This window comes from Stenotrophomonas sp. YJH_SMC_106-19, from assembly GCF_059368375.1.
Genome location: NZ_JCAFRQ010000002.1, coordinates 286352 through 396813, shown reverse-complemented (window position 1 = coordinate 396813; position 110462 = coordinate 286352). Strand labels below are relative to the sequence as shown.

Annotated in this window: 113 protein-coding genes, 11 tRNA genes, 1 pseudogene and 1 riboswitch (2 of these 126 running past the window's edge); of the genes and pseudogenes, 45 read left to right on the top strand and 80 right to left on the bottom strand. The window is 66.6% G+C overall.

Going from position 1 to position 110462, the window contains the following annotated elements; genetic code table 11:
- On the bottom strand, positions 1-311 hold the 5' portion of the coding sequence (coaD, locus tag AC5P5M_RS09455; protein ID WP_053517312.1) for a pantetheine-phosphate adenylyltransferase. 199 nt of this gene lie to the left of the window's left edge; only the first 311 of its 510 coding nucleotides appear in the window; the start codon lies at positions 309-311; its stop codon lies beyond the left edge, outside the window.
- 26 nt (positions 312-337) lie between these two features.
- The gene (gene rsmD, locus AC5P5M_RS09450; RefSeq protein ID WP_053517311.1) at positions 338-916 is read right to left on the bottom strand and encodes a 16S rRNA (guanine(966)-N(2))-methyltransferase RsmD; all 579 of its coding nucleotides are present in this window, start codon (positions 914-916) and stop codon (positions 338-340) included.
- A gap of 635 nt (positions 917-1551) precedes the next feature.
- Between rsmD and htpG the strand changes: the two genes are divergently transcribed.
- On the top strand, positions 1552-3444 hold the full coding sequence (gene htpG / locus AC5P5M_RS09445; protein ID WP_053517309.1) for a molecular chaperone HtpG: 1893 nt from the start codon (positions 1552-1554) through the stop codon (positions 3442-3444).
- 70 nt (positions 3445-3514) lie between these two features.
- On the opposite strand, the gene AC5P5M_RS09440 is transcribed toward htpG, so the two are convergent.
- Positions 3515-3814 carry a hypothetical protein gene (locus AC5P5M_RS09440; RefSeq protein WP_128989068.1) on the bottom strand — a complete coding sequence of 100 codons (300 nt, stop codon included), beginning with the start codon at positions 3812-3814 and terminating at the stop codon, positions 3515-3517.
- Between the two features lie 129 nt (positions 3815-3943).
- Between AC5P5M_RS09440 and ftsY the strand changes: the two genes are divergently transcribed.
- Genes ftsY through AC5P5M_RS09425 form a run of 3 tightly spaced genes read left to right on the top strand, consistent with a single transcriptional unit; the run spans position 3944 to position 6625 of the window.
- Complete coding sequence (gene ftsY, locus AC5P5M_RS09435; protein WP_065181286.1) at positions 3944-5245, top strand: signal recognition particle-docking protein FtsY; 1302 nt, start codon at positions 3944-3946, stop codon at positions 5243-5245.
- On the top strand, positions 5238-6350 hold the full coding sequence (gene mutY / locus AC5P5M_RS09430; protein WP_231107715.1) for an A/G-specific adenine glycosylase: 1113 nt from the start codon (positions 5238-5240) through the stop codon (positions 6348-6350). Before ftsY ends, mutY begins: the two co-directional genes overlap by 8 nt.
- Positions 6351-6355: 5 nt before the next feature.
- The gene (locus AC5P5M_RS09425; protein WP_065174958.1) at positions 6356-6625 is read left to right on the top strand and encodes an oxidative damage protection protein; all 270 of its coding nucleotides are present in this window, start codon (positions 6356-6358) and stop codon (positions 6623-6625) included.
- An 18-nt stretch (positions 6626-6643) separates the two neighbouring features.
- On the opposite strand, the gene AC5P5M_RS09420 is transcribed toward AC5P5M_RS09425, so the two are convergent.
- The 10 genes from AC5P5M_RS09420 to AC5P5M_RS09375 all read right to left on the bottom strand — a co-directional run bounded on the left by AC5P5M_RS09420 (position 6644) and on the right by AC5P5M_RS09375 (position 13693).
- Positions 6644-7093, bottom strand: a complete 450-nt coding sequence (locus tag AC5P5M_RS09420) for a DUF6491 family protein (RefSeq protein WP_053517332.1) — start codon at positions 7091-7093, stop codon at positions 6644-6646.
- A 107-nt stretch (positions 7094-7200) separates the two neighbouring features.
- A complete protein-coding gene (locus tag AC5P5M_RS09415; RefSeq protein ID WP_065174957.1) occupies positions 7201-8019 on the bottom strand; it encodes an ATP-binding cassette domain-containing protein in 819 nt (272 codons plus the stop codon).
- Complete coding sequence (locus AC5P5M_RS09410) at positions 8012-9253, bottom strand: lipoprotein-releasing ABC transporter permease subunit (protein WP_065174956.1); 1242 nt, start codon at positions 9251-9253, stop codon at positions 8012-8014. The genes AC5P5M_RS09415 and AC5P5M_RS09410 overlap by 8 nt, the downstream gene beginning before the upstream one ends.
- A gap of 23 nt (positions 9254-9276) precedes the next feature.
- Entirely contained in the window at positions 9277-9726 is a 450-nt protein-coding gene (locus AC5P5M_RS09405) for a hypothetical protein (RefSeq protein ID WP_111185440.1), read from the bottom strand.
- Positions 9677-9925, bottom strand: coding sequence for an FAD assembly factor SdhE (locus AC5P5M_RS09400; RefSeq protein WP_053517299.1), 249 nt, complete (start codon positions 9923-9925; stop codon positions 9677-9679). Before AC5P5M_RS09400 ends, AC5P5M_RS09405 begins: the two co-directional genes overlap by 50 nt.
- A gap of 90 nt (positions 9926-10015) precedes the next feature.
- Positions 10016-10801, bottom strand: a complete 786-nt coding sequence (locus AC5P5M_RS09395; protein ID WP_053517298.1) for a succinate dehydrogenase iron-sulfur subunit — start codon at positions 10799-10801, stop codon at positions 10016-10018.
- Between the two features lie 67 nt (positions 10802-10868).
- Positions 10869-12659, bottom strand: coding sequence for a succinate dehydrogenase flavoprotein subunit (gene sdhA, locus AC5P5M_RS09390; RefSeq protein WP_053517296.1), 1791 nt, complete (start codon positions 12657-12659; stop codon positions 10869-10871).
- 31 nt (positions 12660-12690) lie between these two features.
- The gene (gene sdhD, locus AC5P5M_RS09385) at positions 12691-13077 is read right to left on the bottom strand and encodes a succinate dehydrogenase, hydrophobic membrane anchor protein (protein ID WP_053517295.1); all 387 of its coding nucleotides are present in this window, start codon (positions 13075-13077) and stop codon (positions 12691-12693) included.
- The gene (gene sdhC, locus AC5P5M_RS09380; RefSeq protein ID WP_004153151.1) at positions 13074-13466 is read right to left on the bottom strand and encodes a succinate dehydrogenase, cytochrome b556 subunit; all 393 of its coding nucleotides are present in this window, start codon (positions 13464-13466) and stop codon (positions 13074-13076) included. Before sdhC ends, sdhD begins: the two co-directional genes overlap by 4 nt.
- A gap of 56 nt (positions 13467-13522) precedes the next feature.
- On the bottom strand, positions 13523-13693 hold the full coding sequence (locus AC5P5M_RS09375; RefSeq protein ID WP_074901279.1) for a DUF1674 domain-containing protein: 171 nt from the start codon (positions 13691-13693) through the stop codon (positions 13523-13525).
- 39 nt (positions 13694-13732) lie between these two features.
- On the opposite strand from AC5P5M_RS09375, the gene ygfZ reads away from it, so the two are divergent.
- Positions 13733-14605 (top strand): CAF17-like 4Fe-4S cluster assembly/insertion protein YgfZ, encoded by an 873-nt coding sequence (gene ygfZ / locus AC5P5M_RS09370; protein ID WP_495205783.1) that lies wholly within the window; start codon positions 13733-13735, stop codon positions 14603-14605.
- A 69-nt stretch (positions 14606-14674) separates the two neighbouring features.
- Here ygfZ and AC5P5M_RS09365 read toward each other — a convergent pair whose 3' ends face one another.
- Entirely contained in the window at positions 14675-15757 is a 1083-nt protein-coding gene (locus AC5P5M_RS09365) for an ABC transporter ATP-binding protein (protein WP_065181281.1), read from the bottom strand.
- 354 nt (positions 15758-16111) lie between these two features.
- On the opposite strand from AC5P5M_RS09365, the gene zwf reads away from it, so the two are divergent.
- From zwf to eda, 5 genes are all read left to right on the top strand, one after another.
- Positions 16112-17548: a glucose-6-phosphate dehydrogenase gene (zwf, locus tag AC5P5M_RS09360; protein ID WP_495205782.1), complete on the top strand. Its 1437-nt coding sequence runs from the start codon at positions 16112-16114 to the stop codon at positions 17546-17548.
- A complete protein-coding gene (gene glk / locus AC5P5M_RS09355) occupies positions 17545-18552 on the top strand; it encodes a glucokinase (RefSeq protein WP_053517290.1) in 1008 nt (335 codons plus the stop codon). Before zwf ends, glk begins: the two co-directional genes overlap by 4 nt.
- Positions 18549-19271: a 6-phosphogluconolactonase gene (gene pgl, locus AC5P5M_RS09350; RefSeq protein WP_053517289.1), complete on the top strand. Its 723-nt coding sequence runs from the start codon at positions 18549-18551 to the stop codon at positions 19269-19271. Before glk ends, pgl begins: the two co-directional genes overlap by 4 nt.
- Before the next feature lie 58 nt (positions 19272-19329).
- Positions 19330-21246 carry a phosphogluconate dehydratase gene (edd, locus tag AC5P5M_RS09345; RefSeq protein WP_065174951.1) on the top strand — a complete coding sequence of 639 codons (1917 nt, stop codon included), beginning with the start codon at positions 19330-19332 and terminating at the stop codon, positions 21244-21246.
- A gap of 129 nt (positions 21247-21375) precedes the next feature.
- Positions 21376-22035 (top strand): bifunctional 4-hydroxy-2-oxoglutarate aldolase/2-dehydro-3-deoxy-phosphogluconate aldolase, encoded by a 660-nt coding sequence (gene eda / locus AC5P5M_RS09340; RefSeq protein WP_128989062.1) that lies wholly within the window; start codon positions 21376-21378, stop codon positions 22033-22035.
- Between the two features lie 107 nt (positions 22036-22142).
- Here the strand turns inward: eda and AC5P5M_RS09335 are convergent, their stop codons facing one another.
- The 3 genes from AC5P5M_RS09335 to ispG all read right to left on the bottom strand — a co-directional run bounded on the left by AC5P5M_RS09335 (position 22143) and on the right by ispG (position 24987).
- Complete coding sequence (locus tag AC5P5M_RS09335; RefSeq protein WP_065174949.1) at positions 22143-22790, bottom strand: response regulator; 648 nt, start codon at positions 22788-22790, stop codon at positions 22143-22145.
- Positions 22791-22991: 201 nt separating this feature from the next.
- The gene (locus AC5P5M_RS09330) at positions 22992-23741 is read right to left on the bottom strand and encodes a phosphatase PAP2 family protein (RefSeq protein WP_053517284.1); all 750 of its coding nucleotides are present in this window, start codon (positions 23739-23741) and stop codon (positions 22992-22994) included.
- Complete coding sequence (gene ispG, locus AC5P5M_RS09325) at positions 23722-24987, bottom strand: flavodoxin-dependent (E)-4-hydroxy-3-methylbut-2-enyl-diphosphate synthase (protein WP_053517283.1); 1266 nt, start codon at positions 24985-24987, stop codon at positions 23722-23724. The genes AC5P5M_RS09330 and ispG overlap by 20 nt, the downstream gene beginning before the upstream one ends.
- Positions 24988-25101: 114 nt before the next feature.
- Here ispG and AC5P5M_RS09320 point away from each other — a divergent pair, with 114 nt between their 5' ends.
- Both AC5P5M_RS09320 and AC5P5M_RS09315 read left to right on the top strand, forming a co-directional pair.
- The gene (locus tag AC5P5M_RS09320; RefSeq protein WP_065174948.1) at positions 25102-26328 is read left to right on the top strand and encodes an ATP-binding protein; all 1227 of its coding nucleotides are present in this window, start codon (positions 25102-25104) and stop codon (positions 26326-26328) included.
- Complete coding sequence (locus AC5P5M_RS09315) at positions 26325-26894, top strand: response regulator transcription factor (protein WP_053517280.1); 570 nt, start codon at positions 26325-26327, stop codon at positions 26892-26894. Before AC5P5M_RS09320 ends, AC5P5M_RS09315 begins: the two co-directional genes overlap by 4 nt.
- Before the next feature lie 46 nt (positions 26895-26940).
- On the opposite strand, the gene pgi is transcribed toward AC5P5M_RS09315, so the two are convergent.
- The 6 genes from pgi to pcnB form a co-directional block, all read right to left on the bottom strand.
- Complete coding sequence (pgi, locus tag AC5P5M_RS09310; protein WP_495205781.1) at positions 26941-28455, bottom strand: glucose-6-phosphate isomerase; 1515 nt, start codon at positions 28453-28455, stop codon at positions 26941-26943.
- Positions 28452-28832 carry an aspartate 1-decarboxylase gene (panD, locus tag AC5P5M_RS09305; protein ID WP_053517331.1) on the bottom strand — a complete coding sequence of 127 codons (381 nt, stop codon included), beginning with the start codon at positions 28830-28832 and terminating at the stop codon, positions 28452-28454. The genes pgi and panD overlap by 4 nt, the downstream gene beginning before the upstream one ends.
- A gap of 119 nt (positions 28833-28951) precedes the next feature.
- The gene (gene panC / locus AC5P5M_RS09300; RefSeq protein WP_074901264.1) at positions 28952-29791 is read right to left on the bottom strand and encodes a pantoate--beta-alanine ligase; all 840 of its coding nucleotides are present in this window, start codon (positions 29789-29791) and stop codon (positions 28952-28954) included.
- The gene (gene panB, locus AC5P5M_RS09295) at positions 29788-30603 is read right to left on the bottom strand and encodes a 3-methyl-2-oxobutanoate hydroxymethyltransferase (RefSeq protein WP_053517276.1); all 816 of its coding nucleotides are present in this window, start codon (positions 30601-30603) and stop codon (positions 29788-29790) included. Before panB ends, panC begins: the two co-directional genes overlap by 4 nt.
- A gap of 34 nt (positions 30604-30637) precedes the next feature.
- Complete coding sequence (gene folK / locus AC5P5M_RS09290) at positions 30638-31123, bottom strand: 2-amino-4-hydroxy-6-hydroxymethyldihydropteridine diphosphokinase (protein ID WP_495205780.1); 486 nt, start codon at positions 31121-31123, stop codon at positions 30638-30640.
- 3 nt (positions 31124-31126) lie between these two features.
- The gene (pcnB, locus tag AC5P5M_RS09285; RefSeq protein WP_065181273.1) at positions 31127-32506 is read right to left on the bottom strand and encodes a polynucleotide adenylyltransferase PcnB; all 1380 of its coding nucleotides are present in this window, start codon (positions 32504-32506) and stop codon (positions 31127-31129) included.
- A gap of 52 nt (positions 32507-32558) precedes the next feature.
- Here pcnB and AC5P5M_RS09280 point away from each other — a divergent pair.
- Positions 32559-32633 (top strand) — tRNA-Glu (locus AC5P5M_RS09280).
- Positions 32634-32806: 173 nt separating this feature from the next.
- Here AC5P5M_RS09280 and AC5P5M_RS09275 read toward each other — a convergent pair.
- Positions 32807-34228, bottom strand: coding sequence for a sugar porter family MFS transporter (locus AC5P5M_RS09275; protein WP_065174943.1), 1422 nt, complete (start codon positions 34226-34228; stop codon positions 32807-32809).
- A 192-nt stretch (positions 34229-34420) separates the two neighbouring features.
- Between AC5P5M_RS09275 and fdxA the strand changes: the two genes are divergently transcribed.
- A complete protein-coding gene (fdxA, locus tag AC5P5M_RS09270) occupies positions 34421-34744 on the top strand; it encodes a ferredoxin FdxA (protein ID WP_049411316.1) in 324 nt (107 codons plus the stop codon).
- Positions 34745-34866: 122 nt separating this feature from the next.
- Here the strand turns inward: fdxA and AC5P5M_RS09265 are convergent, their stop codons facing one another.
- Positions 34867-35385: a hypothetical protein gene (locus AC5P5M_RS09265; RefSeq protein WP_065174942.1), complete on the bottom strand. Its 519-nt coding sequence runs from the start codon at positions 35383-35385 to the stop codon at positions 34867-34869.
- A gap of 32 nt (positions 35386-35417) precedes the next feature.
- Positions 35418-36311: a 4-hydroxy-tetrahydrodipicolinate synthase gene (gene dapA, locus AC5P5M_RS09260; RefSeq protein ID WP_111185428.1), complete on the bottom strand. Its 894-nt coding sequence runs from the start codon at positions 36309-36311 to the stop codon at positions 35418-35420.
- A gap of 164 nt (positions 36312-36475) precedes the next feature.
- Between dapA and AC5P5M_RS09255 the strand changes: the two genes are divergently transcribed.
- From AC5P5M_RS09255 to AC5P5M_RS09210, 10 genes and pseudogenes are all read left to right on the top strand, one after another.
- A complete protein-coding gene (locus AC5P5M_RS09255; RefSeq protein ID WP_025879444.1) occupies positions 36476-37036 on the top strand; it encodes a glycine cleavage system transcriptional repressor in 561 nt (186 codons plus the stop codon).
- Between the two features lie 81 nt (positions 37037-37117).
- On the top strand, positions 37118-37597 hold the full coding sequence (locus AC5P5M_RS09250; RefSeq protein WP_065174941.1) for a peroxiredoxin: 480 nt from the start codon (positions 37118-37120) through the stop codon (positions 37595-37597).
- An 81-nt stretch (positions 37598-37678) separates the two neighbouring features.
- The gene (locus AC5P5M_RS09245; protein ID WP_065181271.1) at positions 37679-39079 is read left to right on the top strand and encodes a PhoH family protein; all 1401 of its coding nucleotides are present in this window, start codon (positions 37679-37681) and stop codon (positions 39077-39079) included.
- Entirely contained in the window at positions 39076-39582 is a 507-nt protein-coding gene (locus tag AC5P5M_RS09240) for a hypothetical protein (protein WP_053517266.1), read from the top strand. Before AC5P5M_RS09245 ends, AC5P5M_RS09240 begins: the two co-directional genes overlap by 4 nt.
- 11 nt (positions 39583-39593) lie before the next feature.
- On the top strand, positions 39594-40262 hold the full coding sequence (locus AC5P5M_RS09235; RefSeq protein WP_053517265.1) for a YoaK family protein: 669 nt from the start codon (positions 39594-39596) through the stop codon (positions 40260-40262).
- A gap of 97 nt (positions 40263-40359) precedes the next feature.
- The gene (gene thiD / locus AC5P5M_RS09230) at positions 40360-41169 is read left to right on the top strand and encodes a bifunctional hydroxymethylpyrimidine kinase/phosphomethylpyrimidine kinase (RefSeq protein ID WP_111185422.1); all 810 of its coding nucleotides are present in this window, start codon (positions 40360-40362) and stop codon (positions 41167-41169) included.
- A pseudogene (locus AC5P5M_RS09225) lies at positions 41166-42093 on the top strand (alpha/beta hydrolase family protein). The gene thiD and the pseudogene AC5P5M_RS09225 overlap by 4 nt, the downstream one beginning before the upstream one ends.
- Positions 42084-42160 (top strand) — tRNA-Arg (locus tag AC5P5M_RS09220). The pseudogene AC5P5M_RS09225 and the gene AC5P5M_RS09220 overlap by 10 nt, the downstream one beginning before the upstream one ends.
- 58 nt (positions 42161-42218) lie before the next feature.
- Positions 42219-42295: transfer RNA gene (locus AC5P5M_RS09215), tRNA-Arg, on the top strand.
- Positions 42296-42327: 32 nt separating this feature from the next.
- Positions 42328-42404 (top strand) — tRNA-Arg (locus tag AC5P5M_RS09210).
- A 475-nt stretch (positions 42405-42879) separates the two neighbouring features.
- Here the strand turns inward: AC5P5M_RS09210 and AC5P5M_RS09205 are convergent.
- Complete coding sequence (locus AC5P5M_RS09205) at positions 42880-43800, bottom strand: LysR family transcriptional regulator (RefSeq protein WP_065181268.1); 921 nt, start codon at positions 43798-43800, stop codon at positions 42880-42882.
- Between the two features lie 139 nt (positions 43801-43939).
- Here AC5P5M_RS09205 and AC5P5M_RS09200 point away from each other — a divergent pair, with 139 nt between their 5' ends.
- A complete protein-coding gene (locus AC5P5M_RS09200; protein ID WP_053520377.1) occupies positions 43940-44641 on the top strand; it encodes a pirin family protein in 702 nt (233 codons plus the stop codon).
- Positions 44642-44686: 45 nt separating this feature from the next.
- Here AC5P5M_RS09200 and AC5P5M_RS09195 read toward each other — a convergent pair whose 3' ends face one another.
- A complete protein-coding gene (locus AC5P5M_RS09195; RefSeq protein ID WP_262917636.1) occupies positions 44687-44809 on the bottom strand; it encodes a hypothetical protein in 123 nt (40 codons plus the stop codon).
- A gap of 201 nt (positions 44810-45010) precedes the next feature.
- Between AC5P5M_RS09195 and AC5P5M_RS09190 the strand changes: the two genes are divergently transcribed.
- Positions 45011-46150: an MFS transporter gene (locus AC5P5M_RS09190; protein ID WP_476341886.1), complete on the top strand. Its 1140-nt coding sequence runs from the start codon at positions 45011-45013 to the stop codon at positions 46148-46150.
- Between the two features lie 7 nt (positions 46151-46157).
- Here AC5P5M_RS09190 and AC5P5M_RS09185 read toward each other — a convergent pair whose 3' ends face one another.
- Entirely contained in the window at positions 46158-47303 is a 1146-nt protein-coding gene (locus tag AC5P5M_RS09185; protein WP_111186073.1) for an alpha/beta fold hydrolase, read from the bottom strand.
- A 225-nt stretch (positions 47304-47528) separates the two neighbouring features.
- Here AC5P5M_RS09185 and AC5P5M_RS09180 point away from each other — a divergent pair, with 225 nt between their 5' ends.
- Both AC5P5M_RS09180 and AC5P5M_RS09175 read left to right on the top strand, forming a co-directional pair.
- Positions 47529-49907 carry a TonB-dependent receptor gene (locus tag AC5P5M_RS09180; protein WP_111186072.1) on the top strand — a complete coding sequence of 793 codons (2379 nt, stop codon included), beginning with the start codon at positions 47529-47531 and terminating at the stop codon, positions 49905-49907.
- Positions 49908-49915: 8 nt separating this feature from the next.
- Positions 49916-52024, top strand: a complete 2109-nt coding sequence (locus AC5P5M_RS09175) for a phosphocholine-specific phospholipase C (protein ID WP_414488143.1) — start codon at positions 49916-49918, stop codon at positions 52022-52024.
- A gap of 66 nt (positions 52025-52090) precedes the next feature.
- Here the strand turns inward: AC5P5M_RS09175 and AC5P5M_RS09170 are convergent, their stop codons facing one another.
- The 16 genes from AC5P5M_RS09170 to rlmE all read right to left on the bottom strand — a co-directional run bounded on the left by AC5P5M_RS09170 (position 52091) and on the right by rlmE (position 68004).
- On the bottom strand, positions 52091-53011 hold the full coding sequence (locus AC5P5M_RS09170; protein WP_495205779.1) for a hypothetical protein: 921 nt from the start codon (positions 53009-53011) through the stop codon (positions 52091-52093).
- Between the two features lie 179 nt (positions 53012-53190).
- A tRNA-Ser gene (locus tag AC5P5M_RS09165) sits at positions 53191-53283 on the bottom strand.
- Positions 53284-53360: 77 nt separating this feature from the next.
- Positions 53361-53564 (bottom strand): carbon storage regulator CsrA, encoded by a 204-nt coding sequence (gene csrA / locus AC5P5M_RS09160; RefSeq protein WP_053520007.1) that lies wholly within the window; start codon positions 53562-53564, stop codon positions 53361-53363.
- A gap of 147 nt (positions 53565-53711) precedes the next feature.
- Positions 53712-56360, bottom strand: a complete 2649-nt coding sequence (gene alaS, locus AC5P5M_RS09155; protein WP_283219022.1) for an alanine--tRNA ligase — start codon at positions 56358-56360, stop codon at positions 53712-53714.
- Between the two features lie 109 nt (positions 56361-56469).
- Positions 56470-56964: a recombination regulator RecX gene (recX, locus tag AC5P5M_RS09150; protein ID WP_111186069.1), complete on the bottom strand. Its 495-nt coding sequence runs from the start codon at positions 56962-56964 to the stop codon at positions 56470-56472.
- 110 nt (positions 56965-57074) lie between these two features.
- Positions 57075-58112 (bottom strand): recombinase RecA, encoded by a 1038-nt coding sequence (gene recA, locus AC5P5M_RS09145; RefSeq protein ID WP_053520004.1) that lies wholly within the window; start codon positions 58110-58112, stop codon positions 57075-57077.
- Between the two features lie 204 nt (positions 58113-58316).
- Positions 58317-58952, bottom strand: coding sequence for a transcriptional repressor LexA (lexA, locus tag AC5P5M_RS09140; RefSeq protein ID WP_074901220.1), 636 nt, complete (start codon positions 58950-58952; stop codon positions 58317-58319).
- Positions 58953-59041: 89 nt separating this feature from the next.
- Entirely contained in the window at positions 59042-60724 is a 1683-nt protein-coding gene (ubiB, locus tag AC5P5M_RS09135) for a 2-polyprenylphenol 6-hydroxylase (protein WP_065181390.1), read from the bottom strand.
- A gap of 34 nt (positions 60725-60758) precedes the next feature.
- Entirely contained in the window at positions 60759-61253 is a 495-nt protein-coding gene (locus AC5P5M_RS09130) for a CinA family protein (protein WP_053520002.1), read from the bottom strand.
- Positions 61254-61373: 120 nt separating this feature from the next.
- On the bottom strand, positions 61374-62684 hold the full coding sequence (hflX, locus tag AC5P5M_RS09125) for a ribosome rescue GTPase HflX (protein WP_065174932.1): 1311 nt from the start codon (positions 62682-62684) through the stop codon (positions 61374-61376).
- 14 nt (positions 62685-62698) lie between these two features.
- Positions 62699-62974, bottom strand: coding sequence for an RNA chaperone Hfq (gene hfq / locus AC5P5M_RS09120; RefSeq protein ID WP_004152891.1), 276 nt, complete (start codon positions 62972-62974; stop codon positions 62699-62701).
- Between the two features lie 96 nt (positions 62975-63070).
- Positions 63071-64024, bottom strand: coding sequence for a tRNA (adenosine(37)-N6)-dimethylallyltransferase MiaA (miaA, locus tag AC5P5M_RS09115; protein WP_065181258.1), 954 nt, complete (start codon positions 64022-64024; stop codon positions 63071-63073).
- The gene (folP, locus tag AC5P5M_RS09110) at positions 64024-64920 is read right to left on the bottom strand and encodes a dihydropteroate synthase (RefSeq protein ID WP_495205778.1); all 897 of its coding nucleotides are present in this window, start codon (positions 64918-64920) and stop codon (positions 64024-64026) included. The genes miaA and folP overlap by 1 nt, the downstream gene beginning before the upstream one ends.
- A 159-nt stretch (positions 64921-65079) precedes the next feature.
- A complete protein-coding gene (locus AC5P5M_RS09105; RefSeq protein WP_164152236.1) occupies positions 65080-65265 on the bottom strand; it encodes a hypothetical protein in 186 nt (61 codons plus the stop codon).
- Positions 65266-65367: 102 nt separating this feature from the next.
- A complete protein-coding gene (gene ftsH / locus AC5P5M_RS09100; protein WP_053519737.1) occupies positions 65368-67305 on the bottom strand; it encodes an ATP-dependent zinc metalloprotease FtsH in 1938 nt (645 codons plus the stop codon).
- 66 nt (positions 67306-67371) lie between these two features.
- Positions 67372-68004 carry a 23S rRNA (uridine(2552)-2'-O)-methyltransferase RlmE gene (rlmE, locus tag AC5P5M_RS09095; RefSeq protein ID WP_065181256.1) on the bottom strand — a complete coding sequence of 211 codons (633 nt, stop codon included), beginning with the start codon at positions 68002-68004 and terminating at the stop codon, positions 67372-67374.
- Positions 68005-68069: 65 nt separating this feature from the next.
- On the opposite strand from rlmE, the gene yhbY reads away from it, so the two are divergent.
- Positions 68070-68375: a ribosome assembly RNA-binding protein YhbY gene (gene yhbY, locus AC5P5M_RS09090; protein WP_053519735.1), complete on the top strand. Its 306-nt coding sequence runs from the start codon at positions 68070-68072 to the stop codon at positions 68373-68375.
- 13 nt (positions 68376-68388) lie between these two features.
- Positions 68389-68763 carry an Mth938-like domain-containing protein gene (locus AC5P5M_RS09085; protein WP_053519734.1) on the top strand — a complete coding sequence of 125 codons (375 nt, stop codon included), beginning with the start codon at positions 68389-68391 and terminating at the stop codon, positions 68761-68763.
- Positions 68764-68843: 80 nt separating this feature from the next.
- On the opposite strand, the gene AC5P5M_RS09080 is transcribed toward AC5P5M_RS09085, so the two are convergent.
- Genes AC5P5M_RS09080 through surE form a run of 4 tightly spaced genes read right to left on the bottom strand, consistent with a single transcriptional unit; the run spans position 68844 to position 71701 of the window.
- Entirely contained in the window at positions 68844-69617 is a 774-nt protein-coding gene (locus tag AC5P5M_RS09080) for a peptidoglycan DD-metalloendopeptidase family protein (protein WP_053519733.1), read from the bottom strand.
- On the bottom strand, positions 69614-70228 hold the full coding sequence (locus AC5P5M_RS09075; RefSeq protein ID WP_053519732.1) for a YqaA family protein: 615 nt from the start codon (positions 70226-70228) through the stop codon (positions 69614-69616). The genes AC5P5M_RS09080 and AC5P5M_RS09075 overlap by 4 nt, the downstream gene beginning before the upstream one ends.
- A 19-nt stretch (positions 70229-70247) precedes the next feature.
- Positions 70248-70925, bottom strand: coding sequence for a protein-L-isoaspartate(D-aspartate) O-methyltransferase (locus AC5P5M_RS09070; protein WP_053519731.1), 678 nt, complete (start codon positions 70923-70925; stop codon positions 70248-70250).
- A complete protein-coding gene (gene surE, locus AC5P5M_RS09065; RefSeq protein WP_053519730.1) occupies positions 70922-71701 on the bottom strand; it encodes a 5'/3'-nucleotidase SurE in 780 nt (259 codons plus the stop codon). The genes AC5P5M_RS09070 and surE overlap by 4 nt, the downstream gene beginning before the upstream one ends.
- A 209-nt stretch (positions 71702-71910) precedes the next feature.
- Between surE and AC5P5M_RS09060 the strand changes: the two genes are divergently transcribed.
- Positions 71911-72450, top strand: coding sequence for a Smr/MutS family protein (locus tag AC5P5M_RS09060; RefSeq protein ID WP_065181254.1), 540 nt, complete (start codon positions 71911-71913; stop codon positions 72448-72450).
- A 10-nt stretch (positions 72451-72460) separates the two neighbouring features.
- Here the strand turns inward: AC5P5M_RS09060 and truD are convergent, their stop codons facing one another.
- The 9 genes from truD to AC5P5M_RS09015 form a co-directional block, all read right to left on the bottom strand.
- The gene (gene truD / locus AC5P5M_RS09055) at positions 72461-73492 is read right to left on the bottom strand and encodes a tRNA pseudouridine(13) synthase TruD (protein WP_164152232.1); all 1032 of its coding nucleotides are present in this window, start codon (positions 73490-73492) and stop codon (positions 72461-72463) included.
- A complete protein-coding gene (gene ispF, locus AC5P5M_RS09050; RefSeq protein WP_074901199.1) occupies positions 73489-73986 on the bottom strand; it encodes a 2-C-methyl-D-erythritol 2,4-cyclodiphosphate synthase in 498 nt (165 codons plus the stop codon). The genes truD and ispF overlap by 4 nt, the downstream gene beginning before the upstream one ends.
- A 34-nt stretch (positions 73987-74020) precedes the next feature.
- Positions 74021-74719 (bottom strand): 2-C-methyl-D-erythritol 4-phosphate cytidylyltransferase, encoded by a 699-nt coding sequence (ispD, locus tag AC5P5M_RS09045; RefSeq protein ID WP_074901198.1) that lies wholly within the window; start codon positions 74717-74719, stop codon positions 74021-74023.
- On the bottom strand, positions 74716-75069 hold the full coding sequence (gene ftsB, locus AC5P5M_RS09040; RefSeq protein ID WP_053519725.1) for a cell division protein FtsB: 354 nt from the start codon (positions 75067-75069) through the stop codon (positions 74716-74718). Before ftsB ends, ispD begins: the two co-directional genes overlap by 4 nt.
- 4 nt (positions 75070-75073) lie before the next feature.
- Positions 75074-76366, bottom strand: a complete 1293-nt coding sequence (gene eno, locus AC5P5M_RS09035; RefSeq protein ID WP_053519724.1) for a phosphopyruvate hydratase — start codon at positions 76364-76366, stop codon at positions 75074-75076.
- Between the two features lie 251 nt (positions 76367-76617).
- Positions 76618-76965, bottom strand: coding sequence for a hypothetical protein (locus AC5P5M_RS09030; protein ID WP_164152229.1), 348 nt, complete (start codon positions 76963-76965; stop codon positions 76618-76620).
- Positions 76962-77792 carry a 3-deoxy-8-phosphooctulonate synthase gene (gene kdsA, locus AC5P5M_RS09025; protein WP_053519722.1) on the bottom strand — a complete coding sequence of 277 codons (831 nt, stop codon included), beginning with the start codon at positions 77790-77792 and terminating at the stop codon, positions 76962-76964. The genes AC5P5M_RS09030 and kdsA overlap by 4 nt, the downstream gene beginning before the upstream one ends.
- A gap of 90 nt (positions 77793-77882) precedes the next feature.
- On the bottom strand, positions 77883-79547 hold the full coding sequence (gene pyrG, locus AC5P5M_RS09020; RefSeq protein WP_065174923.1) for a CTP synthase: 1665 nt from the start codon (positions 79545-79547) through the stop codon (positions 77883-77885).
- 413 nt (positions 79548-79960) lie between these two features.
- Positions 79961-80194, bottom strand: coding sequence for a hypothetical protein (locus tag AC5P5M_RS09015; protein WP_053519720.1), 234 nt, complete (start codon positions 80192-80194; stop codon positions 79961-79963).
- Positions 80195-80354: 160 nt separating this feature from the next.
- Between AC5P5M_RS09015 and parE the strand changes: the two genes are divergently transcribed.
- The 3 genes from parE (at position 80355) to AC5P5M_RS09000 (ending at position 84581) form a co-directional block, all read left to right on the top strand.
- The gene (gene parE / locus AC5P5M_RS09010; RefSeq protein ID WP_053519719.1) at positions 80355-82244 is read left to right on the top strand and encodes a DNA topoisomerase IV subunit B; all 1890 of its coding nucleotides are present in this window, start codon (positions 80355-80357) and stop codon (positions 82242-82244) included.
- Between the two features lie 151 nt (positions 82245-82395).
- Entirely contained in the window at positions 82396-82974 is a 579-nt protein-coding gene (locus AC5P5M_RS09005; RefSeq protein WP_053519739.1) for a GNAT family N-acetyltransferase, read from the top strand.
- A 110-nt stretch (positions 82975-83084) separates the two neighbouring features.
- Entirely contained in the window at positions 83085-84581 is a 1497-nt protein-coding gene (locus AC5P5M_RS09000; RefSeq protein ID WP_111186062.1) for a S10 family peptidase, read from the top strand.
- Positions 84582-84828: 247 nt separating this feature from the next.
- Here the strand turns inward: AC5P5M_RS09000 and AC5P5M_RS08995 are convergent, their stop codons facing one another.
- Both AC5P5M_RS08995 and AC5P5M_RS08990 read right to left on the bottom strand, forming a co-directional pair.
- Positions 84829-85950 carry an inorganic phosphate transporter gene (locus AC5P5M_RS08995; RefSeq protein ID WP_053519810.1) on the bottom strand — a complete coding sequence of 374 codons (1122 nt, stop codon included), beginning with the start codon at positions 85948-85950 and terminating at the stop codon, positions 84829-84831.
- A 13-nt stretch (positions 85951-85963) separates the two neighbouring features.
- Entirely contained in the window at positions 85964-86590 is a 627-nt protein-coding gene (locus AC5P5M_RS08990) for a DUF47 domain-containing protein (RefSeq protein WP_004152833.1), read from the bottom strand.
- Between the two features lie 292 nt (positions 86591-86882).
- Here AC5P5M_RS08990 and AC5P5M_RS08985 point away from each other — a divergent pair, with 292 nt between their 5' ends.
- Together AC5P5M_RS08985 and AC5P5M_RS08980 are read left to right on the top strand one after the other, a co-directional pair.
- Positions 86883-88187, top strand: coding sequence for a hemolysin family protein (locus AC5P5M_RS08985; protein ID WP_053519809.1), 1305 nt, complete (start codon positions 86883-86885; stop codon positions 88185-88187).
- The gene (locus AC5P5M_RS08980) at positions 88171-88824 is read left to right on the top strand and encodes an exopolysaccharide biosynthesis protein (protein WP_495205777.1); all 654 of its coding nucleotides are present in this window, start codon (positions 88171-88173) and stop codon (positions 88822-88824) included. Before AC5P5M_RS08985 ends, AC5P5M_RS08980 begins: the two co-directional genes overlap by 17 nt.
- A 10-nt stretch (positions 88825-88834) precedes the next feature.
- Here AC5P5M_RS08980 and AC5P5M_RS08975 read toward each other — a convergent pair whose 3' ends face one another.
- The 4 genes from AC5P5M_RS08975 to AC5P5M_RS08960 all read right to left on the bottom strand — a co-directional run bounded on the left by AC5P5M_RS08975 (position 88835) and on the right by AC5P5M_RS08960 (position 91746).
- A complete protein-coding gene (locus AC5P5M_RS08975; RefSeq protein WP_053519807.1) occupies positions 88835-89332 on the bottom strand; it encodes a pyridoxamine 5'-phosphate oxidase family protein in 498 nt (165 codons plus the stop codon).
- Positions 89333-89400: 68 nt separating this feature from the next.
- Positions 89401-90396 (bottom strand): LLM class flavin-dependent oxidoreductase, encoded by a 996-nt coding sequence (locus AC5P5M_RS08970; RefSeq protein ID WP_460256430.1) that lies wholly within the window; start codon positions 90394-90396, stop codon positions 89401-89403.
- Between the two features lie 148 nt (positions 90397-90544).
- A complete protein-coding gene (locus tag AC5P5M_RS08965) occupies positions 90545-91312 on the bottom strand; it encodes a sulfurtransferase (RefSeq protein WP_322523499.1) in 768 nt (255 codons plus the stop codon).
- A gap of 68 nt (positions 91313-91380) precedes the next feature.
- Positions 91381-91746, bottom strand: coding sequence for a DUF6164 family protein (locus tag AC5P5M_RS08960; protein WP_053519804.1), 366 nt, complete (start codon positions 91744-91746; stop codon positions 91381-91383).
- 69 nt (positions 91747-91815) lie between these two features.
- Between AC5P5M_RS08960 and AC5P5M_RS08955 the strand changes: the two genes are divergently transcribed.
- Both AC5P5M_RS08955 and AC5P5M_RS08950 read left to right on the top strand, forming a co-directional pair.
- Complete coding sequence (locus AC5P5M_RS08955; RefSeq protein ID WP_053519803.1) at positions 91816-92250, top strand: FKBP-type peptidyl-prolyl cis-trans isomerase; 435 nt, start codon at positions 91816-91818, stop codon at positions 92248-92250.
- On the top strand, positions 92237-93484 hold the full coding sequence (locus tag AC5P5M_RS08950; protein WP_495205776.1) for a TIGR03862 family flavoprotein: 1248 nt from the start codon (positions 92237-92239) through the stop codon (positions 93482-93484). The genes AC5P5M_RS08955 and AC5P5M_RS08950 overlap by 14 nt, the downstream gene beginning before the upstream one ends.
- Positions 93485-93534: 50 nt before the next feature.
- Here the strand turns inward: AC5P5M_RS08950 and AC5P5M_RS08945 are convergent, their stop codons facing one another.
- From AC5P5M_RS08945 to AC5P5M_RS08930, 4 genes are all read right to left on the bottom strand, one after another.
- Positions 93535-93996: a GNAT family N-acetyltransferase gene (locus tag AC5P5M_RS08945; protein WP_065174915.1), complete on the bottom strand. Its 462-nt coding sequence runs from the start codon at positions 93994-93996 to the stop codon at positions 93535-93537.
- 21 nt (positions 93997-94017) lie between these two features.
- The gene (locus tag AC5P5M_RS08940; RefSeq protein ID WP_053519800.1) at positions 94018-95640 is read right to left on the bottom strand and encodes an FMN-binding glutamate synthase family protein; all 1623 of its coding nucleotides are present in this window, start codon (positions 95638-95640) and stop codon (positions 94018-94020) included.
- Positions 95641-95695: 55 nt separating this feature from the next.
- Positions 95696-96982, bottom strand: coding sequence for a nucleotide sugar dehydrogenase (locus AC5P5M_RS08935; protein WP_065174914.1), 1287 nt, complete (start codon positions 96980-96982; stop codon positions 95696-95698).
- A 135-nt stretch (positions 96983-97117) separates the two neighbouring features.
- The gene (locus tag AC5P5M_RS08930) at positions 97118-97552 is read right to left on the bottom strand and encodes a BLUF domain-containing protein (RefSeq protein ID WP_065174913.1); all 435 of its coding nucleotides are present in this window, start codon (positions 97550-97552) and stop codon (positions 97118-97120) included.
- Positions 97553-97683: 131 nt separating this feature from the next.
- Between AC5P5M_RS08930 and AC5P5M_RS08925 the strand changes: the two genes are divergently transcribed.
- Positions 97684-97770 (top strand) — tRNA-Leu (locus tag AC5P5M_RS08925).
- 50 nt (positions 97771-97820) lie between these two features.
- Here AC5P5M_RS08925 and hemN read toward each other — a convergent pair.
- Together hemN and AC5P5M_RS08915 are read right to left on the bottom strand one after the other, a co-directional pair.
- Positions 97821-99230, bottom strand: coding sequence for an oxygen-independent coproporphyrinogen III oxidase (gene hemN, locus AC5P5M_RS08920; RefSeq protein WP_495205775.1), 1410 nt, complete (start codon positions 99228-99230; stop codon positions 97821-97823).
- Between the two features lie 44 nt (positions 99231-99274).
- Complete coding sequence (locus AC5P5M_RS08915; RefSeq protein ID WP_065175929.1) at positions 99275-99715, bottom strand: group III truncated hemoglobin; 441 nt, start codon at positions 99713-99715, stop codon at positions 99275-99277.
- 179 nt (positions 99716-99894) lie between these two features.
- Between AC5P5M_RS08915 and AC5P5M_RS08910 the strand changes: the two genes are divergently transcribed.
- Positions 99895-100182, top strand: a complete 288-nt coding sequence (locus AC5P5M_RS08910; protein ID WP_053520310.1) for a hypothetical protein — start codon at positions 99895-99897, stop codon at positions 100180-100182.
- Positions 100179-101225, top strand: a complete 1047-nt coding sequence (locus AC5P5M_RS08905) for a 4Fe-4S dicluster domain-containing protein (RefSeq protein WP_065175880.1) — start codon at positions 100179-100181, stop codon at positions 101223-101225. The genes AC5P5M_RS08910 and AC5P5M_RS08905 overlap by 4 nt, the downstream gene beginning before the upstream one ends.
- Position 101226: 1 nt before the next feature.
- On the opposite strand, the gene AC5P5M_RS08900 is transcribed toward AC5P5M_RS08905, so the two are convergent.
- Both AC5P5M_RS08900 and AC5P5M_RS08895 read right to left on the bottom strand, forming a co-directional pair.
- Entirely contained in the window at positions 101227-101463 is a 237-nt protein-coding gene (locus AC5P5M_RS08900; protein WP_019337197.1) for a hypothetical protein, read from the bottom strand.
- A gap of 349 nt (positions 101464-101812) precedes the next feature.
- Complete coding sequence (locus AC5P5M_RS08895; RefSeq protein WP_065175879.1) at positions 101813-102022, bottom strand: helix-turn-helix domain-containing protein; 210 nt, start codon at positions 102020-102022, stop codon at positions 101813-101815.
- A gap of 111 nt (positions 102023-102133) precedes the next feature.
- Between AC5P5M_RS08895 and AC5P5M_RS08890 the strand changes: the two genes are divergently transcribed.
- Together AC5P5M_RS08890 and crcB are read left to right on the top strand one after the other, a co-directional pair.
- Positions 102134-102535 (top strand): hypothetical protein, encoded by a 402-nt coding sequence (locus AC5P5M_RS08890; protein WP_053520302.1) that lies wholly within the window; start codon positions 102134-102136, stop codon positions 102533-102535.
- Between the two features lie 22 nt (positions 102536-102557).
- Positions 102558-102621: riboswitch (Fluoride riboswitch) on the top strand.
- A gap of 81 nt (positions 102622-102702) precedes the next feature.
- Entirely contained in the window at positions 102703-103095 is a 393-nt protein-coding gene (crcB, locus tag AC5P5M_RS08885) for a fluoride efflux transporter CrcB (RefSeq protein ID WP_053520303.1), read from the top strand.
- Between the two features lie 4 nt (positions 103096-103099).
- Here the strand turns inward: crcB and AC5P5M_RS08880 are convergent, their stop codons facing one another.
- On the bottom strand, positions 103100-103933 hold the full coding sequence (locus AC5P5M_RS08880) for an AraC family transcriptional regulator (protein ID WP_065175878.1): 834 nt from the start codon (positions 103931-103933) through the stop codon (positions 103100-103102).
- A gap of 133 nt (positions 103934-104066) precedes the next feature.
- Here AC5P5M_RS08880 and AC5P5M_RS08875 point away from each other — a divergent pair, with 133 nt between their 5' ends.
- Both AC5P5M_RS08875 and AC5P5M_RS08870 read left to right on the top strand, forming a co-directional pair.
- Positions 104067-104561: a DUF6265 family protein gene (locus AC5P5M_RS08875; protein WP_128989009.1), complete on the top strand. Its 495-nt coding sequence runs from the start codon at positions 104067-104069 to the stop codon at positions 104559-104561.
- A gap of 73 nt (positions 104562-104634) precedes the next feature.
- Positions 104635-105714, top strand: coding sequence for an alpha/beta hydrolase (locus AC5P5M_RS08870; RefSeq protein ID WP_111186054.1), 1080 nt, complete (start codon positions 104635-104637; stop codon positions 105712-105714).
- Here the strand turns inward: AC5P5M_RS08870 and AC5P5M_RS08865 are convergent.
- The 7 genes from AC5P5M_RS08865 to AC5P5M_RS08835 form a co-directional block, all read right to left on the bottom strand.
- Positions 105711-105980, bottom strand: a complete 270-nt coding sequence (locus AC5P5M_RS08865; protein WP_053520307.1) for a hypothetical protein — start codon at positions 105978-105980, stop codon at positions 105711-105713. The genes AC5P5M_RS08870 and AC5P5M_RS08865 overlap by 4 nt on opposite strands.
- Before the next feature lie 189 nt (positions 105981-106169).
- Positions 106170-106243: transfer RNA gene (locus AC5P5M_RS08860), tRNA-Cys, on the bottom strand.
- Between the two features lie 67 nt (positions 106244-106310).
- Positions 106311-106386 (bottom strand) — tRNA-Gly (locus AC5P5M_RS08855).
- 155 nt (positions 106387-106541) lie between these two features.
- Positions 106542-106617 (bottom strand) — tRNA-Gly (locus AC5P5M_RS08850).
- Positions 106618-106672: 55 nt separating this feature from the next.
- On the bottom strand, positions 106673-109234 hold the full coding sequence (locus tag AC5P5M_RS08845) for a hypothetical protein (protein ID WP_495205774.1): 2562 nt from the start codon (positions 109232-109234) through the stop codon (positions 106673-106675).
- Between the two features lie 905 nt (positions 109235-110139).
- Positions 110140-110215 (bottom strand) — tRNA-Gly (locus AC5P5M_RS08840).
- 178 nt (positions 110216-110393) lie between these two features.
- Positions 110394-110462 (bottom strand) — tRNA-Gly (locus AC5P5M_RS08835) (it continues 7 nt past the right edge of the window).

The window sequence follows — 110462 nt, the reverse complement described above, 5'->3', positions numbered from 1 at the left end:
AACTCGTATTCAAAGTCCGACACCGCGCGCAGGCCGCGCAGCAGGACCCCGCCCTGGACGGAGCGTACGAAATGGGCCAGCAGGGTATCGAACCCGCAGACCTCGACGTTGCCATGGTGGCCCAGGGCATCCCGGGCCAGCTGCACGCGCAGTTCCAGCGGCAGGGTCGGCCCCTTGGACGGGCTCTGCGCCACGCCGACCACGACCTTTTCAAACAGCGGCGCGGCCCGGTTCACCAGGTCGATATGACCGTTGGTGATCGGATCGAACGTGCCGGGGTAGACGGCAATGCGGCGGTTGGCCACGGTCATGGGCGGTTGCAGATGTTCAGATGAGGTCAAAGTGTAGCAGCGGCGCGGCGGTACAGGGCAAAGCGCACCTCACGGGTGCCGCCCTCGCGGTGCAGCAGCCAGTCCGGCGGCAGCACCGGGACGTGACCGGCCGGCGACTCCAGGTAGAGCCAGGCGTCGGCTGCCAGATGGCGCGGCAGCTGGGCCAGCACATCCTGCCAGAGGCCATCGGCGAACGGCGGGTCGATGAACACCAGATCCGCCTGCTGCGCGGGCGCGCCCTGCAGCCAGCGCAGGGCATCGGCCTGGACCACGGTGATCTGCGCGCTGGCCTGCAGCTTGGCGACGGCGGCCGACAGATTGCGGCCGAGCTGGGCATCGCGCTCGACCAGGGTGGCGTGAGCGGCGCCGCGCGAGACGGCTTCCAGGCCCAGCGCGCCGCTGCCGGCAAACAGGTCCAGCACGCGGGCCCCGGCCAGTCGGGGCATCAGCCAGTTGAACAGGGTCTCGCGTACGCGGTCACTGCTGGGCCGCAGGCCCGGCAGGTTCGGCACCGGCAGGCGGGTATTGCGCCAGCGCCCGCCGATGATGCGGACCTGGCCGTCATTGCCCCCACGGCCGCTCATCGGCGCCACCGGCGGAGGGTGTTCGAGAATTTCAGCATGAGCGGGATTGTAGTTCGGCCGGGCGGCGCCCGGCACCCGCAGAAGCCAGAGCAACGGCTGGAGCAACGGCAAAGGCTGGCTGTGGGTTGGCGGGGTGGGTCAGGTTGTGGGGGACGCCGTGAACCCATCCCTGGGGGCTTGGCCGCGGCATCCATGCCGCGGACACCCCCACAACCTGACCCACTCCGCCTTCGACCGTTTCCTGCGATCTGTCGGAACGGCTCTTGGGGTCAGATCCGTTTTCCTGTGGAAAACGGATCTGACCCTGGCTTGGATCTCGAGATCTGAGAGATTTCATCCACGCACGGCGTGGATCTAGTGGCCACCGGCCAACTGTCGAAGGCGGGGCACTGTGGGTTCGCGGGGTGTGAGCCGCATGGATGCGGCGACCAAGCCTCCATGGACGGATTCACGGCGCCCCCGCGAACCCACAGTGCCCCGCCATCCCTCGGAATGCACGCTGTTGCTTTTGCTCTGGCCTCTGCGGGTGCAGGGCGCCGCCCTGCCCGACCAACCCCCTTGATTTCGGGACAATCACCCCTACCCCTTGGCGAGGCCGCACGCGCTGGCGCGGCATTGCACACGGAGCCCTATCGATGACCGAGACGACCCAGACCGAAACCCTTGGCTTCCAGACCGAAGTCAAGCAGCTGCTGCAGCTGATGATCCACTCGCTGTACTCCAACAAGGAGATCTTCCTGCGCGAGCTGGTGTCCAATGCCGCCGACGCAGCCGACAAGCTGCGCTTCGAGGCGCTGACCCAGCCGTCCCTGCTGGAAGACGACAGCGACCTGCGCGTGCGCGTCAGTTTCGACCCGGCCGCCCACACCATCACCATCGAGGACAACGGCATCGGCATGAGCCGCGCCGAGGCCATCGCCCACCTCGGCACCATTGCCAAGTCCGGTACCGGCGACTTCCTGCGCCAGCTGTCCGGCGACCAGAAGAAGGACTCGCAGCTGATCGGCCAGTTCGGTGTCGGCTTCTACAGCGCGTTCATCGTCGCCGACGAAGTCGAAGTCACCTCGCGGCGGGCCGGCCTGGCCAGCAGCGAAGGCGTGCGCTGGACCTCGCGCGGCGAAGGCGACTTCGATGTCGCGACCCTCGACAAGCCCGAGCGCGGCACCCGCATCGTGCTGCACCTGAAGGACGGCGAACACGACTTTGCCGATGGCTGGCGCCTGCGCAGCATCCTCAAGAAGTACTCCGACCACATCGGCCTGCCGATCCAGATGCCGAAAGAGGGGGGTGAAGAGGGCGCGGCGGTCGAATGGGAAACCGTCAACCGTGCCAGCGCGCTGTGGACCCGTCCGCGCACCGAGATCAGCGACGCCGAGTACAGCGAGTTCTACAAGCACGTGGCACACGACCACAGCGATCCGCTGGCGTGGAGCCACAACAAGGTCGAAGGCAAGCTGGAGTACACCTCGCTGCTGTACGTGCCGGGCCGTGCACCATTCGATCTGTATCACCGCGATGCGCCCAAGGGCCTGAAGCTGTATGTCCAGCGCGTGTTCGTGATGGACCAGGCCGAGCAGTTCCTGCCGCTGTACCTGCGCTTCATCAAGGGCGTGGTCGATTCCAACGACCTGTCGCTGAACGTCTCGCGCGAGATCCTGCAGTCGGGCCCGGTCATCGATTCGATGAAGGCCGCGCTGACCAAGCGCTCGCTGGACATGCTGGAGAAGCTGGCAACCGACAAGCCCGAGCAGTACGCCACGTTCTGGAAGGAATTCGGCCAGGTGCTGAAGGAAGGACCGGCCGAGGACTACAACAACCGCGAGAAGGTGGCCGGCCTGCTGCGCTTCGCCTCCACCCGTGGCGAGGGCGATGCCCAGACCGTCTCGCTGGCCGACTACATCGGTCGCATGGCCGAAGGCCAGGACAAGATCTACTACCTGACCGGCGAGAGCTACAGCCAGGTCCGCAACAGCCCGCACCTGGAAGTGTTCCGCAAGAAGGGCGTGGAAGTGCTGCTGCTGACCGACCGCATCGACGAATGGCTGATGGGTTACCTGACCGACTTCGACGGCAAGGGCTTTGTCGACATCGCCCGTGGCGACCTCGACCTCGGCGCGCTGGAGACCGAGTCGGACAAGCAGGAACAGGAAGCGGCGGCCAAGGACAAGCAGGCCCTGATCGAGCGGCTGAAGGCGGTGCTCGGCGACGACGTGGCCGAAGTCCGCGTGTCGCACCGGCTGACCGATTCGCCAGCGGTGCTGGCCATCGGCGAACAGGATCTGGGGCTGCAGATGCGCCAGATCCTGGAAGCCAGCGGCCAGAAGGTGCCTGACAGCAAGCCGGTGCTGGAGATCAATCCGGGGCACCCGTTGATCGCCAAGCTCGATGGCGAGGCCGATGGTGATCGTTTCGATGATCTCGGCCGCGTGCTGTTCGACCAGGCCGCGCTCGCGGCCGGCGACAGCCTGAAGGACCCGGGCGCCTACGTTGCGCGCCTGAACAAGCTGCTGCTGGAGCTGTCGGCCTGACACGCACGGTGGTCGCCGGGCATGACCCGGCGCTGCCGGGCGCTGGCTGGCATCTGCCAGGCCGGGCTGCTCAGGCCCGGCGATCCAGCAGCGACCCCAGCATCTGGTCCTGGCGGCGGACCAGCGAAGCGTTGGCGGCGAAGGCCACCACCTCCGCGTTTGCCGCCAGCAGATCAGCCAGCGGCGCGGCGGGATCGGCGCCGGCAGCGGTCACCCGGGTCTGCACCCCACCCTGCTCCACCGCCGCGCGCTGCAACTGCAGGCGCGGTGCATCGGCTGTCGCCAGGTTGGCCACGTTGTGCGCGGCCACCTGCACGCCTTGCCCTGCTGCCCGCATGCCGCTCCAGGCCGTTGCCATCACGTTGTCCATGGCGGTCTCCGGGCCACTCGGTGCAGCCCTCCGAAGCCATTAGCGGCTGCCCGGCCGCGACCTTGAGTCCACATCGGGCAGACGGGCCCGGGTGGTAGCATATCCCTCTGATTTCAGCGCCTTTTGCCAATGCTCAGTTTTTTCCGCCGCAAGAAGCCCCAGGACGCCGCCACACCGGACGCGCCCAAGACCCAGCACTACTCGGCTGAAGAGCTGGCGGCGGCATTCCCGTCGGCCGCGCCCGTCGAGGACACCACGGTCGTAGCCGACGCCCCGCCAGCCGTGGCTCCAGCTGAGGCGGTGCCCGTCCCGGCGCCGCCCGCCGCTGCCCCGGCGTCCCCGCCGGCGCCGGCAGCGACCGAACGCGTCCTGGCACCGGAAGACTTCGAGGCCGAGGCACGTGCCGCCGCCGCCGTGCTCGCCCCGCTGGCTCCGGTGATCCCCGCACAGCAGCCCTCCGCACCGGCCGCCGACCTGCCGGTGCTGGTGGATGCCGCACCGGCCCCCGCCGGCAAGTCCGGCTGGCGCGAACGCCTGCGCAACAGCGTCATCGCGCGCAGCTTTGGCGGCCTGTTCTCGCGCAATCCCAAGCTCGACGATGACCTGCTGGACGAACTGGAAACCGCGCTGATCACCGCCGATGTCGGCGTCGGTGCGACCACCGAGCTGGTCGAAGGCCTGCGCAGACGCATGAAGGCACGTGAGTTCGCCGATGCCAACGCACTGCTGGGCGCACTGCGTGCCGACCTGATCGCGATCCTGCAGCCGGTCGCCAGGCCACTGGTGATCGATCGCAACGCCAGGCCCTTCGTGGTGCTGACCGTTGGCGTCAACGGTGTCGGCAAGACCACCACCATCGGCAAGCTGGCCAAGCGCTTCAAGGACGACGGGCACAGCCTGATGCTGGCCGCCGGCGATACCTTCCGTGCCGCTGCCGTGGCCCAGCTGCAGGCCTGGGGCGAGCGCAACGGCGTGGCCGTGGTGGCCCAGGGCCAGAACGCCGACGCCGCCTCGGTGGCCTACGACGCGCTGCAGGCCGGCAAGGCGCGCGGCACGTCGGTGCTGATTGCCGATACCGCCGGCCGCCTGCATACCCAGTCCGGCCTGATGAACGAGCTGGGCAAGATCCGTCGTGTGCTCGGCAAGATCGATCCCGCTGCGCCGCACGAGGTGCTGATGGTGATCGACGGCACCACCGGCCAGAACGCGCTGTCGCAGCTGCGCCAGTTCAACGCCGCGGTGAACGTCACCGGCCTGGTGGTGACCAAGCTGGACGGCACCGCAAAGGGCGGCGTGGTGTTCGCACTGGCCCGCGAGTTCGGCATTCCGATCCGTTTCGCCGGCATCGGTGAGCGCCCGGAAGATCTGCGTGAATTCGATCCGGAAGCCTTCGTCGACGCGCTGCTGCCCGAAGCGCTTGGCAGTGCCTGAGGCCACCGTCGTGCCCGCGGGCGACCCGTTCGTCGCCCGCCTGCTGCACTGGTTCGACGACCACGGCCGCCACGACCTGCCCTGGCAGCATCCGCGCAGCCCCTATCGGGTCTGGCTGTCGGAGATCATGCTGCAGCAGACCCAGGTGGCCACGGTCATCCCGTACTTCCAGCGGTTCCTGCAGCATTTCCCGACCCTGCCCGCGCTGGCCGCGGCCAGCAACGATGCGGTGATGGCGCAGTGGGCCGGGCTGGGCTACTACGCCCGTGCGCGCAACCTGCATGCGGCGGCCCAGCGCTGCGTGGAACTGCATGACGGCGAACTGCCGCGTGATTTCGACGCGCTGCATGCGCTGCCCGGCATCGGCCGCAGCACCGCGGGCGCGATCCTCAGCCAGGCCTGGAACGACCGGTTCCCGATCCTCGACGGCAACGTCAAGCGCGTGCTCAGCCGGTATCACGGCATCGAAGGCTTCCCCGGCCTGCCAGCCATCGAAAAGCAGTTGTGGGCCATCGCCGAAGCGCACGCGGCCCAGGTGCCGGATGGCCGGATGGCCGACTACACGCAGGCGCAGATGGACCTCGGTGCCACCGTGTGCAGCCGCGCCAGGCCCGCCTGCGTGATCTGCCCGCAGCAGCAGGACTGCGTGGCGCGCCGCGAAGGCCGGACCGCCGAGCTGCCCACGCCGAAGCCCGGCAAGGCCCTGCCCGAACGCGAAGCCGTGGCCCTGCTGCTGCGCGATGCCCAGCAGCGCGTGCTGCTGCAGAAGCGACCGGAGACCGGCATCTGGGCGCAACTGTGGACCCTGCCGCAGGCCGACGCCGGTGAAGCGCTGCAGGACTGGTTCGATGCACACGTGGACGGCTCGCTGGAAGATGCCGACGAGCTGCCGGTGCTGCAGCACACCTTCAGCCACTACAGGCTGCACCTGCAGATCCTGTCGCGACAGGTACGCGGCCTGCGCGTGGAAGAATCCTCGCTGCGCTGGGTCACCGCCGACGAACTGCCGACGCTGGGCTTGCCGGCTCCCATCCGCAAGCTGCTTGATGGCACCGCGATCAAACCGCCACAACGCAGATCCAAGAAACCCCGCAACCACGAGTGAGTGCCATGCCCCGAACCGTCTTCTGCCAGTACGAACAACGCGATGCCGAGGGCCTGGACTTCGTGCCCTATCCGGGCGAACTGGGCCAGCGCATCTTCAACCACATCGGCAAGCAGGCCTGGGCGGCATGGCTGGCGCACCAGACGATGCTGATCAACGAGAACCGCCTGTCACCGCGCGACCCGAAGCACCGCGCGTTCCTGGAAGGGGAACTGGTCAAGTTCCTGTTCGAGAAGGACGCGGAGAAGCCCGCCGGCTTCATCCCGGAAGCCTGATCCGGAGATGGCGCCGGCCTAGTTCGCCGGCTCCTCGCGCTCCTGCACCTGCGCCTGCCGCAGCTCCTGTTCCGAAGCACGCAGCGCCTTCACGTCAAGCTTGCGGATGCTGCTGATGAAGCACGGCAGGCGCGGGCCTCCGGTCGGGTCCCGGACCAGCACCTTGTCGAAGCGGGCCGACACGCGGTTCATGCGGCTGGTCAGGCCAATGGCGGTCGCAAACGACAGATCCTGGCAGGGGCCGTTCAATTCCAGCAGGTAGGCCTCGCTGGGCCGGGTCCATACCGCCAGTGCACTGTCGCCCAGTTCGGTCCAGCCGTTGAGGCTGCCGAAGAACTGCATGTCATTCTGCGGTGCGCCGGCGTGCGCCCGGTACAGGTCCAGCCGCTCGGCACTGCTCAGGCGGCCGGTGGTCGCACACGCGGCCAGGGCAAGGCAGAGCCCTGCGATCACAAGCGGGGTCTTCATGTCGATCTCCACGGGGAACCGGGGGCCATCATGCGCCTGCCCGGGTATGGGCGGCGAGAATCCCGGCGCCACCGTTCAGGCGCCGGGAGGTGCACGTTGCCGGCCGCTCAGACGTCGGCGTGGGCCAGCTCGTGCAGGCGCCCTTCGCGCAGTTCCAGCACCCGGTCCAGGCGCCGCGCCAGGCCGCGGTCGTGGGTGACCAGCACCAGGCTGGTATGGCGGGCACGATTGAGTTCAAGCATCAGGTCGAACACGGTGCCGGCCGTGCGATCGTCCAGGTTTCCGGTCGGCTCGTCGCCCAGCACGCAGGCCGGATGGTTCACCAGCGCGCGCGCCACCGCCGCACGCTGGCGCTCGCCACCGGAAAGCTCACCCGGTTTGTGGTCCAGGCGATGGCCCAGCCCGACCGACTCCAGCAGCAAGGTTGCGCGCGCGGCCGCCTCCTCCACTTCAGGACGACCACGGACGAAGGCGGTGGCCCCGTTGACGATGCTGGCCAGCGCCGTCCCCACCACGCCCAGGCCGGCGAACATCGCCCGCTGCGACATCGGCGAATGCGAGCGGGACAGCAGCAGCGGCATCATCACGTTTTCCAGCGCGGTGAATTCCGGCAGCAGGTGATGGAACTGGTAGACAAAGCCCAGCGCCTGGTTGCGCAGCAGGCCACGTGCGGTATCCGACAGCGCCGACATGCGTTGACCGGCCACGTACACCTCGCCGGCACTGGGTACGTCCAGTCCCCCCAGCAGGTGCAGCAGCGTGCTCTTGCCTGCACCGGACGCGCCGATGATGGCCACGGTTTCACCCGCGGTGACGGTCAGGTTCAGGCCGTCGAATACCGGGGTCTGCATGCGCCCTTCGGCATAGATCTTGCCGAGGTGCTCGGCGCGGATCACTTCCTGGCCGCGGTCAAAGGCTTCATTCATAGCGCAGGGCCTCCGCCGGCTGGGTGCGTGCCGCCCGCCAGGCGGGATACAGGGTGGCCAGGAAGCTCATCAGCAGTGCGACCACGGTGATCACCACCACGTCGCCGGTCTGCATGTCCGTCGGCAGGCCGGTGATGTAGTACACGTCTTCCGGCAGCAGCTTGACGTTGAACACGCGCTCGATGGCACCGAGGATGCGTTCCAGGTTGAAGGTCAGGGTGATGCCGCCGATCAGTCCGGCCAGCGTGCCGAAGATGCCGATCAACGAGCCCTGCACCATGAACACCTGCATCACCCCGGCCGGGGTCAGGCCAAGCGTGCGCAGGATGGCGATGTCCGCCTGCTTGTCGGTGACCAGCATCACCTGCGAGGACACCAGATTGAACGCGCCCATGGCGATGATCAGCGACAGCAGGATGCCCATCACCACTTTCTCCATGCGCAGCGAGTGGTAGAGATTGGCGTTCTGCTGGGTCCAGTCACTCACGCGATAGGCGCCGCCGAGATTCTGCGCAAGGTCCACGCCGACTTCCAGCGAGCGGTCCATGTCGTGCAGCTTCAGGCGCACGCCGGTCGCGCCATCGGCGCGCAGTACGCGCTCGAGATCCTTCATGTTGGCGAAGCCGACGCCGCGGTCGACCTCGTTGTAGCCGGCCTCGAAAATACCGCTGACGGTGAAGCGTTTCATCCGCGGAACGGCGCCTGCAGGTGTGCCCTGCACTTCGGCGAAGGTCACCAGCACCTGGTCGCCGACATCGACGCCCAGCCAGATCGCCAGTTCCTTGCCCAGCAGCAGATTGAAGCTGCCGGGTTTCAGGCTGTCGTAGCTGCCCTTGACCACCTTCTGGTCGATCACCGACACCTTCGGCTCCAGTGCCGGGTCGATGCCCTGGATGATCGCACCCTGCACGCGCGGGCCGCTGATCATCGACTGGATCTCGATATAGGGTGCGGCGCCCGCCACGCGCGGGTCCTTGTTGGCCACGTCCACCACGCGCATCCAGTCCGGCATGGGCTCGCCGTCGCGACTGATGGTGGTGTGCGCCGTCATCTGCAGCAGGCGGCTGCGGATTTCCTTCTGGAAGCCGCTCATCACCGCCAGGGTGGTGATCAGCACCGTAACGCCGAGCGCGATGCCCAGGATCGATGCCATCGAAATGAAGGAGATGAAGCCGTTGCGGCGTTTGGCGCGCAGGTAGCGCAGGCCGATGGCCACGGGAATGGGTTTGAACATGCAGGCACGCCGGACGATTCAGCCTATGGTGCCATCGACCGGGCTCGACGGGAAACGGCGCGTGCGGCGACGGCCAGTCGCAGTTCACGTCGCTGCCCGGCATCGAGCACATCCGGCCAGAACAGCAGGCGCCGCTGCCGCCGCCCCTGGCGCCCATGCAGCAACAGCCACGGGCCACGGATCACCAGCTGTGGAGCGTCCAGCGCCTGCCCCGCCACCTGCAGCGGAGCGGGCAACGCCGGCAGGCACACCCTCACCTTCGGCCGGCGCAGGCGCCAGAAGAGCTCGGCCAGGCCCAGCGCCCAGACCAGCAGTACGACGGGAACCAGGGCGTCTCGGGGCAGATCCGAAGCGCGCAGCAGCCAGGGGGCGGCGAGCAGTACCGCCAGCTGGGCACCCGCCTGCAGCCGTGAAGGGCGCCACTCAAGGCTTGAGGGCGCGGATCCTGTCCATGAGCGGGATGGCGTGCGCATGCGGGCAGACCTCGTAGCCCATGAACCAGCGCCACAATTTATCGTCCTCACAGTCGAGCAGGAACAGGAAAACCTCGCGCTCTTCGGTCGGCGCAGCGCTCCATTCGCGGTCGAGGTAACGTTCGAACAGCTGGTCCAGTTCGCGCATGCCACGCCGGCAGCGCCAGCGCAGCTTCTTCAGCAGGGTCTCTTCATCCATTGCAGGCCTCCAGATACAGCGAAGCCACGCATGGCGTGGCTCGGCTGGGGTGCGTGCGACCGCCGTCGATGCGGCCGCATGCGGGATGGATCAGGCGCGACGCTCCATCATGAGCTTCTTGATCTCGGCAATCGCCAGCGCCGGGTTCAGGCCCTTCGGGCAGGTGCGGGCGCAGTTCATGATGGTGTGGCAGCGGTACAGCTTGAACGGATCTTCCAGATCGTCCAGGCGCGCACCGGTGTCCTCATCGCGCGAGTCGATGATCCAGCGGTAGGCCTGCAGCAGGATCGCCGGCCCCAGGTAACGCTCGCCGTTCCACCAGTAGCTCGGGCAGCTGGTCGAGCAGCAGGCGCACAGGATGCACTCGTACAGGCCATCGAGCTTCTTGCGGTCTTCCGGCGACTGCAGGCGCTCGCGATCCGGCGGCGCCGGGGTCTGCGTGCGGATCCACGGCTTGATCGAGGCGTACTGCGCGTAGAAGTGGGTCAGGTCCGGCACCAGATCCTTGACCACGTTCATGTGCGGCAGCGGGTAGATCGGCACTTCCTTCTTGCCGCAGTCCGCGATGGCGCGGGTGCAGGCCAGCGTGTTGGTGCCGTCGATGTTCATCGCGCACGAACCGCAGATGCCTTCGCGGCAGGAGCGACGGAAGGTCAGGGTCGGGTCGATCTCGTTCTTGATCTTGATCAGCGCGTCCAGGACCATCGGACCGCAGGCGTCCAGATCGACCTCATAGGTATCGGTGCGCGGATTGCTGTCGTCGTCCGGACTCCAGCGGTAGATCTTGAAGGTACGCACGTTCTTGCCGCCGTTCTTGACGGGGAAGTGCTGGCCCTTCGTGATCTTGGAATTCTTGGGGAGTGAAAACTCGGCCATGGCTGCTCTCGTTGGCTCAGGCGGCCCGCGCCCTCAAGGCGCGGATTGCATGGTAGGCGGGGTCGGATCAGTACACGCGCGGCTTCGGCGGCACCACGGACACGTCATCGGTCAACGTGTACATGTGCACCGGACGGTAGTCGAAGCTGCACTTGCCCTTCTCGTCGACGCTGACCAGGGTGTGCTTCTGCCAGTTGACGTCGTCGCGGTCCGGGAAGTCCTCGTGCGCATGCGCGCCGCGGCTTTCCTTGCGCTGTTCGGCCGAGTTGATCGTCGCCACCGCGTTGAGCAGCAGGTTGTTCAGCTCGTAGGTCTCGATCAGGTCCGAGTTCCACACCAGCGAACGGTCCGAGACCTTCACGTCCTGGAACGAATCGAAGATCTTGTCCATCTTCTCGCAGCCTTCCTTCAGCGTCTGGCTGGTGCGGAAGACGGCCGCGTCGGCCTGCATGGTGCGCTGCATGCGGTCGCGGATGACCGAGGTCGGGGTATCGCCGTTGGCGTGGCGCAGCTTGTCCAGCAGGCCCAGCGCCTTGTCGCAGGCATCGGCCGGCAGCGGCTTGTGCGCCGCGCCCGGCTTGATGGTCTCGGCACAGCGGTTGGCCACCGCGCGGCCGAACACCACCAGATCCAGCAGCGAGTTGGAGCCCAGGCGGTTGGCGCCGTGCACGGACACGCAGGCGGCTTCGCCGATGGCGTACAGGCCCGGCACCACGGCATCGGGGTTGTCGCCGACCTTGCGCACCACTTCACCGTGGTAATTGGTCGGGATGCCACCCATGTTGTAGTGCACGGTCGGGATGACCGGGATCGGCTGCTTGTGCACGTCGACGCCGGCGAAGATGCGGGCGCTCTCGGCGATGCCCGGCAGCTTGTCATCGATCACGCCCGGGCCCAGGTGGGTCAGGTCGAGCAGGATGTGGTCCTTGTGCTCGCCGACACCGCGGCCTTCGCGGATCTCGATGGTCATCGAACGGCTGACCACGTCGCGCGATGCCAGATCCTTGTAATGCGGTGCATAGCGCTCCATGAAGCGCTCGCCGCTGCTGTTGCGCAGGATGCCACCTTCACCGCGGACACCCTCGGTGATCAGGCAGCCGGCGCCGTAGATGCCGGTCGGGTGGAACTGCACGAACTCCATGTCCTGCATGGCGATGCCGGCACGCATGGCCAGGCCGCCACCGTCGCCGGTGCAGGTATGCGCGGAAGTTGCGCTGAAATAGGCTCGGCCGTAGCCGCCGGTGGCCAGTACCACGCCCTGGGCGCGGAACAGGTGCAGCGTGCCGTCGGACATGTCCAGGGCCAGCACGCCGCGGCAGACGCCTTCGTCGTCGAAGATCAGGTCGAGCGCGAAGTACTCGATCATGAAGCGCGCGTCGTGCTTCAGCGACTGCTGGTACAGCGTATGCAGCATCGCGTGGCCGGTACGGTCGGCCGCCGCGCAGGTGCGCTGCGCCGCCGGGCCTTCGCCGTACTTGGTGGTCATGCCACCGAACGGGCGCTGGTAGATCTTGCCTTCGGCGGTACGCGAGAACGGCACGCCGTAGTGCTCGAGCTCGATGATGGCCGGAATGGCCTCACGGCACATGTATTCGATGGCGTCCTGGTCGCCCAGCCAGTCCGACCCCTTGATGGTGTCGAAGAAGTGGTAACGCCAGTCGTCCTCACCCATGTTGCCGAGCGCGGCGGAGATACCGCCCTGGGCGGCGACGGTGTGCGAACGGGTCGGGAAGACCTTGGTCAGGCACACGGTCTGCAGGCCCTTGGCGGCCAGGCCGAACGTGGCACGCAGGCCGGCGCCGCCGGCGCCCACCACGACCATGTCGTACTTGTGTTCGGTGATCTTGTAAGCGGACATCTAGTCTGGATTCCTGTGTAGGTGCCTGGGCTCAGGCAACGCCGAGGGCGATGCGGCCCACCGCGAACACACTGACGATCATGCCGAGCACGGCGACGAACTTCACCGCGGTCTGCAGCACCAGGGCCAGCAGCGATTCGTGGATGTAATCTTCCAGCACGACCTGCATGCCGAGCTGTGCGTGCCAGAACATGGCGATCAGCAGGCCGATCAGCGGCACCGCGTTCCACGGCTTGGCGATGGCAGCAGTGGCGGTCGCGTAGTCGGAACCCAGCAGGCCCAGCACGAAGACCAGGAACCAGATCCCCAGCACCACCAGGGCGGCGGCGGTCAGGCGCTGGTGCACGAAGTGCTCGGTGCCGGTCTTGGCCGAACCCAGGCCACGCACGTTCTTCAGCGGAGTACGGAACTTGCTCACGCGGCACCTCCAAACATCACGTAGGCCCACACCAGCAGGGTGATCACCAGGCTGCCGATGACCGACAGCCAGCTGCTGCGGATGAAGGCGGGGATGCTGAAGCCGATGGCGAAGTCCTGCACCACATGGCGGATGCCATTGCACAGGTGATAGGCGAACGACCATGTCCACGCGAACAGGAACACGCGGCCATACCAGGCCCCGGCATGGCCGGTGAAGCAGTTCCACGAATCGGGCCCCATCATCAGGGCCAGCAGGCCCGCAGCGATGATGAGGGCACCAACAGACAGAAAGACGCCAGTGGCTCGATGCAGGATCGAGGTGGCCATCTGAATCTGCCAGCGATACACCTGAAGGTGCGGGGAAAGTGGGCGTTGTCTGGTCGCCATTCGCTGGGCTCGTTGTCTCGGCTGGGCGGCACGCGGCCGCGTTGGCTCAATGCTGATCAGAAATCGATGCAGCGTCCGTTTTTCTCCCAATCGCCATACCGCACCGGATCGAGTCCGCCGCGGCCGCCGAATTCCTCTGCCTTTTCCTGTTCCACGGGCACGGGTGCCGCAGGGACCAGCGGGGCTTCAGTTTCGTCGTCGGGAGTGGGGGTTGTTTGGCCTATCATGGTCGGTCTCGCAACGCACAAATTTTAGACCTCGTTCACGTGCCTGACAACCTGCCCCCTGCTTTCGTCGGATATCCACGCCTTCCGGGCCACCAGCTGGTGAGCCTGCAGGGCGTGGACGCAGCTGCCTTCGCCCATGCCCAGTTCAGCAGCGATGTCCTCGCTCTGCCCCAGCAGCACTGGCAGTGGAGCGCCTGGCTGAGTGCCAAGGGCCGCACCCTGGCGGTGTTCCAGCTGCTCCGGCTGGCTGAGGATCACGTGATGCTGGTGTTCGCCGATGGCGACGCGGATGCGACTGCGTCGCAACTGCAGCGTTTCGTGTTCCGCCGCAAGGTCAAGGTGCAGCTGCGCGACGATCTGGCCGTGGCCGGCGCGTTCACCGCACCGGAAGCGGCTACCGGCGCGGCGATCGCCGCCAATGCAGGCGGTTGGGAGCTGGACCTGGGCAGCGACGCGCTGCCGCGCGCGCTGCGCATCGGTGCCACTGACACCTTCCCGGCCGGTGGGCCGGACGACGACGCGGCCTTTGTATTGGCCTGGCGCCAGGCTGACCTGCGGTATGGCCTGCCCCGGCTGGAGCAGAGCCAGCGCGAGGTGTGGACGCCGCAGCAGTTGGGGCTGGACCGTCTGAACGGCTACAGCGTGAAGAAAGGCTGCTACCCGGGCCAGGAAATCGTCGCCCGCACCCACTTCCTCGGCAAGGCCAAGCGCGCGGTGCAGCTGCTGCACACCCATGCGCCGGCGCAGGCCGGTGACGGCGTGCAGCAGGACGGCGCGGCACTGGGCACGATCGCCAGCGTGGCCGGCGATCTCGCGCTGGCGGTGCTGCCGCTTGAAACGGGCGACGCTGCGCTGCAGGTCGGCGATGCGCCCGCGCAGCGGATTCCACTGCTGGATGGCCTGGCGCGCTGAGGCTGCGCCCCATCCACGCAGGGCGGGGATCTGCCGATGACGCCGGGCATGGCCCGGCGCCACCAAGTCTTACAGGCGCTCGCCGGTTTCCGCGTTGAAGAAGTGCAGGCCCTGCGGGTGGATCGCCACGCGGATGTCCTCGCCCACGGCCGGCAGCGCCTGCGGCGCCACCCGCATGGTCAGTGCATGCTGGCCGCTGCTGAGGTTGACGAAGATCTCGTTGCCGACCGGCTCGATGCCCTCGATGCGCGCGGTGAACGCATGCGCGTCGTCGCCCGTGGCGGGCTGCAGGTGCTCCGGGCGCACGCCGACGTTGATCGGCTTCTGCAGCCATGCGGGGTCGATCGTGGCCTGGCCCAGCGGCGCGCGCCACTCACCCTCGACCACCGTCACGCCGCCCGCATCGCCCTGCAATGTCCCGCGCAGCACGTTCATCGCCGGGCTGCCGAGGAAACCGGCCACGAACAGGTTGGCCGGGCGGTCATACAGCGCCATCGGCGTATCGATCTGCTGGATGATGCCGTCCTTGAGCACCACGATGCGCTGGCCCAGCGTCATCGCTTCGACCTGGTCGTGCGTGACATAGATCATGGTCGTACCCAGCTTGCGGTGCAGCTGCGCGATCTCGGTACGCACGCTGTGGCGCAGCTTGGCATCGAGATTGGACAGCGGCTCGTCGAGCAGGAACACCGCAGGTTCGCGCACCAGCGCGCGCCCCAGCGCAACACGCTGGCGCTGGCCACCTGACATCGCCTTGGGCAGCTTGTCCATCATCTCGGTCAAGCCAAGCGTCTGCGCCGCTTCGGCAATCCGCCTGTCGATGGTCGCCTTGTCGTGGCCACGCAGCTTCAGGCCGAACGCCAGGTTCTCGGCCACGGTCATGTGCGGGTAAAGCGCATAACTCTGGAACACCATGGCGATGTCGCGATCCTTCGGTGCCACATCGTTGACCACGCGGTCACCGATGCTCAGCGTGCCACCGCTGATCTCCTCCAGGCCTGCCACCATCCGCAGCAGGGTCGACTTACCACAGCCGGAAGGACCGACCAGCACCATCAGTTCGCCATCGGCGACCTCGAAAGTGGCGTCCTTCACCGCAACCTGGCCGTTGTCGTAGACCTTGCGCACACCCTGCAACTGCACTTTTGCCATATCACCTGATCCGGTCTGCCCGACGCCGGGCTGTCTTTTGGGACTGCCTCGGCCCTCCCGATGGCAGCAATGATTGCGCGACTGCCGCATGACGGCGAGCACTGCAATCGAATACAGTTGCCCATTCTGCCATGTAAACGTTTTCACGTGGCACTATCCGATGGTCGGTGCGCACCGACCTGCGTCGGCGGACAATGGAACGTTCGCCGGTGCGGTGGTTTCGCATGGAACGGCCTGCCGGTATCCCCTGCAGATCGCGTTCCGCGAACCTCGGACAGGCAGTTGCGCGGATGTCCCCCGAACCCAGCCATGAAGCGATTGACAACGATGTCACCCGGATCTGAAACTCGAGCCATGCACGACACCCTCTTCCTGTTCGGTGCCACAGGTGATCTGGCCCAGCGCTACCTGTTCCCTTCGCTGCTGCGCCTGCTTGGCGATGGTCTGCTGCCGGAGGATTTCCGCATCCGTGCGCTGGCCCTGTCCGGCCATGACACCGAGGCCTTCCATGACATCCTGCGTCCGCGCCTGCAGCAGGCCATGCCGATGGCCTCGCAGGACGACATCGCCGCGCTGCTGCGCCGCATCGACTACCGCTCGGTGGACCTGCGCGATGTCGACTCGGTCGCCGCCGCCGTCTCAGACCTGGTGGACCGCCGGTGCGTGAGCTACCTGGCCATTCCGCCGGGCCTGTACATCTCCACCTGCGAAGGCCTGGCCAAGGGGGGCGCCCTCGCCGCACCGGCCCGGCTGATGCTGGAGAAGCCGATCGGCAGCGACAGCGAAAGTGCCGAGGAAATCATCAGCACCATCGGCCAGTGGATCGACGAAGACCGCGTGTTCCGCCTGGATCACTATCTGGGCAAGGCTGCGGTGCAGAACCTGATCGCCCTGCGCTTCGGCAACACCCTGCTGGAGGCGGTGTGGAACCGCAACTACATCGAGTCGGTGCACATCCTGGTCGCAGAGAGCGAAGGCGTGGACGGCCGCGACGCGTACTACGCACGCTCCGGCGCCCTGCGTGACATGGTGCAGAGCCATATCCTGCAGCTGCTGTGCCTGGTGGCGATGGAACCGCCGGCGTCGCTCGAAGCCGACCGCATCCGCGACGAGAAGGTCAAGGTGCTGCGCGCCCTGCGCCCCCTCGACGCCCAGCATGCCGCCCGCGACAGCGTGCGCGGCCGCTATACCGCCGGCACCATCAACGGCCAGCCGGCACAGGCCTATCAGCCGCCGGAAGGCAGCGACGTGGAAACCTTCGCCGGCGTCACCGCGCACATCGACAACTGGCGCTGGTCCGGCGTTCCCTTCCATCTGGTCACCGGCAAGCGCCTGCCCGAGCGCACCACCCGCGTGGTGGTGACCCTCAAGCCGGTCACCCATTGGCTGTTCGAGCGCCCGCAGCGCGCGCAGGCCGCACCCAATCGCCTGGTGTTCCAGCTGCAGCCGCAGGAAAACATCGAGCTGGGCCTGATGAGCAGCCTGGCCGGTCCGGAATGGGGCGCGCTGGAACTGCATCCGCTGGAACTGGAGCTGTCGGTGCCGACGGGACTGCACCGCCGCATCGCTTACGAGCGCCTTTTCCTGGACGCCTTCAACGGCAACCATGCGCTGTTCGTGCGCGACGACGAAGTGCGCGCCGCCTGGGCGTGGATCGACAGCGTCGCCGATGCCTGGAAGGCAGCCGGCCTGCCGCTCCAGCCTTACCCTGCTGGCCAGTGGGGTCCGGCGGATGCCAGCGACTTCCTGCCACAGGGCGTGGATGCGCCGGACGCCGGAGCTTCGGCATGAGTGGCAGCTCGCAGCCGGTTCTGGTCGCCGACATCGGCGGCACCAATGCCCGCTTCGCACTGGCCGACACTTCGCTGGATGCGCCCCTGCAGAAGGACAGCATCCGCGAGTTCGCAGTCGCCGAGTTCCCGTCGCTGGGCGATGCCGCCCGCCACTACCTTGAGCAGGCCGGGGCCAGCGCGCGCCGCGGCGTGTTTGCCGTGGCCGGCCGCGTCGATGGCGACGAGGCACGCATCACCAACCATCCGTGGGTGATCTCGCGCAGCCGCACCGCAGCGATGCTCGGCTTCGACGAGCTGCACCTGATCAACGACTTCGCCGCACAGGCGATGGCCGTCGCCCTGCTGCAACCGCAGGATGTGGTGCAGATCGGCGGTGCGCACTGGACGCCAGCCGCACCGGGCCAGCCACGCAACTACGGAGTGATCGGCCCTGGCACGGGCCTCGGCGTCGGTGGCCTGGTGGTGCGCCACGGCCGCAGCTACCCGCTGGAAACCGAAGGCGGTCACGTCAGCTTCCCGCCGGGCACGCCGGAAGAAGTGCGGATCCTGGAGATCCTGTCCGAGCAGTTCGGCCGCGTGTCCAACGAGCGTCTCATCTGCGGTCCCGGCCTGGTCAACATCCATCGTGCGGTCTGTGAGATGGCCGGTGTCGACCCGGGCCATCTGCAGCCGGCCGACGTCACCGCCCGTGCCGCGCTCGGCGATCCGCAGGCGATGCGCACCGTGGATGTGTTCTGCGCAGTGTTCGGCGCCATCGCCGGCGACCTGGTGCTGATCCAGGGTGCCTGGGATGGCGTGTTCCTGACCGGCGGCCTGGTGCCCAAAATGCTGGATTCGCTGCAGCACTCCGGCTTCCGCCAGCGCTTCGAGCACAAGGGCCGGTTTTCCTCGATCATGGCGCGGGTGCCTTCGCTGGCGATCATGCACCCCTGCCCCGGCCTGCTGGGCGCTGCCGCCTATGCAGCCGATGCCGAACGTGACGCTCCGGGAGTTGCCGCATGAGCCCTGTCTTCCAGGACGACCGCATCGATTTTGTCAGTCACGGCGATGCCGATGGCTGGATCGAAGCGGTGGCCACCGAAATGGCACAGACCATCAACCGTGACATCAACGAAGTCGGCCGCGCACGCATCCTGCTGTCCGGTGGCACCACGCCGGCGCCGGTGTACCAGGCGCTGGCAGAAATGGAAGTGCACTGGGACCGCGTGGAAGTGAGCCTGGCCGATGAGCGCTGGCTGTCGCCGCAGGATCGCGACAGCAATGCCTGGCTGGTACGCGAGCACCTGCTCAAGCGCGCCGAAGGTGCACATTTCGACCCGCTGGTGCGCATCGGCAAGCCGCTTCCGGAATGCGTGTACACCGCCAATCTGCAGGCACAGCACAGCCAGCCGCCCAGCCTGGTCGCGCTCGGCATGGGCAATGATGGCCACACGGCCTCGTTGTTCCCCGGCTCGAAGGACCTGGCCCGCGCGCTGGAAAGCCCCCTGCCCTATGCCGCACTGGATGCGACCGGCTGCCCGGGCGCCAACCAGTGGCCGCTGCGGATCACGCTGACCCCGCACGGCCTGCGCCAGTGCCGCCAGCGCCTGCTGCTGCTGCGCGGCAAGCAGAAGCTGCAGGTGCTGCGGCAGGCGCTGGACAGCAACAATGCCCAGCAGTACCCGATCCTCAACGCAATCCACCTGGAAGGCGCGCGCCTGCGCGTCCACTGGGCAGATTGATGTCGGTGGCGGCATATCGCCGCCGCCCACCTCTCGCCACCTCGAACGCCGGTAGCCAATGAGCCTCCATCCGCAACTGCAAGCCATCACCGACCGCGTCATCCGTCGCAGCGCTGCCTCGCGCGCGGCCTACCTGGCCGCTGTCGACGCCGCCCTGCGCGAAGGCCCCTTCCGCAGCCGCCTGAGCTGCGGCAATCTCGCCCATGGTTTCGCTGCCTGCGGCGGCACTGACAAGAGCCGCCTGCGCGGCGGGGTGACGCCGAACCTGGGCATCATCACCGCCTATAACGACATGTTGTCGGCCCACCAGCCGTTCGAGACCTATCCGGAGCAGATCCGCGGGATCGCCCGTGAACTGGGCGCCACCGCGCAGGTGGCCGGCGGTGTGCCGGCGATGTGCGACGGCGTCACCCAGGGCCGCGGCGGCATGGAACTTTCGCTGTTCTCGCGCGATGTGATCGCGCAGGCCACCGCGATCGGCCTCAGCCATGACATGTTCGATACCACGGTCTACCTTGGCGTGTGCGACAAGATCGTGCCCGGCCTGCTGATCGGCGCGCTCGCGTTCGGCCACCTGCCGGCGGTGTTCATTCCGGCCGGCCCGATGACACCGGGCATTCCGAACAAGCAGAAGGCCGAGGTGCGCGAACGCTATGCGGCCGGCGAAGCCACCCGCGAAGAACTGCTGGAGGCCGAGTCGGCCTCCTACCATGGCGCAGGCACCTGCACCTTCTACGGTACCGCCAACTCCAACCAGGTACTGCTGGAAGCGATGGGCGTGCAGCTGCCAGGCGCATCCTTCGTCAACCCGGGCACTGCGCTGCGCGATGCGCTCACCCGCGAGGCCACCGAGCGTGCGCTGGAGATCACCGCGCTGGGCGAGGATTTCCGTCCGCTCGGCCGGATCATCGACGAGCGCGCGATCATCAACGCCGTCATCGCCCTGATGGCCACCGGCGGCTCGACCAACCACACCATCCACTGGATCGCGGTCGCACGTGCCGCCGGCATCGTGCTGACCTGGGACGACTTCGACGAGCTGTCGCAGCTGATTCCCCTGCTGGCCCGCGTCTATCCGAACGGCGACGCCGACGTGAACCGCTTCGCGGCGGCCGGCGGCCCGGCTTTCGTGTTCGGAGAATTGATCAGGGCCGGGCTGATGCACGGCGACCTGGTCAGTGTGGCGCGCGGCGGCATGGCCGATTACGCCCGCGAACCGCAGCTGCGTGACGGCACCCTGGTCTATCTGCCCGGGCTGGAGCGCAGTGCCGACGAGGAGGTGGTGCGCGGCGTCGACGCTCCGTTCGAGAGCCAGGGTGGCCTGCGCCTGCTGCGCGGCAACCTGGGCCGGTCGTTGATCAAACTGTCGGCGGTGAAGCCGCAATACCGTTCGATCGAAGCACCGGCCGTTGTCGTTGATGCGCCCCAGGTGCTCAACAAGCTGCATGCTGCCGGGCTGCTTCCCCAGGATTTCGTGGCGGTGGTGCGCTACCAGGGCCCGCGCGCGAACGGCATGCCGGAGCTGCATTCGCTGGCGCCGCTGCTGGGCCTTCTGCAGAATCAGGGCCGACGCGTTGCGCTGGTCACCGATGGCCGGTTGTCCGGGGCGTCGGGCAAGATCCCGGCAGCGATCCATGTCACGCCGGAAGCCGCGCGTGGGGGTCCGCTGGCGAAAGTCCGCGAGGGCGACATCATCCGCCTGGATGGCGAGGCGGGCACGCTGGACGTCCTGGTGGACGCTGCGGAATGGGCAGCACGCACTCAGGCCCCGAACACCGCGCCCGCGGCGAATGATCTGGGCCGCAACCTGTTCGCGATCAACCGTCGTGTGGTCGGGCCGGCCGATCAGGGGGCCATTTCGATTTCGTGCGGGCCGGCAGCGGCCGATGGCGGGCCGTGGGATTACGACGCCGAGTACGAACTGGGACACGATGCGGCGGCGGCGGCAGCGCCGCATGAGGCGAAGGACGCCTGAGGGTTGAAGAGCGCTGCGGGTGTGTTGCGGCGGCGAGTGTGCTGGTGGCGGCGTCACACTTTCCGGCGCATCAACGCCGCGAAGTGATCACTGAAAATCAAATTCGGAAGCAAAGGCAGAAGCAGAGCTATGGGTATCGAACAACATCAGCTGAAGGCGGCGGAGCTGTTGCATGCGGCGGGCATCCTGCCGGTGGTGACGATTCATACGCTGGACCAGGCCCGTGCGGTGAGTGCGGCGCTGCTGGAAGGCGGTCTGCCAGCGATCGAGCTGACGTTGCGCACGCCGGTGGCGATGGAGGCGTTGGCCATGCTCAAGCGCGAACTGCCGGACGTGGTGGTGGGTGCCGGTACGGTGCTGACCGTTGAGCAGATGCAGCAGTCGATTGATGCCGGCGCGGACTTCCTGGTGACCCCGGGTACGCCGCCCGCGCTGGCCGATGCGCTGGCCGCTGCGCCGCTGCCGGTGGTGCCCGGTGCGGCGACGCCGACCGAGCTGCTGTCGCTGCATGCGCGCGGATTCCGGGTGTGCAAGCTGTTCCCGGCCACGGCGGTCGGCGGCCTGGCGATGATCAAGGGCGTGGCCGGTCCAATTGCCGATCTGAAGCTGTGCCCGACCGGCGGCATCACGGAAAACACCGCCGCCGAGTACCTCGAGCAGAAGAACGTCGTCTGCATCGGTGGCTCATGGATGGTGCCCGGCAACTGGATTGCGGACGGCGACTGGGACAAGGTGCGCGCCAGCGCCATGCAGGCGGCGGCCATCGTCAAGCGCGTGCGCGGCACCTGAGCGCCCGATGGGTGAGCGCGGGACCGACGCTTGGCCCCGCGACCGCGGGCCGGAACTGGAAGACAGATTCCGGGCGCGCGACGCACCTCAGCCGTTGGCTGAAACCCTCACAGCGGCCGTGCCGGATCCACCAGCCCGTACTGGCTGGCCATGCGCGCCAGCGCGATGTTGTCATGGATACCCATCTTCTCGAACAGGCGTGCCTTGTGCGTGTTGACGGTCTTGGCGCTGAGGCTGAGGCGGCGCGCGATGTCTTCCTGGCGCAATCCCTGGGTCAGCAGCAGCGCCACTTCCAGCTCGCGCGGAGACAGGGTGTCGAACGGCGAACCATTCCCCTCCACCGTCGACAGCGCCAGATTCTGCGCGATGCTGGTGCCCAGGTAGCGGCGCCCGCCTGCCACGTCGCGCACCGCGCGCAGCAGTTCCTGGGCGTCGCAGCCCTTGCCGATGTACCCGGCCGCGCCGGCTTCCAGCAGCCGCTTCGGCAGCGGGCCATCCTCCAGGACGGACACGATCACCACGCGCGTGCTGCGATGGCCGCGCACGATGCGCTCGGTCACTTCCATGCCGCTGACACCCGGCAGGTGCAGGTCGCACAGCACCACGTCCGGCTGCAGCTGGCGGATCTCGCGCAGCGCGTCCTCGCCGGTCTCGGCCTCGCCCACCACCTCGATGTCGGTCTCACCCGACAGGATCATCTTCATCCCGGTGCGGACCAGTGCGTGGTCGTCCACCAGGTAGACTCGAATCGTCATTCACGTACCTCTTCGAATGCGGCCATTGCGGGTCAAGCTAGGCAGGGTGCCGAACCCTCGCAAGCGCGGTCGAAGTGCATACCGGGCAAGAGTGCCGGGTTGATCACAGTCTCACGCATTGTGCTTACCCCCTGTCTTGCAGAACCCACTGCAACGAAACAGCTCATCTATCACGTAGACGCCCGCGAAGAGCCATCCACGTCACTCCCCCTGTGTTGATGCTTCGCTGGCCGTCGATGGCGGCGAATCGCGGCGTCGCCAGGGATGCCGACGACTGAACATGACCAGGTAGCACCCTACCACCCAAACCAGTGCTGCACACCATCCGGCCAGGATATCCGACGGGTAATGGACCCCGAGATAGACCCGGGACACGCTGACCAGCAAGCTGAACGCAGGGGCCAGCACCAGCACCGGCCAGCGCCAGCGGGTATTCCAGGCCAGAAGTACCAGGGTTGCCGCCAGGGTCATCGACCCCATGGCGTGACCACTGGGGAAACTGAACGTCGATTCCGGTGCGATGGACTCCCACAGGCTGGGGCGGTCCCGCTGGAAGAACCGCTTGCTGCCCATGTTCAACAGTGCCGATCCGAGGAAACTGACAGCCACGAAGGTGGCCTCGCGCCAGCGGCGGTAGCCCAGCAGTGCCGCGACGATCAGCACATCGGCGGGAATCAGGAACCACTCGTAACCCAGCCGGGACAGCAGCACGAAGAACCGGTCCAGCCACGGCGAATGCAGGCCGTGCATCTGCCACAGCAGCGGCGCGTCGAAATGGAACGATTCAAACTCATGCACCTCGTCGGCCAGCGCGACGAAGCCGGCCAGCGGCAACAGCACGCCGGCGAACAGCAGGACCAGGCGCCACGCATTGCGCGCCATCCAGTGACGGAAGCCGGAGGCCGGCTCCGGCGCGGCAAGGATCGCGGGCTTATCCTGCGCTTCGGACATAGGTTCGTTCGACGTAATCGTCGATCAGGGCGACGAATTCCTGGGCGATGTTCTCGCCACGCAGGGTCACCTTCTTCTCGCCATCGACGAACACCGGCGCCGACGGCGCCTCCCCGGTTCCCGGCAGCGAGATGCCGATGTTGGCGTGCCGCGATTCTCCCGGGCCGTTGACCACGCAGCCCATCACCGCCAGGGTCATGTTTTCCGCCCCCGGGTGCTGCACTTTCCACAGCGGCATCTTCTCGCGCACGTGGTTCTGCACCACCTTGGCCAGCTCCTGGAAGAACTCGGAGGTGGTGCGGCCGCATCCCGGGCAGGCCGTCACCAGCGGCGTGAACGCGCGCTGGCCGGTGGTCTGCAGCAGCTCCTGGGCGACGATCACTTCCTGCGTCCGCGACTGGCCCGGCTCGGGCGTCAGCGAGATGCGGATGGTGTCGCCGATACCTTCCTGCAGCAGCACGCTCAGCGCCGCTGCCGACGCAACGATGCCCTTGCTGCCGATGCCGGCTTCGGTCAGGCCCAGATGCAGCGCGAACTCCGAACGCTGTGCCAGGTCACGGTAGACCGCGATCAGCTCCTGCACGCCACTGACCTTGGCCGACAGCACGATGCGGTCGCGCGGCAGGCCCAGCTCCACGGCCTGTTCGGCCGAATCCAGCGCTGACCGGATCAGTGCCTCGCGCAGGACACGTCCGGCGTCCCAGGGCTGCTCGCGCTCGTTGTTCTCATCCATCAGCCTGGCCGCCAGCGCCTGGTCCAGCGAGCCCCAGTTGGCGCCGATGCGCACCGGCTTGTTGTAGCGGATGGCGAACTCGATCAACTGCGCGAACTGCAGGTCCTTCTTCTTGCCGAAGCCCACATTGCCCGGATTGATGCGGTACTTGGCCAGTGCTTCGGCACACGCCGGTTCGGCGGTCAGCAACTGATGGCCGTTGTAGTGGAAATCACCGATCAGCGGCACGTCGATGCCCATCATCGCCAGCTTGTCGACGATGCGCGGGATCGCGGCCGCGGCCTCGACGGTGTTGACGGTCAAGCGCACCATTTCCGAACCGGCGCGCCAGAGCTCGGCGACCTGCTTCACGCTGGAGGCCACGTCGGAGGTGTCGGTATTCGTCATCGACTGCACCACCACCGGCCTGCCGCCGCCGACGGTGACTCCGCCGATCTGGACGGCGTGGGTCTGGCGACGGGACCAGGCGGTGGGCTCGGAAGGCGGGGTCGGGCGGGTAACGGCGTCGTGCATGCGGGCATTCTAGCGCCCGCCTCCGGTTTCCGGGTGACTCGCATTCAGCCGCCGGCACGGCTGCGGCCGATTGTCGCAGGCACACCCGCCCGCGAACGCATACGATGGGCGCGAATGACCGGTCCCGACGCCCCGTTTCTCCGCACCCTGTGCAGCCTGCGATGGCTGGCCGTGGCCGGCCAGGCCGCCACCATCCTGGTCGCCACCTGGGTGCTGGGCCTGCCGCTGCCGCCACTGCCGCTGTGGGCCGGCGTCGCCGTGCTCGCGCTGTTCAATGTCTACACCCAGCTGCGGCCGGAAGGGGCCGATACCGCGCCACTGACAGCCTTCGGCCACATCCTGGTGGACGTGATCATCCTGACCTGGATGATCAGCTGGAGCGGCGGCATGGCCAATCCGTTCAGCTCCCTGTTCCTGATCCTGATTGCGTTGGCCGCCTTCGCCCTGCCCCTGCGCTGGGCGTTGGCGGTGGCCCTGGCCTGCCTGCTCGGCTACGCCGCCAGCGGACTGTTCGGCCAGCCGCTGCCGGACGGCTACTTCCGTGCGCAGGACCTGAACCGCTGGGGCGTAGTCGCCAATTTCCTGATCTCCGCCACTGTCGTGCTGACGTTCTCCACGCGCCTGGCCCTGGCCCTGCGGCAACGGGAACTGGAGCTCTCGGCACTGCGTGAACGCTTCGCCCGCAACGAGGGCATTGTCGCCCTGGCCACCCACGCCGCCTCGGTGGCGCATGAACTGAACACGCCGCTGGCGACCATGACCCTGCTGGCCGACGACGTTGCCGAGCGCAGCGAGGAGCCGGAAGTACGCGAGGACATGGAAACCCTGCGCGAACTGCTCGTGCAGTGCCGCGAACGGGTGCTGGCACTGGCCGCGCCGGCATCGGCCGACATGCCCGGACGCAGCCGCTCCAGCGCCCAGCAGGTGCTGGAACAATGGCGGCTGGTGCGGCCGACCATCGACCTGCACCGCAACGACGATGCGCCGCTGCGGCTGCCGCTGGACCCCGGCGTGGGCCACCTGCTGATGGTCCTGCTCAACAACGCGGCCGATGCCGGAGAGCAGGCCGGGCGCCCGCGCGTGGACCTGAGCCTGCGCATCGACGGCGACGACCTGATCGGCGAAGTCCGCGACTACGGCCACGGCTTCGATGCCCGCGCCGCCGTGCTGCCGGGCACGCTGTTCGGCAGCAGCAAGAGCGAGGGCATGGGCGTCGGCCTGGCCCTGTCCCATGCCACCATCGAACGCCTCGACGGCGAGATGTGGATGCGCCCGGCCCAAGGGGCCGGCAGTCGCGTCGGCTTCCGCCTGCCGCTGGCCCCACGCGAGGACACCCCATGAGCCTGCACCACTCCACCCAGGGCCTGCTGGTCGACGACGATGAGCTGTACCTGCGCACCCTGCAGCGCAGCCTGGCGCGCAAGGGACTGGAAACGCAGACCGCGCAGGATGCGGCCACTGCGCTGATGCTGGCCCGCCAGCATCCACCGGCCTTCGCGCTGATCGACCTCAAGCTCGGCAGTGATTCCGGCCTGGCCCTGATCCAGCCCCTGCGTGCCCTGCGTGCGGACATGCGGATCCTGCTGGTCACCGGTTATGCCAGCATCGCCACAGCCGTGGAAGCCATCAAGCTGGGCGCAGACGATTATCTGCCCAAGCCGGCAACGGTACCGATGATCCTGCGCGCGCTGGGCGAAGAGGACGACGGCCCGGCCGACGACGGCGAGATGGAAGTCCCCGACGCGATGACGCCGATCAGTCGCCTGCAGTGGGAACACATCCAGCAGGCGATGCACGAGACGGGCGGCAACGTGTCCGCTGCCGCCCGCCTGCTCGGCATGCACCGACGGTCGCTGCAGCGCAAACTGGCCAAGCGGCCAAGCCCGGAACGCGATCCGAGCCGTTGAGCCCGGCACGCCGGGCCAATGCCCGGCGACACATCCCCGACCTGGCTCAGCCCTTCAGCTGCGCCAGGATCTCGCGGGTCATCGGGTCGGCGATCGCCACGCCCTCGCCCTGCAATGCCGGCAGCAACTGGTTGGCCAGCTGCTTGCCCAGCTCGACCCCGAACTGGTCGAAGGCGTTGATGTTCCAGATCACCGACTGCACGTACACCGCGTGCTCGTACATGGCGATCAGCGCACCCAGCGCCTGCGGCGTCAGTGCATCGAGCAGGATCAGCGTACTCGGACGACCGCCCGGGTAGTCGCGGTGCGGATCGTCGCTGCCCTGACCGTTGGCCAGCGCTTCGGTCTGCGCCAGCAGGTTGGCCAGCAGCGCCTGATGATTGACGGTATAGGGATCGTCGTTGTGCACACAGCCGATGAAGTCAGCCGGGACGATGCTGGTGCCCTGGTGCAGCGCCTGGAAGAAGCTGTGCTGCACATCGGTGCCCGCACCGCCCCACCACACCGGCACGGTATCGGTGGTCACCGGCTGGCCATCACGCTGCACGCGCTTGCCCAGGCTTTCCATCACCAGCTGCTGCAGGTAGGCCGGCAGCAACGCCAGGCGCTGGTCGTAGGTCATCACCGCATGGGTGGCGCAGCCCAGCAGGTTGCGGTTCCAGATGTCGGTCAGGCCATGCAGCACCGGCAGATTGCGCTCCAGCGGTGCATCCAGTGCGTGCGCGTCCATCTGCGCCGCACCCTCCAGCAGCTGTTCGAAACGCTCGAAGCCGATCGCCAGCGCAATCGGGAAGCCGACCGCCGACCACAGCGAGTAACGGCCACCGACCCAGTCCCACATCGGCAGCACGCGCTCTGCGGCGATGGCGAAGGCCTTCGCTGCGCGCTCGGGATTGGCGCTGACGGCATACAGGCGCTCACTGCCACCCAGCCAGTCGTGCAGGATCTGGCCGTTGAGCAGGGTTTCCTGGGTGCCGAAGGTCTTGGAGATCAGGATGCCGGCGGTGCGCGCCGGGTCAAGCGTGGCCAGCGTGCGCTGCATGGCCGCGCCGTCCACGTTCGATACGAAATGCACGCGCAGGCGCGCGCCGCTGACCGGGCGCAACGCATCGGCGACCAGCCGCGGGCCAAGATCGGATCCCCCGATGCCGACGCTCACCACGTCGGTCACGCCGCTGTCTTCCAGCGCACGCACGAGGACTCCCATGCGCTGACGGATTTCGCGTGCAGTGGCATGGGCATCGGCGGCCACCGGCGCGTCGACCACGTCACCACGCAGCGCCGTGTGCAGCGCCGCGCGGCCTTCGGTCAGGTTGACCTGCTCGCCGCGCATCAGGCGGTTGATGGCGCCCCCGACATCGCGTTCTGCTGCCAGCGCCAGCAGCGCGTGCAGCGCCGCGGCGTCGTACTTCTGCCGGGCAAAGTTCACGTACAACGGACCGACCCGCAGCGCCAGCTCCTGCACACGGCCAGGTTCGGCGGCGAGCAGGCTGGGGATGCTTGCGCCCTTCAGGCGCTGGGCGTGGGAATGCAGCGAGTCGAATCCGTTGTTCGTTGTCATGCGGCCTGGGTCGGGATCGTGTCGTTGGTGTGGGTGATCTGGTTGCTGCCATCCACGTAGACCAGCTTCGGCTTGAAGCTGTCCGCTTCCTGCTCGGTCATGCTGGCGAAGGCGGCGATGATGATGATGTCACCGACCTGCACGTGGCGCGCGGCGCCACCATTGAGCGAGACGATGCCGCTGCCGGCTTCGGCGCGGATCGCATAGGTCGAGAAGCGCGCACCGTTGGTCACGTCCCAGATGTGGACCTGCTCGAACTCGCGGATACCGGTGGCAGCCAGCAGGTTGTCATCGATGGCGATCGAGCCTTCGTAGTTCAGCTCGGAGTGGGTGACGGTGGCGCGGTGGATCTTGGTCTTGAGCAGGGACAGGTGCATGGCACGGTACAACGCAGAGGAAAGCGTGGATTCTAGCACCCGCACAACGCGGGGCATCACGACCGGCAAACCGTTCAGGTAGCGCCGGGCCATGCCCGGCGGCGCCATCACAGCGGAACTCAGAACTCCAGGTTGTCGATCAGCCGGGTCGTGCCCAGCCGCGCGGCGATCAGCGCCACCCGGCCGCCACCCTCAAATGCCGGCTCGGCCAGCTCGGGCGTGCGCAGCACGGCGTAGTCGACCTGGAAACCAGCCGCCTGCAGCGCGGCGGTGGCATCGGCCTCGATGCGCTCGCGCGGCTGGCCAGCCACATAGCCTTCGCGCATGGCCAGCAGGGTCCGATGAAGGGTCGTCGCGACGGGGCGCTGTTCCGGGCTCAGATACTGGTTGCGCGAACTCTTGGCCAGCCCATCGTCATCACGGACGATCTCCGCACCGACGATCTGGACCGGGAACGACAGCTCGGCCACCATCTGGCGGATCACCGCCAGTTGCTGGTAGTCCTTGCGGCCGAACACAGCCACGTCCGGCTGCACCTGCAGGAACAGGCGGGCGACCACCGTGCAGACGCCATCGAAATGGCCCGGACGGCTGGCACCTTCCAGCACCTCGCTGATGCCGGGCGCGTGCATGCGCGTGGTCTTGTCCACGCCCAGCGGATACATCGCCTCGACGCTCGGCAGCCACACCGCATCGCAGCCGACCTGCTCCAGCCCCGCGACGTCGGCCTCGGGCGTGCGCGGATACCGGCTGAAATCCTCGTTGGGCCCGAACTGGGTCGGATTGACGAAGATGCTGGCCACCACCCTGTCGGCGTACTGGCGGGCCAGGCTCACCAGCGCGTGATGGCCACCGTGCAGGTTGCCCATGGTCGGCACCAGCGCGACGCGCAGGCCTTCGCGCTTCCACTGGGCGATCTGCCCGCGCAACGCGCCGAGCTCATTGAAGGTCTGGATCATTGGGCGTAAGCGTGCTGTTCGTCGGGGAAGCTGCCGTCACGCACGGCGTCGGCGTAGGCGCGGGTGGCTCCAGCCACCGAGCCCCCTTCGGCAAGGAAATCCTTGACGAATTTCGGTCGGCGATGGCCGCTGTCCAGGCCCAGGAAGTCATGCAGGACCAGCACCTGGCCATCGCACTGCGGACCGGCACCGATGCCGATGGTGGGCACCGGCACTGCAGCGGTGACCTCGGCCGCGACCGGGGTCGGCACGCATTCCAGCACGATGATGCTGGCGCCCGCGTCGGCCACGGCCCTGGCGTCCTCCACCAGCTGCCGGGCCGCATCGCCACGGCCCTGGATCTTGAACCCGCCCAGGCGCAGGACCGACTGCGGGGTCAGGCCCAGATGCGAGCAGACCGGAATCTCGCGTTCGACCAGGTAACGGACGATATCGACCTTGAAGCCGGCCCCCTCGATCTTGACCATCTCCGCGCCTGCCTGCAGCAGCTGCAGCGACGCATCGAGCGCGCGTTCCGGGGTTGCATCGGCACCGAACGGCAGATCGGCAACCAGCAGCGCGCGCTGCAGCACGCGGGCCACGGCGCGGGTGTGATAGACCATGTCGGCCACGGTCACCGGCAGGGTGGAATCGTGCCCCTGCACGACCATGCCCAGCGAATCACCGATCAGGATCAGGTCGACGCCGTTGGCGTCGAAGGTGCGGGCGAAGCCAGCGTCGTAGGCGGTCAACATGACCAGCTTCTGGCCATTCCGCTTGGCCTCGGCCAAGGCGGGAACGGTCCAGGGCTTGCTGTCTGCGTGGGTGCTCATGTGCTGATAACCGGGGGAGATAACCCGGGCATTATCACCCTATCGGCGCAATCCCGCAGGCATCAACCCGCATCACTGCATCCCGCACGCGACCATGGCCGGGAATGGCCAGATCCGGCGCGATCTCGGCCAGCGGCACCAACACGAAGGCACGCTCGTGCAGGTAGGGATGCGGCACCTGCAGACCCGGTTCATCCAGTACCTGCGCGCCATACAGCAGCAGGTCCAGATCCAGTGCCCGCGGTCCCCAGTGCACGGCTGGATCGCGTATGCGACCGAAATGCCGCTCCAGCTCCAGCATCGCCCGCAGCAATCCGGCGGCCGGCAGGCGCGTTTCCACCGACGCCACCGCGTTGACGAACGGCGGCTGATCCTCGTTGCCCCAGGCCGGCGTGGCATACAGGCGCGACGCCTGGCAGCGCCGCGTGTCAGGAAGCGCGTCCAGTGCGGCAATCGCCGCACGGACGGTCGCGGCCGCGTCGCCAAGATTGGCGCCCAGGCCGATCCAGGCCAGCGTCATGGCTTACTCGCCAGCGCTGCCGGCCGTGGCACCGGAGCGCCGACGGCGGCGCCGGCGCTTGCGCGGTGCGCCCTCTTCCTCGTCACCCGGTTCGGCATGCATCGCATCCAGCGCGGATTCCAGCTCGCGGCCCGGTTGCACCTGCGCCTCACGCCAGAACGCCACATCTGCCTCGTGTTCGGCCGACGCGACCTGGCGCAGCGTCAGGAAATCGAACGCTGCACGGAAGCGCGGGTGGGTGAGCGTGCGGAACACGCGCTTGCGCTGGCGCGAGCCGAAACGCGACTGCAACAGCCAGATCTCCTGCATCGGCAGCGAGAAACGGCGCGGCAGCGCGATGGTGCTCAGCTGCTGCACCGTCACGCGGTCGGCAGCACGACGCTGGGCTTCTTCCGGCGCCACGCCCTGCTTGAGCAGGGTGGCCTGCGCCCGGCAGAACGCCGGCCACAGCAGCAGCGCGAACAGGAACGCGGGCGAGACAGGCTCATCGTTGGCCACGCGTGCATCGGTATTGGCCAGGCCCTCGACCAGCATGCGGCGCAGTGCACCGGTGCGGTTCGCCTTCAGCGCCCTGCCACTTTCAGGGAACAGGACGTCGAGCAGGCCGTAGCGCTCCAGGCCTTCGAAACTGGCAACACCGTGGCCGGACAGGAACAGCTTCAGCACTTCCTCGAACAGCCGCGCGGGCGCGGCTTCGTTCAGCAGGCCTGCCAGGTGCGGGATCGGCGCGGCGGTGCCCTCTTCGATCTGGAAGCCGAGCTTGGCCGCCAGGCGCACCGCGCGCAGCATGCGCACCGGGTCCTCGCGATAGCGCTGTTCGGGGTCGCCGATCAGCTTCATCAGGCGCGCCTGGACGTCTTCGAAACCTCCGACGTAGTCGCGCACCGAGAAATCCTCGATCGCGTAGTACAGGGCGTTGCAGGTGAAGTCGCGGCGCACCGCGTCGTCTTCGATGCTGCCGTACACGTTGTCGCGCACGAGCATGCCGTTTTCCATTTCGCGGTCGCCGCTGCCGTCATCGACGTTGGCGCGGAAGGTGGCGACTTCGATGATCTCGCGGCCGAACACCACATGGGCGAGGCGGAATCGGCGGCCGATCAGGCGGCAGTTGCGGAACAGCTGCTTGACCTGTTCGGGCGTGGCATCGGTGGCCACGTCGAAATCCTTGGGTTGGCCATTGACCAGCAGGTCGCGCACCGCGCCGCCGACAAGGTAGGCGCCGAAGCCGGCATCGCGCAGGCGATAAAGCACGCGCAGGGCGTTCGGGCTGATGTCCTTGCGGGAAATGGTGTGCTGGTCGCGCGGGATGACGCGCAGGCTGAACGGTGATGGAGCAGGAGAAATGATGTTGGCGCTTCCGGTTGAAGTTTCGGGATTGCCCAATGGCGTCGAGGTGCATATACTAGCGCTCCTGCCTCGGCAGCGACACATATACGCTCCCTTCGTCTAGTGGTTAGGACGTGGCCCTCTCAAGGCTAAAACAGGGGTTCGAGTCCCCTAGGGAGCGCCAGTCGCCACAGCAGGAACCGAAAAAGCCCGCCTCGTGCGGGCTTTTCTGTTTCCCGGGGTTTGCCTGTTGCGTCGAGCGGGTCGCCTCGGGGGCGAGCCGCCCCTGCCTGTCCTGGAGCGGCTGGCCTGCCGCCGCCACGGAACAGGAAGGCGCTGGAAACCAGGGCGGCGCCATCAGCCTTCCATCTGCTCCAGCTCCTTGCCCTTGGTCTCGCGGACGTAGCGGACGACGAAGAAGATCGAGAGGATCGCTGCAACCGTGTAGATGCCATAGGCTCCGGCCAGGCCGATACCCGCCAGCAGCAGCGGGAAGGTCACGGTGATGGCGAAGTTCGACGTCCACTGCGCCGCACCGGCCACCGCGAGCGCCGGGCCGCGGATCTGGTTCGGGAACATCTCGCCCAGCATGACCCACATCACCGGGCCCCAGGACATGTTGAAGAACACCACATAGACGTTGGCCGCCACCAGCGCCAGCCGGCCCATGCCATCGGACAGGTGCAGGCGCCCTTCGACCAGGCTGCCGCTGGCGAATGCCACCACCATCAGCACCAGGGCAACCGACATGCCGACCGAACCGACCCACAACAGCGGCTTGCGCCCGATCCGATCGATCAGCATCACCGTCAACAGGCAGGCGCCGATGCTCAGCGCACCGGAAAGAACGTTGATCAGCAGCGCATCGCTTTCCGAGAAGCCGACGGCCTGCCACAGGACCGCGCCGTAGTAGAACACCACGTTGATGCCGACCAGCTGCTGGAACATCGCCAAGCCGATGCCCACCCAGATGATCGGGCGAAGCCTGCCGGTGCCCTTGTCCAGCAGGTCGCCGAAGCGCGGCTTGTGCTGGTCCTGGTCCAGGCTGGCCTCGATCTCCGCCTGTTTGGCGGCCGCCGCGGCGTCGCCGTACAGCCGCGACAGAACCGCCCTGGCCTGCGCCTGGCGCCCCTTCACCACCAGGAAGCGCGGGCTTTCCGGAATCACCAGCAGCAGCAACAGGAACAGCGCCGACGGCAGCGCCTGCATCCAGAACATCCAGCGCCAGGCCTCCTGCCCGAACCACAGGAGCTCGGTGGAGGTGCCTGCCGCACGGGCCAGCAGGTAGTTGCTGAGGAAAGCGGCGAACAGGCCGCAGATGATCGCCATCTGCTGCACCGTCGCCAGGCGGCCCCGGTAGCGTGCGGAAGCGACCTCGGCGATGTAGGCCGGCGACATCACGCTGGCCGCACCGACGGCGAAGCCGCCCAGCACGCGGGCGGTCACGAACAGCCAGGAGGCGTGCGCGGCGCCCGCACCCAGCGCCGACAGCAGGAACAGCACCGCCGCCACGATCAGCACGCCGCGTCGGCCCAAGCGGTCGCCCAGCCAGCCGGCGAGAAACGCGCCGATCGCGCAGCCTAGCAGCATCGAGGCAACCTCGAAGCCCAGGGCCGCCTCGCTGGAGTTGAAGGCCTGCCGCAGGCCATCAACCGTGCCGTTGATTACGCCACTGTCGAATCCGAACAGGAAGCCTCCCAAGGTGGCCACGCAGCTGATCAGGACGATGAACGCGGTGTTCTCTCCACCATCGGCGGCGGCAGGCTGAGCTGGGGACATGGGCATTCCAGGAGGGAGGACAGTCCGGCTGCCACAGCAGCCAGCAGCGCGCAGCCTCGCACAGGCGCCGCCCCATCGCCAATGGGCCGTGCCCTCGAGCCCGGCAGATCCCCCTTTTCAGGCCCGCGCCGACACCGGGGGGCAACCTGTTCTAGAATTGGCGGGTTCAGGAATCGATCCACCCCCAAGCCCATGCCCTTTGTCGTCACCGAAAACTGCATCAAGTGCAAGCACACCGATTGCGTGGAAGTGTGCCCCGTGGACTGCTTCCACGAAGGCCCGAACTTCCTGGTGATCGACCCGGATGAGTGCATCGACTGCACCCTCTGCGAGCCGGAGTGCCCGGTCAACGCGATCTTCCCCGAGGACGATGTCCCCGCCGGACAGGAGGGCTTCGTCGCCCTCAATGCCGAACTGGCCAAGGCCTGGCCGGTACTGACCGTGCGCAAGGACCCGCCGGCGGACGCCGGTGAGTGGGATGGCAAACCGGACAAACTGAAGCTGCTCGAGCGCTGAGGCGCCAGCACCCGCCGCCATGAAAAAGGGCGCCATGGGCGCCCTTTTCCTGTTCCGGCAATGCCAGACCCTGCCCGGCCGAACCCGGGCGCGTGGCCCGGTCCGCAGCTGCCGGCGGTTCCTTACTTCGCCAGCGCGGCCTTCAGTGCGGCAATCAGCTTCACCGGGGCCTCGGCGGTCGCCGGCAGACCACGCGGATCGACCGCAGAGACATAAGCGCCGGCATCGACGGCCACCACGCGCACCAGGAAGTTACTGCCTTCATAGGCCACGTCGTAGGAGCCCAGCAGCTGGGCACGGCTGGCGATGGTCACGCCCTGCACGCCTTCCAGCGCGGTGCCGACCTTGGCGAACGCCTCGTCCTTGCTGCCCGGAATGGTGAAACCGGTATTGCCCACGGCCGGGGCAGCCGGAGCGGCCACAGCAGCCGGGGCGGTGGTCGAGGCCAGCCTCGGCACCTGGTTCTCGCCCGACGCGGACGGCAGGTTCAGGTCCGGCGGCACTTCCAGCGGACGCATCTCCGGGGCCAGGGCGTAGTCGCCCTTGGCACCGCGCTTGAAGCAGCCGGTGGTGGTCACGACCGTGGTGAGGGCGATGAGCGCGAAGGACAGCACGCGGACGGCGGAAACGGATTGACGCATGTGGATCTCCTGGATCAGACCAAGACGGAAGGTCAGTGGCTGGAAAGGGCTTCAAGCGCGGCGATGTCGCCGGCCAGATGATCGGCTGCCGGATGATGCGCTGCCGACAGTGGCAGCAGCGGCAGGCGCAGGTCGTGGCCGATGCCGATGCGGCGCAGCAGCGCCTTGACCGGAATCGGGTTGGATTCGATACCGCAGAAATCGTGGTACGGCTGCAGGCGCGCGTCCCAGGATGCGGTGGCGTCATGGTCGTGGGCGGCAGCCAGCTCGCACATCCGGCGGTACGCACCAGGCAGCGCGTTGGAGCCGACCGAGATCAGCCCGTCGATACCGGCCTGGATCGAGCGCGCAGCCGTGCCGTCGTCGCCACTGAGCACGGCGAAGCTGGAACTGCGCAGCGCCAGCAGGGCCTTCACGCGCCCGATGTCGCCGACGGCCTCCTTGATGCCGACAATGTTGGGATGATCCGCCAGCTCGGCCACGGTCTCCGGCAGCATGTCGCATCCGGTGCGCCCCGGTACGTTGTACAGCACCACGGGCAACCCGCCGTGGTCGGCCACGGCCCGGTAGTGCGCGATCAGCCCGGCCTGTGTCGGACGCACGTAAGGCGGCGTCACCACCAGAGCGTGACTGGCACCCTGCGCGGCAGCGCGACGGGTCTGTTCGATGGTCTTGGCGGTGCCGGACAGGCCGGTACCGGCCAGGACCGGGATGCGTCCGCCGATGCGTTCGACCGCACTGGCCAGCAGCTGGTCGTACTCGGCGTCGGACAGCGTCGCCGCTTCGCCGGTCGAGCCGGCGACGACAACGCCATGGACGCCACCTTCCAGTTGCAGATGCAGCAGGCGCTGCCAACCGTCGGGATCGAGGGCACCGTCGGCCCGGAACGGGGTCGCCAGCGCGGTGATGAGGCCGGAAAGGGACAAGGACGTGCTGCTCTTGGCTGGGAAGGGAAAACGCCCGCCACGAAAGGGCGGGGGCGACTTGAATGTTACTTGCGGCGCGAAAGCACGGGCAAGTATGCTGCACTCCGGTGGATCCCCGCCTCTGGCGGGCATTCAGACTCACGCATGCATTACCCGGAATCGCCTTGACCGACACCACCCCGCGCCCCGCGCCGAGCGAAAACCACCTCCTGATCAACGCCTATACGACGCATCCGGAGTCCCCACTGCTGTCCGTCACCCGACGCATTGCCGACAGCGGCTGCAATCTGGTGGACGCGCGCCTGGCCACGGTTGGCCGCGACGTATCGGTCACCGCGCTGGCCACCGGGTCGTGGGACTCGGTCGCCAAGCTGGAAGCGATGCTGACCCGGCTCGAGCGCGAGGAAGGCCTGAAACTGGTCTGGTACCGCACCGAGGCCAAGCAGGCGCAGTCCAATCTGCTGCCGTACATCGTTGAAGTGATCGCCGCTGACAAGCCGGGCATCCTGTTCCAGCTGGCCGACTTCTTCGACCGCCAGGGCATCACCATCGAGACCCTGCAGAGCACGCGCTATCGCGCCATGCAGACCGGTGCGGAAATGTTCAGCGCGCAGGTCACCATCGGCGTGCCGGCCAACATGCACATCGCCGCCCTGCGCGATGATTTCCTCGAATTCTGCGACCACCTGAACCTGGACGCGATCATGGATCCGATGAAGTTCTGATTTTTCGCGCGTTCGTCACGGGCGCGCGGCGTTTCATGCAACTGTCGTAGAAATACCCCAGGCTCCGGAACCAAGGACCTCATGAACAACGGCGATACCCTGGACCGCACCACCCTCTCGCTCCCGCTGGCCCTGTCAGGCGGCGAACACACCACCCTCGGCGACCTCGCGGGCCAATGGCTGGTGCTGTACTTCTACCCCAAGGACAGCACCCCGGGGTGCACCACCGAAGGCATCGACTTCAACGCGCTGCTGCCGGAGTTCCGCAAGGCCGGCGCCACCGTACTCGGCGTATCCCGTGACTCGGTGAAATCACACGACAACTTCTGTGCCAAACAGGGCTTCGCGTTCCCGCTGGTCAGCGATGGCGACGAAGCGCTGTGCAACGCCTTCGATGTGATCCGGATGAAGAACATGTACGGCAAGCAGGTACGTGGCATCGAGCGCAGCACCTTCCTGATTTCTCCCGACAGCCGCATCGCGCAGTCCTGGCGCAAGGTCAAGGTCGCCGGCCATGCCGACGCCGTGCTTGCCGAACTGAAGGCCGCCCAATCCAAGTGATTCCCATCGCCCACTTTGTCCGCCATCACCCTGCCCCGCAGGTCGTGGTGGTTTTTCCCTGTCCGTAACCAGGAATCGACGATGACCCGAGGCAAGCGCATCTACGTGCTGGATACCAACGTGCTGATGCACGATCCGACCGCGCTGTTCAAATTCGAGGAGCATGACGTCTACCTGCCGATGCAGGTGATCGAGGAGCTGGACAACGGCAAGAAGGGCACGTCCGAGGCAAGCCGCAACGCCCGCCAGGTCAGCCGCTTCCTCAACGAGCTGGTGCAGGCCTCCGGCCTGGACAATCTGGCCGACGGCATTCCGCTGCAGCGCCCACAGGGCCTGCAGCTGCGTGGCAAGCACAGCGCCGGCAAGCTGCGGTTCCAGACCAGTCATTTCGATGCCGGCAAGAGCTTCGGTCAGGTCATCCCGGACAATGCCATCCTCGGTGCCATCCTGGCGCTGAAGGAGCAGACCCCGGAGATCCCGGTGGTGTTCGTCTCCAAGGACATCAACCTGCGGATCAAGGCGGCCATCGCCGGCATCGTTTCGGAAGATTACGAGAACGACCGCGCGCTGGACGATTTCAGCCTGCTCTACACCGGCGCCACCGAGCTGCCGGAGGATTTCTGGAAGCTCCATGGCGACGACCTGCGCAGCTGGAGCGACAAGGGCCGCACCCATTACGAGATTCTGGCCAGGGACGACGAGGAGTGGTACCCGAACCAGTACGTCTACCTGCCGGGCGAGGACGAGGTGGAGCTTCGCGTCAGCCGCGTGGTCGGCGATGGCAAGGTGGTGCTGTCGCTGGTTGATGATTTCCGCCACGGCAGCCATGCCGTGTGGGGCATCAGCGCGCGCAACCGCGAGCAGAACTTCGCGCTCAATGCACTGATGGACCCGGAGATCGACTTCGTCACCCTGCTCGGCACCGCCGGCACCGGCAAGACCCTGCTGGCACTGGCCGCGGGGCTGGCACAGACGATGGACCAGCAGCGCTACCGCGAGATCATCATGACCCGGGCCACCGTCAGCGTCGGCGAGGACATCGGCTTCCTGCCGGGCACCGAGGAAGAGAAGATGACACCGTGGATGGGCGCGCTGACCGACAACCTGGAAGTGCTCACGCACAACCAGGAAGGCGGAACCTGGGGACGCCAGGCAACCAACGATCTGCTGGCCAGCCGCATCAAGATCCGCTCGATGAACTTCATGCGCGGCCGCACCTTCCTGTCGCGCTATCTGATCCTGGACGAGGCGCAGAACCTCACCCCGAAGCAGATGAAGACGCTGATCACCCGTGCCGGTCCCGGCACCAAGATCGTCTGCCTGGGCAACGTCGAGCAGATCGACACCCCGTACCTGACCGAGACGACATCCGGCCTGACCTACGCGGTGGACCGCTTCAAGAACTGGCCGCACAGTGCGCACATCACCCTGCGCCGTGGCGAACGCTCGCGGCTGGCCGATTACGCTTCGGAGGTGCTGTGAACCGTTCTGCCCGCCTGCTGCTGCCGACGGCGGCGATCACCCTCGCAGCCGTCCTTGGTGCCTGCACCACCACCCGCGGGCCGGCCAGCGTGCCGACCGCCGAACGCACCGGCCAGTCGTGGGTGGTCACCCGGCCGATCGTCGCCGCGCAGGTGCTCGACACCTGCTCGCGGCACAGCCCGGGCCGGGATGCCGGCCGCGTCACCGGCTACTGGGCCCCCAGCCGGCAACAGGTGGACCAGCTGGAAGCCGCACTGCCTTCGCTGCAGGCGCAGGTGCCCGACGTACTGGACTTCGACCGCCAGTACGTCGGCATCGAAAGCGCCGGCAAGCGCCTGATCTACATCAATGCGTTCCGCCTGCCTGACGACAGCGGCATCAAGCCGGCGCGCGAGGCCATCCGCGTCTGCGATGGTGGCAAGCAGTTCTGGGGCGCGGTGTTCGACCCGGCCACCGGTGCGTTCAGCGAGCTGCAGTTCAACGGCGGTCTCGGCGGTCCCTGAGGGTCGCGCCGATGGGCATACGCCTTCCCACCTGGGTCTGGATCGGTGCCGTAGCGCTGTCGTGCGTGGCCGGCATGGTCAACGTGGTCGGCTTTCTGGGCTTCGAGCATCAGGCCGTCAGCCACATGACCGGTAGTACCAGCCAGCTCGGCATGGCACTGGCGCAGGGCGACTGGCGCGCGGTCGGGCACCTGTGGGGCCTGCTGATCGCTTTTTCGCTGGGTGCGATGCTCAGCGGGCTGCTGATCCAGGACAGCGCACTGCAGCTCGGCCGGCGCTATGGCGTCGCTCTGGCACTGGAATCGGCGCTGTTGCTGGCCGCCATTCCCTTGTTCAAGCAGCAGCAGATCTGGGGCGCGTTGTCGGCAGCGATGGCCTGCGGGTTGCAGAACGCGATGGCCACCACCTTCAGCGGCGCGGTGATACGGACCACCCACCTCAGCGGCATGTTCACCGATCTTGGCATCGGCCTGGGCCATCTGTTGCGCGGGCTGCCGCTGCAGGTGCGGCGGCTGACGCTCAGCGGCCTGATCATCAGCGGCTTCCTGGCCGGTGGCGTGATGGGTGCGTGGCTGTTCCTGCGCTGGCAGTACGATGCCCTGCTTGCCCCCGCGCTGCTGACCGGCGCGACCGGGCTGGTCTATGTGCTGTACCAGCAATGGGTACGCTGGCGGTACTGAGCGTCGCCGCACGCACGCGCAGCATGAGGCGTCCGCCCCTGCCGGCAGCCCGTAGCCGGCACTACCCCCATCCCGGTGACCACGGCACAATCGCCGCATGAGCCCGACCACTCCCGTTTCCGCCCTCACCATCGCCGGCTCCGACTCCGGCGGAGGCGCCGGCATCCAGGCCGACCTGAAGGCCTTCGCCGCACACCGCGTGCATGGCCTCTCCGCGATCGCCGCACTGACCGCGCAGAACACCCGCGGTGTCACCGCCGTGCATGTGCCGCCAATCGAATTCCTGCGCGCGCAGCTCGACGCGTGCTTCGATGATTTCGACATCCACGCGGTGAAGCTGGGCATGCTGGCCAATGCCGAGGTGATCCACGCCGTGGCCGATGTACTGCAGCGTCACCGCCCCGCACATGTGGTGCTGGATCCGGTGATGGTCGCCACCAGTGGCGCGCGCCTGCTGGAAGACAGCGCGCTGCAGGCAATGCGCGAGCGTCTGCTTCCGCTGGCCACGCTGGTCACTCCCAACACACCGGAGGCAGAACTGCTGGTGGGCCGCACGATCGGCGATGGAGACGACGCCGAGCGGGCTGCGTCGGCACTGCTGGATCTCGGGGCCGGCGCGGTGCTGCTCAAGGGCGGCCACCTGCACGAGGGCAACCGCGTGATCGATCGCTACTTCGATGGCGTCAGCAGCGAGGAATTCAGTCACGCGCGCTTGCCGCTGGATGCCCACGGCACCGGCTGCACACTGGCCTCGGCCATCGCCGCGCAGCTGTGCAATGGCCTGAGCCTGGCCAACGCCTGCGAAGCATCGATCGACTACGTGGCACGCGGGCTGCAACTGGGCTACATGCCGGGGCGCAGCGATGTGCGCGTGCTGGATCATTTCGGCGCAGCGCCCCACGCATGAGCCTGCCATCACGGACACTGGCCGTGGAATGCGGCGACGGCCATCGCTTCGAGGTGATGGCCTGCGTACCCGAGCAGCCGCTGGCGCGGCTGCTATGGCTCCCCGCTCTGGGCGTGGCCGCGCGCCACTACCTGCCACTGGCACAGGCCCTGGCTGCGAAAGGCATCGCGGTCTACCTGCACGAGTGGCGTGGCAACGGCAGCAGTTCACTGCGCCCTTCGCGCACGCAGGACTGGGGCTATCGTGAAGTGCTCGAGCAGGACCTGCCTGCCAGCCAGGCTTTGCTCGCCAACGCCGATGCCGGCGAAGGCGCGCTGCCCTGGATCATCGGTGGGCACAGCCTGGGTGGGCAGCTGGCCTGCGTGCATGCAGGACGGCAACCGCAGCACTTCGAGCACCTGTGGCTGGCCGCCAGTGGCACGCCGTTCTGGCGTACGTTTCCGCCTCCGCGCGGATGGCTTCTGCCGCTGGTGTACCGCTTCCTGCCCTGGATCGCCCGCCGCCAGGGCGTGCTGCACGGCCGGCGCCTGGGCTTTGGGGGCACCGAAGCACGCGGCCTGATTGCCGACTGGTCGCGGGTGGGCCTGAGCAACCATTACGCAGCCGCGGGCATGACCGAGGATCTCGATGCGCAGATGGCACGCGTGCATGGCAGCGCGCAGGCCGTGGTGATGGAACACGACTGGCTGGCACCGACCGGTTCGATGCAGGCGTTGCTGGACAAACTGCCGAATGTGGCATCACACCTGCATGTGCTGTCCGACGGGGAACTGGGCACGCGTGCCGACCACTTCGCGTGGATGAAGGCGCCACAGGCGGTCGCCCACCAATTTTTCATTCAGCTGGATGAAAATCTTCACAAAAACGGTTGACGGTACGCGCCGACATCCGCATAATTCCGCTCCTGTCGCAGGGCGCCCGTAGCTCAGTTGGATAGAGTACCTGGCTACGAACCAGGCGGTCGGGAGTTCGAATCTCTCCGGGCGCACCACTCGACAGGTTTCCGGCATCCGCCGCTGGAAATGAAGTAAAATTTGATTGTGTACCGCGCGCCCGTAGCTCAGTTGGATAGAGTACCTGGCTACGAACCAGGCGGTCGGGAGTTCGAATCTCTCCGGGCGCACCATACACGATCAACACAACAGGTTTATGTAATTGGCGCCCGTAGCTCAGTTGGATAGAGTACCTGGCTACGAACCAGGCGGTCGGGAGTTCGAATCTCTCCGGGCGCACCATTACACCGAAACAGCAGGCCTCGGCCTGCTGTTTTTTTATGTGTGTTCTTCGGCAGGGCTGCGCCCTGCACCCGCCGAAGCCAAAGCCGGAGCAACAGCAACAGCGCGCGTTCCGACACCGCCCCACCTTCGACAGGTTCACGCGGCTGTTGGTAGGTGTCGACCTTGGTCGACACATCTGTCAGATATCGAGTGAATTCATCCATGCATGGCGTGGATCTACCGTGTCGACCAAGGTCGACACCTACCAGAGCAGTACGCCGTTCCGACAGATAGCGGAAAACTGTCGAAGGCGGGGTGGGTCCGGTTGCGGGAGTGTCCGCGGCATGGATGCCGCGGCCAAGCCCCCAGGGACGGGTTTACGGCGTCTCCCGCAACCGGACCCACCCCGTCCTGCCCCGGCAAGCCCGCTTCAGCTGTTGCTGTTGCCGTGTTCCCGCCCGTCGCGGGTGCAGGGCGCAGCCCTGTCGCACACCTACCCCCCGGCCATTGCCCGCCACCACTGCGACAGCAGCTCCGGCCTACGCAGGCGCTCGCGCCACCAGCGCAATGCCGCGCCATCCTCACCGGTCCGCCAGGCCAACCAGAAGGTCTCCTCCGGCTTGTGTTCCTCGACCTCACGGATCACCAGTTCGCCTCGTGCCACCGCCGCGCGCGCGCACGGCTCGGGCAGAAAGCCGAAGCCCACGCCCTCGCATTGCAGTTTCAGCTTGCTGGCCATGTCGGGCACTGTCAGCATCTCCTGCCCCATCAGCAGGCCAACCGTCCGGGGCAGCAAGCGCCGCGCCGAATCGGACACCGCGATCGCACAGTGCTCGACCAGCTGCTCACGTCCCAGCACGCCCGGCACTGCCGCCAAGGGATGATCCGGGGCAACCGCGAACACGAACTCGACCGTACCCAACGGCTCGACCACGTAGCCACCACCGCTCGGCCCCTCGCCCGGCGCGCCCACCAGCAGATCGGCACGCCGGTCCAGCAGCGCCTCCCAGGTGCCGGACAGCGCCTCGCCGATCAAGCGCAGGCGGGTCGGCGCCTCAGCGCCGCGAAATGCGGCGATGTCCGGACCCAGCAGCCAGGTGGGAAACACCGAATCCACTGCCAAGGTCAGTTCGGTTTCCCAGCCGGAGGCCACCCGGCGCACCCGCAGTTCCAGTTCGCGGGCCGCACGGAGCAGATGCCGGCCCTCATCCAGCAGCGCGCGACCGGCCTCGGTCGGCTCCGCACGCGGGCCCACCCGGTCGAACAGCTGCACGCCAAGATCCTCTTCCAGCTTGGCCACGGTGTAGGAAATGGTGGACGGCACCTTGTGCAGGGCCTTGCCGGCGCCCGCAAACGAACCACGGCGATCGATGGCGTCCAGGATCTGCAGGGCTTCGAGGCTGAGCTTGAGCATTCGAATTTTTCGATGATGGCTTTCAAAACTATCCGTTTTTCAAAGCACCGGCGCAAGCGGATACTTCTCTCCAACAGGGAAACACGGCGATCAATGCCCTGCCCCGCCCCATCGAAAACATCGAACAAGGAGATATCCCATGCTGCAGATCCGCAAGAGTGCTACCCGTGGCCTGGCCGAACATGGCTGGCTGTCCTCGCGCCACACCTTCTCGTTCGCCAACTACTACGATCCGCGCTATGTCAGCTTCGGTCCGCTGCGGGTGATCAACGAGGACAAGGTGATCGGCGGCCAGGGCTTCGGTACCCACAGCCACAGCAACATGGAGATCGTCTCCTACGTGCTGGGCGGCGCACTGGAACACAAGGACTCGATGGGCACCGGTTCGGTACTGCGCTACGGCGATGTGCAGCGCATGAGCGCCGGCAGCGGCGTCAGCCACAGCGAGTTCAACCACTCGGCCACCGAACCCGTGCATTTCCTGCAGATCTGGATCTTCCCGGACACGGAGAACATCACCCCGTCGTATGAGGAAACCCACTTCACGCCGGACAGCAAGCGCAACCAGCTGCGCCTGATCGCCTCGCCCGACGGTGCAGATGGTTCGCTGCGCATCCACCAGGATGCCCGCATCTTCGCCACCCTGCTCGACGGCAGCCACAAGCTGCACCACGCCCTGGGCAGCGGACGCGGTGCCTATGTGCAGGTCGCCCGTGGCCAGCTGCAGGTCAACGGCATCACCCTGGAAGCCGGTGATGCGCTGCAGATCAGCGACGAAGCGCAGCTGACGCTGGAGAACGGCAACGACGCCGAAGTGCTGGTGTTCGACCTGCCGCTGTGAAGTCACGCCCGCGGTGCCGACCGGTACCGCGGGCGACCTCTGGCCTCAACCGCCGACGGCGGCGCAGGCCTCCAGAATCAACGCAGTCACCTCGGCCGGTTTCGACGCCAGCGAGGCATGGCTCGCATCCAGTTGCAGAAGACGCCGGGGCTGGATCCGATCGGCCATCATCTGCGGGTTCTGAACAGAAGCTCTCGTGGGGTCTGTCCATACGCGGCCACAGATCACCGTCGCGGTGCGGGGCGGGGTTCGATGCCGCCTCGCCCTTGTCGCGCTGCAATCGTATGCATGTCGGCCCCCCTCCGTTGGCACTTGCCGAACCGCCATGAAATCGCTTCCATGTCGGTTCACTGGAGCTTCCTACCGCGCATGACGCCTTCTTCCCCACGTGCCCAGCAGCACGCCACCCGCGCCGCCTTCTTCATTCCCGGTTTCGCCACCGCCGCGTGGGCACCGATGGTGCCCTTCGCCAAGGCCCAGGCAGGGCTGTCCGACGCCGGTCTGGGCGCCGTGCTGCTGTGCCTCGGGCTGGGCTCACTGCTGGCCATGCCGCTGGCCGGTGCGCTGACCGGTCGCTTCGGCTGCCGTCGGCTGCTGGTGTTCACCTGTGCACTCGTGCTGCTGGCACTGCCGCTGCTGGCGGTGCCGCCTTCGCCCTTCGTGCTCGGTGCGGCCCTGTTCGTGTTCGGCGCGGGCGTGGGTGCGATGGACTGCACGATGAACATGCAGGCAGTGGCCGTCGAACGCGAAGCCGGCCGGGTGATGATGTCCGGCTTCCACGCCTTCTACAGCATCGGTGGCTTTGTCGGCGCCGGCTGCATGACCGGTCTGCTGATCCTGGGCACACCGCTCTGGCTGGCCGCGCTGCTCGCGGCGGCGGCACTGCTGCTGGTAGCTGTGCTGTCGGCACCGCACTGGCGTCCGCAACGGATCCTGCACGAAGGCCCCTTGCTGGCACTGCCACATGGCGTGGTGCTGTTCATCGGCGTGCTGGCATTCGTGGTGTTTCTCGCCGAAGGCTCGATGCTGGACTGGAGCGCCGTGTTCCTGGCCGAGGTACGGCAGGTGCCTCGCGACCAGGCCGGCGCGGGCTTCGCGGTGTTCACTCTGGCGATGACAGCCATGCGCCTGTTCGGCGATGGCATCGTCGAGCGTCTCGGCCGCACCCGCACCCTTGTCATCGGCGGCATCACCGCTGCGGCCGGCTTTGCCGTGGCCACCCTGGTGCCATCGTTGCCGGTTGCCCTTGCGGGCCATGCGCTGGTCGGCCTGGGCTGCGCCAACATCGTGCCGGCACTGTTCTCGATGGCTGGACAGCAGCGCGCGATGCCCGAGAACATCGCCATCACGGCTGTCACCACACTGGGCTATGCCGGCATTCTCGCCGGCCCGGCCGCGATCGGCGCACTGGCCCATGCCAGCAGCCTGGGCTTCGCGTTCCTCTGCGTGGCGGCACTGCTGATCGGTGTCGCGCTGTCGGCGCCCGCACTGGCGCGCCGGCTGTCCTGACGATGCATCAACCGCGTGCCGGCTCCGCTGCCGGCACATCGTGCACCAGCCACTCGGCCTGTGCCGGCAGCTGCGGCGCCGGGCAGGTGGACGGGGGGTGCCGTTCGTCGCGCGCCATCCAGTCGTCGACCACACCGGCCAACAGATCCAGCCGCAGCGGCAGGGTGATATGGTCCTCGCCGCGCATCTCGATGTAGTGCGCCCGCGGGTTGGCCTGCGCGAGTTCGCGCCCCTGGCTCACAGGAATGTGCTGGTCGCCCTGCCCGTGCAGCAGCAGCACGCAGGCGCGCGTGTCGGCCAGCGCACGGGCCACATCCACATGGTCAAGATCGACATCGATGCGGCGGCTGGCCGCAGCAATTACCTGGTCGATGTCCTGTCCGCCATAGCGCCACCGCGCATATGAGGCCACGGCCTGTGCTTTCCACCCTTCCGGCTGCAGCGCCATCAGGTGCGGAATCATCGTGCGGATGGCTACGCCGGCATTGGCGAACGACTCCATCGCGACGACGCCGGCAACCTGGTCACCGAGCTTTTCAGCGGTGAACACCGCCGTCGCCGCGCCATAGGACACGCCGAACAGATACAGGGGCCCGGTGACTTCGCCGCGTGCGCGCAGCTCAGCGATCACATCGACCACGTCGTCCGATTCGTAGGTGCCATAGCCGGAGGGTCCAGCCCCGGACTGACCGTGGTTGCGCAGGTCGAGCGTGACCACGCGATAGCCCGATCCGGCCAGCTGCAATGACCACGGCAGCATCGAATCGCCGTTCATCATCCAGCCGTGCAGGAGCACCACGGTGCCACGCGGCGCCTGTGCCCGGAACGGCTGCGGCACCGACAGGCTGAGTCCGGTGTCCAGCGGCAGGCCATTCTCATGCCGCTGCGGCAGATAGCGATAGCGGGCGCCGTAGTTGCCCGGATCGAAAACGCGCCAGAAGATCGGCACGCCATCACGGCCCGGCGCGAAACCATGGCGATTGGGAATCCCGGCAATGGCCGCAGCGATGCGCGGCTGGTCAAGCAGCGTCGACACGCCGCCCGGCGCGACCAGGCGGTCGGCGAGCGAGGTGGATGCGGCATTCATCGAGGAAGAGCATGCAGCCAGCCACAGGCCGGCGCACGCCAGCAACAGCAGCAGCGGGCGCTTCATGGGCGATCAAGGAAGAAATGCGACAGCGTGGCAGCCTAGCGGGCACCGCGCTTGCCATCTATCGCGGTTCGATGACGGCTTGATGACAGCGCAGCATCGATTCAGCTTGGTGCAGGGCGCCTCCCGCGCCGCGAGTGCAATGAAGGCTGCATCTGCACGTCACCGTCACGTCACTGCCGCTGCCGACACTCCGGGGCTTCCCCCACTCGTGAAGGTCTGGTTTCGATGCCAACGCATGCGCGTATTCCCCGTATCTCGCTGCTTGCCCTGCTGATCGCGCCCGCACTGGACGCCCTCGCCGAAGCACCGCAGGGAGAGGGTGACACGACACGTCGCAGCGACGCCCGCACGCTGGACCAGGTCCAGGTGATCGGCCAGGCAACCAGTTACGCCAAGACTGCGGTGCGCACGGAAACACTGAACCGGCAGCTGGTGATGAGCAGCGTCAACGACGCGCTCAACGAAGTGCCCGGCGTGGTCGTCAGCGAGGCCGATGCCACCGGTTCGTCGGTGTGGGGCACGCAGATCAGCATGCGCGGCTTCGTCACCAACCGCGATACGCAGCAGATCGGCACCACCATCGATGGCCTGCCCAATGGTGGCTCGGGCTACGGCGGTGGCTCCCTGGCCAATCGCTACATCGACACCCTGGACCTGGAAACGGTGGAGGTCAGCCAGGGCACGGCTGACATCTCCTCGCGCTCGAACGAGGCGCTGGGCGGCACCCTGAACTTCCTCACCGGCGATCCGCTGCAGGACAGCCGGCTGCGCTTCGTCGTCGGTGCCGGTGACAATGAAGCGCGCAAGTACTACGTGCGCTATGACACCGGCGTGCTTGGCGGCCACACCCGTGCCTGGGTCAGTGCATCCTCGGCGCGCGTGCACGATTGGATCGACGGCAGCGGCCGCACCCGCAACGACCATATCGCCGGCAAGTTCGTCACCGAACTGGACCGCTGGACACTCACCGGCTATCTGTCCTACAACGATGCCGACGAACCGGAATACACCAGCGTCTCGCCTCAGGGCTTCGCCACCAATCCGGACCGCGACAACCTGGTCGGCACCCTGACCGGCATTCCCTATCTGGATCAGAATTTCCGTTCCGGTTCCCGTGCCCTGCGCGAGAACACCTTCGGTTACCTGCGCGCCGCCTTCGACGGTGGCAACGGCTTCAAGGCCTCGATGGCGGCCTACGGTCATCGCATGCAGGGTCGCGGCGACTGGCTGCCGCCGTACCTGGCGCAGGTCAGCGACGATGGCAGCGGTCGCCCCGAGTCGGAGTACACCGGCGGCAGCACCGTGTACGGCGGCAGCAACCGGGGCCAGATCTACTTCGTCAATCCCGATGGCAGCGCCGCCCAGCGTCTGGCCACCTGCACGCCGCGGCTGGGCTTCACGGCCGAGTATGATCCGGGCTGCTACGCCGGCAATGTGCTCGGCGCCCAGTCCTACCGCCACACCCACTACGACAACGACCGCATGGGCGTCACTGCCGACGTCGAGTGGCGGCAGACCTTCGGCAGCATCGACAACACGGTCCGCGGTGGCCTGTGGGTGGAAAAGCTGGACCGCTCCGCACGCCGCGACTGGCACCGGCTGCTCAACGTCGGGCAGGACATCGCCTTCGATCACCAGCCGTACTGGGTCCAGTTCGAAGACCGGTACAAGGTCGATGAGCAGATGTATTACATCGAGGACGTGGCCCGCTTCGGCCCCTTCAGCGCGCGCCTGGGCGTGAAGCAGTTCTTCGTGGACCAGTCCCGCCGGCGTGTGATCGGCGCCGCCGAGAACGTCACGTCCGATTCAAAGTCCGATCCGCTGCTGTCCACCGGCTTCACCTGGGCACCCGGTGTTCAGGGCATGGAACTGTTCGCAGGCTTCTCGCAGAACTTCGCGGCCATCCCCTCCGGCGTACTGGGCGAGACCGATCCGCAGCGCTTCCGCAACGTCGAGCCGGAGACAGCCGACAACATCGAACTCGGCATGCGCATCAGCCGCTGGCCGTTGACCGCCTCGGTCACCCTGTACAACATCAAGTTCGACAACCGCATCGTCTACCTGCCGGCCGGTTTCGTCAGCGGCATCGACTACCTGGGCGAGACCGACGGCGTCTACGAGAACTTCGGGGGCGTGGAGAGCAATGGCCTGGAAGCGGCGCTCGGATACGGCTGGGACAACGGCTGGCGGATCAACGCGGCCTATACCTACAACCGCTCGAAGTACCTCGGCAGCGGCGATTCCGCCCGTGACGCCCAGCTGGGCATCGTCGATGGCGCCAAGGTGATCGGCCAGCCCGAGCAGATCCTGGTGGTCTCGGCTGACTGGCAGGGCGAGAACTGGAACTTCGGCCTGTCAGGCCGCTACCTGGGAACGCGCTACCTCGATGCTGCCAACGCCAGCAGACTGCCCTCGGCCACGGTGTTCAATGCCAACATCGGCTTCGATCTGCAGGGCCTGTCGCCACGCCTGAAGGGCATGGGTGCGAACCTGGTGGTGAGCAATCTCACCGACAAGCGGTATCTTGCAGGTGTCGACGGCCGCGACAGCGCCTTCATCGGCGCTCCGCGCACCGTCGGCATCTCCTTCCGCGTGGACCTGTGAGTGAACCCGTGACCGATATCGGCCGTCGCCGACTGCTGCAGGCCGGCCTTGCCGCCGGCCTTTCACCGCTGCTGCCGAGCATCGCCCGGGCCGCCGCGATCGCCCCCGATGCACGCACCCGCAGCCTGCAGGACCTGCAGCACATCGTGGTGTTCATGCAGGAGAACCGCTCGTTCGATCACTACTTCGGCACCCTGCCGGGCGTGCGCGGATTCGGTGATCGTTTCGTGGCCCCCGCCGCCCCCCTGACGGGCGGTGGCGCTGCGCGCACCCTGTGGCTGCAACCCGATGCCAGCAGCAGCCGCGCGATCGCACCGTTCCCGCTGGATACCGCCGCGCACTTCGGCTACATGCGCGTCGAAGGCACGCCGCACACCTGGCCTGACGCGCAGCGTGCCTGGGACCATGGGCGCATGGGGCAGTGGCCCAAGGCCAAGCAGAATCACTCCATGGGCTACTTCCAGCGCAGCGACCTGCCCTTCCAGTTCGCACTCGCCGATGCCTTCACCGTCTGCGATGCCTATCACTGCGCGATCCAGGCCGGCACCAACCCGAACCGGGTGTTCCTGTGGACCGGCCACAACGATCCCTTTGCCCGCGCCGGCGGCCCGGTGATCGCCAACTCCCACGACAACTTCCCGGAGCACGGCGGCCATCCGGCGTCCTACCAGTGGACCAGCTACGTCGAGCAGCTGCAGCAGGCAGGGGTGTCCTGGCAGATCTACCAGGACATGGCCGACAACTTCACCGACAACCCGCTGGCCGGATTCGAGACCTTCCGGCAGGCGTACCGCGCTGCACCGGGTCACGATCCGCAGCTCCGCGCACGCGGGGTCAGCACGCGCGGGCTGGCACAGCTGCGCCAGGATGTGGTCGACGGGCAGTTGCCACAGGTCAGCTTCATCATCGCCGACGCTGCCGGCAGCGAACATCCCGGCCCCTCCAGCCCGGCGCAGGGCGCGGCCTACACCGCGCGCGTGCTCGACGCGCTGACCGCCGACCCGGAGGTCTGGAGTCGTACCGCCCTGCTGTTGATGTTCGACGAGAACGACGGCTTCTTCGACCACGTGCCGCCGCCCGCCCCGCCTTCACCGCTGGCGGATGGCTGGGCCGGCGCATCGTCGGTCGGCACCGAAGGCGAATACCATCGGCATCCTGCGCCTGGCGACGAGAAGTACGACGCCGCCGAGCTGCGTGGCCGCCCCTATGGACTGGGCCCACGCGTGCCGTTGTATGTGATCTCGCCCTGGAGCCGGGGCGGCTGGGTCGATTCGCAGGTGTATGACCACACCTCGGTACTGCGTCTGATCGAACGCCGCTTCGGTGTGCCCGCACCGGGCATCTCACCGTGGCGGCGCGCGGTCTGTGGCGATCTGACCCACGCGTTCGATTTCGCCCAGCGCGATACCCGCCCCTTCGTGCAAGCGTTGCCTGACGTCGATGCGGTGGCCGCGCGCGCGGCGGCCCTGCCGGGCCGGACCGTGCCTGCACTGCCGGAGGGGTTGCACCCTGCACGCCAGGAAGCCGGGGTGAGACCGGCACGCGCCCTGCCCTATCGGCCGCAGGCCCGGATCACCGCATTGGCCGCCGGAAGCATCGATCTGCAGCTGGCCTGCGAAGGAGCGGCAGCGGTACTGCATGTCTACGACCGGCTGCGCCTGGACGCGATTCCGAGGCGTTACACGCTGGTGCCGGGCACGCCCGTGCAGGCGCGCTGGCCACTTGCTGCCGATGGCCGCTTCGACCTGTGGCTGCTGGGCCCCAATGGATTCCATCGCCACTTCCGCGGCGATGCCACCTCCCCGATGTTGCTGGCGGAGATGGAGCGCGCCGATGGCCAGCTTCGCCTGCGTCTGCGTAATCCAGGCGATGAGCCCTGCCGGGTCCGCGTGCAGGGAGGCGCCTATGCCGGGCACATGCCGGACCAGACGCTGGACATTGCCGCGCGCTCGGAAACATCACTGGCCTGGGATGCAGCGCCTACCGCAGGGTGGTACGACCTGCATGTCAGCGCTGGAAGCGGTGCGCTGCGCCTGGCAGGGCGCGTCGAGGATGGCCGCCCCGGCACCAGCGATCCGGCGATGGGCAGTGAACCCTTGCGGTTCCAGCACGATTGAGGTCGAGGACGAAATCCGGCAGGCCGCGTCCTGCCCCATCGAAACCGACGGAATCGGGACTGCGCGTCATTGATCTGCGATGCAGCAGTCCGCGTACACCTGCGTCGCCCGCTCGCGCGCAGCCTCGCGCTGTGCAGGGCTCAACTTCGCCTGCAACTCCTGCAGGCTCCTCGCCGGCATATGTGCCGGATTTGCCTTGGCAGCGGCCAAGGCATATGCATAGGCATTCACGCCATCGTAGGCGGTGATTCTTCCCTTGTCGTACGCGCTGGACAGGTGACTGACCGCATCGAGGCTTCCCGTTGCCGCAGCATCATGGAGATGGCGCATCGCACTCTCCCGCCATCTGACCAGGGATTCCGGATTCGCAAGCCACTCCGACGGAGGGCCGATGACGGTCTCGGGATCGGCCGCGTAAAGCAGCTTGGCTTCGATTGAACCCTGCGAGGCGGCCCTGGCAAGCCATGCTCCATGATAGAAGGCAGGCGCAGCTACCAGGGACGCACACTCGCCCAGACGACGCTCATCATTGACCAACGAGGCAGGATCCGGCGTCATGCCTGCATTACGAAGGAAATAGAATGACGCGACCGGATCATGCTTGATCAGGTTCCTGCACTCGCGCACCGTCAACTCCATCAGATAGCTCGCATCCGCATCACCGGCGTCGGAACGCTGCTTCATCACCCTCATGTACTCAAGCGCATCGCCCGGCGGCCGCCGCTCACGGTTGCCGGCAATCTCGTATGCCTTCGGACCTACCCGGCGGAAGACCTGGGGATTCGGCGGCTGCGGACCCGTTCGCGCAGCGGCACGATGCTGCTTTGAGGGCACGGGTGCGACGTCAGTGCGGCCTTGCGTGTGAGGCGCGTGCGCCGCAATCGCCTGCGGCATGGAATCCGCGCGGCCCCACAGGACATAACCGCCGGTCAACACGACAACTGCCACGCCGCCCACGATCAGAGCGCGCTTCAAGGAAATCTGCATCCGCACTTCCCGTCCCATCGATCGCCGATCCGTCGGCGTACCGGCTCAGCACATCAGAACCTGCAATCCAAGTCCAGCAATCAGCGCAGACTCGATTCCTGCAGGTGATGGGCAACGTGCTGCACGGGAGAATTCCGGCCACAAAAAAGCCCCTGTCTCCAGGGGCTTTTCTGAGTATCTGGCGGAGTGAGAGGGATTCGAACCCTCGATAGAGCTTTTGACCCTATACTCCCTTAGCAGGGGAGCCCCTTCGGCCACTCGGGCATCACTCCGTGGATTTCACCGCAGGGGTGCGTCGCACCTCAGCGGGGCGTGAATCATAACGTTAATCACGCGCGAAGGTAAAGCCTTATTCCGCAGAATTTTCACCACCGGCGCTGCCGGCTTCGTCACCACGCTGGATGCGCTGGTAGATCTCTTCGCGATGCACAGCGACGTCCTTCGGCGCAGTGATGCCGATACGTACCTGGTTACCCTTGACGCCGAGCACGGTGACGCTCACCGAGTCACCGATCATCAAGGTTTCGCCGACGCGGCGAGTCAGGATCAACATTTTTGTAAGTCTCCATGGAACCGTGTGGAAGGGTATCCCCCACCGGCTTGACGCTTCGTCAAGAAGCGCTACCACGACAAAGGGAAAAGATTCGCAATGGTACCGTCAGCCGTCCCGCTCCTACAAGAAGGGGGACGGCAGGCTTCATCACAGGCGGGGGCTGACCCATTCGACGACGGCAGCCAGTGCAGTGGCAAGGGCGGGCCCGTCCTCGCCACCACCCTGGGCGAGGTCCGGGCGTCCGCCGCCCTTGCCCCCGATCTGACCGGCGATATGCGACAACAGTTCCCCGGCCTTGACCCGGCCCGTTGCACTGCCGTTCACGCCGGCGACCAGGGCGGCCTTGCCGTCCTGGGCACCTGCCAGCACGATCACCGCGTCTCCCAGCTGCTGCTTCAGGCGGTCCACGGCATCGCGCAGCGCCTTGGCGTCGAAGCCCTCCAGGCGGGCCGCCAGCACCTTCACGCCCGCGACCTCGACCGCCTGGCTGGAAAGGTCGGCGGTCGCACCCGCGGCAACCTTGGCCTTCACCGCTTCCAGTTCACGTTCCAGCTGCTTCTGGCGCTGGCCAAGCGCCCGGATCTTCTCGACCACGTCGGCAGCACTGCCACCCAGCAGCTCGGCCGCCTCGGACAACCGCGCCTCTTCGGCATCGACGTAATCCAGGGCGCCCTGACCGGTGACCGCTTCGATGCGACGCACGCCCGCGGAGACACCGCCTTCCGAGGTGATCTTGAACAGGCCGATATCACCGGTGCGCTTGACGTGGGTGCCACCACACAGTTCGGTGGAATAGTCGCCCATTTTCAGTACCCGGACCTGTTCGCCGTACTTCTCTCCGAACAGTGCCATGGCGCCGAAATCGAGTGCTTCCTGCATGCCCATGGAGTGCACTTCGGCAACATTGTTGGCACGCACCTGCTGATTGACCTTGCGCTCGATCACGGCCAGTTCTTCGGCACTGATCGGCTGGAAATGCGAGAAATCGAAACGCAGGCGGTCCGGCGCCACCAGCGAGCCCTTCTGCTGCACGTGCGTGCCCAGCACCTCGCGCAGGGCCGCGTGCAGCAGATGGGTGGCCGAGTGGTTGAGGATGGTGGCGCCGCGGCGCTCACCGTCGACCTCGCCAGCCAGCACATCGCCCACCTTCAGGTCGCCTTCGGTCAGGGTACCGACATGGCCGTGGAACTGGCCCGCGAACTTCTGGGTGTCTTCCACCGCCAGGCGCACGCCGTTGCCGGTCATTACGCCGGTATCGCCGACCTGGCCGCCGGACTCGGCATAGAACGGCGTCTGGTTGGTGATGACGATGACGGCATCGCCGGCACTGGCCGACTGTACCGGACGCCCCTCCTTGAGCAGCGCCAGCACGGTCAGGTCACCGGCCTGCAGGCGGTCGTAGCCCAGGAACGCGGTCGGGGTGAGCGTCGCCACCAGCTCGGCCGGCAGGGTCACGCCACCGCCGAACTTGCCCGCGGCACGCGCGGTCTCGCGCTGCTGTTCCATCGCCGCATCGAACCCGGCGATATCGACCGTCAGGTCACGCTCGCGGGCGATGTCCTGGGTCAGGTCCAGGGGGAAGCCATAGGTGTCGTAAAGGCGGAAGGCGTCACCACCCGGGATCACGCCATTGCCGGCCCTTGCCGCAACGTCTTCGAAGATTTTCATGCCGGCGTCGAGCGTCTCGGCGAACCGCTCCTCCTCAGCCTGCAGCGCGCGGGTCACGGTGTCCGCTGCCGCCGGCAGCTCCGGATAGGCCTCGCCCATCTGTGCAACCAGCGTCGGCACCAGCTTGCTGAAGAACGGCTGGCGCACACCCAGCATCCAACCATGACGCAGGGCGCGGCGGATGATACGGCGCAGCACATAGCCACGTCCCTCGTTGGAAGGCAGGACGCCATCGACGATCAGGAACGAGCAGGCGCGGATGTGGTCGGCAATCACGCGCAGCGACTTGTTTTCCAGATCGGAGGTGCCGGTCAGCTCGGAGGCCTTGCGGATCAGAGCCTGGAACAGGTCGATCTCGTAATTGGTGTGGACATGCTGCAGGATCGCCGCAAGACGCTCCAGGCCCATGCCGGTATCCACGCAAGGCGCCGGCAGCGGCACCAGAGTGCCGTCCGGCTGGCGGTCGAACTGCATGAACACCAGATTCCAGATCTCGATGAAGCGGTCGCCATCCTCATCCGGCGACCCCGGAGGACCGCCGGCAATGTGGTCGCCGTGGTCGTAGAAAATCTCGGTGCACGGACCACACGGGCCGGTGTCGGCCATCTGCCAGAAGTTGTCCGAAGCGAACGGCGCGCCCTTGTTGTCGCCGATCCGCACGATGCGCTCTTCCGGCACCCCCACCATGTCGCGCCACAGTTCGTAGGCTTCGTCGTCGGTCTGGTAGACGGTCACCAGCAGGCGATCGGCCGGCAGCTTCCAGACCTGGGTCAGCAGCTCCCACGCCCACGCAATCGCGTCCTTCTTGAAGTAGTCACCAAACGACCAGTTGCCCAGCATTTCAAAGAAGGTGTGATGGCGGGCGGTGTAGCCAACCTGGTCAAGATCGTTGTGCTTGCCACCCGCGCGCAGGCAGCGCTGGACATCGGCCGCGCGCACGTAGCTGCGCTTCTCGGCACCGAGGAACACGTCCTTGAACTGCACCATGCCGGAGTTGGTGAACAGCAGGGTCGGATCGTTGCCAGGCACCAGCGGTGCCGACGGCACGATGGTATGGCCTTTGCCCTTGAAGAATTCAAGGAAATCGCTACGGATCTGGGAGGTCGTGAATTTGGCGGGTGCGTTCATTGGGGGCTGGCAGTCTGCGGGCCGGCGGACCCGGACCACCGGCCGCCTGGGCCAGGGTCGCGACGGACCGCCGAAAACCTAAAGGGTATCAGGCCCGGCGCCGCCAGTCTCAATCGTCAGGGTCGTAGCGGGTCGCACGGCGGATGCTGTCACCGTCGAAGCCCCGCCGCGCCAGCAGATCTGCCGCTTTGCGGCGCTGCGCCAGGTCCTGTGGGCCGGCCTCGCCAAAGCGGCGGCGGACCAGATCACGGGCGTTCTCCTGCCAGTCGCCCTCGTAGCTGTCCATCGCTGCGGCAATCGCGGCACTGTCCAGCCCATGGGTCCCCAGTTCGGCACGCACATGGATGGGGCCGTAACCGGTGTTGGCCCGCATGCGTACCAGGTTCTCGGCAAACCGGGTGTCGTCCTGCCACCCCGCCTCGGTCAGCTTGGCGACCGCTGCCTGCGCGGCTTCGTCTTCGATACCCCGCGCAGTCAGTTTGCGGGTCAATTCCTTGCGTGAATGCTCCCGGCGGACCAGCAGGCCCAGTGCCCGCTGCACCGGAGTCTGCTCGCGAGGCCGGCGCTTTCGGCCTGTCGAGGTAGGTTCGTCGCTGTCGGACATCAATGCCTCCAGGGGTGGCGCCGTCCCTGGCACCCTGCCCATCCTGGGCGGTTCGAACCTGCGGGGTAGAGCGACGTCACTGACGGCGTCACCCTACCCCACAGCAAGACTTACTCGTCGTCGCCTTCGTCGTCGCCTTCCTCGCGGACGGCCTCGGACGGCTGGAATTTCTCGCGCAGCTCGGCTTCGAGCTTGGCGGCAACGGTCGGGTTGTCACGCAGATAACCGCGGGCGTTGTCCTTGCCCTGGCCGATGCGCTCTTCGCCATAGCTGTACCAGGCACCGGCCTTCTCGACCAGCTTGGCATCCACGCCCATGTCGATCAGTTCACCTTCACGGCTGATGCCTTCGCCATACAGGATCTCGGTGATTACCTGCTTGAACGGCGGGGCCAGCTTGTTCTTGACGACCTTGATCTTGGTTTGGTTACCGATGATCTCATCGCCCTTCTTGATGGCACCGATCCGGCGGATGTCCAGACGGACCGAGGCATAGAACTTCAGCGCGTTGCCACCCGTGGTGGTCTCCGGGCTCTGGCCCGGCATCATCACGCCGATCTTCATGCGCAACTGGTTGATGAAGATCACCAGCGTGTTCGAGCGCTTGATGTTGCCGGTCAGCTTACGCAGCGCCTGGCTCATCAGGCGGGCCTGCAGACCCGGCAACTGGTCGCCCATCTCGCCCTCGATTTCGGCCTTCGGGGTCAATGCCGCGACCGAGTCGATCACCAGGATGTCCACCGAGCCGGAACGGACCAGCATGTCGGCGATTTCCAATGCCTGTTCACCGGTATCGGGCTGCGACAGCAGCAGGTCGTCCACGTTCACGCCAAGCTTGGCGGCATAGATCGGGTCGAGAGCGTGCTCGGCATCGATGAAGGCAGCGGTGCCTCCCATCTTCTGGCATTCGGCGATGGCCTGCAGCGTCAGCGTGGTCTTGCCCGAGGACTCCGGTCCATAGATTTCCACCACGCGGCCCTTCGGCAGACCCCCGATGCCCAATGCGATGTCGAGCATCAGCGAACCGGTCGGGATGGCTTCGACGGGCTCGACCACACGGTCGCCCATGCGCATCACCGAGCCCTTGCCGAACTGCTTTTCGATCTGGCCCAGAGCAGCAGCCAATGCGCGCTTCTTGTTCTCGTCCATCGTATTGGTCCTTGCAGAGGTCATTTCGTTGGGGGTGCTGTCTTTGGGGGTCTTCTTTGCCATGGGTTCACTTTAAGGCGGACGTATCGCACAGGCTGAGATTCTGCCCGGCGCTCTGAAAAGAATTATCGGACATCCGTACCAACCTCGGTGGAACCAGAGAATCGCCACAAAAGACCGCGGGGTAACGCACCTTCGAACGCTTCAGCGATTCGGCCGCAACAGGCCGCAGTACAGGCCTTCGATCGAGAAGTCCTGGTCGGGAAGCACTTCGATCGGCTTGTAATCGGGGTTCCGGGGCAACAGCCGGATACGGTCCTTCGCGATCTTCAGCAGCTTGACGGTGATCTCATCATCGATGCGCGCCACCACGATCTGCCCCGAATGGGCGTCTCGGGTGCGGTGCACGCCGATCAGGTCACCATCGAAGATGCCTTCGTCGATCATCGAGTCACCCTGCACCTTCAGCAGGTAATCCGGCGCGGGCGAAAAGAACACCCGGTCCAGCACCACGAAATCGTCCGAGCCGATATCCGCGCCGATAGGGAGGCCGGCGGCGACCCGCCCCAGTACTGGCAGCCGCAGCACGCTGTCGGGCAGCCCGGGCTCGGCCAGGGTCTCCACGGGGGGAGCCTGCACCAGGCGGATGCCCCGGGCCTGGCCGGGAATGCGGCGGATCGCTCCCGCCTGCTCCAGCGCCTCCAGGTGGTACTGGGCCGCGCGTACGCCCTTGAAGCCGAACGCACGTGCGATTTCAGTCTGCGACGGCGGCGCGCCTTCGCTCTCGATACGCTCGGCGATCAACTGCAGGATCGCCTGCTGGGTGTCGGTCAGGTCCATGGTTAGTAGTATTACTACTAACCGCGGGAACTGCAAGTGCCGGACACGACAGGGCAAAGCATGCCGGGCGATACCGCGGCGAACGACACTCAGTCGTGCCTGCCACTTCTCCAGATGGAAAACAGGATCCAGACGCCGCAGATACCGGCCCCGACGAATCCGGAGACCCCGAGTGCCAGCAGCCAGCGGCTGGAAACCCCACCGACGCTGTGCATGACGATCGATGAGCCGATGATCAGCGCTGCAGTCACGATGCCCATCACCATGCGATTGGCCGCACGGTTCACCTGCTCGCCAAAGCCCTGCAGCGCACTGGTCTCGACCTTCAGCTGCAGGCGCCCACGGCGCGCCGCCTGCACCAGCTTGCGCAGATCGCGCGGCAGATCGCCGGCGAAGTCGATCATTCCCAACAGGCTGCGCCGGCCGCGTTTGAGCAATGCCCGCGGCGCGTAGCGCTGCAGTACCACCCGCTCCAGGAAGGGGCGTGCGGCACTGGCCATGTCGAAGTCCGGGTCGAGCTGCCGGCCCATGCCTTCCAGGGTGAGGAACGCCTTGATCATCAGTGCGAGGTCGGCCGGCAGGGTCAGGCTGTAGCTGCGCAGCAACTGGGTGATGTCGCCCAGCATCAGGCCGATGCGCAGATCCTTCAGCGGCACGCCACGGTACTGGTCAACGAACTGGCTGATGTCGTGCTGCAGCCGGTTCTCATCCACCTCCACGCCCCCGGCCCAGTCCAGCAGGACGTCGGCCACCCCCTGCGGGTCCTGTTCGACCAGCCCGTGCAGCAGTTGCGCAACCTGGAAGCGACGCACTTCGGACAGTGCCCCGACCATGCCGAAGTCGATCACGCCGATGCGGCCGTCACGCAGATAGATGATGTTGCCCGGGTGTGGATCGGCGTGGAAGCTGCCGTCCTCGAGCACCATCTTCAATACGATGTTGGCACCGCGCCGCGCCAGTTCGCGACGGTCCAGCCCTGCTGCGTCCACGCCGGCAAGATCGCGGCCCGGAATGCCGTCCACGAAGTCCTGCACGTTCAGGCTTTCGCAGGTCCACTGCCAATGCACGCCGGGAACAAGGATGTCGTCGCGACCTTCAAAGTTGCGTGCGATGCGCTCCGCGTTGCGGCATTCGGCCGCGAAATCGAGTTCGCGCCGCAGCGATACGGTGAACTGCTGCACCACCTCTGCCGGCCGGTAACGGCGCAGATCCGGAAGACGCGCCTCGACGATTTCGGCCAGCCGTGCCAGCAGGCGCAGGTCGGCTTCGACCACGTCACGGATGCCGGGACGACGCACTTTCAGCACCACTTCGCGGCCGTCCAGCAGGCGCGCGCGATGGGCCTGCGCCAGCGAGGCCGCCGCCATCGGTGTTTCGTCGAGGAAGGCGAATACCTGCTGCGGAGGCGCGCCCAGATCGGCCTCCAGCTGCGCGCGGATCTGCGCATAAGGAAGGGCCGGTACCGCATTCTGGAGTTCGGAAAGCTCGGCGATCCACTCCGGCGGCAGCAGATCGACACGGGTCGCCAGCACCTGTCCGAGTTTGACGAACGTCGGACCGAGGTCCTGCAGGGCGCTGCGCACCCGCACCGGCGCGGTCATCCGCAGCAGATGCTGGCGGTCCTCGTTCCAGTGCAGCAGGCGCCCGGCACGCTCCAGCACCGTGGCCAGGCCGATCCGGCGCACCACGTCGCCGAAGCCATAACGGATCAGGACCGCTGCAATTTCCTGCAGCCTCCCCAGGTCACGGACGGTGCCCAGCGTTTCCCACATCATGCGTGCTCCGGACGATTACCGCAGCAGCATGTCACAGCTGGGCGTCGATACCGTGCAATGCCGCAGCGACGGTTTGCCTGCGGATGGCTTCGCGGTCGCCATCGAACTGGAACAGTTCCGCCCGGGCGTATCCGCCGCGGCGCTTCCAGCCGATCCAGACGCTGCCGACCGGCTTGTCCGGGCTGCCGCCACCAGGACCGGCAATGCCGGTAACCGCCACCGCGATGCCGGCACCAGAGTTGATCAGGGCGCCGGACACCATCTCCAGCACCGTTTCGCGGCTCACCGCACCGAACTGCTCCAGCGTCTGCGCACGTACCCCCAGCAGGCGCTGCTTGGCTTCGTAGCTGTAGACCACCATGCCGCAGTCGAAAAACGCCGAGGAACCGGCAATGTCGGTCATGGTCTTGGCGATCCAGCCGCCACTGCAGCTTTCAGCCGTCACAAGCTGCAGCGAGGCCTGCTGCAGGCGCTGCCCGAGTGCGGCAGCTTGGGCGTTGAGGTCGGCGTCGGTAGGGATGGACATCGAGATGACAGTGGGGTGAAGAACCCGCCTGTTGTACCGCAGATCGCAGACGCGTGTCGCGTCCCGGCCGGTACGCGCCCGACTACGCAGCGGCGCGCACCGGGATTGTGCGGCGCTATCTCACCATTCCGGCAGCTTTTCCGGCAGCAGGGCACGGATCGGCCCGCCATCAATGCCCGCCGCGAGTTTTTCGGCTTCGGCAATCGGAAGATCGACCTGCAGCAGCCAGCCCTCCTCGTCTGCCTGCTCGCTGCGGATCACTTCCAGCTGATGCAGGCGCGCGCGCAGGCGGCCCGCATCCGGCGGCAGGCGCAGCTCCCCGGTCACATGCTGCAACCCCAGGCGCTTGCCCAGCACCGCCTGCAACAGCTCCAGGCCCTGCCCGTCACGCGCGGAGATCCAGACCCGCTCGCGGCGCGACTCGTCCGGCACGCCATCCTGACCATCGTGGCGCACTTCGGCGCCCTCGATACGGTCGATCTTGTTGAACACCAGCAGCTGCGGCAGATCACCCGCACCGACCGCAGCCAGCACCTCGTCGACCTGGGCGATGCGCTCCTCGCGGTGCGGATCGGCCGCATCGACCACGTGCAGCAGGAAATCGGCCTCGCGGGCCTCGGACAGGGTCGAGCGGAACGCGGCCACCAGGTCGTGCGGCAGGTCACGGACGAAGCCGACGGTGTCGGCCAGCACGACGTTGCCACCCGGCACAGCGATGCGGCGCACCGTCGGGTCCAGGGTCGCGAACAGCTGGTCGGCCGCATAGGCCTCGGCGCCGGTCATCGCGTTGAACAGGGTCGACTTGCCGGCATTGGTGTAACCGACCAGGGCCACACGCGGCAGTTCGCTGCGCACGCGCGCACGGCGCATCTGGGTGCGCTGGACTTCGACCTTCTCCAGCCGCTTCTGCAACTGCTCCACCCGCTTCTGCAGCAGACGGCGGTCGGTTTCCAGCTGGGTTTCACCCGGGCCGCGCAGGCCGATCGAACCACCGCGCTGGCGCTCCAGATGGGTCCAGCCGCGCACCAGCCGCGTCGCAAGGTGACGCAGCTGCGCCAGCTCGACCTGCAGCTTGCCTTCGTGGCTGTGAGCGCGCTGCGCGAAGATGTCCAGGATCAGCCCGGTACGGTCGATCACCCGGCGCTCCAGAAAGCGTTCCAGGTTGCGTTCCTGGCCGGGGCTCAGCGCATGGTTGACCAGCACCAGATCGGCGCCGGTGGCGTCGGCTGCTGCCTTGATCTCATCCAGCTTGCCGCTGCCGATCAGGGTCGAGGGATTGGGACGGTCCAGGCGCGCGGTGATCGTGGCAGCGATGCTGGCCCCTGCCGAGCGGGCCAGATCACCGAACTCTTCCAGCACGTCGTCTTCCAGCTTGCCGAAGTGCGGCTGGATCAGCAGGGCATGTTCACCCTTTTTCGAGCGGTCAAACATTCACCGCTCCGGTCTTACTCGTCTGCTTCATCACCTGCCTGACCACCTTCACCCGACTGCACATAACCACCGCCCGGCCCAACCTTCACATTGCGTGCCGGCACCACGGTGGAGATCGCATGCTTGTAGACCATCTGGCTGACCGTATTGCGCAGCAGGACCACGAACTGATCGAACGACTCGATCGTGCCCTGCAGCTTGATGCCGTTGACCAGGTACACCGAAACCGGCACGCGCTCGCGCCGCAGTGCATTCAAGAAAGGATCCTGCAGCGATTGCCCCTTGGACATTGCTCACTCCTGATTATTGTTCTTATTGGGTTGCCGGCGGCCGCCGCGGCCCCCGAGCCGCCCGCCGGACAGTGATGTTACACGGCTGGCGGCGGTTCAGCGTGCGACGAAGGTCGACACCGCGTCGGCCAGCCGCTCGTGGTCGATATGGGGGTCGAACCAGCGCGCGTCAAGCTCACCCCGCAGCCAGGTCAGCTGCCGCTTGGCCAGCTGGCGGGTGGCGAAGATCGCCTTGTCGCGGAAGCCGCCGGCATCGATCCGGCCGTCCAGATGCTCCCAAGCCTGGCGGTAGCCGACCGCACGCACCGCCGGCAGGTCCAGCGGTGCCGCGACAGCGGCCATTTCCGGCATCGCGCGCAGATCGCGCACTTCGTCGAGGAAGCCCTGGGCCAGCATGGCATCGAAGCGGGCCTCGATCCGCCGGTGCAGGATTGCCCGGTCGTGCGGCGCCAGGACCAGCTTCAGGGTGCGTACCGGCAGCGGCGCCACGCCGGGCCGGCGCTGCCACTCGCTGATCGGCGTTCCCGTCAGCCGATAGACCTCCAGCGCCCGCTGGATCCGCTGTGGGTCTGTCGCATGGATGCGGGCAGCAGCGGCGGGGTCCACCTTCGCCAGTTCGGCATGCAACGCGGCCCAACCGCGCTCGGCGGCCTCGGCTGCCAGCGTGGCGCGCAGGGCCGGGTCGGCCTCCGGCATGGGCGACAGTCCCTGCAGCAGGGCGCGGAAGTACAGGCCGGTGCCCCCGGCCAGGATCGGCATCCGTCCACGCGCAACGATGTCGGCGACGACGCGGCCGGCGTCGGCGGCGAACTCCGCCGCTGAGTAGGTCTGCCACGGATCACGCAGGTCCAGCAGGTGATGCGGCGCCTGTGCGCGCTCGGAAACGTCGGGCTTGGCCGAACCGATATCCAGATGGCGATAGACCAGCGCCGAGTCAACGCTGACGATCTCGCCATCCAGCTGCCGGGCCAGGGCAATCGCGGTGGCCGTCTTGCCACTGGCGGTCGGCCCCATCACGGCAATCGCCAGCGGCCGCCGGTCAACCCCCATCAGTCTTCGTCCGGCCAGCTGATCGTCGGCCGGGTGTCATCGCGTGGCGCCGGCACGGCGTCCACCGCCTGCCAGATCTTCAGTGCATCGACGGTGGCGGCGACGTCATGCACACGCACGATACGCGCACCGCGCTGCACGGCAATCAGGTGCGCGGCCACCGACGCCGCCACCCGCTCGGCCGGCGCGTCACGCCCGGTCAGCTCGCCAAGGCTGCGCTTGCGCGACAGGCCCGCCAGCATCGGCACACCCAGTTCCAGAAAACGCTCCGAACGCGCCAACAGGGTCATGTTGTGCGCGGTGTTCTTGCCGAAGCCGAAACCCGGATCGATGACCAGATGCTTCTTCGCGATGCCGGCCATCTCGGCGGCGAACAGGCGCTGCACGAGAAACCCGTGGACTTCGGCAACGACGTCGTCGTAGTGCGGATCGGCCTGCATGTTGCCCGGCTCGCCCTGCATGTGCATCAGCACCACCGGCACGTTGGCCGCAGCGGCCGCTTCCAGCGCGCCGTCCTGGCGCAGGCCGAAGATGTCGTTGATCATGCCGGCGCCGGCGGCCACCGCCGCGCGCATCACCTCAGGCTTGAAGGTATCGATGCTGATCGGCACGGATGTACGCGCCGCAAGCTGCTCGACGACCGGAACGATGCGGCGGAGCTCTTCCTCCACCGATACCGATGCAGCGCCGGGACGGGTCGATTCACCCCCGATGTCGAGCAGGTCGGCGCCCTCTTCCACCAGCTTCAGGCCATGCGCGACCGCGGCTTCCGTGGTGTCATGGTGCCCGCCGTCAGAGAACGAATCCGGGGTGACGTTGACGATGCCCATGACCCGGGCACGGTCCAGGCGCAGGATGCGACCGGCGCAGTCGAGCTGGGGCGAGGTATCGAACATGGGCAATCCTGCAGGGACAACGGCGGGTAGTTTAGTTCGGCAGGGCTGCGCCCTGCACCCGCAGAGGCCAGGGCGACAACAACAGCCAGAGCAACAGCGGGTTTGCTGATGAAAGGCGGGGCCGGTCCGGTTGCAGGGCGTCAGCCCTGCCGACACCCCTCAACGGCGGCGGCGCTTGCGGTCCACGTACAGGGTCCTGGCAACGCTCAGCACGATGCCGACCGCAATACCCACCACGCAGCCCAGCAGCAGATTGTCGGCCCCCAGGCCCACACCCACACCGACCACGGTGGCGATGACCATCTCGACGGTGTGGGAAATCGGTTCGGGCTTCGGGGCGGACATGCGGGCTCCAGCGTCAGATCGGTTCTTCGGGGTGGGCCGAGGGCCCGGAAACGACGAAGCCGGGTTGCCCCGGCCTCGTCTGATGTCACGTGCAGCGGGCCGTCAGTGCGATTCGGCCGGGCCGGCGATCGGCGGCAGCGGGCGAGCATCACCGCCCTTGTCGTTGCTGCCACCGTCCTTGTTCGACTTGTTCCAGCCCGCCGGCGGCGGCGGCTCGCGACCTTCCATGATGGCATCGATCTGCGGCGCGTCGATGGTCTCGTACTGCAGCAACAGCTGCGACATCGTGTGCAGCTTGTCGATGTTGTCGGTCAGCAACTGGGTGGTGCGGGCGTAGGCCTTGTCGAGGATGTTGCGCACTTCCTCGTCGATGCGGCGCGCGGTGTCGTTGGACACGCTCTTGTGCTGCGTCACCGAGCGGCCCAGGAAGACTTCGTCGTCCTCCTCGCCATAGGCGATCGGACCGAGTTCTTCGGACAGGCCCCACTTGGTGACCATGTTGCGGGCCATCTTGGTGGCGCGCTCGATGTCGTTGGACGCACCCGTGGTGACCTTGTCGGTGCCGAAGATCAGCTCTTCGGCGACGCGGCCGCCGTACAGCGAGCACAGCTGCGACTGGATCGCCACGCGGTTCATCGAGTACTTGTCGCCCTCAGGCAGGTACATGGTCACACCCAGGGCGCGGCCGCGCGGAATGATCGTGACCTTGTAGACCGGGTCGTGCTCGGGCACCAGGCGGCCGACGATGGCATGGCCGGCTTCGTGGTAGGCAGTGAGCGTCTTCTCCTCCTCGCTCATGGCCATCGAACGGCGCTCGGCACCCATCAGGATCTTGTCACGGGCACGATCGAAGTGGTCCATGCGGACTTCCTTCTCGTTGCCACGCGCGGCAAACAGGGCTGCCTCGTTGCAGAGGTTGGCCAGGTCCGCGCCGGAGAAGCCCGGGGTACCGCGTGCGATCACCAGCGGCTCGACGTCGTCGGCCAGCGGCAGCTTGCGCATGTGCACCTTCAGGATATGCTCGCGGCCCTTCACGTCGGGCAGACCGACCACCACCTGGCGATCGAAGCGACCCGGGCGCAGCAGCGCCGGGTCCAGCACGTCCGGACGGTTGGTCGCGGCGATCACGATCACGCCTTCGCCACCCTCGAAGCCATCCATCTCGACCAGCAGCTGGTTCAGGGTCTGCTCGCGCTCGTCGTGACCGCCGCCCAGGCCGGCACCACGGTGACGGCCGACGGCATCGATCTCGTCGATGAAGATGATGCACGGGGCGTGCTTCTTGGCCTGCTCGAACATGTCACGCACGCGGCTGGCGCCGACGCCGACGAACATTTCCACGAAGTCCGAACCGGAGATCGAGAAGAACGGCACCTTCGCCTCACCGGCGATGGCCTTGGCCAGCAGCGTCTTGCCGGTACCCGGCGGGCCGACCATCAGCACGCCACGCGGAATCTTGCCGCCCAGCTTGGTGAACTTGGACGGGTCGCGCAGGAAGTCGACCAGTTCGCCCACTTCCTCCTTGGCCTCGTCGCAGCCGGCGACATCGGCGAAGGTGACCTTGATCTGGTCCTCGCCCTGCAGCTTGGCGCGCGATTTGCCGAAGGACATCGCGCCCTTGGCGCCGCCGCCGCCGCCCTGCATCTGGCGCATGATGAACAGCCAGAAGCCGATGATCAGGATGACCGGCAGGAAATTCATCAGGATCGCGCCCAGGGAGATGCCGCTGGAGGGCTCCTCCTGCACGATCTCGACGTTCTTGGTGCGCAGCACGTTGATCAGGTCGCGATCGAACGGCGCGGTGATGGTGGACGACTGTCCACCCCGGGTGGTGTAGGTGATCTGGCTGGTGCCGCCGCGCATGTCGCCGCCGAAGGCGACCTTCTGCACGTTGCCGCTGTCCACCTGGTCCAGGAACTGCGAATAGGACGCACCCTGCGCACCGGCCCCGGAGGACTTGGGCGAGAAGCTCTGGAAGACCACCATCAGCACGACGGCGACGACCACCCATAGCAGGAGGTTCTTGGTCAAGTCGTTCATCCTCATTGGCTCCGGTGTTCCTCTCAGTACGGGCGTTGCGTTGGGGTTGAAACTTACGTTGCGAGCTTACTTCATGTGGGCGCGTTTGCCCTGACCCAAGGCGTACACCTCGGGAGAGCGTTTGCGCGACGCTTCCGGCTTGCGGATGGAGACCTTGTCGTAGCGACGGCGCATTTCACGCACGTAGTCGTCAAAGCCCACACCCTGGAACAGCTTGATCAGGAACGCCCCGCCGGTCTTCAGGTGGTTGTCGGCGAAGTCCAGCGCCAGCTCCGCCAGATGCATCATCCGCGGCTGGTCGACCGCGTCCATGCCACTTTTATTGGGGGCCATGTCCGACAGCACAAGGTCCACCGGCTCGTCCCCGAGCATGGCTTCAAACTGAGATAGGACGGCTTCTTCCCTGAAGTCACCGTGAAGGAACTCCACACCCGCCAGCGGCGGCATCTCCAGGATGTCCAGCGCCAGCACGCGGCCGGTGTCTCCCATCTGTCTCCGAACCTGCTGAGACCATCCGCCAGGGGCGGCACCGAGGTCCACCACGACCATGTTCCGCTTCAGCAGGCGGTCACGTTCAAGCAACTCTTCAAGCTTGTAGGCCGCCCGCGAGCGCATGCCTTCGGCCTGCGCCTTCTTCACGAAAGGGTCGGAGAAGTGTTCCTTGAGCCAGCGCTGGCTGCTTTTGCTGCGGGTTGCCATTGGAAATAGGGGCTGATGGGGCCGTCATGATACCCTGATCCTCCCATTCAACCGTCTTTTCCTGCATGTCCATCGCCCTGACCGCCTCCCAGACCCGTTTCCTGCGCGGCCAAGCCCACGACCTGAAGGCCCTGCTGCAGACCGGCGGCAAGGGAGTGACCCCGGCCTTCATCGCGGAACTGAACGAAGTGCTGGAGCGCCACGAACTGGTCAAGGTCAAGGTCGCAGCCGAGGACCGCGAGGCCCGGGACGCGATGATCGGCGAGATCGTCGAAGCCACCGACAGTGCGCTGGTGCAGCGCATCGGTCACGTTGCCGTGCTGTATCGCCCGAGCAGGGAACAGCGCCAGATCGTGCTGCCGCGCGGCTGATCGCGCTACCGCCATGCAGCTGAACCACGAGCCGCCCGATTACGCCTACAGCCTGCGCGCTGCCGATGGCCGCTCGGCCAAGGTCAATGACACGGTGCTGGCCAGCAGCTTTCTGCTGACGCCGGACCAGCTGGTCGAACATTGGCCTGTCGCCGATGCGGCGGCGCTGACGGTGGCCGACCTGGAACCGGTGCTGGCACTGAGTCCTGCATTGATCGTGCTGGGAACCGGCGAGCGGCAGGTGTTTCCGTCGGCTGCGGTCATGGCCGCCTGCCTGTCGCGCGGGATCGGCCTGGAAGTGATGAACAACCCTGCCGCGGCGCGCACCTTCAACATCCTTGCCGGCGAAGGCCGCAAGGTGGCGGCCGCGTTCATCCTGGAAGGTTGAGGACCACCGCCGGGCATGGCCCGGCGCTACCTTGATGCGCATACGCCGGGCATGGCCCGGCGCTACCGTACCTGCCTGCGCTAGCGCGCTGGCAGGTACTGCTGCGGATCGACCGGCTTGCCGTTGTAGCGGATTTCAAAGTGCAGCATGTCGCGATTCGCGCCGGTGCGCCCCATCTCGGCAATCTGCTCACCCGCCTTCACGCTCTGTCCCTCGTTGACCAGGCGCTTGCGGTTGTGGCCGTAGGCCGACAGCCACTGGTCGCTGTGCTTGATGATGATCAGCTCGCCATAGCCGACCAGTCCGGCGCCCGAGTACACCACCACACCGTTGGCGGTGGCCTTGACGGCCTGCCCGCTGGTGCCGGCAATGTCGACGCCCTGCTTGGTTGCGTCGCCGGCCACGTAGCGGCCCACGATCGCGCCATCGGCTGGCCAGCGCCAGGCGATGTTGCTCTTCACCGGACCGGCCGGTGCCGTGGCCGGTGCCGTGCTGCCGCCGCTGCGCGGCGCGGTGACCACGGTGGTCGGTGCGCGGCCGCTGCTGGCCCCCGGCGGATAAAGACGGATGACCTGACCCGGATAGATCGTCGACGGGTTATCCAGGCTGTTCCACGCGATCAGATCGGCCGGGGTGATGTCGTGGATGCGGGCCAGCGCGTAGATCGTGTCGCCCTTGCGCACGACCACGGTCTGCCCCGGCTTGGCCACCGAAGTCTTGGGCGTAGTGACCGCAGCCCCGCCACCACTGCCATTGGGCCGCACCACCGTGGCAGTGCCACAGGCAGCCAGGCCGGAAACCAGCAGCACCAGCGCGCCGACGCGCACTCCCTTGCTCAGACGATCAGCACTCATGCGAACTTCGACCTCCATACAAGCCAGGCGATCAGCACCACCACCAACGCGGTGGCGATCCAGCCCAGCGGTTCAATCCAGCGACGCAGCGCCGCTTCGGCGCGCGCTCCACCGATGCGGATCACGGCAGCGAGCACATACACGCGCTTGCCGCGTCCGATCAGCATGCTCAGCAGGTACTGCGGCATCGGTACGCCGACGATACCCGATGCCCACGTGAAGACCTTCATCGGGATCGGCATGAAGCCGCCCAGGACCAGGAACGTGAACACCGCCCACGGCGATTCGGCCATCTTCTCCTGCACGGTGGTGATGCCCTGTTCGATTGCCGGCAACATGCCCAGCACTTCGAACAACGGCTTGATCGCCTCGAATGCGAAGTGACCCAGCGCATAGCCGACCACGGCACCGACCATCGAACCGGCCAGGCTGAGGGTCGCGAACCACCACCCGCGCCGGGGTTGAGCCACGCACATCGGGGCCAGCATCACTTCCGGCATCACCGGAAAGATGATCGCCTCGAAAAAACTCAGCACCGTCAGGTAGGTCGGCGCGCGTTCGTGCGCCGCCCACTTCATCGCCCGCTCGTACAGCGGTCCGAAAATCTTCATGCAACCCTGCTCCGTGGATTCAATCCAGCATGCCAGACAGCAGCGGCACGAAGGTGACCGGTGCCAGCACGCGCTGTTCGACGCTGCCGTCGGCCCTGCGGTCCAGCTGCACCAGCGACTGTGCACTGGCACCGCCGACCGGCGCCACCAGCCGGCCACCTTCGGCCAGCTGCTCGATCAGTGCGTCGACCAGCGCCGGGGCCGCAGCTGTGACGACGATGGCATCAAACGGGCCGTGCTCCGCCCAGCCGACACGGCCGTCATCGTGCTTGGTGCGGATGTTCATGCCGAGTGCGCGGAACCGCTTGCGGGCCTGCCGCAGCAGGTCGCCGATGCGCTCCACGGTGTAGACCTCCAGGCCCAGTGCACCAAGCACGGCGGCCTGGTAGCCGGAGCCCGTCCCCACCTCCAGCACCCGCTTGGGCGCCACCTGCACGACCGCTTCGGTCATCCGCGCCACCACCCAGGGTTGCGAGATGGTCTGGCCGTGGCCGATCGGCAGCGCGGTGTCTTCATAGGCCCGCGAGGCCAGGGCCTCGTCGATGAACAGATGGCGGGGCACCACCCGGATCGCGTTCAGCGTGGATTCGTCGACGATGCCGGCTTCGCGCAGGCGATCGACCAGACGATCGCGGACGCGCTGTGACGTCATGCCGATGCCGACGGCTTCCGGTTGCAGGCGCAGGCGTGGGCTCATGCCGGCTGGTCCAGCGCGGCGCTGAGACCGCCGACCCAGCTGGCCACTTTCTCAAGCGCCTGATAGCGGGTCAGATCCACCTGGATCGGGGTGATCGAGATATGCCCGGTACGCACCGCGTGGAAGTCGGTGCCGGGGCCGGAGTCCTGCTCGCGGCCCGCCGGACCGATCCAGTACACCTCGTTGCCGCGTGGATCCTTCTGCGGGATGCAGCCTTCGGCGCGATGGCGGTTGCCCAGCCGGGTGACTTCGAAACCCTTGACCTCGGTCCACGGCAGGTCGGGCACGTTGACGTTGAGGATGGTGTCCGCCGGCAGCGGGTCGGCCTTGAGGCGGGCGACGATTTCCACGGCGGCACGCGCCGCGGTCTCGAAGTGACGGGGATCGTGATTGCGGGTCACCAGGGACACCGCCACCGCGGGCAGGCCGAGGAAGCGCCCCTCCATCGCCGCCGAGACGGTTCCGGAATAGATCACGTCGTCACCCAGGTTGGCGGCGTTGTTGATGCCCGACACGACAATGTCGGGTTCGAACTCCAGCAGGCCGGTCAGCGCCAGATGCACGCAGTCGGTGGGCGTGCCGGCCACCGACACGGTGTAGTGATCGATGCGCTTGAGCCGGATGGGCAGGTCCAGGGTCAGTGAATTGCTGGCGCCTGAGCGATCGCGGTCGGGTGCGACCACCGTCACTTCGTGGCCGGCGTCACGCAGTACCGAGGCAAGCATCCGGATACCTGCGGCGTCGACGCCATCGTCGTTACTGACCAGAATTCGCATCTTCGATTTAACCGCTTGATTTTCCAAGAATTCGATTCCGTCACCGTGCGGTGTTGGCGGGACCGTCGTGCTTCCCTGCGGAAGCCGACGACCCTGCAGGGGCATCGTCTATTGTGCCGCATGCGAGCCGCAGGTCCTACCCTGCCGGCGGTCACGACTGGCCTCGCATTGCGATAGGCAGGCCCGCCTCACCGGTTTACCCTGTGCGCATGTCGCATCCAGAAGACGAAGACCCTGCCGCGCTCTTCCGCGCGGCCATCGGCGAAGTGACGCCGCTGCGCAAAGAGGCCGAACCCGCGCCGGCCGCTGCCCGGCCGAAGCCGCGCGCGCGCATGGCCGAACGCGACGAGGCCGAGGCCGCCGGCGAGTTCGCCCGGCTGTTGCGCGACAGCGCACCGCTGGAAGCCGGGGATGTGGCCAGCTACCGGCGCGACGCCCTTCCGCCGCGGCTGTTCCAGCGTCTCAAGCGCGGCCAGTACTCGGTGCAGGACGAGCTGGATCTGCATGGCGCGACCGCAGCGCAGGCCGAGGCCATGCTGCGCCAGTTCCTGCTGGAGGCGCACGCACATGAGTATGGCTGCGTGCGCATCATCCACGGCAAGGGACTGCAGTCCGACGGTGGTGCGCCGGTCCTGAAGAATCTGGTCGACCGGCTGCTGCGCCTGCGCAACGATGTGCTTGCCTTCCATTCGGCGCCGACCAGCCAGGGCGGAACCGGTGCCGTACTGGTGCTGCTGTCCCGGCGCTGATGCAATCCGCTCAGGACTGCGCGGCGTCCTCGACCGGTCCGAGCTCGTGCAGGACCGCGGTGGCGTAGCAGCCCGGCGGCAGCGCGAACGACAGCTCAAGCACATCTTCCGCCAGCCACTGGTGCTGCAGCAGCGCAGGACGCAGGCGCAACGCGCGGCGCTCCTGCTTCAGCCGTGCCTCTTCCAGTCCGGCACGCAGCGCCTTCGATTCCTCGTCGTCGAGCGCGCGCAGTTCGAGCTCGCGGGCTGCGCCGGTACTGCGCAGCTCGCCCTCTCCCCACAACGGCGCGCTGGGATGGATATCGAACCCGGCCAGCCGCGCTGCCAGTGCATCGGTGTAAGGCTCCGGACCAAACACGCTGCGGCTGCCATCCAGCATCCACACCTCACCGTCCAGCGGCTGGTCCCAGACACCCTGCTCCACGCGTGCGGCAAGCACGCGATTGAACAGTGCTGAACGCGCAGCCGACAGCAGCAGCGAGCGCTGGTCCTTGCGCATGCGGCGGCCACCGAACATCGCCAGCGCTGCCGGAACGTTGCCGCCATCGCGGCCGAAACGCTGCTCGCCGAACCAGTTCGGCAAACCACGATCGGCAATCTGCTGCAGGCGTTCGCTGATTGCGACCGCATCGCCGCGTACCTGGCGCAGCACCAGCCTGAAACGATTGCCGGCCAGCGCGCCACGCTGCAGCTTGCGGTTGTGCCAGGTTGCATCGAGCACTTCGATATCATCGCTGGCCAGCAGCGCCAGATCCGGCGCGACGCGCTTGGGCAGATGCACACTGAAGCGCTGGGTGGTGACCGCGTGGCGATCCTTCATCCCGGCATAGCTGACCGCCATCTCCGGCAAGCCAGCCCACTTGGCCAGCACCTTGGCCACATGCACGGTGTTGGCACCGCGCTTGCGGACATGCAGCAGCAGATGCTCGCCCTCGCCCGTGGCCTCAAAGGCCGGCAGCTCGTCGACCTGGAAATCCTCCGGGGTGGTGCGGATGCGCGCCTGCAGCAGCGGCGCACCGAACGCGAGCGGCAGCGGAATCATGCCGCCACCAGCAGGACCACAGCCTGTGCCGCGATGCCTTCACCGCGACCGGTGAAGCCAAGCTTCTCCGACGTGGTGGCCTTTACGCTGACCGCATCCAGTGGCAGCTGCAACAGTGCCGCGATGCATTCACGCATTGCCAGCGCATGCGGCCCGACCTTCGGTCGTTCACAGATCACGGTGACATCGGTGTTGCCGACGCACCAGCCACGCTCACGCAGGAGAGCGTCGCAGTGGCGGACGAAGTCGCTGCTGTCGGCCCCCTTCCAGCGATCATCGCTGGGCGGAAAGTGCTGGCCGATGTCGCCAAGCGCCAGCGCGCCGAGCATGGCGTCACACAGCGCGTGCAGGATCACGTCGCCATCGCTGTGCGCGAGCACACCGTGGCTGTGCGGCACGCGCACGCCTCCCAGCATGATGTGGTCACCCTCACCAAAGGCGTGGACGTCGTAGCCCTGGCCGATGCGGACGGGCGGGAACGGAGCAGTGCTCATGGATGCAACCCTTGCAGCAGGGCCGCGCGGGCGTTCAGCCGGCGCGGCGGGAAAGTACGAATTCGAAGCGGTCCAGGTCGGCGGGCGTGGTGACCTTGAAGTTGTCCTCGCTGCCTTCAACCAGCAGCGGGCGCTGGCCCTGGCGTTCCATGGCCATGGCTTCGTCGGTGACGTCCACGCCGGACGCAGCGGCGTCGGTCAGCGCGCGGATCAACTGATGGCGGCGGAACAGCTGCGGGGTCAGCGCGCGCCACAGGCGCTCGCGGGGCTCGGTGCCGTCGATGCCACCATCGTCACCGGCCCGCTTCAGGGTGTCGCGTACCGGCGCGGCAAGAATGGCCCCGACCGGATCGGTACGGCCAACCTCCAGCAGGCGGCCCAGGTCGGCCAGCGACAGATTGGGCCGCGCGGCATCGTGCACCAGCACGAACTCATCGGCGCGGACGCTCTCCGGCAGCGCAAGCAGGCCGGCCAGCACGGAGGCGGCGCGGGTCGCCCCGCCCGTGCAGGTCAGCACCGGCTTGCCTGCCCATTCGCTCCAGCCCGGCCAATCCGCGTCATTCTCGCCGATCACCACCATCGCGCCGGCAACGGCCGGGTGGGCCAGCAGTGCCTGCAGGGTGTGGGCCAGCAGCATCTGCCCGCCCGCCTGCAGATACTGCTTGGGCAGTGGCGCACCGAAGCGGGCGCCACGACCGGCAGCGGGAACGACCACCCAGATCGCCGCGCTCATGGCACGTCCGCCGGGTGGTCGCCCGCCTGTTCGGGCATCGGCACCGGCGGCTGCGCCGGACGAACCGGCGCGTCGTCGACCACCCGGTAGAACTTCTCGCCGGGCTTGATCATGCCCAGCTCACTGCGTGCGCGCTCTTCGATGGCGGACTGGCCTTCCTTGAGGTCCTTCACTTCGGCAGCCAGCGCATCATTGCGCTGCTGCAGACCTTCGTTGTCCCGTTCCTGGCCGGCAACCTGGGCTTCGAGCATCATCACTTCCCCCGAATTGCCCGGGCCGAACCAGAAACGGTACTGCAGCCATGCCAGCAGCAGGGCCAGCACCAGCAGCAGCCAGCGCCAATCGCGCATGGCCTCAGCGCTTCAGCGAAACGAACGCGTCACGACCGGCGTAACGCGCGCCGGCACCGAGGGCTTCCTCGATGCGCAGCAGCTGGTTGTACTTGGCCACGCGATCGCTGCGGCACAGCGAGCCGGTCTTGATCTGGGTGGCAGTGGTCGCCACGGCGATGTCGGCGATGGTGGTGTCTTCGGTTTCACCCGAACGGTGCGAGACGACAGCGGCATAACCGGCACGGTCAGCCATGGCAATCGCTTCCAGGGTTTCACTCAGGGTGCCGATCTGGTTGACCTTGATCAGGATGGCATTGGCAGTACCGGAGTCGATGCCCTCCTGGAAGATCTTCGGATTGGTCACGAACAGGTCATCGCCCACCAGCTGCACCTTCTTGCCGATGCGATCGGTCAGCAGCTTCCAGCCCGCCCAGTCGTTCTCGGCCAGGCCGTCCTCGATGGTGATGATCGGGTACTGCGCGGCCCAGTCGGCAAGGAAGTCGACGAACTGCTCGGAGGTCAGGCGCTTGTTCTCGCCGACCAGGTTGTACTTGCCGTTCTCGAAGAACTCGCTGGAGGCCACGTCCAGACCCAGCAGCACGTCCTCGCCCGCGGTGTAGCCGGCCTTGCCGATCGCTTCGAGAATGGTGTCCAGCGCCTCGACGTTGCTGCGGAAGTCAGGCGCGAAGCCGCCTTCGTCACCGACCGCGGTGCTCAGGCCATGCCCCTTCAGCACCGACTTCAGCGAGTGGAAGATCTCGGTGCCGGCGCGCAGCGCTTCGGAGAACGAGGTGAAGCCGACCGGCAGCACCATGAACTCCTGGAAATCGACGTTGTTGTCGGCATGCGCGCCGCCGTTGATGATGTTCATCATCGGCACCGGCAGCGACGGGGTCACGCCGGTCCTGCCGGCCAGGTACTGCCACAGCGCCTGCTTGCTGGATGCTGCGGCGGCGTGCGCGGCCGCCATCGAGACACCGAGCAGCGCGTTGGCGCCCAGACGGCCCTTGTTCTCGGTGCCATCAAGGTCGATCAGGCGGCGGTCCAGGCCGGACTGGTCGGTGGCCTCGAAGCCCTTCAGCGCGGCAGCGATGGTCGTGTTGACGTTGTCGACAGCCTTGCGCACGCCCTTGCCCAGGTAGCGGGTCTTGTCGCCGTCACGCAGCTCGACCGCTTCCTTTGTGCCGGTCGAGGCGCCGGAGGGAACCGCGGCACGACCGAACGAACCGTCCTCCAGGGTGACTTCGGCTTCCAGCGTGGGGTTGCCACGGCTGTCGAGGATTTCACGGGCGTGGATGCTGCGGATCGTACTCATGGTCGGGCCGGTTACCTGTATGGAGAGGGGGCGACAAAACGAATGCCGCGTGATTATCCCCGGCTGCCCGCCCGTTGCCAAATGGCGCGAACGGCGTCAGCCCCGGCTGGCCCCCGCCCCGGCAGCAGCAGCGATACCAGGAGCACCCGCAAAGCAGCGGCCATGGCCGGACAGACGGTGCCATGCCTGCGCCGCCAGCCTGAGCGCGATCAGGCCCTTGGGCCAATCGCGTGCAGACGTGCTCGTATTCATCACAGCATCCCGTAGGACAGCGCACCGAGCCACAGCGAAAGCAGGACAACCGCCAGCCCGGCGGCCACCTTGCCGCGATTCAGGCGCCAAGCCAGCACGGCGGCAGCGATGCAGCCGCCGGCAGTCAACAGTTCGCCAGCCAGCAGCGCCATGAAGTACGCCCGCAGATTGAGCACGCTGCTGCCATCACCCGGGGACCGCACGGACGCTGCGCCGATCAGCACCAGACCGAACACGCCCGCCGTGAACAACCCCGCCAGGCCCAGTGCGATCAGGCCCCACGGCCACTGTTTCCAGTGCCGGCGGCGACGCTGGGTTTCCAGCGCCGTCCATGGGTCAGACTTCACGCGAAGCGTGAGAAACCGTGCTTCTTGGTCACCGCATCGAGCTCCATCAGCGTTTCGAGCAGTGCTTCCATCTGGTCCAGCGGCCATGCGTTGGGACCGTCGGAGAGGGCCTTGGACGGGTCAGGATGGGTCTCGGCGAACAGACCGGAGATACCCACCGCCACCGCGGCCCGGGCCAACACCGGCACATGTTCGCGCTGGCCGCCGGAGCTGGTGCCCTGCCCACCCGGCAGCTGCACCGAATGGGTGGCGTCGAACACCACCGGGCACCCGGTCTCGCGCATCACAGCCAGCGAACGCATGTCGCTCACCAGATTGTTGTAGCCGAAGCTGGCACCGCGTTCGCAGACCATGATCTGATCGTTACCGGTCGCCTTGGCCTTCTCCACGACCGGCTTCATGTCCCAGGGCGCCAGGAACTGGCCCTTCTTGATGTTGACCGGCTTCCCGGCCGAGCACACCTTGCGGATGAAGTCGGTCTGGCGAACAAGGAATGCCGGGGTCTGCAGCACATCCACGACCGAAGCCACTTCGTCCATCGGGGTGTACTCATGGACGTCGGTCAGCACCGGCACGCCGATCTGCTTCTTGACCTCGGCCAGGACTTTCAGCCCCTCCTCCATGCCCGGGCCGCGGAAAGCGGTACCAGACGTGCGGTTGGCCTTGTCGAAGCTGGACTTGAAGATGAAGTTCACACCGAGCTTGCCGGTGATCTCCTTCAGCTTGCCAGCGGTATCGAGCTGCAACTGCATCGACTCGATCACGCAGGGGCCGGCGATCAGGAACAGGGGCTGGTCCAGCCCCACTTCGAATCCACACAGTTTCATGGCGTTTCCTTAGAGTTGTCCGCTACATCGAACGGGCCGATGCACTTGGTTCAAGCGAGCAAGATGGGGCCTGGCGGGCCCCATCGCAAGTCAGGCGCGCGCTTCCTGCAACAACTGGCCACCGGCCTTGCGCTCGCGTGCGGCGCGGATGAAGCCGATGAACAGCGGGTGGCCGTCACGCGGCGTGGACAGGAACTCCGGATGCGCCTGGCAGGCCAGGAACCAGGGATGCGCATCGCGCGGCAGCTCGACCACTTCCACCAGGGTGTCATCCATCGACTTGCCGGCGATCACCAGGCCGGCGTCCTCCAGCTGGGTGCGGTAACGGTTGTTGAACTCATACCGGTGGCGGTGGCGCTCGGCCACCACGTCCTTGCCATACAGCTCACGCGCCAGCGTGCCCGGCTTCAGGCGCTGCTCCTGCAGGCCCAGACGCATGGTGCCGCCCAGGTCACTCTTGTCGTCGCGCTTCTCGACGTCACCGGCAGCGGTGCGCCACTCGGTGATCAGGCCGATCACCGGATTTGGCGACTGGCGATCATTCTCGGTGCTGTTGGCACCTTCGAGGCCGACCACGTTGCGCGCGTAATCGACCACGGCCGCCTGCATGCCGTAGCAGATGCCGAAGTACGGCACCTGGTTCTCGCGGGCGAACTTCGAGGTCAGCACCTTGCCTTCGAAACCACGGTCGCCGAATCCGCCCGGCACCAGGATGCCATCGACATCGGCCAGCGCGGCCATGTCCGTGCCTTCCAGGTCCTGCGCTTCCAGCCACTTCAGATTGACCCGGGTACGCTGGCGCAGGCCACCATGCTTGAGTGCTTCGCCGACCGACTTGTATGCATCCTGGTGATCGACGTACTTGCCGACCACGGCGATGGTCACCTCGTCGAGCGGATGCAGCGTGGCGTCGACCGCGTCCTCCCACACCGACAGATCGACAGGACCGGCCTTGTCGGCCAGCTTCAGCTGGTTGACGACAATCTCATCCAGGCCCTGCGCATGCAATCCCGAAGGGATGCGATACAGCACATCCACGTCCGGCACGCTGATCACGGCGCGTTCGGAAACGTTGGTGAACTGGGCGATCTTGCGACGCTCCGAATCGGGCACGGCCTGCTCCGAACGGCACAACAGCACATCCGGCTGGATGCCGATCGAACGCAGCTCCTTCACCGAGTGCTGGGTCGGCTTGGTCTTCAGTTCGCCGGCCGCGCCGATGTACGGCACCAGGGTGAGGTGCATGAACAGCGCCTTCTCCGGACCACGCTCGGTACGCACCTGGCGGATCGCCTCCAGGAACGGCAGCGATTCGATGTCGCCGACGGTGCCACCGATCTCGACCAGGGCGACGTCATAGCCTTCGGTGGCTTCGTCGATGCAACGACGGATCTCGTCGGTAATGTGCGGAATGACCTGCACGGTCGCGCCGAGGTAATCGCCGCGACGCTCCTTGCGGATCACGTTCTCGTAGATGCGACCGGTGGTGACCGAATTCTTGCGGCTCAGGCGCGTCCGCACGAACCGCTCGTAGTGGCCCAGATCGAGATCGGTCTCGGCACCGTCGTCGGTGACATAGACCTCGCCGTGCTGGAACGGGCTCATGGTGCCCGGATCAACGTTGATGTAGGGGTCGAGCTTCATCATCGTGACCTTCAGGCCACGGGCTTCGAGAATGGCGGCCAGCGACGCAGCGGCAATGCCTTTGCCGAGCGAGGACACCACGCCGCCGGTTACGAAAATCAAGGGAGTCATGGCTGCAAGCATCCTGTCTGGAAATGGAAAACGACAGCGCCACGCACGCCCTGGGGGCGGACATGGCGCTTGAAGGGGGTTTTCCGGTTCGCTGGGGCAGCGAGGGAGGTGCCGATCCGTGCGGCGGCTGGCGCCAGACGGTAACCATCGCGCGAGGTCGGGGCAACCGCGCCGGTCACATCGACCGTCACCTGCGACCCGCATTGCTGGAGGCCACGCATGGCCGTGCCAGCCCATTCGCAAATGGTGGACACGCACTACTCCCGGAAAGCCATAGTTTACAGATAGATGGCCGCCAACCCAAGAGGCTTGTGCAGGCCGACCGAACGAAAAACGCCCCCTTGCGGGGGCGTGGCGTCGCCAGAAGCCCGCTTCTACAGGGCTTCCGCGGGAAAGGGAGGGTGCGCGTGCGCTCAGCGCTTCTTGCGCGCCTCTTCCTCTTCTTCCTGCTGCGGAACCGGCTGGCCCTTGGCCTTCAGCTCCGCATTGGCCTGCGCGCGGCGCTTGGCCTTGGCGTCGGCTTCGGCCTGTGCCTTGTCGGCCTGGTCACCCTGCTGCGGGGCCGGCTGGCCGGCGTTCTGCGCCATCACCAGCGGCACCGCAACGGCGGCAGCGGCCAGGATCGCAATGGTCAGCAACTTCTTCATGGAGTCCTCCTCGCGGTATGGCTGGGACATGGGGACGCTGGCGTCCGGATTCCAGCGGCTGCCATTTTACCCCCTCCCCGGTGGCGAGGCTGAACCGCAGGCGTGCAAATTCGCCGCCCAGACCGCACACTTGCGCGTCGCTCCGCGCTTTAGAACATAGATGAACGCCCGCTATAACGCCGCCGATATTGAAGTCCTGTCCGGCCTTGACCCGGTCAAGCGCCGTCCCGGCATGTATACCGACACCGCGCGCCCCAACCACCTGGCGCAGGAAGTGATCGACAACTCGGTGGACGAGGCCCTCGCCGGCCACGCCCGCTCGATCGAGATCACCCTGTACAAGGACGGCAGCGTGGAGGTCAGCGATGACGGCCGTGGCATGCCGGTGGACATCCATCCGGAAGAGAAGATCCCGGGTGTCGAGCTGATCCTGACCCGCCTGCACGCGGGCGGTAAGTTCAGCAACAACAACTACACCTTCTCCGGCGGCCTGCACGGCGTCGGCGTCAGCGTGGTCAACGCGCTGTCGACCCTGGTGGAGGTGCACATCAAGCGTGAAGGTGCCGAACACCGCATCACCTTCCGTAACGGTGACCGCGCCACGCCGCTGGAAGTGGTGGGCACGGTCGGCAAGAAGAACACGGGTACCCGCGTGCGCTTCTGGCCCGACCCGAAGTACTTCGATACGCCGAAGTTCGCGGTGCGCGCGCTCAAGCATCTGCTGCGCGCCAAAGCGGTGTTGTGCCCGGGCCTGACCGTGAAGCTGACCGACGAAGCCACCGGCGAAGTCGACACCTGGTACTACGAGGACGGCCTGCGCGACTACCTGAAGCTGGAGCTGGGCGAGCGCGAAATGCTGCCGGCCGACCTGTTCGTCGGCAACCTGAAGAAGGACACCGAAGTGGTGGACTGGGCCGTGGCCTGGCTGCCGGAAGGCGAGCTGGTCCAGGAAAGCTACGTCAACCTGATCCCGACCGCCCAGCACGGTACCCACGTCAACGGCCTGCGCACCGGCCTGACCGAGGCGCTCCGAGAGTTCTGCGACTTCCGCAACCTGCTGCCGCGTGGCGTGAAGCTGGCGCCGGAAGACGTGTGGGACCGCGTGTCGTTTGTGCTGTCGCTGAAAATGACCGATCCGCAGTTCAGCGGGCAGACCAAGGAACGCCTGTCCTCGCGGCAGGCCGCCGGTTTCGTGGAAGGTGCCGCGCACGATGCATTCAGCCTGCTGCTGAACCAGAACGTGGAACTGGGCGAGAAGATCGCGCAGATCGCCATTGAGCGCGCCAGCGCACGCCTGAAGACCGAAAAGCTGGTGGTCCGCAAGAAGGTCACCCAGGGCCCTGCCCTGCCGGGCAAGCTGGCCGACTGCATCAGCCAGGACCTGTCGCGTACCGAACTGTTCCTGGTGGAAGGTGATTCGGCAGGCGGCAGCGCCAAGCAGGCACGCGACAAGGATTTCCAGGCGATCATGCCGCTGCGCGGCAAGATCCTGAACACCTGGGAAGTCTCCTCCAACAGCGTGCTGGCCTCGGAAGAAGTGCACAACTTGGCCATCGCCATCGGCTGCGATCCGGGCAAGGATGACATCAGCGGCCTGCGCTACGGCAAGGTGGTGATCCTGGCCGACGCCGACTCGGACGGCCTGCACATCGCCACCCTGTTGACGGCGCTGTTCCTGAAGCACTTCCCGGCGCTGGTCGACGCTGGCCACGTGTTCGTGGCAATGCCACCGCTGTTCCGCATCGACGTGGGCAAGCAGGTCTTCTACGCACTGGACGAGGAAGAAAAGCGCTCCATGCTGGACAAGATCGAGCGCGAGAAAATCAAGGGCGCGGTCAACGTGACCCGGTTCAAGGGCCTGGGCGAAATGAACCCGTCGCAGCTGCGTGAGTCCACCATCCACCCGGACACCCGTCGCCTGGTGCAGCTGACCGTGGACGATCGCGAGCAGACCCGTTCGCTGATGGACATGCTGCTGGCCAAGAAGCGGGCGTCTGACCGCAAGGGCTGGCTGGAGACCAAGGGCGATCTGGCGTCGCTGGAAGTCTGACCCCAGCGCGGGCCGGGGCCGTTTCCTGTCGGGAAACGGCTCTGGCTGCATGGCCTGGCAGTACCGGTTCAGGCCGCCCACCGGGGCATTACACCCCCATCGGCAAACCCTGCGGGTCCATAATGCGCGCTCATCCGCGTGGACCACCGCATTGCCCAGCCACTCGCTGCTGTTCCCCGGCCTGCCGCTGCACAGCACGCGGCTGGTCCTGAGCCCGATCCGTCGTGATGACGCTGCTGCGTTGTTCACGCTGCAATCCAACCCGGCGGTGATGCGCTGGTGGAACCATCCTGCCTGGACACGGCCGGGCGAAGCCCGCGAACAGATCGACGACGACCTCGCCGCACACGCCATCGGCACCCAGCTCAAGCTGGCCGTGCGCGAATCGCTGGAAGGCCCGTTGCTGGGCATCTGCGTGGTGTTTGCCGTCGATCGCGATGCTGCGCGTGCCGAGATCGGCTATCTGCTGGCACCTGAGGTCCAGGGCCGGGGCTACATGCATGAGGCGTTGCAGCAGGTGCTGGCCTACCTGTTCCGGACGCTGCGCCTGCATCGCGTCGAAGCCGAGATCGATCCGCGCAATGCGGCCTCCGCGCACGTGCTTGAACGCCTCGGCTTCCATCGTGAGGGCCTCCTGCGCCAACGCTGGCGCATCCAGGGCGAGTTGGCGGACTCGGCTGTGTACGGGCTGCTGGCCGATGACGAAGCCGCGAGCGCCCTGCCCACTTGACCCAATCTGGCCGCAACCGACGACAACGCCCGGCCATGGCTTTGGACACATACGGCGCGGCACCCTGGAGGCCTAGCATCGAAACCCCCTTCCGCTGCCGATCCGGTGCCATGAAGTCCCTGCTGCACACTGCCGCGCTCTGCGTCGGCCTGCTCATTGCTCCTGCCAGCGTGCTGGCCGCGCCCGCCGCCGAATCCAAGCCCGACGCCAGGGACGACAAGACCGAAGCACCTGCGCTGCCGGCCGACGCCTCCACCCGCCAGAGCATCCGCCTGGCGGGCCGCACGCTCGACTACACCGCCACCGTGGGGACCCTGCCGGTACGTGACGAGAAGGGCAAGGTGATCGCCGATGTAGTGTTCACCGCCTACACGATGCCCGGCAAGGACCGGCCGGTGACCTTCGCGCTCAACGGCGGGCCCGGCGCGTCCTCGGTGTATCTCAATCTGGGCGCCATCGGCCCGAAGGTCGTGACCTTCGGCTCGGAGGGCGACAGCGCGTCGGCGCCGGCCACGCTGCATGACAATCCGGGAACGTGGCTGGACTTCACCGACCTGGTCTTCATCGACCCGGTCGGCACCGGCTTCAGCCGTGCCCGCATCGGCGATGACGAAGCCAAGAAGGCACTGTACAACCCCAGTGCCGACATCGAGTACCTGTCGCGATCGATCTACGACTGGTTGCTGCGCAACCAGCGCATGGCGTCGCGCAAGTATCTCACCGGTGAGAGCTACGGTGGCTACCGCGGCCCACGCATCACCCACTACCTGCAGACGCGGCTGGGCGTTGCGATGAACGGCCTGGTGCTGGTCTCGCCGTACCTGAGCCCGACCCTGGAAGACAACGCCGACGTCTCGCCGATGGCGTGGATGCAGACGTTGCCGTCGATCGCAGCGGCGCACCTGGAGCGCCAGGGCCGCCTGACCGACGCGGCGATGCGTGAGGTGATCGAGTACACCCGCGGCGATTACGCCACCGCCCTGATGAAGGGCCGCAGCGATCCGCAGGCCACCGAGGCGATGCTGCGCCGGGTCACCGAGCTGACCGGGCTGGACCCGCAGTTCGTGCGTCGTGCCGGCGGCCGCCTGGAAACCCAGGCCTATCTGCGCGAAGTGTTCCGCGACAAGGGCACGCTGGGCAGCCGCTACGACTCGAACGTGACGGCGTTTGATCCGTTCCCGAACGATCCGGAACAGCGCGCCAACGATCCCCTGCTCGACAGCATCATCGCGCCGACCACCACCGCGATGGTCGACTTCGTCACCCGCGTGGTGGGCTGGAAGGTCGATGCGCGCTACCAGGCATTGAACTACGAGGTGAACCGGCTGTGGGACCGCAACGGCGACCTGCGCCAGGGTGCGGTGACCCAGCTGCGCCAGGCGGTGGCGATCGATCCGAATCTGCAGGTGCTGATCGCGCACGGCTGGAATGACCTGTCATGCCCGTTCATGGGCTCGATCCTGACCGTGGACCAGATGCCGGCGATGGGCAGCAACCCGGACCGCGTGCAGGTGCGCAGCTACCCGGGCGGGCACATGTTCTACAGCCGTGCCGACAGCCAGGCGGCATTCCGCAAGGATGTGCAGGCACTGTTCCAGCGCAACTGAGGGGTTCGACCGCGCCTGCGGCCCGGCGCCCGCTGACGGCAACGGCAACGGCAACGACAAAAGCCGGGTTTCCGTGGGCTGGCGAGGTTCCTGCTGCTGTTGGTGGGTGTCGACCTTGGTCGACACGCTGGATACGGAAAAACGATCTGCCCATGAAAAAAGCCCGCCGGAATCCGGCGGGCTTTTTCATTTCCGGGGTCAGATCCCTATCTGCAGGGAAAGGGCTCTGACCCCAGGGTTGCTGGCATCAGGTCCAGCCGAACAGCTCGAACAGCTTCAGGATCAGGTACGCACAGCCGCCTGCCGCCGGGATGGTCAGGATCCAGGCCCAGACGATGCGCTCGATCACGCCGAACTTCAGCGAACGCGGATTCTTGGCAAAGCCCACGCCCATGATCGCGGTGGAGATGCTGTGCGTGGTCGAGACCGGCATGCCGAAATGGGCGGCCAGGGTCAGGATGGTGGCCGAGCTGGTCTCCGCCGCGAAGCCGTGGATCGGATGCAGCTTGACCATCTTGTGGCCCAGCGTCTTGATGATCTTCCAGCCACCCGAAGCCGTACCGGCGGCCATCACCACCGCACAGGTCAGCACGATCCACATCGCGATGCCGTCACCGGCCTGCGCATCCGGGTGCATGAAGGCCAGCCAGGACGGCAGGTTGTCCAGTGCACCGGTGGCTTCGGCACCGATCAGGGTCATGGCGATGATGCCCATGGTCTTCTGTGCGTCGTTGTGCCCGTGTGCGAAGCCCATGTAGGCGGCCGAAACGATCTGCGCCTTGCCGAAGAAGGCATTGACCCAGCGCGGACGGGCCAGGCGGCCAATCGCACCACCGATCCTGGCCAGACCGGCAATCAGGCCCCACAGCAGCACCATCACCACGATGCCCAGCAGGAAGCCGGCAATCGGCGAGGTGATCATCGGCACGAACACCTTCCACAGCAGGCCCTTGTTCTGCGCCCAGCTGCCGAGCCGTTCGGACCAGATCAGCGCATCCCAGTTGTTGTGCGCGGCCGCCAGCCCGGCGCCGCACAGGCCACCGATCAGGGCGTGCGAGGACGAGGACGGCAGCCCCTTCCACCAGGTGATCAGGTTCCAGATGATGCCGCCCAGCAGGGCGCACAGGATCACCTGCGGGGTGACATCGACCACGTTGGTGTTGAGCAGGCCCGACGCGATGGTCAGCGCCACCGCCGTACCGGTCAGGGCACCGATCAGGTTCATGAAGGCGGCGAGCATCACCGCCCAGCCGGGCGAGAGCACCTTGGTCGCCACCACGGTGGCGATGGAGTTGGCGGTGTCGTGGAAGCCGTTGATGAACTCGAAGACGAGCGCAGCCAGGATCACCACCAGGACGAGGGTCAACATGCGGCGGCGTCCGTCAGCTGTTCTTCAGCACGATCTGGTACGCCACCACGCCGGCCTCGCGGCAGCGATCGATGGCTTTTTCCAGGATCTCGAAGAATTCCTTGAGCAGGAACATCTGCAGGTTGTCCAGGCGCCCGGAATAGATGTCACGGTACAGCTCCAGCATCAGCCGGTCAGCCTCGTTCTCCAGCGAGCGCAGCTTCTCGTTGAGCGCGGTCATCCGGTCCAGGTTCATGTGGCGCAGGTCGGCCACCATCTCCACCACCACGCCGGCGGCCTGCTCCAGCATCGCCGCGCGCGGCGCGAAGTCGATGTGCTCCAGGTGGGTCGTGGCCAGCGAATAGCGATCGGCGAACTTCTCGATCTGCTTGGGGATCTTGTACAGCGCCGACCCCAGCGCTTCGATGTCTTCACGCTCGATCGGCGTCATGAAGCTGTCCACCAGCGCCTGGCTGATCTTGTCCGACGCCGCGCGCTCGCGCAGGCGGGCCAGCTTGAAGGCGTCCAGCGCGGGCTGGCGGTCGGCCTCGCGCAGCATGGAATGCAGCGCCTTGGCGGCGTCGGAGGCCGCGACGGCAGCCTCATCGAGCAGGGTGTAGAACTGTTTGCCGGAACCGAAAATGGTCTGCAGAGAGAACATTGAGAAACCTGTCAGCCGTCGCGGGAAGGACGGCACCGGACGGAATTATGACGGCTAGATGACCATCTCGGGTATCCCCGCCCCCTTTCCGGGGGTGGAACCCGCCAACCTGAACAGGCAGTTGCCACCTTGCCACGGCCCTTTGCTAAGATGCCAGCGCGCCCTCGGGCGCACCTTATGGACGACGACCCTTATCCCCCAGCGCCGCGCCGGACTCTGCTCCTGAGCGCCTGCCGCCATCGCAAGCACCCGCCCTCCCTGCCACCAACCGGGGACGACGCCCGTGTTTGAAATGATCCTGATTGTCTTCGCGCTGGTTCTGTTGAACGGCTTCTTCGCCATGTCCGAGATGTCGGTCATGACCTCGCGCAAGAGCCGTCTCAAGCAGATGGCCGGCAGCTCCAAGCGCGCCGCCAAGGCCCTGGAGCTGTCCGAAAAGCCCGAGAGCTTCCTGTCCACGGTCCAGATCGGCATCACCGTCATCGGCGTGCTGACCGGCTACCTGGGCGGCGACGCCATCGGCGATGCCATTGCCGGCTGGCTGCAGGGCCTGATGCCCGGCTTCGCCTACGCCTCCCAGGTCGGCACCACGCTGGCCGTGACCCTCATCACCTTCGTGACCCTGATCTTTGGTGAGCTGGTGCCCAAGCGGCTGGCCCTGACCCGCTCCGAGGCCATTGCCAGCCTGGTGGCCATGCCGATGAGCTGGCTGGCCAAACTGGCCCTGCCCTTCGTCTGGCTGCTGTCCAGGACGACCCAGCTGGTGCTGAAGGCACTTGGCCTGGGCAAGGACGAAGCCGCCTCGGTGACCGAAGAGGAGATCCGCATGCTGGTGGCCGAAAGCCACGAGGCAGGTGTGATCGATACCCATGAGCGCGACATGATGAACCGCGTGATGCGGCTGGGCGATCGCACCGCCGACAGCCTGATGACGCCGCGCAACCGGATCGCCTGGCTGGACACGCAGGCCGGCCTGGACCGCAACCTGGAAATCATGGCCGAGCATGAGTTCTCGCGCTATCCGGTCTATCGCGACAACGACATGGATGTGGTCGGTGTGCTTGAACTGAAATCGCTGGCGACCCGCATGGCACGCGGCGACAACGCGCTGTTCCAGACCCTGCGCGAGCCGTTGTACGTTTCCGAGTCCACCCATGCGATGAAGCTGCTGGAGATCTTCCGGGAAGAACAGCAGTCGATGGCGCTGGTCGTCGACGAATACGGCGAGATCCAGGGACTGGTCACCATCAGCGACCTGATGGGCGCAGTGGTCGGCCGCCTTCAAGCGGTGGAGAATGCCGACGAGGACGCACTGGTGGTGACCCGTGAGGACGGCTCGCTGCTGGTGGACGGCTCGCTGCCGGTGGACGACCTCCGCGAGCTGATCGGCAGCAACGAGCTTCCCGACGCCGAAGAGGGCGACTACTACACCCTGGCCGGCATGTGCATCCACTACTTCGGCCGCATCCCGCACGCGGGCGAGTACTTCGACTGGGCCGGCTGGCGCTTCGAGATCGTCGACCTGGACGGTGCACGTGTGGACAAGCTGCTGCTGCGCACGCTGTCGGACGAGCAGGCCGATGAGCTCACCGCCTGAGTCCGGCCCGCGCGACGCAGCACCTGCCTATCGCAACGAAGGCATCCGCACGCTGCTGGAAATGTTCGCCTGGGGTGATCCGGCCCAGCACATGAGGCTGGGCCAGATCCTGCAGGATCTGCAGCAGAGCGCCTTCGGCGTTTTCCTGTTCGTGGCGATCCTGCCGTCGTTCATCCCGATTCCGGGGCTGGGCGGTGCGGTCAGTGGCCCCCTGGTGATCCTGATCGGCCTGCAGATGCTGTGCTGCATGCGGCGCCCCTGGCTGCCGGGCTTCATTGCCCGCCGCGGGCCGAAGCGCGGCACCATGCACCGGTTCCTGGACCGCATCGACCGCCCGCTGCGGCGCTTGGACCGCATGCTCAGGCCACGCCTGCCGCAGCTGCTCAAGCCGCTGCCGGCCCACGCGTTCACCGGCGCACTGCTGGTCCTGCTGGGCATCCTGCTGTCGCTGCCGATCCCGTTCACCAACTATCTGTTCGGCTTCCAGCTGCTGCTGTTCTCCCTGGCCCTGCTCGAGCGCGACGGCGCGCTGATGCTGGTCAACTGGATCGGAGCATTGGCGGCAATCGCGTTCTTTGGTTTCAGTTCCGGCCAACTGGTGAGCTACACCGTCGAACTGTTCCAGCGCTGGTTCTGAACCGGGCCCATCAACGCAGGTCGACGAAACCGTTGTCGGCAAGCTGGCCTGGCTCATCCTGTACCGCAGACAGCACGAACGTCAGCGCCCTGCCCAGCAGCGTGCCCGGCCCATCCCAGTACTCGGCCGATTCGGCCTGCACGTGGATGAGCCGAAGGTTCGGATCGTCCTTGCCGCCGGGGAAGAACAGCTTCATCGCTGGCGACCACAGCGCTTCCACCTTGGCCCGATCGTCGACGATGCGCGCATTGCCCGCCACGGACACATAGGTGTTCTTCGACGTCGAAGCGTAGGCCACGTTGACCCGCGGATTGAGCGCGATTTCCGCCACTTTCGGGCTGTCGGCTGCAGTAGCGAACCAGAGGTCACCATCGAAGGCGACCTGCTGGGTGCCGAGCGGACGGCTGTACAGGCGACCATCCACACCGACCGTGGTGAACATCGCCACCTCCACGTCCTTGATCAGTTCGGCCAGCTGGGCGATGTGTTCTGCGCGGGAATCCGACATGGGGAGCTCCAGGGGTAGGGAGCCCCCATCAGACGCGGAAGGTCTGCAATGCGCCGTGATGCAATCGTTCAGCCCGCGTGGCGATCGTGCCACGCCCGCATGGTCAGCTCGAACGAGCGCAGCCGCGCGCGATGGTCATACAGATTGGCGGTGAGCATCAGTTCGTCAGGTCGATGGCGTTGGACGAACGCGGCGATACCCTCGGCCACCTGCTGCGGATCACCCAGCACCGTGCACGCCAATGCCCGCTCGACCCCCAGTTTCTCGTGCGGCTCCCAGAACGATTCGATGTCGTCGATCGGTGCCGGGATCTTGCCGGGACGCCCCCGGCGCAGATTGACGAAGCTCTGCTGCTGGCTGGTGAACAGGCGGCGCGATTCGGCTTCGCTGTCGCTGGCCACCACGTTCAATGCCAGCATCGCGTGCGGTTGCTTCAACGTGGCCGAAGGACGGAATTCGCGGCGGTAGACTGCCAGCGCCTCATCCATCGCGTCCGGGGCGAAGTGCGAGGCGAAGGCGTACGGCAGCCCCATCGATGCCGCCATGCGCGCACCGAACAGGCTGGAACCCAGGATCCACGTCGGCACCCGCAGGCCGCCGCCAGGCACGGCCTGCACCGCCTGACCGGGCTGGACCGGCTCGAAGTAATGCAGCAGCTCACGCACATCCTGCGGGAACTGGTCAGCGCTGTCGAAATAGCGCCGCAGCGCGCGGGCGGTCGGCTGGTCGGTGCCGGGCGCCCGCCCCAGCCCCAGATCGATGCGGTCCGGATAGAGCGAGGCCAGCGTGCCGAACTGCTCGGCCACCTGCAGCGGCGCATGGTTGGGCAGCATGATGCCGCCTGCACCGACACGGATGCGCTGCGTGCCACCGGCAACGTGCCCGATCAGCACGGCGGTGGCCGCGCTGGCGATACCGGGCATGTTGTGGTGTTCGGCCAGCCAGTAGCGGCGGTAGCCCAGCGCATCGGCATGCTGGGCCAGTGCCAGCATGTTGGAGAAGGCGGCAGTGGTATCGCTGCCCTCGCAGACCGGGGCCAGGTCGAGGATCGACAACGGGATCATCAGGCGGTTTCCGTCAAAAGATCCCCTCTGCATGGGGTCGGCCCGGCACGGCGGCCAGTGCCGGTGGCGGGACGCTGATTCCTGCCGGGCGGGTCAGCTCCCCAGGTGGACCGGACAGCCGTGCACGACCGGCGCCCGGGACAGCCGCTCAGAAGGCGCTGGGGCGTGGTTCCGGCAGCGGCTCATCCACCAGCGGCCTGAGCTCCGCATCCAGCGCCACCCGTTCATCGAACACGAAACAGCGCCCGTCGTAGCCCTCGCCGCCCACCTCCTCGAAGTAGCCGAGAATGCCGCCGTCGAGCTGCAGGACGTTGTCCATGCCGTCATTGAGCATCCACAGTGCGGCCTTCTCGCAGCGTATGCCACCCGTGCAGAAGCTGACCACGGTGCTGTCCTTCAATGCGTCGCGGTGCGGCGCCAGGGCCTCCGGCAGATCGGTGAACTTGTGGATCGGCAGCACCAGCGCGTCCTTGAACGTGCCGTACTCCACCTCCTGCAGATTGCGGGTATCGAGCATCACCACCGGCTTTCCCGCATCGTCGTGGCCCTGCCGCAACCAACGCTGTACGGTGGCCGGATCGACCGCCGGCGCGCGTGGATAGGCCAGCGGCTGGCCGTCATCGCGGCGGAAACTGATGATCTCCGGCTTCACTCTGGCCTTGAGCCGCGCGAAGGGCTGATGCTCGCTGAAGCTGGTCTTGACCCGCATTCCGGCCAGACGCGGATCCTCACGCAGTGCCGCGTAGAAGCCCTCGATGGCGGCCGGGGCGCCCGCCAGGAACAGATTCAGGCCCTCGCCCGCCACCAGGATCGTGCCGCGCAGCCCAGCCGCTTCGGCACGCCCCAGCAGTTGGTCGCACAGAACCTCGGGGGCGTCGATGGCAGTGAAATGATAGGCGGCGGTATTGGCGATCATCCGCGTATTTTAGCGCCTGGCCGCCACCGGGTCAGGACCCGGGGTCGATGATCGGCGGCTGGAGCGCCCTACCCCCGCAGCAGCATGAACGGCAGCAGCACCAGGGCAGCAGCGCCCAGCATCGCCAGCAGTACCAGCACGACATACAGCGGCCGGCGCCGCAGCAGGCTGCCGAAGGTCTCGGCCGTGCCATCGCGCAGGGCCTGCTCACGCTCGGCCCGGATGCGTGGCGCGCGCTCGGCCTGGTACTCGGCCATCAATGCCTTGGCACGCGCATGATCGCCGTCCTCGCGGAGCCACAGCCCGCCATTGGAAATGCCCCAGGGACTGGGCTCGGTGCGGTACCAGGCGATGCCGTGGCGATCCAGGAGTGTGCAGACGTCGGCGTATTCGTCATCGCCGACATTGCGCAGATTGAGCAGGAGTTTGGCCATGGCGCCATGATACCCGGCGCCGATGCGCTACCCTTGCCGCCCTCGCCCTGCGCCCGACGGAGATGCCCGATGCGCCGACTGCTGCTTCCCCTGTTGCTGTCCCTTGCTGCTGCCGGCTGCTCGATGGAGCCGTCCGGCCCACCACCGGGAGGCACGCTGACCACCTTCGAGCGCATCGACACCCAGCCCGGTACCGGGGCCGAAGCGGTGGCGGGACGGAAGGTCACCGTGCACTACACCGGCTGGATCTACGACAACCGCACCGAGAGCAAGCATGGCAAGACATTCGACAGCTCGGTCGGACGCGGCCAGCCGTTCACCTTCGTGCTCGGTGCCGGCCAGGTCATCCGCGGCTGGGATGAAGGCGTGGCCGGCATGAAGGTCGGCGGCAAGCGCACCCTGATGATCCCCCCGGACCTGGGCTACGGCAGCCGTCGCGCCGGCCCGATCCCGCCGGGCTCCTCGCTGGTGTTCGATGTCGAGCTGCTCGATGTCCAACCCTGATCCACATGCACCGCGCCGCGTGGCTGTCGTCGGTGGCGGCCCCGCGGGGCTGTTCGCCGCGGAGCGCCTGCGCGCTGCCGGCCTGGACGTGGATCTCTATGAAGCCAAGGGTTCCCCCGGTCGCAAGTTCCTGATCGCCGGCAAGGGCGGGCTCAACCTGACCCACTCCGATGCGCGCCCGCTGTTCGACAGCCGCTACCGCGAGCAGGCCGGTGAAGTCGGCCGCTGGCTGGACGGGTTCGACGCGCAGGCACTGCGCGACTGGGCCGCCGATCTTGGCGTGGAGACCTATGTCGGCAGTTCCGGCCGCGTGTTCCCGGTCGATCGCAAGGCTGCGCCCCTGCTGCGCGGCTGGGTGCGCCGCTTGAAGGAGCAGGGCGTACGCCTGCACGTGAATCACCGCTGGTGCGGATGGGCCAGCGACGGCGCGCTGCGCTTCAACACCGAAGACGGCCACCTCGACGTGCACGCTGATGCCACCGTGCTGGCGCTGGGCGGCGGCAGTTGGCCGCACCTCGGCAGCGACGGTGCCTGGGTGGCACCGCTGCAGGCACGCGGCGTGGACATCGCACCGTTGCAGGCCGCCAACTGCGGATTCGACGTTGACTGGACGCCCCTGTTCGCCCAGCGCAATGCCGGTGCCCCCTTGAAGCCAGTGATGGCGCACTGGATCGACCTGACAGGCCAACCACGGTCACTGCAGGGCGAATGCGTCGCCAGCGACTATGGCATCGAAGGCAGCCTGATCTACGCGCTGGCGGCCGACCTGCGCGAAACCATCAACCGCAAGGGTTGTGCGCCATTGTGGCTGGACCTGGCGCCGGGTCGCGATGAAGCACGCCTGCTGGCCGATCTGTCGCGTCCACGCAAGGGCCGCAGCTTCGGTGAACACCTGCGCCGCCAGGCCGGGGTGGACGCAGTGAAAGCGGCACTTGTGTTCGAGCACCTCGGCAAGGATGCGGGCCAAGATCTTGCAGCGGTCGCAGCGACGCTCAAGCGCCTGCCGCTGAAACTGCTGCGCCCGCGGCCGATGGCCGAGGTGATCAGCACGGCCGGAGGGGTAAGGCTGGACGCGCTCGACGCAGGGCTGATGCTGCGTGCCCTGCCCGGCGTGTTCTGCGCTGGCGAAATGCTGGACTGGGAGGCGCCGACCGGCGGCTACCTGCTGACGGCCTGCTATGCCAGTGGCCTGCGCGCCGCCGAAGGCGTGATCCAGTGGTTGGCCACACGCTGAATCGCCTGTGGTAGCAGCGGGCGGGGCTCGGCGCTACCGGAAGCAGCGCCTCACCACGGCCTTCGCATGCGTACAGAGGCGAGTGGTACCCCGCTGGGATGGGGATAGATTTCCTCGCGTTCGCGGATGAAACCCTGCCGCTGATAGAAGGACACGGCATTGAGCGAGGCCGACAGCACCACCTCGCGCCCCGGATCGGCCAGCGCCAGCAGACGCTGCATCAGCGCCTGGCCGATACCCTGTCCGCCACGATCCGGATCGACGAACAGCGCATCCACCTCATTGCCATCGATATCGAGCACGCCAAAGCCGAGCAGCTCGCCCTGCCCGCCTTCGGCCACCACGCAGCCGCCCTGCGACAACAGCCGCGGATACTGCGCCGGCGGCGGCGACGCCGCCCAGGGTGCGATCACCTCCGGCGGATAGTGACTGCTGCAGGTCTCGCGCACGCACCGCGTGCGCAGGGCCCACAGCGGCGTGACATCGTCGATCGTCCCGGTCCTGAACTGCATGCAACCTCCGTGTGGAACCCATCACCGCGACTTGCTGGCTCTCAGCGCCTGGATCCGGGCCGGCGGCTGGAATGAATCACTGCGCGCGTCTGCCCAGAACGCATGGAACACCGCGTGATCCGGCACCCGCCGCAGCAGTTCTCCCGGCTCCAGATAGCGATACAGCGTCGCCAGCGAGCGGATCTCCACCGGCGACACGCGGCGCAGGATGTGCTCCGGCCCCAGTTCGGCCGGATCATTCAGGCCGGCCGCGCACAACAGCTCCTTCAGGGCATGCAGCGTGTGCTCGTGGTAGCTGTGCACGCGCGTGGCCTTGTCAGGCGCGTCGAGGTGCTTCCAGCGCGCCGGGTCCTGCGTGGCGATGCCGGTCGGGCACTTGTCGGTGTGGCAGCTCAACGACTGGATGCACCCCAGTGCGAACATGAAGCCACGACCGGCATTGCACCAGTCCGCGCCGAGCGCGATGGTCCGGGCAATGTCGAATGCGCTGGTGATCTTGCCGGCCGCACCGATGCGGATGCGCTCGCGCAGGTCCAGCCCGACCAGGGTGTTGTGGACCAGCAGCAGCGCCTCGTGCATCGGCACGCCCACATGATCAACGAACTCGGCCGGTGCCGCGCCCGTGCCGCCCTCGGCGCCATCGACAACGATGAAGTCCGGCAACAGGCCGGTCTCCTGCATCGCCTTGGCGATGCCGAACCACTCCCAGGGATGGCCGATGGCCAGCTTGAAGCCGACCGGTTTGCCACCGGACAGTTCGCGCAGGCGGGCGACGAACTGCAGCAGTTCGACCGGCGTGGAAAACGCCGAGTGCCGCGACGGAGATACACAGTCCACCCCCATCGGCACGCCACGGGTCACGGAGATCTCGGCCGTCACCTTCGGCGCGGGCAATACGCCGCCATGACCGGGCTTGGCCCCCTGGGACAGCTTGATCTCGATCATCTTCACCTGGTCATGGGTGGCGTTGGCGACGAACCGCTCTTCGCTGAAACCGCCCTTCTCGTCGCGGCAACCGAAGTAGCCCGAACCGATTTCCCAGACCAGATCGCCGCCCATCTCACGGTGGTACGGCGAGATCGAGCCTTCGCCCGTATCGTGATAGAAGCCGCCACGGCGCGCGCCTTCATTGAGCGCGCGGATCGCGTTGGCCGACAGCGAGCCGAAGCTCATCGCCGAGATGTTGAACACACTGGCCGAATAGGGCTTGGCGCAGCCTGCGCCGATCAGCACACGGAAATCGTGCCGGGCGATGGTGGTCGGTGCCAGCGAATGGTTGATCCATTCGTAGTCCACCGCATATGCACTACGCAGCGTGCCGAACGGCACCGTATCCATCTCGTTCTTGGCACGCTGGTAGATCAGTGCACGCTGCTGGCGCGAGAAGGGCACGTCTTCCAGATCACTCTGCACGAAATACTGGCGGATCTCCGGGCCGATCGATTCCAGCCCGTATCTGAAGTGCGCCATGACCGGATAGTTGCGGCGCAGGGTGCTGCGCTTCTGCAGCAGATCCCAGGTCCCCAGCGCCACCATCGCGGCGGTCAGACCGACGCCCCAGTACCAGGCAGGCCATATCGTGGCCAGCCACAGGCAGACCGGGAACATCAGGATGGCGAGCAGGTAGACGATATACCGGTGCATGGCGTTCCTTGGTTGCAACTGCAGCCGAGTCTACCGCGCCCGCCATCATCAACGCCTACAGGCGATCGTCGACCACGCTGCGCGGCCAGGCCGATTTCACGTCATACACCAGGCCGCCGGGCGCCAGCAGGCCGCGGATGCGGGCTTCATCCATCGCCTTGAAACTGGCATGCGCCACTGCCAATACGACCGCGTCGTAACAGCCGGCCTTCGGCTCGGCCAGCCACCGCACACCGGCATCGGCCAAGGCCGCCGGGCCCACCCATGGATCGCTGACATCGACCTGGGCGCCTGCGTCTGCCAGGCGCTGCGCCAGCTCCAGCGCACGACTGTTGCGCAGATCGGGGCAGTCTTCCTTGAAGGTGACGCCCAGCACCAGCACGCGCGCCTGGGCCGCGGTCCGCCCGCGCTCGGCCAACATGGCCAGGACTCGCATGGCCACGTGCTCGCCGACACGGTTGTTGACCTGCCGCGCGGTGTGGATGAGGTCCGGGTGGTAACCCACACTTTCCGACTTGTGCAGCAGGTAGTAGGGATCCACGCCGATGCAGTGGCCACCGACCAGACCGGGACGGAACGGCAGGAAATTCCACTTGCTGCCCGCGGCGTCCAGCACGTCCTGGGTATCGATGCCGAGACGGTCGAAAATCAGCGCCAGCTCGTTGACCAGGGCGATGTTGACGTCGCGCTGGATGTTCTCCACCACCTTGGCCGCTTCGGCCACGCGCATCGATGGCGCCGGGAAGGTACCTGCGTCGATGATGCGGTGGTACAGCGCATCGACCACCGACGCCACCTCCGGTGTCGAACCCGACGTGATCTTGCGGATGTCCGCCAGACGGCGCTGGCGGTCCCCCGGGCTGACCCGCTCCGGACTGTAGCCGCAGTAGAAATCTTCGTTGAATCGCAGGCCCGAACCCTGCTCCAGCAAGGGCACGCAGACTTCCTCGGTCGTGCCGGGATAGACCGTGGACTCGTAGATCACCAGATCGCCGGCGCGCAGATGGCTGGCGATCAACCGCGTCGCCGAGCGCAGGGGTTCCAGATCGGGCTGCTCGTAGGCATCGATGGGCGTCGGCACGGTGACGATGTACACGTTGCACTCGTCCAGCCGCGCAGGGTCGCTGCTGTACTCCAGCTGGCGTGCAGCGGCGAGTTCCCCGGCCTCCACCTCCAGCGTGTGGTCCTGGCCCGCGCGCAGCTCGGCGATGCGTTCGGGATCGATGTCGAAGCCGAGCGTCGGCTGTTCCCGGCCGAATGCCACGGCCAGTGGCAGGCCCACGTAACCCAGGCCGATCACCGCGAACCGGGGCGCTTCCGCCGCCGACACCGGCACGCTCATCAATGCACCCGCCATGCCGGCAGCGGCGGATCGCCCACTGCCGCCGCTTCGGCCATCACGCTCATTCGCTGCCCACTCCGGGAAGTCTTCGCAAGAGGGCTACAGCGTAACGGTGTCAGGACCTTGTCGCCAAGGTCAGGAGCCCAGTGCGACCGCGGCAGGCTCCAGCTCGCCATCGGCCCCGGTCCAGGCCTGCAGCAGGTGCTCGAACCCCACGCTGCCCAGCGTCAACCCCGGCCACGCCTCACCGACGATCTGTGCCAGCAGCTCCGCCTCGATGCGTCGCGTCCCCATGTTCCAGCGGGGGAACGCCCGCTGCGGCACGGGCGCCCGGCACAGCACCTTCAGCTGGGTATGGCTGCGGGCATTGAGGATGCGCGGGAACACCGAATCGATACCATCCTGCGGACCTTCGAGATACTGCAGGAAGCGTGTACCGTCGAACATCAGCACCCCGGTGACGCCAGCCACGCGATTGAACGCCGTGGCATCGGCCAGCAGGCGGTCAAGATCGGATGTCCGCAGATCGGCGCGGGCATCGCTGACGTAGGCGATCGCGTAGAGCGACATCAGGTGGCTCCCCCCCTGGGAACGATGGTCGGGACTATGGCATGAATGGGCGCTACAGTTAAGCGCGCCGTGCGATGCCCGGCCGCCGGTGCTGGAGCCCCCGCTAGGCTACAATCGGCGCCGCACTGCAGGCCCGGATGGCGAAACTGGTAGACGCATCGGACTTAAAATCCGCCGACCGCAAGGTCATGCCGGTTCGATTCCGGCTCCGGGCACCAGGGCTTTCGGGCTGTTTGCGACACGCAGTGGCGTGAACCTCCCAACCACTTCAGATCGCGCGCGAATAGCGCGGCTGCTCGTGCGCTGCACGCAGATGGGGATCGAAGCACATCGCCAGCAGGCGCAGAAGCGGCCGGCCGCGTTCGCTGGCACGGACCACGCCATCGCGATACTCGACCAGGCCATCGTCCTGCAGCCGTCGAACGGCGCACAGGTCCTCGGCGAAGTAGTCGTCGAACACGATGCCGTGGCGATCGCCGAGCGCGCGTCCGTCGACCTCTCCCTGGCACATCAGCTGCTGGATCAGGTCTGCGCGCAGCTGATCGTCGGCGCTGAGCGCCACGCCACGCCAGACCGGCAGCTGGCCCTGATCGACCGCACTCTCCCAGGACGGCAGGTCGCGTGGGTTCTGGCTGTAGGTCGCACCGATATGACTGATCGCGCTGACGCCGAGGCCCAGCAGGTCGGTATCGGCATGGGTGGTGTAGCCCATGAAGTTGCGATGCAGCTGGCCAGCGCGCTGGGCGCGCGAAAGATCCTCTTCCGGCAGCGCGAAATGATCCATGCCGATGTACTGGTAGCCCGCTGCGGACAGCTGCTGCACGGCAAGTCCCAGCAGCGCAAGCTTGTCCTCCGGCGAGGGCAGCGCGCGCTCGTCTATCTGCCGCTGCGCGCGGAACAGATGCGGAAGGTGCGCGTAGCCATACACCGCCAGTCGGTCCGGCCGCAGCGCCAGCACCTGCTCGAGGGTGCGGCCGAATCCTTCCTGGCTTTGTCCCGGCAGCCCGTAGATGAGATCCACGTTGACCGAGCGCATGCCGCTGTCACGACAGGCATGCAGGATGTCCAGGGTCTGCTGCACACCCTGCACACGGTTGATCGACGCCTGGACCGAGGGATCGAAGTCCTGCACGCCCAGGCTGGCGCGATTGAAGCCCAGCCGTGCCAGCATCGCCACGTCACGCGTTTCGATGAAGCGTGGATCAAGCTCGATCGAGAAATCGCGCTCGGCCGAGCAGCTGAAGTCAAAACGCCGGCGAAGGCCGTCGATCAGCGTGGTCATTGCCTCGGCATCCAGGAAATTCGGCGTTCCGCCCCCCAGGTGCAGCTGGATCACCTCACGGCCCTTCTGGAACTGCGGCGCCAGCAGATCGGCCTCGGCCAGGACCCGTGAGACATAGCTGTGGCCACGGCTTCGATCACGGGTGATCACACGGTTGCAGCCGCAGTAGAAGCACGGGCTGGCGCAGAACGGGACATGCACGTACAGCGACAGCGCGCGTGCCAGCACGTCGCTGTCCGCGATCGCCTGGCGCAGTGCGGGCGCGCCGAAACCATCGTGGAAGTGCGGAGCGGTCGGATACGAGGTGTAGCGCGGTCCGGGCCGGTCATGCCGGCGCAGCAGATCGGGGTCGAAGGTCCAGGCCAGGCCGCCGGCAGCGGGAGAGAACGTGTCCATGCCGCCAGCATCGCGCCGGACAGTCAGTGCCGCCTTGACCCAGATCAATCCCGCGCAGGAACGCCCAGCACCGGCAGCGCCACCTGCGGCCAGCGCAGCATCTGGTACCGGCGCCAGAACGTTTCCGCAATGCGCGCGGCCACATCATCGGCCAGCGCCTGCATCGGTGGATTGCCGCATTCGGCGGTGGTGCGCCGGAACAGCGCGAGCCAGCGGTCGAACAGGTCCTTGTCCAGGGCGATGGCCATGTGCTTGGACATGGGCGATCCCTTGAAGCGACGCGTTCCCCTGAGCATTGCGGACCAGAAATCCACCAGTTGCGCCAGATGCCCGGGCCAATCGTGCACATGCGCGTCGAACACGGGGCCCAGACGCTCCTCCTCACGCACGCGTGCATAGAAGTCGTGGACCAGACGGGTCACGTCCTCTTCGGTACACAGCGCGGGCGAGGCGACAGGAGGGACGAGTGATGGCGTAGCGTTCATCAGAGGCACCAGGCGATTGCCGGCAGAGTGCGCCAGCCGGCCGGCACCGCCGTTGATCCAGATCAATGTCGGCGCGCGTGGGCGCGCCTAGGCTGACATGCCTGCAGGAAACATGCCCTGCGGATGCTGCGCCAGCCATGGCGGAGTATACGCGCCGCCCCTTCCCGACCCGCGACCGCATGAATACACCCACTTCGTCCCCGCGTCAGCGCCTGATCCAGCATTGGGGCGCCATCCTCTGGCCCAGTTTCATCGCCGCCGGGCTGGCCAGCGTGGTGTTCTTCGCTTTCGTCGACCCGTTGCGCCTTCAGGCCATCAGTTTTCCGGGCACGGCGATCAGTCGCGAACTCGGCTACACGGTCGGCTTCTTCATGTTCTGGGCGGTGACGGCGCTGTCCAGCGCGATCACCGGATATCTGCTGCGGCCGATGCCGGCAGACGCAGACGATGAGCTGCCTCTGGGATGAACGCACTACGGCCCCCTTCCCCACCGTGGCGATGGCGTGGCGCACTGCGGCTCGGTGTGCTGGTTGGCTTCCTTGGGCTGCCCTGGTTGCGCTGGGACGGCCGCCAGGCGCTGCTGCTGGACCTGGACGCACGTCGCTTCGACCTGTTCGGCTGGACCCTGTGGCCCGACGACGTTGGCCTGCTGCTGGGCCTGCTGCTGGCGCTGGCGATGGCACTGGCGCTGTTGACCCACCTCGCCGGCCGCATCTGGTGTGGCCATGCCTGCCCGCAGACGGTGTGGAGCTACGCCTTCAGCCTGATCGACAGCTTCCTTGCCCAACGCCTGCCACGCGCCCTGGCGCGTCCTGCCACGCAGGCTGCATGGATACTGCTGTCGCTATGGACCGGCATCACCTTCGTGGGATTGTTCACCCCGATCACCGGCCTCGTCACCGTCAGTGTCCAGGGCGGCTGGAGTGGCTGGGAAACCTTCTGGGTGCTGTTCTACGCGGCAGCCACATGGGGCAACGCCGGTTTCCTGCGGGAGCAGGTCTGCCGTTCGCTGTGCCCCTTCGCGCGCGCGCAGCCATTGCTAGTCGACCCCCAGACCCCCCGGATGCTGTATGACGCGCGCCGCGGCGAACCCCGCGGGCCCCGGCCCGCTGGCCTTGGCGGCGTGATCGGCCGCGGTCGCGGCCTGCTCGATCCGACCTCCGCGCAGGACTACGTGTTCCGCGCCGCGCACCCATGGCTGGCCGGCCCCATGCCGACCTTCAGCGCCGACCGCCTCGGCGACTGCACCGATTGCGCGGCCTGTCTCCACGCCTGCCCGATGCAGCTCGACATCCGCCAGGGCCCGCAGGCCGACTGTCTGGCCTGCGGCGCCTGCCTGGATGCCTGCGAGCAGCAACAGTCCCGCGCCGGTTTCGGTCCGGGACTGATCCGCTACTGCAGCCCGCAGACGATGGCAGGGCAGCCGCGGCGCGGGTGGCGACCGCGGACCGTGGTTCTGGCATCGTTGCTGCTGGTGCTGCTGAGCGCTGGCGCCTGGCACCTGCTCTGAATCAGCGCGACCCGTTGGCGTGCGGAGGCACCAGCTGGGCACGCCGTACGATTCCGAGCTGCTCGATGATCAGCGCCATTTCATTGGTCACTTCCGTGCGCTCGGTCCCCTGCGGGACCAGGCGGTCCAGCACCTGCTGGTACGTGTCCCAGAAGGCAGGGCCGCATCCGTGTTTGTGATAGCTGGCTTCCAGTTCGCGGCGTACCCGTTCAGCCAAGCCATGCATGCCGTATTCCATACGACCTCCGTTGGACTTGTCCTGCATCGTTGACGGTCTACCGACTCACTTGCGTGCTGAAAGACTCCCGGGCTTCACGACCGGTTGACCTCAATTAGTCACAGATTTCACGACAGGTCAATTACATGCGGCGACTTTTTCGATTGAAATTATTAATCGTTCACATAACGGTCTGTGATCGGCACAGGCAAAAGAAGGGGCCGATCCCGACGCCGTGGTGCCTCCGCCGCCAAGGCAGCTTCGTGGCGCGATCAATCGCAACGCGGGTTTCGATCAATTTTCCCTATATTGATAAGCATGCTTAACACATACCGCAAAGCGTGCTAAATACGACATTTGCAGACGCAACCTAGCTTGATTCGTCTTCAGAGGCCTCAGCCCAAGGGAACAGGTCGGGATGGCGCTGGTGGAGGATGAACTGTCGCAATGGTGGAATGGGCGCTTCCTGGGGCCATTGCGACACAGCGGATCGCGTTATGCCAAAGAACTGCGCCAGCTCGGCGTCGGTCTGGAATCCCAGGCGCGCGCGCACCTGCCGTTTGCTCCAGAAATCGGTCATGGTCGGTCCTGTCGTTAACCAGACTTATTCTTGCGGCAAGGATTCTTTCGCTTCCACGCGTTAAGCTGGCTTGCATAGATGAATACTCTCGGCCAACGACTCGCCATTGCCATGAAGAAAGCCGGGCACCCACGCCCGGCCGATCTGGCCCGCGCCGCCGCTTCAACGACGGCGACCATCAGCAACTGGCTCAACGACCACGTCAGCCCCTCACATGTGAAGGCCGAACAGCTGTTCCGGATCGCCGACGCAGCCAAGCTGGATGCACGCGAACTGCTGTACGGCATCCATGGGCGGGGCGTCGGCGAACGCACCAGCTATTACATGCCCAGCGAAGCGCACCTGGATGTCTGGCAGGATGCCTATGAACTGGTGAGCGTGCTGGTCGCCGAGAAGGGCCTGGAGATCGACCACCGGCGCCACGCGGCACTGGATCTGCTGGCATTCGAACTGTTGATGGATGGCGTCAGCCGCAGCAGGGTGGCCCGCGTGGTGATGACCTCCCTGCCCTGACCGGGTCGGCGCTGGTAGCATGGGGACCGATGGGGATGGGGCTCCCCCGATAACCGCCAGGCATGGCTGATGGCTCCTGCTGTGACGAACCGGGCGTTCGTCGATGGCAGGCCGTGCCCGCCATCGCGTTCGCCCCCGCATCTGCGAACACGTACTCGAGGCCCGCCATGCAAGCACTGAACAATTACGTCCTGGTCTTCCTGGGAGGCGGCGCCGGCGCCTGCCTGCGCCATGCCTGCAACCTGATCGGCACGCGGTTCGCCGTCGGCAGTCCATGGCCCTGGTCCACCTTCCTGGTCAACATCAGCGGCGCCCTGCTGATGGGGGCGGTCGTCGAGGCCTTCGCCCTGCGCAACGGCGCATCGCCGCAGCTGCGGCTGCTGCTGACCACGGGCATCCTGGGGGGCTACACCACCTTCTCCACCTATTCGCTGGAGATCGGCCTGCTGCTGCAACGGGGGCAGCACGGACTGGCCGCGCTGTATGCAGGGGGATCGATCGCACTGGGACTGGCCGGCCTGTTCGTGGGCATGAAGCTGGCCCGCCTGGCGCTGGGCTGAACGCTCAGGCTGCCGAGGTCCGCACCTGCCCCCGCCACTGCCGGGGCGATTGCCCGGTGTGCGCCTTGAACGCACGCGAAAGCGCCGCTTCACTGCCGTAGCCCACCTCGTCGGCAATCCTTTTCAGCGGTCGGCCCTGCCGCAGGGCCTGCTGCGCCAGGCCTACGCGCCAGCCCTGCAGGTACTGGCCGGGGGTGGTGCCCATCGCCTCACGGAAGCTCGCCGCGAATACGCTGCGCGACATTCCTGCGACGTCGGCGAGGTCTTCCAGCGTCCATGCCTGCGACGGCGCCTCGTGCATCGCGACCAATGCCAGACGCAGGCGCGGATGACCGAGGCCAGCAAACAGACCGCCGCGCATCTCACCGCCTTCCATCAGCTGCCGCAGCACCTGGATCATCACCACCTCGAACAGACGATTGACCATTGCCGCACGGCCACAACGCTGCTCGAACGCCTCCTCGAACAGCATTTCCAGCACCGCATCGCTGCCGTGCAGGTCCGCCAGTGGCAGGCAGATGAAATCAGGCAATGCGGCACTGATCGGATTGAGCCGGCCGCCTTCGAAATGCAGGTTGGCGCAGGCCATGTCGGCGCCGAGGTGCGGGTCGGTCTGGAAACGGTGGGGCATCGGCCTCGGGTACAGCAGCAGGCTGGGCACCTCGACCTGCACGGTCTGTTGTCCATGGCTGACCTGCACCGGTCCACGCCGTACCAGATGCAGCTGGCCGGCTTCGTCCTCCCCCTCCAGGCTGTTGATGCCGCACAGTGCACCGGCGTGGAAGACCGACGCAGTGACCGCGAAACGCTCAAGCAGGACGGCGAGGCGATCCACCATGTCGGACTCCAGGGCAAGCAGAAGGGGGAGGAACCTGCAGATCGTATCGAATTCGGCGTCATTGTGTGCGGCGCTGGCCGCCGGCGCTGCGCGGCGCTATACAGGGGCCACCGTCCCGCGCATGGAGCCCACGATGTCGAACCGGATCGCCCGCGCCGTGTTGCCTCTGCTGCTTTTCGCCGCCCATGCGCACGCCGCTGCAACCGCAGACATTGAACAGCTCGGCTGGCTCTCCGGCTGCTGGCAGCTGGACGGGCAGCCACCTGGAGCCGGTGAGCAGTGGTCCACCGTGGCCGGCGGAACGATGTTCGGCAGCAGCCGCAGCCTGCGCGACGGGCGCACCGTGGGTTTCGAGTTCATGCAGCTGCGCCAGCACGACGATGGGCGGCTGGTGTTCACCGCGCTGCCCTCCGGCCGCAACGCTACTGATTTCAGTGCCGTCCGGGTGGAGGCCGACGAGGTCGTCTTCGAGAATCCGGCCAATGATTTCCCGCAACGGATCACCTATCGCCGCATCACTGGGCAGCGCCTGCACGCACGTATCGAGATCGCACAGGACGATCCGGCACAGGCCATGGATTTTCCGATGCACCGCGTCGCCTGCGGCGGGCCGGTGGTGGCCCCCTGACCTGACGCATTGCAGCGGGCACGGCACCGCGGGCGGTTCTATGCTCGGCGTATCACCTGCCCGGATGAACACGATGCGTGCCCTTCTCCGACTGACCCTGGCACTGGCCCTGGCGTTGCCTTCCGTGCCGCTGCTGGCGGCGCCGCCCGCCCCACCACGCATGCTCAGTGGCGAGCTGCAGGGTGCGCCGTGGCGCCTGGACATCCCTGCGGACTGGAACGGCGATCTGGTGATGCTGGCGCACGGTTACGAGCCGGTGGGCACGCCACGCGAATCGCCGATGGCCGCCAACGAGGCGACCGCACCTCTGCTGGCGGCCGGCTACGCGGTCGCACAAAGCGCCTACGCGAGCCAGGGGTGGGCGGTGGCCGATGCCATCAATGATGTGGAGCGCCTGCGTCAACACACGCTGGCCGGTTTGAAGGGCGTGCGCAATACCTGGCTGCTCGGTTTTTCGATGGGCGGTGCGGTGACCGTGGCCAGTCTCGAACGGCATCCGGCCCACTACGCCGGTGGTGTTTCGCTATGCGGCGCCAACCTGTCAGGCGAGCAGCTGGCCGGCGACCTGCTCACCACCGTGGTCGCGTTCGACTACTTCTTCCCGCATGCCGAAGGACTGCCTGCTGCTGGCCTGGCATCCAGCGAAGCCGCTTCGGTACCACAGGGCGAGCTGTACCAAGGCATCGTCAACGCCCTGCAACGCGCGCCGCACTCCGCTGCACTGCTGGCCGCACAACTGCAGGTCGCATCCGATGCGCTGCCCGGAACGATCAGCCTGCACGCGCTGGTCCTGCACGAACTGGCCACGCGCAGTGGCGGCATGCCAGTCGGCAACATCGGCGTCGTCTATCGTGGATTCGGCGATGACGTTGCGTTCAATGCAGGGGTGCAGCGCATCGCTGCCGTTCCCGCAGCACAGGCGCGTGTGCGCGAAACACTCGGATTGACCGGGGCGCTGAAGCGGCCGCTGGTGATCCAGTTCAACAACGACGATCCCACCATCGCACCGCGCATGCAGGAGCGCTACCCGCAACTGGCCGCGCATGCGGGCGCGACGCCGTTGCCGCGCGTACTGCCCGCAGCAGGCACGGGCCACTGTGGCTTCTCCGGAGAACAGGTGGTCGCGGCCCTGAAGGCTGCCGCGATGCGCTAGCCGCCCAGCGTACCCATGGTGAAGGTGTAGCCGCTGCTCATCAGGAACTCACGCATGCGCATCTCGGCACGACGCGGCGATGCCAGGTTGGCAGGCCCGTACAGCGCGTAGACCACACCTGCCCCCTCGATGGCCTCGCGCCGGACCCCGCAGTGGCGGGTTTCCGAAGCGGTGCTCCAGCCATCGCGCAGGCGCTCCGGTCCGATCGATTGTCCGTTCATCAGCCGGAATGTCAGCCAGCGTACTTCCGTTGTGGGTTTGCTCATTGCCGATCCACCGCCTGTCCGCCACGCGCCATAGTCTCCCTGCCTGCCATTGCCGCGCCCGAAGGCCTCTGCACTGACCATACCCCCTTCCCATGTCGTGGGTGGCTGAGACTGGGATGTCAGGCACGCTTGGCAGCGCACGATGACGGCGCAAAAAAAAAGCCCCGACCGAAGTCAGGGCTTTTCAATTGGAGGCCTCAAGCGGAATCGAACCGCTGTAAACGGATTTGCAATCCGGTGCATAGCCACTCTGCCATGAGGCCAACGTACTGCGCGCCAGGAATGGAGCCCCTGACATGACAAAACCCCGCGATGGGGCCTGTCGGAACATGGAGCGGGAAACGAGACTCGAACTCGCGACCTCAACCTTGGCAAGGTTGCGCTCTACCAACTGAGCTATTCCCGCATAGGCTGTCATGATACCGGAAGCCCGGAACTCACACCAGCGATTTCATACCTGATTTCACTTTTCTGACTGCGCGAAAAGCCTTGTGGCTCAACGGGCCCCGCCTTGCCAAGTGCGGGAGAAAAACAAGGCCCCAACCGGGGCCCTGTAGAATCTGGAGCGGGAAACGAGACTCGAACTCGCGACCTCAACCTTGGCAAGGTTGCGCTCTACCAACTGAGCTATTCCCGCAGATTCTTCGACCTGCGTCGAAGGAGCGCTATTGTGTCGAAGTTCCTTCACGCCGTCAACCGTCTTCCGATGGCGTGCGACGCGCGGCTTGGTCCACCGGGGCCCGCTGCCAGATCGCATACAGCGTTCCGACGATCTCCATTCCCTGCTCGAATGCCGAGAATCTGGCCTTCACCTTGCGGGGGCGGCGGCGCAGGTCGTCGCTGGCCATCAGCTCGCCAGACCGGTCGGCAGATGCCGCCTGGGCCTTCTGCAGGTACTGCTTCTCGAGGTACTTCTCGATCCCGGGAAGGTTCGACAACAGATGGGCCCCGTTGTGCCAGGGCATCAGTACCGCAACCAGGTCGTTGCGTTCTGCGATCTGGATGGCGATGTCCAGGAAGGACTCCACGATGGACCGGAGACAATGCGTCGCAAGCATGTCTTCCATGGGATTGATCGCGCGGATGATGAGGCAGCTCCCGGAAGCGTGCAGGGACGGCACGACCTCGATGTTCACCATGGCCATGCCCGCCAATCGTCGCTGCCTCGGATCGAATACGACCAGGTGGGCGTGGCGCGCCTCCTGCCACATCGCAACGCGATCGCGTGAGCATAGATTGGCGGCATGCTTGGCGAAGTACGCCGCCGGGTGCTTGGTCAACGTCGCCTGCAGATGCGTGCACGATCCGGAAGGGTCCGGGCGGCCATACCTGCCCTTCTCGCGCTTCACCCAGCGCACGCACACATCCAGAACGTTCTTGCGCATCTGCGCGAAGGCCTGATCCAGTGACATGACCGGTACCGTGCTGTCAGCGGACGGCGATGGCGGCAGCAGCCGCTGCAGCAGCTGCCCGGCGTCATCGGGAGCGAGGCCATGCAGAAAACGCTGAGCATGTTCGTCGAGGGCATCCGGCAATGCGCTGTTGAACAACCGATCCAGCTGCTCGAGGTACTCGCTGGTCTGCGCACCGTCCTCCGGCATGCTGGCGACCTCGCTGAAGGTGCTGCGCCGCCACTGGAGGATCTCCGGATCATTGCCTGCGGCAGCCAGCAGCAGGCCGAGATGGGCGGAGACCGACCACGGATCCCGCGCGGGATCCCGCAGCCGTTTTGATCGCAGGTCACGGAACGTTCGCGGCCCCTCATCCGGGCCGTGCTGGAACCGCGTCGCGTGTTCGCTGGCGCGTTTCAGTGCCAGCAAGCTGCTGCGCTCCAGCACGCCTGTGCGTTTTCTGATCGAGCGTTGCCAGGCCATCGGATGGAACGGCTCCAGCCTCCATCCATCCAGGTGCGACTGGAATCCGCGTGCCGCCGCCCAACTTCCACGGACGACATCGACGGACGTGCGGTAGACCATCGAAATGAGCTCCGCATCCACCTCGTCCAGCTCGGCTGACGTTGCTCCCTGCCCGGCCAGCAACTGCTCGACCGCGGGCTGTAACCGGGCCAGCCTGTCCTGCAGTGCTTTCATCGACGTTCCGCCTGCGCGAAGGACCGATGCGAGCAGAAGTCCGCCGGTTCCCTCCAGCATCGCGGGCAACTGCGGCAGGAGGCGCGCCATCTCTTCGCGACGCCGCGTGGCCAGCGCATCGTAGTAGCGCGCCATGGCATCTGCATCGACGTTTCTCTGCGGGCGCGGAACCACCTGGTGTGCCCGTCGTTCGACCACCTCCAGGACGCATCGATGGTTCTGCATCATGAAGCCGAAGTTGTGGCGCTGGAAGGCGTCATCCGCCAGCAGCCGACACAGTTCGGGATCGCTGCCGCCCCACCAGGTCACCCCGTGCAGGCCCCGGGTAGCGAAGTACCAGTCGCGCAGCGCTTTTACCGAATCCAGGCCTTTGTCTTCAACCAGGTAACGCAGCAGTCCCGGACCGAGGGACGCCAGCACTTCCAGCTTCCGCAGCTCTGCAAAATCAGCAGGCGCAATGGCCGAATGCAGGTACTGGAATGCGTCCAGGCTCCCCTGTGCAAGCATTCGACCCACCCATTCGACCAGGACATCGACGTCCATGCCCGCTGTGCGCCCCGCAATGAGGGTCAACCACGCGTCCAGGCGATCGGCGTCACCGACGCGATAGCAGGCCTGGAACGCAACAACGTGGCCCGCTGCACCGAGATCATGGCGAACCAGCACCTGCAGGAATCGATCCAGCCGGTCGGGCCGTCGCAGATACTGGCCGCAGGCGCCCAACTGCGTGAAGTCGAGGCAATGAGGTGCTGCCAGGAGAAGGTCGATGGCGGCCTCCACATCTTCGGCCGGGGCATCATCGCTCAGCTCGGCCAGCAACCGACAGCAAGTGGCAAGTGCATCAAGGCCTGCACCACGTGCGATCAGATGATGGGCGATCCAGTCAGGGGGTGGAGCATGAAACCCCAGGTAGCCGCGCAGCGTGTGGATATCTGCCGGTGTGCATGCGCCGGCTGCCCCCAGCACCCAGGCCCACGTCTTCGTCGGCGTGCGCCACAACAGATAACGTGCAGAATCGAATACCTCGTGCACCGGCGCAATGCCGGCACCGGCCAGCAGTGTCAGATTCGCGGCCAGACGCGCCGCATCAGATTCTTCCAGGTCGACATCATGAAGGCGCGCCAGGTGCGGCCGCGCAACGCCCGCAAGCATCAGCTGGCGCACAACGGAACGCACCGGCTCGCGCTGCGTTCGCCGCGGCCGCCAGCCGACGCTCCATGCCCTGTGCGCGGTGTGCGCGGACTGCAGCCACTGCAGCTCTTCCTTGTGCTGGATGATGCCTTCATCCACCATCCACCGCGCAAACCATCCAGGCGCTTCAGACCGTCCAGCACACCGGTCGAGGTCCGTCAGCCGACGGAGGCCCAGGCGATGGGCAGCGATGAGCCAGCCGGCATCCCGCAGCTGCAGCGCCCTCAGTTCTTCCCACGACGTGGCTTCGAAGCGGCGCAGGGCGATGTCCAGGCTGCGGCTGTACATGCGTGCTTCCGCATGCAGGAACAGCCGTGCGTGGAACTGGCAGTACACGTACTGGCGGCCCTCGAACGTCCGGATCCGCGACAGCGCGTGTCGCACGTACCTGAGCACCCACGGGAACGGCATGAACACCTGCACCAGAAGCGGCCACCCGCGGCCCTTGCCAGGATGCAGCGCGATGTCCGCCGGAATGCCCAGCGCACGGCGCGCCATGTCTTCCTCGGTGACCACAGTCGGGTCTTGCCCGCGCAGCGCATCGGCCACTGCGATGCGGAAGCCACGGATGCGGTTGCGCGGTGCTTCGGGCCGGTCATCCGTCCGCTCATCGTCGATGTCGTCGTGGAACGCACCCGCGGATCGTCCCCGGCAACCCTCCAGCATCCGATCACGGTACGCCCGGTAGGCGGTCTGCCCACCGTCCTGCCTCGTTTCGTGCACAGCCTCCATCTGCCAGCCCTTGCCCCGCTCCCTGCGTCACCCCGACGACTACAGCGGATGATATCCATTCGGCCCGGTCCGCAATGGCGGGCAGGAGGGTCCGGCCTGACCGGAAACGAAAAACGCCCCCTTGCGGGAGCGTTCTTTTTTGAATCTGGAGCGGGAAACGAGACTCGAACTCGCGACCTCAACCTTGGCAAGGTTGCGCTCTACCAACTGAGCTATTCCCGCAGATTCCGTTCGACCTGCGTCGAAGGAGCGCTATTGTGTCGAGATTGCAGCAATGCGTCAACAGAAATCTCCTCGGCGATTCCCGTTTTCCGTTCAGGTTCGGATGAGCGGAAAGCCCGGCAATCCAGGGCCGGCACAACATAAAAAAAGAGAGGCCAGAGGCCTCTCTTTCAGAATCTGGAGCGGGAAACGAGACTCGAACTCGCGACCTCAACCTTGGCAAGGTTGCGCTCTACCAACTGAGCTA

Coding starts and splice junctions, on each gene's coding strand:
- rsmD (WP_053517311.1), bottom strand. CDS start 916: ATGAGCGGCCGTGGGGGCAATGACGGCCAGGTCCGCATCATCGGCGGG.
- htpG (WP_053517309.1), top strand. CDS start 1,552: ATGACCGAGACGACCCAGACCGAAACCCTTGGCTTCCAGACCGAAGTC.
- AC5P5M_RS09440 (WP_128989068.1), bottom strand. CDS start 3,814: ATGGACAACGTGATGGCAACGGCCTGGAGCGGCATGCGGGCAGCAGGG.
- ftsY (WP_065181286.1), top strand. CDS start 3,944: ATGCTCAGTTTTTTCCGCCGCAAGAAGCCCCAGGACGCCGCCACACCG.
- AC5P5M_RS09425 (WP_065174958.1), top strand. CDS start 6,356: ATGCCCCGAACCGTCTTCTGCCAGTACGAACAACGCGATGCCGAGGGC.
- AC5P5M_RS09420 (WP_053517332.1), bottom strand. CDS start 7,093: ATGAAGACCCCGCTTGTGATCGCAGGGCTCTGCCTTGCCCTGGCCGCG.
- AC5P5M_RS09415 (WP_065174957.1), bottom strand. CDS start 8,019: ATGAATGAAGCCTTTGACCGCGGCCAGGAAGTGATCCGCGCCGAGCAC.
- AC5P5M_RS09410 (WP_065174956.1), bottom strand. CDS start 9,253: ATGTTCAAACCCATTCCCGTGGCCATCGGCCTGCGCTACCTGCGCGCC.
- AC5P5M_RS09405 (WP_111185440.1), bottom strand. CDS start 9,726: ATGCGCACGCCATCCCGCTCATGGACAGGATCCGCGCCCTCAAGCCTT.
- AC5P5M_RS09400 (WP_053517299.1), bottom strand. CDS start 9,925: ATGGATGAAGAGACCCTGCTGAAGAAGCTGCGCTGGCGCTGCCGGCGT.
- AC5P5M_RS09395 (WP_053517298.1), bottom strand. CDS start 10,801: ATGGCCGAGTTTTCACTCCCCAAGAATTCCAAGATCACGAAGGGCCAG.
- sdhA (WP_053517296.1), bottom strand. CDS start 12,659: ATGTCCGCTTACAAGATCACCGAACACAAGTACGACATGGTCGTGGTG.
- sdhC (WP_004153151.1), bottom strand. CDS start 13,466: ATGGCGACCAGACAACGCCCACTTTCCCCGCACCTTCAGGTGTATCGC.
- AC5P5M_RS09375 (WP_074901279.1), bottom strand. CDS start 13,693: ATGATAGGCCAAACAACCCCCACTCCCGACGACGAAACTGAAGCCCCG.
- AC5P5M_RS09365 (WP_065181281.1), bottom strand. CDS start 15,757: ATGGCAAAAGTGCAGTTGCAGGGTGTGCGCAAGGTCTACGACAACGGC.
- zwf (WP_495205782.1), top strand. CDS start 16,112: ATGCACGACACCCTCTTCCTGTTCGGTGCCACAGGTGATCTGGCCCAG.
- glk (WP_053517290.1), top strand. CDS start 17,545: ATGAGTGGCAGCTCGCAGCCGGTTCTGGTCGCCGACATCGGCGGCACC.
- pgl (WP_053517289.1), top strand. CDS start 18,549: ATGAGCCCTGTCTTCCAGGACGACCGCATCGATTTTGTCAGTCACGGC.
- edd (WP_065174951.1), top strand. CDS start 19,330: ATGAGCCTCCATCCGCAACTGCAAGCCATCACCGACCGCGTCATCCGT.
- eda (WP_128989062.1), top strand. CDS start 21,376: ATGGGTATCGAACAACATCAGCTGAAGGCGGCGGAGCTGTTGCATGCG.
- AC5P5M_RS09335 (WP_065174949.1), bottom strand. CDS start 22,790: ATGACGATTCGAGTCTACCTGGTGGACGACCACGCACTGGTCCGCACC.
- AC5P5M_RS09330 (WP_053517284.1), bottom strand. CDS start 23,741: ATGTCCGAAGCGCAGGATAAGCCCGCGATCCTTGCCGCGCCGGAGCCG.
- ispG (WP_053517283.1), bottom strand. CDS start 24,987: ATGCACGACGCCGTTACCCGCCCGACCCCGCCTTCCGAGCCCACCGCC.
- AC5P5M_RS09320 (WP_065174948.1), top strand. CDS start 25,102: ATGACCGGTCCCGACGCCCCGTTTCTCCGCACCCTGTGCAGCCTGCGA.
- AC5P5M_RS09315 (WP_053517280.1), top strand. CDS start 26,325: ATGAGCCTGCACCACTCCACCCAGGGCCTGCTGGTCGACGACGATGAG.
- pgi (WP_495205781.1), bottom strand. CDS start 28,455: ATGACAACGAACAACGGATTCGACTCGCTGCATTCCCACGCCCAGCGC.
- panD (WP_053517331.1), bottom strand. CDS start 28,832: ATGCACCTGTCCCTGCTCAAGACCAAGATCCACCGCGCCACCGTCACC.
- panC (WP_074901264.1), bottom strand. CDS start 29,791: ATGATCCAGACCTTCAATGAGCTCGGCGCGTTGCGCGGGCAGATCGCC.
- panB (WP_053517276.1), bottom strand. CDS start 30,603: ATGAGCACCCACGCAGACAGCAAGCCCTGGACCGTTCCCGCCTTGGCC.
- folK (WP_495205780.1), bottom strand. CDS start 31,123: ATGACGCTGGCCTGGATCGGCCTGGGCGCCAATCTTGGCGACGCGGCC.
- AC5P5M_RS09275 (WP_065174943.1), bottom strand. CDS start 34,228: ATGTCCCCAGCTCAGCCTGCCGCCGCCGATGGTGGAGAGAACACCGCG.
- fdxA (WP_049411316.1), top strand. CDS start 34,421: ATGCCCTTTGTCGTCACCGAAAACTGCATCAAGTGCAAGCACACCGAT.
- AC5P5M_RS09265 (WP_065174942.1), bottom strand. CDS start 35,385: ATGCGTCAATCCGTTTCCGCCGTCCGCGTGCTGTCCTTCGCGCTCATC.
- AC5P5M_RS09250 (WP_065174941.1), top strand. CDS start 37,118: ATGAACAACGGCGATACCCTGGACCGCACCACCCTCTCGCTCCCGCTG.
- AC5P5M_RS09245 (WP_065181271.1), top strand. CDS start 37,679: ATGACCCGAGGCAAGCGCATCTACGTGCTGGATACCAACGTGCTGATG.
- AC5P5M_RS09235 (WP_053517265.1), top strand. CDS start 39,594: ATGGGCATACGCCTTCCCACCTGGGTCTGGATCGGTGCCGTAGCGCTG.
- thiD (WP_111185422.1), top strand. CDS start 40,360: ATGAGCCCGACCACTCCCGTTTCCGCCCTCACCATCGCCGGCTCCGAC.
- AC5P5M_RS09205 (WP_065181268.1), bottom strand. CDS start 43,800: ATGCTCAAGCTCAGCCTCGAAGCCCTGCAGATCCTGGACGCCATCGAT.
- AC5P5M_RS09200 (WP_053520377.1), top strand. CDS start 43,940: ATGCTGCAGATCCGCAAGAGTGCTACCCGTGGCCTGGCCGAACATGGC.
- AC5P5M_RS09195 (WP_262917636.1), bottom strand. CDS start 44,809: ATGGCCGATCGGATCCAGCCCCGGCGTCTTCTGCAACTGGATGCGAGC.
- AC5P5M_RS09190 (WP_476341886.1), top strand. CDS start 45,011: ATGACGCCTTCTTCCCCACGTGCCCAGCAGCACGCCACCCGCGCCGCC.
- AC5P5M_RS09185 (WP_111186073.1), bottom strand. CDS start 47,303: ATGAAGCGCCCGCTGCTGCTGTTGCTGGCGTGCGCCGGCCTGTGGCTG.
- AC5P5M_RS09180 (WP_111186072.1), top strand. CDS start 47,529: ATGCCAACGCATGCGCGTATTCCCCGTATCTCGCTGCTTGCCCTGCTG.
- AC5P5M_RS09170 (WP_495205779.1), bottom strand. CDS start 53,011: ATGCAGATTTCCTTGAAGCGCGCTCTGATCGTGGGCGGCGTGGCAGTT.
- csrA (WP_053520007.1), bottom strand. CDS start 53,564: ATGTTGATCCTGACTCGCCGCGTCGGCGAAACCTTGATGATCGGTGAC.
- alaS (WP_283219022.1), bottom strand. CDS start 56,360: ATGAACGCACCCGCCAAATTCACGACCTCCCAGATCCGTAGCGATTTC.
- recX (WP_111186069.1), bottom strand. CDS start 56,964: ATGTCCGACAGCGACGAACCTACCTCGACAGGCCGAAAGCGCCGGCCT.
- recA (WP_053520004.1), bottom strand. CDS start 58,112: ATGGACGAGAACAAGAAGCGCGCATTGGCTGCTGCTCTGGGCCAGATC.
- lexA (WP_074901220.1), bottom strand. CDS start 58,952: ATGGACCTGACCGACACCCAGCAGGCGATCCTGCAGTTGATCGCCGAG.
- ubiB (WP_065181390.1), bottom strand. CDS start 60,724: ATGTGGGAAACGCTGGGCACCGTCCGTGACCTGGGGAGGCTGCAGGAA.
- AC5P5M_RS09130 (WP_053520002.1), bottom strand. CDS start 61,253: ATGTCCATCCCTACCGACGCCGACCTCAACGCCCAAGCTGCCGCACTC.
- hflX (WP_065174932.1), bottom strand. CDS start 62,684: ATGTTTGACCGCTCGAAAAAGGGTGAACATGCCCTGCTGATCCAGCCG.
- hfq (WP_004152891.1), bottom strand. CDS start 62,974: ATGTCCAAGGGGCAATCGCTGCAGGATCCTTTCTTGAATGCACTGCGG.
- miaA (WP_065181258.1), bottom strand. CDS start 64,024: ATGGGGGTTGACCGGCGGCCGCTGGCGATTGCCGTGATGGGGCCGACC.
- folP (WP_495205778.1), bottom strand. CDS start 64,920: ATGTTCGATACCTCGCCCCAGCTCGACTGCGCCGGTCGCATCCTGCGC.
- AC5P5M_RS09105 (WP_164152236.1), bottom strand. CDS start 65,265: ATGTCCGCCCCGAAGCCCGAACCGATTTCCCACACCGTCGAGATGGTC.
- ftsH (WP_053519737.1), bottom strand. CDS start 67,305: ATGAACGACTTGACCAAGAACCTCCTGCTATGGGTGGTCGTCGCCGTC.
- rlmE (WP_065181256.1), bottom strand. CDS start 68,004: ATGGCAACCCGCAGCAAAAGCAGCCAGCGCTGGCTCAAGGAACACTTC.
- yhbY (WP_053519735.1), top strand. CDS start 68,070: ATGTCCATCGCCCTGACCGCCTCCCAGACCCGTTTCCTGCGCGGCCAA.
- AC5P5M_RS09085 (WP_053519734.1), top strand. CDS start 68,389: ATGCAGCTGAACCACGAGCCGCCCGATTACGCCTACAGCCTGCGCGCT.
- AC5P5M_RS09080 (WP_053519733.1), bottom strand. CDS start 69,617: ATGAGTGCTGATCGTCTGAGCAAGGGAGTGCGCGTCGGCGCGCTGGTG.
- AC5P5M_RS09075 (WP_053519732.1), bottom strand. CDS start 70,228: ATGAAGATTTTCGGACCGCTGTACGAGCGGGCGATGAAGTGGGCGGCG.
- AC5P5M_RS09070 (WP_053519731.1), bottom strand. CDS start 70,925: ATGAGCCCACGCCTGCGCCTGCAACCGGAAGCCGTCGGCATCGGCATG.
- surE (WP_053519730.1), bottom strand. CDS start 71,701: ATGCGAATTCTGGTCAGTAACGACGATGGCGTCGACGCCGCAGGTATC.
- AC5P5M_RS09060 (WP_065181254.1), top strand. CDS start 71,911: ATGTCGCATCCAGAAGACGAAGACCCTGCCGCGCTCTTCCGCGCGGCC.
- truD (WP_164152232.1), bottom strand. CDS start 73,492: ATGATTCCGCTGCCGCTCGCGTTCGGTGCGCCGCTGCTGCAGGCGCGC.
- ispF (WP_074901199.1), bottom strand. CDS start 73,986: ATGAGCACTGCTCCGTTCCCGCCCGTCCGCATCGGCCAGGGCTACGAC.
- ispD (WP_074901198.1), bottom strand. CDS start 74,719: ATGAGCGCGGCGATCTGGGTGGTCGTTCCCGCTGCCGGTCGTGGCGCC.
- ftsB (WP_053519725.1), bottom strand. CDS start 75,069: ATGCGCGATTGGCGCTGGCTGCTGCTGGTGCTGGCCCTGCTGCTGGCA.
- eno (WP_053519724.1), bottom strand. CDS start 76,366: ATGAGTACGATCCGCAGCATCCACGCCCGTGAAATCCTCGACAGCCGT.
- kdsA (WP_053519722.1), bottom strand. CDS start 77,792: ATGAAACTGTGTGGATTCGAAGTGGGGCTGGACCAGCCCCTGTTCCTG.
- pyrG (WP_065174923.1), bottom strand. CDS start 79,547: ATGACTCCCTTGATTTTCGTAACCGGCGGCGTGGTGTCCTCGCTCGGC.
- AC5P5M_RS09015 (WP_053519720.1), bottom strand. CDS start 80,194: ATGAAGAAGTTGCTGACCATTGCGATCCTGGCCGCTGCCGCCGTTGCG.
- parE (WP_053519719.1), top strand. CDS start 80,355: ATGAACGCCCGCTATAACGCCGCCGATATTGAAGTCCTGTCCGGCCTT.
- AC5P5M_RS09000 (WP_111186062.1), top strand. CDS start 83,085: ATGAAGTCCCTGCTGCACACTGCCGCGCTCTGCGTCGGCCTGCTCATT.
- AC5P5M_RS08995 (WP_053519810.1), bottom strand. CDS start 85,950: ATGTTGACCCTCGTCCTGGTGGTGATCCTGGCTGCGCTCGTCTTCGAG.
- AC5P5M_RS08990 (WP_004152833.1), bottom strand. CDS start 86,590: ATGTTCTCTCTGCAGACCATTTTCGGTTCCGGCAAACAGTTCTACACC.
- AC5P5M_RS08985 (WP_053519809.1), top strand. CDS start 86,883: ATGATCCTGATTGTCTTCGCGCTGGTTCTGTTGAACGGCTTCTTCGCC.
- AC5P5M_RS08980 (WP_495205777.1), top strand. CDS start 88,171: ATGAGCTCACCGCCTGAGTCCGGCCCGCGCGACGCAGCACCTGCCTAT.
- AC5P5M_RS08975 (WP_053519807.1), bottom strand. CDS start 89,332: ATGTCGGATTCCCGCGCAGAACACATCGCCCAGCTGGCCGAACTGATC.
- AC5P5M_RS08970 (WP_460256430.1), bottom strand. CDS start 90,396: ATGATCCCGTTGTCGATCCTCGACCTGGCCCCGGTCTGCGAGGGCAGC.
- AC5P5M_RS08965 (WP_322523499.1), bottom strand. CDS start 91,312: ATGATCGCCAATACCGCCGCCTATCATTTCACTGCCATCGACGCCCCC.
- AC5P5M_RS08960 (WP_053519804.1), bottom strand. CDS start 91,746: ATGGCCAAACTCCTGCTCAATCTGCGCAATGTCGGCGATGACGAATAC.
- AC5P5M_RS08955 (WP_053519803.1), top strand. CDS start 91,816: ATGCGCCGACTGCTGCTTCCCCTGTTGCTGTCCCTTGCTGCTGCCGGC.
- AC5P5M_RS08950 (WP_495205776.1), top strand. CDS start 92,237: ATGTCCAACCCTGATCCACATGCACCGCGCCGCGTGGCTGTCGTCGGT.
- AC5P5M_RS08945 (WP_065174915.1), bottom strand. CDS start 93,996: ATGCAGTTCAGGACCGGGACGATCGACGATGTCACGCCGCTGTGGGCC.
- AC5P5M_RS08940 (WP_053519800.1), bottom strand. CDS start 95,640: ATGCACCGGTATATCGTCTACCTGCTCGCCATCCTGATGTTCCCGGTC.
- AC5P5M_RS08935 (WP_065174914.1), bottom strand. CDS start 96,982: ATGAGCGTGCCGGTGTCGGCGGCGGAAGCGCCCCGGTTCGCGGTGATC.
- AC5P5M_RS08930 (WP_065174913.1), bottom strand. CDS start 97,552: ATGTCGCTCTACGCGATCGCCTACGTCAGCGATGCCCGCGCCGATCTG.
- hemN (WP_495205775.1), bottom strand. CDS start 99,230: ATGGACACGTTCTCTCCCGCTGCCGGCGGCCTGGCCTGGACCTTCGAC.
- AC5P5M_RS08915 (WP_065175929.1), bottom strand. CDS start 99,715: ATGAACGCTACGCCATCACTCGTCCCTCCTGTCGCCTCGCCCGCGCTG.
- AC5P5M_RS08910 (WP_053520310.1), top strand. CDS start 99,895: ATGAATACACCCACTTCGTCCCCGCGTCAGCGCCTGATCCAGCATTGG.
- AC5P5M_RS08905 (WP_065175880.1), top strand. CDS start 100,179: ATGAACGCACTACGGCCCCCTTCCCCACCGTGGCGATGGCGTGGCGCA.
- AC5P5M_RS08900 (WP_019337197.1), bottom strand. CDS start 101,463: ATGGAATACGGCATGCATGGCTTGGCTGAACGGGTACGCCGCGAACTG.
- AC5P5M_RS08895 (WP_065175879.1), bottom strand. CDS start 102,022: ATGACCGATTTCTGGAGCAAACGGCAGGTGCGCGCGCGCCTGGGATTC.
- AC5P5M_RS08890 (WP_053520302.1), top strand. CDS start 102,134: ATGAAGAAAGCCGGGCACCCACGCCCGGCCGATCTGGCCCGCGCCGCC.
- crcB (WP_053520303.1), top strand. CDS start 102,703: ATGCAAGCACTGAACAATTACGTCCTGGTCTTCCTGGGAGGCGGCGCC.
- AC5P5M_RS08880 (WP_065175878.1), bottom strand. CDS start 103,933: ATGGTGGATCGCCTCGCCGTCCTGCTTGAGCGTTTCGCGGTCACTGCG.
- AC5P5M_RS08875 (WP_128989009.1), top strand. CDS start 104,067: ATGTCGAACCGGATCGCCCGCGCCGTGTTGCCTCTGCTGCTTTTCGCC.
- AC5P5M_RS08870 (WP_111186054.1), top strand. CDS start 104,635: ATGCGTGCCCTTCTCCGACTGACCCTGGCACTGGCCCTGGCGTTGCCT.
- AC5P5M_RS08865 (WP_053520307.1), bottom strand. CDS start 105,980: ATGAGCAAACCCACAACGGAAGTACGCTGGCTGACATTCCGGCTGATG.